This window comes from Frischella japonica (assembly GCF_014489845.1).
In the GTDB taxonomy this organism is placed as follows: Bacteria; Pseudomonadota; Gammaproteobacteria; order Enterobacterales; family Orbaceae; genus Frischella; species Frischella japonica.
Genome location: NZ_JABURY010000016.1, coordinates 115,343 through 230,685, shown reverse-complemented (window position 1 = coordinate 230,685; position 115,343 = coordinate 115,343). Strand labels below are relative to the sequence as shown.

The following is a 115,343-nucleotide window of genomic DNA, read 5'->3' as shown; positions in this document are numbered from 1 at the left end:
CATATTGATATTTATAAAGATATTTTTAAAATAAATTTAATAAGTTATAAAGCTCCAGTTCTCACCACTGGTAGCGCAAAGTCAGAGTCCAAGGGGTTGCGTTTAAAAACTTTTGGGTCGCCTGAGCATCAATAGGTATTTATCATGTTGTGGCTTGAAAGGCGAGACAAATAACTAGACGACTTAAAGAGCAACTTGCATGCAGTCGTTTACAATAATGGTGAATTATGAAAATAAGACACGGTTTTCTTAAACTATGGTGATTGTTTCAAGCATTAATGGCATAAGTGCTATATTCAATATTTTGCTCATGCGCGAATTAAGGGGTTCAAGCAAGTGCCTCAACAAGCCTCGCTGGTGCCAGCGATAAAGTGGTCACTGTGTGATTTTCTTCGTTCAGCAGCCCTTAAGTGCGGGAAGCTAAATAGCATTATGTAAATAATGGAATAATTAAAAATAAGTCATAAAGCTACCCCAATCTCAATCCTGCGCAGAGAAAACCGGAAGCAGAGATGAATAATAAAATAATTTAGAGAGCAATTCAATCAGGCTATTTTACTCGCTACCACAATATAATTTACATCCACATTTTGACTCAGTGTAAACTGATTTTTTAGTAAATGATATTCGATGCCAATAATATCACTTATTTGTAAATTAGCCTGTTCAATTAGTCGCATTAATTCGGAAGGACGGATGAAACGGTTAAAATCATGAGTGTCTTTTGGGAGTATCCGGGTAATATATTCTGCACCATAGATTAGTAGTAATTTTGCTTTCTGATTGCGATTGATAGTCGATAAAAATAACCTTCCATTGGGTTTTAATAGTTTGGCACAAGCGGTAATAATCGATTGTGGATCGGGAACGTGTTCCAATAACTCCATGCAGGTTATTATATCAAACTGCTTATCAGTATTATTCGTATAATCTTCAATAGAACTCTTTATATATTCAATGACTAAGCCATTTTGTTGAGCATGATGCTGTGCTACCTCCAATGAGGCTTGTGCCATATCTAATCCGATGACTTGTGCTCCAAGCTTGGCTAAACTTTCCGACAAAATTCCACCACCACAGCCAACATCTAATACTAATTTATTAGAGATATCGCCACATTGTGTTTGAATATAATTCAAGCGTAATGGATTAATAATATGCAGTGGTTTACATTTTCCATTGGGGTCCCACCATTCTTGTGCCATTTGAGCAAATTTATGAATTTCTTTTAAATCAATATTTTGTGGCATAACTAATCTTACCTATTTTTTGTATTGCTAAAATTATTCGTGATAATAAAGACTTTGTCAGGATTTATTGGCGAACAATATTGATAAATGATTGTACTATTTGTGCGGTTAAACCCCAAATAGTATAGTGTTGATAATGATAAAAATATACCTCATGCTGAGAGTGTTGCTGCCATTTTTTAGAACGATATGGTACTAAATCAAAAGGAAAATCATCAGATGGTTTAAAAGCGATTTTCATATGCGATTTAGTAGGTGGATTGGCAATAAACCAATCGATAGGTACACTAAAAACTTCAGCGACCTCAGCATGATTTAATTTCATATTTAGATTGCTTAAGTAACCGATAATCGGGTAAATTTTTAACCCCATTTTTGATAAAAATGGGGTTAGCTGACCTAAAATTTTAATTGAAGTCGCTTCAATACCCAATTCTTCATGTGTTTCTCGCAATGCAGTTTGTATCGGACTTGAATCAATTTCTTCCATATGACCGCCAGGAAAACAAATATCATTGGGTTGCCATTTTAAGTGAGGTGAACGAACTTGGAATAATAAATGCAATTGATTGGTTTCATCTTGAAAAATAGGAATGAGAACCGCTGCTTTTTCTGCGATATTTCGTTTTTTTAATTGAGATAGTAGTTTATTTTCGATATAATCTATTGATATCATTATTTTTTATCTTGGTTCTTTAAGTGATTTTAGGATATATAATCTGAAATTCACTATTGGTAAATTTCATCTCTTTACGTTGCCAGAATATCATGTTAGATTGCAACGTCATTAAAAAAACGTGATCTATATCAACTTTTGAACTACAACAATAATTATGCAGGAATATGTTGCTCAAGTCAGACACACTCTAGCTGAGCTTGCTCTTGTAAAGCAAAAGCGAGCGCTTGATGCTATGCCTACAGCTTTCCAGCAAGTATTTTTATTGTTACCGACTCTAATCCATTTTCATCACCCGGCATTGCCCGGTTATTTACCCGATAACGTTCCTTGTGGCATCAGTTTTTACCAACCTGATATAGATATTTTATCACAACTCAAAGCACAATTTGTATTTGAATTACCAGAATATCTTGATCATGAAAGTAAAATTTCAGCACTTTACTCGATGGGGAGTACCAGTTCATTAGGGCAATCGGTGGATTCAGATTTAGATATATGGGTTTGCATTGAACAGAATTTATCTTCCAAAGAACGGGAATTATTACAGCAAAAATGTACCTTGATTGAACAGTGGGCGATGTCATTAGGTGTTCAATTAACCTTATTTATTGTTAATGTTGATCGATTTCGTGAAAAACATCATGAATGTTTAATGGGTGAAAACTGTGGTTCGGCTCAGCATATGCTGTTATTAGAGGAATTTTATCGCAGTGCCAATCATTTAGCTGGAAAATTATTGCTATGGTTTGTGATTCCTGATGATCTCATTATTAATGGTCAGCAATATGCCTCTTACGATGATTGTGTTTTGGCTTTAGTTTTAATTGGAGCAATTAAACGTGATGAATGGATCGACTTTGGTTCCTTAATTGACTTATCAGCGGAAGAGTATTTTGGTGCTAGTTTGTGGCAACTTTATAAAAGCGTTGATTCACCATTCAAAGCAGTTTTAAAAACTTTGCTCTTGGAAGCTTATTCATGGAAATACCCTGATAATAAGATGATAGCTTATCAGGTAAAACAGGCAATTCAGCAAAATAAAATTCAACATTATTATCTTGATTCTTATTATATGATGTTAGAGCGGGTGACAGAATATCTCAATGCAATGGGCGATAATCAACGACTTCACTTAGTCAGAAGCTGTTTATATCTGAAAGTAAATGAAAAATTATCTGTTCACTCATCACAAACTTCTTGGCGCAGAATATTACTAAATGAGTTGATTGTTAAATGGGGATGGTCTAAGCAAGAGCTAGAAAATTTAGATAGTTGCGATACATGGGAAATTGAGCAAGCTAGACAAGTTCACGACGTTATCTTACAAACTATGATGACGGGATATCGACATTTACTTAGTTTTGGTCGTCGGAATAATGTTGAATCGTTGATAAGTCCAAAAGATTTGGCAATTTTAACACGTAAACTTTATGCTGCTTATGAAGTATTACCTGGCAAAGTAACCATTATCAATTCTAATATTTCTAGTGATTTGTCTGAACCCTATTTAACGTTTATCCATGTTAAAAATGATCGGGTTAATCGTCCAGGTTGGTACGTCTATAAGCATAAGCCAACGCTAGATTCGATCGTTGGTCATCAGTATTTAGAATATAGTCATTCATTAGTTAAATTAGTCGCATGGTGTTATTTTAATCGCTTAATTTCTGATACTACTCAGTTTTACTATCGTGATGGCGATAATCATGACCCTGAAAAATTAAATCAATTAGTCGCCGATTTACAATCTTATTTTTGTATAGATATTCCAAGTGCTAATGAAGATGATTTATATGGCCCATGTGAAATCAGACATTTAGCGATTATTGTAAATTTAAAAGAAGACCTCAATGGTGATGCGCCTTTGATTAATACCAAAGATGTATTATCCCAAGCTGATATTTTTAATTACGGTGAGGAAGAGTACAGTTTAATCCAATCAATCAATTTACTCTATCGAAATTCATGGAATGAAATTCGTGTACTACATTTTTCAGGGGCATTATGTGTTTTAGATGCGATTAAAACGTTGCTCAACCGTATGCACAAAGATGCCGATTCGCCACATGCCATTAAAATATTCTGTTATAGTCAATATTTACCGAATGAAATTACAACCCAAATGCAACAGCTTATTGATCGTTGTATTGATCTCCGCTTAACCACAACACAAAATAATTTAGAACATTTTATGCCACTACGTATTAATGGTTCATCATGGTATCTATTTTTTGAGCGTTTTGGCGTATCAGTACATCAATTTGATAACTCGATCGATTTTTATGGTGCGGTTTCAAACAGTAAAATACAAGGACGTGCGTTAAATATCCAAGATGAATCAAATGAATTACCAAGTGAGATTGATAGTGTGGCATGTGAAGGGATTATTCAGTTCTTTTTTGAAGATACCGATGCTGGATTTGATCTTTATATATTAAATGAAAACAATCAAATTGAAATTTACCATAACTGTAATAGTAGTAAACAAAATATGGTGAAAGATGTGAATAGTTTTTATGCATTGTCTGATGATCGATTTACATTTGCTGCCAGTTCTTCAGTAAATTTTAATTTGCCACAATTTTATCAAATTCTCCATGAGGATGATGGATCGCGTAAAATTGTTCATTTCGATGAAATCACGTGATTTTATCGCAGCAAAATACTAAATTAACTTGCTTTTCTTTTTATAGTAAAATGTCATTTTATATCTTCTTTTTTGATCAAATTTTTAAAAATAATCTGTTAACTTTTAATGGTAGTATATTAAAGTAAATTTTATTAAAATGTTCGGAACTTTTTTTAACTTTTATAATCTAACTTTTATATGCGCATTTTGGCCATAGAGTAGATTAAGCAACGTAAATGAGGAATGGCCTTAAATGGGAGAGCAAGTAACCGATCAAGTTCTTGTTGAGCGTGTACTTGGAGGTAATAAAAATGCCTTTAATCTTTTGGTATTGCGTTATCAAAGTCGATTAGCTCATTTAGTTTCTCGTTTTGTGTTACCATCTGAGGTGGCCGATGTTGTTCAAGAAACATTTATAAAAGCTTATCGTTCTTTAAGTTCTTTTAAAGGTGAAAGTGTTTTTTATACTTGGCTTTATCGAATAGCGGTAAATACAGCAAAAAATTATCTAGTCGCGCAAGGTAGACGTCCTCCCGCATCGGATATCGATGCGTTAGAGGCTGAAACCTACGATGGTGCTGATTTATTACATAACATTGATAACCCAGAAAGTTTGATGTTATCAAATGAAATAAAGCAAGTGATTTTTCAAACAATTGATGCTTTACCAGAAGATTTAAAAATAGCGATTACTTTACGTGAAATTGACGGTTTGAGCTATGAAGAAATTGCTGACATTATGTCGACTCCGGTTGGAACAGTTCGCTCGCGTATTTTTAGGGCTCGTGAAGTAATAGATGAGAAGTTAAAACCATTATTAGATTAATTTACCGAATATTATAAAGGTATAAATATGTTAAAAGTCCAACAAGAACAACTTTCTTCATTAATGGATGGAGAGCAATATGATCAAGATACTATTGATAGTATCTTAAAGGATGATGAGCTTAAACAATATTGGCGTCGTTATCATGTTGCTCGTGATATTATGCAAGGAAGATTGGATGCAGATTATTTAACATTCGATATTTCTGATAAAGTTGCTCAGCTTATTGAATTAGAAGATCTTCCTGAACAACCAACAGTTGTCGAGCAAACAACTTTGCCAACGTTATCAAAGTTGATTTGGCTTAAGACGAAAGATGTTTTAGCTAAATTGAGCCAAGTTGGTTTAGCTGCCTGTGTGACTTTAGGCGTTATCGGTATTGTACAGTATCAATCAGGTGCTTCTAAGGCGAATGATATACCGGTTCTTAATACAGTGCCAATCGGAGTTAATTTAGCACCAGTTGGTGGTGTAGGTAATGTTAATAACTATGAGCAGCCATTAGATACGATGTCTAACCAACAGTACAATAAAATTCGTATGTTGGTGCAAGATTATGAATTACAAAGACGTTTAAACGTACAGTAGATAACATGTTGGTTATGGTAATAAATGAATGATACAAACTCATTTTTTTAGTGATTTTAATAATACGAGTAGATTATCTTTACGGCAATATTTTAATCGAGTTAAAATTTTGGGTTTTTTCTTTTTTTTGTCATGTTTTATATCATTTCTTTGCTATGCAGATAATTCTAATCTTGCTTTTTCCGAGACCATAAATTCTTCTGTAGAAACATCATCACCTTTGCTAATTGATCGCTCGGCTGTTAAGTTGTTAAATAAAATGAAAGCGTCAGTGTTGGATAATGATTATAAGCTTTATTTTATTGTTCAAGATGAAGATGAATACCCCAATTCATATCAATATACCTATGTTGGATCGAAAATAAATAAAAAAGGTGCTCTATTATCCTTAGAAGGATCTGCCAAAGAAATTATTTTAAATGATAACATTGTCAGCTACTTTCTTATCGATAGCGCCTCATTTTCAATCGCAGCAAATCGCATTATCGAAGTTTTTCCTGATGTGATTTACAGTGATTTCGATTCATTAATTCCCAATTACGATTTTATTAATTTAGGTAAAGGGCGTGTGGCTAATCGTAGTTGCCAACTTATTCGTATTATTTCTAAAGATAAAGATCGTTATAGTTATGTGATTTGGATTGATGATGAAAACTTCTTACCATTACGTATTGATTTATTAGATTTAAATTCCAAAATAATTAATCAAAAAAAGGTTTTGGTGGTTGATTTTGATTTTAATAAACAAAAATTTGAAGATTATATTGCAGATCGTGTTTATCCAATTTTATATCCGATAGACAAGGAAGATAGCGATCGTAAAGATTGGCAAGTGACATGGTTGCCTAAAGGTTTTAAACGAATCGATACTTACAACATTAATTTTCAAGAATCCAACATTGATACACAGCATTTTACGGATGGTATTTTTTCATTTACTATCAATGTTTCGAAACGAACCCAATATGATAAAGTCAATTTATCTATACAGGGCGATCGTTCTATTTATTCATATAATCAAGGTAATCTAAATATTATCATTATTGGCAATTTACCGGCTGAAACAATCAAACAAATTGCTTATCATTTAAAATTTAAATAGCAAAGACCCCTTAATGGCGTTTTACTGAATCTATTTTAGCAAAATAAAGTTTATAAAGCCGATGATATTTTGCTGAAAAAAGATAAAAACCGAGCTTGATACTATGATTTAGCATGATAAATGTGTAGAATGCTGGATTTAATTATCATTACCTAATTGATGATTATCTTATTAGATTAAAAGATTTATGTTAGTAGCATCAAGATTATTTACAATTATATTATTTTGTTTTTATTGATAAATCTAAGTAATAAATGGAATTTGTAATCAAATAAGATAATACAGTCATTAACATTAATTAGTAGATTAACTGAATTATAGATATGAATAAAAATATCCGAAATTTCTCAATTATTGCCCATATTGATCATGGTAAATCCACTTTATCAGATCGAATTATCCAAATATGTGGAGGATTATCTGATCGTGAAATGGCTGCTCAAGTCCTTGATTCAATGGATCTAGAACGAGAGCGTGGTATCACGATTAAAGCGCAAAGCGTAACACTCGATTATCACGCAAAAGATGGTCAAACCTATCAATTAAATTTTATTGATACACCTGGGCATGTTGATTTCTCATATGAAGTATCTCGCTCTTTAGCAGCATGTGAAGGTGCATTATTAGTTGTTGATGCCGGGCAAGGTGTTGAAGCACAAACATTGGCAAATTGTTATACGGCGATTGATATGGATCTACAGGTCGTACCCGTATTAAATAAAATCGATTTACCCGCTGCAGAGCCTGAACGGGTGGCACAAGAAATTGAAGATATAGTAGGTATCGATGCCACGGATGCGGTACGTTGTTCAGCAAAAACAGGTGTTGGTGTAGTTGATGTTTTAGAACGATTGGTTAATGAAATTCCACCTCCAGCTGGTGACAGTCAAGCACCTTTACAAGCACTGATCATTGATTCATGGTTTGATAACTATTTGGGTGTGGTATCACTAATCCGTATCAAAAATGGTGAATTACGCAAGGGCGATAAAATTAAGGTGATGAGTACTGGTATGACATATAATGTTGACCGGTTAGGTATATTCACACCAAAACAAATTGATAAAGACATATTAGCTTGTGGTGAAGTGGGTTGGTTGGTTTGTGCTATTAAAGATATACACGGTGCCCCTGTTGGCGATACTTTAACCTTAGCACGTGATCCCGCTAACAAACCATTGCCGGGTTTCAAAAAAGTTAAGCCACAAGTTTATGCCGGATTATTTACCACAAGTTCTGATGATTATGAAGCATTTCGTGATGCATTAGGTAAATTGAGCCTAAATGATGCGTCTCTTTTTTATGAGCCAGAAACATCTAGTGCATTAGGTTTTGGTTTCCGCTGTGGTTTTCTTGGTTTATTACATATGGAAATCATTCAGGAACGACTCGAACGTGAATATGATATTGATCTTATAACCACGGCACCAACGGTGGTTTATGAAGTTATCACTACAAGTAATGAGACTATCTATGTTGATAGTCCAGCAAAACTACCAGCTGTTAATAATATTCAAGAGCTACGTGAACCTATTGCGGAATGTAATATTCTGGTACCACAATCCTATTTAGGAAATGTGATTACGCTTTGTGTCGAAAAACGCGGTGTCCAAACCAATATGGTTTATCATGGCAATCAAGTATCGTTGACATATGAAATTCCAATGTCAGAAGTCGTATTAGATTTCTTCGATAAATTAAAATCAACATCGCGGGGGTATGCTTCCTTAGATTATAGTTTCAAATGCTTCCGAACCGCCGATATGGTGCGCTTAGATGTGTTGATTAATGGTGAGCGAGTTGATGCATTAGCATTAATTACTCATCGTGACAATGCCCCATATCGTGGCCGGGAATTAGTTGAAAAAATGAAAGACTTGATTCCACGCCAACAATTTGATATTGCTATCCAAGCGGCTATTGGTAATCATGTTATTGCCCGTTCGACAGTTAAACAATTACGTAAAAACGTATTGGCAAAATGTTACGGCGGTGATGTCAGTCGTAAAAAGAAATTGTTACAAAAACAGAAAGAAGGTAAAAAACGCATGAAACAAGTTGGTAACGTTGAGTTACCTCAAGAAGCATTTTTAGCTATCTTACATGTTGGTAAAGAATAAATTATTTAAGTGAGGTTATTTAATGGCTGGTTTGTTTGCAATTATCTTAACAGTAGCAACATTCATTACAGGTATTTTGTGGTGTTTTGAGCGGTATCGTTGGCAACCAGCTAGACAACGAAAAGTTGAAGCTGTGCGCCAACAGACAGAAGGTAACATTGATGGTAAGGTGTTAGCTGAAGTCGGAAAACCGAATGGTTTTGTTGATTTTTTTGCGCCTTTATTTCCTATTTTATTGTTTGTTTTGGTTGTTCGCTCATTTATTATTGAGCCATTTCAAATTCCATCAGGGTCAATGATGCCAACTTTATTAGTTGGTGATTTTATTGCTGTTGAGAAATATGCTTATGGTCTTAAAGATCCTATCACCAATACTACTCTCATACCAACAGGGCATCCACAACGCGGTGATGTGGCAGTATTTAAATATCCCTTAAACCCAGATCTGGATTATATTAAACGGGTTATTGGTGTGCCAGGTGATAAAATAATTTATAATAACAATACAAAAGAGTTATCGATTTATTCCGCTTGCCAAGCGGAAGAAGAGCAATGCAATAGTCAAAATTTTAAGTCGGTAAATATCAATTATACACCGGTTAAGACTAGCGAGTGGCATCTGGTGTTTAATCAAAGCAATGTTAACTTTTATACAGATGAAGAATTTAATCATTTAAAAAATAAAACTGATAATTTCGATTTAAATCAGCGCCAAGAAACATTAGGCGATATCACGCATGATATTTTGATTATGCCAATTAAGTTTAATCAACCACAAAAGTTTTATCGGCAAGTTAATCAAAAAATGGGGGAATGGGTAGTACCAGAAGGTTATTACTTTATGATGGGTGATAACCGTGATAATAGTGATGATAGCCGTTTTTGGGGATTTGTTCCAGAGGCCAATTTTGTTGGACGCGCTAGTGCAATATGGTTGAGTTTAGACAAACAACCTAATGAATTTCCTAGCGGTGTGAGATTTAGTCGGATTGGTGGAATCAAATAATTGTCATCACTCACCATTATAGATGATGAGTGATAATATGTGGTTAATAATGATATAAAGATAGAGGGATTATTATATCGTTTTCCATCAAAATTTGATCACTATTACTGAGGTGAAAATAGGTTAGCAAACTGAAACAAAAAAGTATTGAGTAATATCGTAAATGAAACAAAATAAACATAGTCTAATTGCATTACAAAAACTGATCGGCTATACATTTAATAATATTGATTTATTAAATCACGCTCTGACTCATCGCAGTGCTAATAAAATTCATAATGAACGTTTAGAGTATCTGGGGGATTCGATTTTAAGTTTTGTTATTGCTGAAGCGCTTTTTAATCGTTTTCCTAACGTCGATGAAGGTGATTTAAGCCAAATGCGTTCATCATTAGTATGTGGTGAAATGTTAGCTATTATTGGTCAAAATTTTAGTATCGGTGAGTATATGATTTTAGGTCAGGGAGAATTGAAAAGTGGTGGTCATCGCCGTGAATCGATTATTTCTGATGCGTTAGAAGCAATTATAGGTGCTATTTATTTAGATAGTAATATACAAACCGTGAAGCAACTGATTCTATTATGGTATCAAACCAGATTAAATGAGATTCAACCTGGAATTAAACAAAAAGATCCTAAAACCCGTTTACAAGAATATTTGCAAGGTCTTCGTTTGGCAAGACCAGTTTATCTCATTATTGAAGTTATTGGCGATGATCATGAACAAGAATTTGTTGTGCAATGTAAGTTAGACGGTGACAATAATCGATATTTAGGACGCGGCGTAAGTCGCCGTAAAGCGGAACAAGCCGCTGCACAAATGGCAATAGAAAAATTAGGTATTAAATGACAAATCAACAACATAATCGACAACATTCAGATTCCTTACAGCATTGTGGTTTTATTGCCATTGTTGGGCGCCCTAATGTTGGCAAATCAACATTATTAAATCAAATATTAGGTCAAAAAATCTCAATTACTTCTCGTAAAGCCCAAACTACTCGTCATCGTATTATGGGGATTGACACACAAGGCAATGATCAGGCTATTTATATCGATACGCCGGGTTTACATATTGAAGAAAAACGGGCAATTAATCGGTTGATGAATCGTGCAGCAAGTAGTTCTATAGGGGATGTTGAGTTAATCTTGTTTGTTGTTGAAGGTACCCATTGGAATGAAGATGATGAAATGGTACTCAATAAACTGAAAAGTGTAAAATGTCCGGTATTATTGGTTATTAATAAAATTGATAATGTTACCGATAAGACCAAACTGTTACCTCATATTCATACCATTAGCCAGAAATTCAATTTCATGGATGTTATTCCTATCAGTGCTGAGAAGGGCGAAGGTGTGGATATTATTAAACAGATTGTGAAACAACATTTACCGGTTGGTGAGCACCATTTTCCTGAAGAATATATTACCGATCGTTCACAACGTTTTATGGCCTCAGAAATTATTCGTGAAAAATTAATGCGTTTTTTAGGTGAAGAATTGCCATATTCGGTGACCGTTGAGATCGAACAGTTCAAAGTTGATGAAAAAACCGGTATGTATCGTATTAATGGTTTGATTCTGGTAGAACGTGATGGTCAGAAGAAAATGGTCATCGGTAATAAAGGTGAAAAAATTAAACAAATCGGTATTGAAGCACGAAAAGATATGCAAGATTTTTTCCAGACCAAAGTGCATTTAGAACTCTGGGTTAAAGTAAAAGCCGGTTGGGCGGATGATGAAAGGGCATTAAGAAGTTTAGGATACATTGATGATCTGTAAGTTAAGATAGAGTTAATCGATTAATTACTCAGTCACTAGAGTTTTTTGACCGAAGATGTCTGGGTAATTAATCATTTGATTATTTAATATGTTAAAATTCTTAACCTCATGACTGATAGCATACACTTACCAATTTCTCTCACTTTAGCGGATTAGATTCTATTTTATAACCAATTGATTTTTAGAATAAATCTGTTTTATATTCATTTGATTATCGATGTTAATAACTAAAATGATCGTTATTACTATTTGATATTGAATAGTTAGTTGATATAAGTTTCAAAATAATCGGATATAAAGAGTGTTGTACTTCTTATTGTTGAATAAGCATTTAGGCGACAATTGCGAATATCTTTTACGCTCTTATTGTATATTGCGTGCATTTTAAAATAATTTATGTATATAATACTTTTCATCTATTTGATAAGTGGAGAACCTATTATGATGCCAAGCTGGCCAAATCTACTGATATTAGTAGCAGTGATTGTATTAATTTTTGGAACTAAAAAATTACGCACCTTAGGTTCAGATTTAGGTGCATCAATTAAGGGCTTCAAAAAGGCAATGGATAATGAAGATGATAATCCAACATCTAATAATGATGCCAATTTTAGTGCGCCATCTTCCACACATGTTGAAAAAAACCATGATAAAAAAGAGTAAACTGTGTTTGATGTAAGTTTTGGCGAATTATTACTAGTATTGATCATTGGGCTTATTGTATTGGGTCCAGCACGCTTACCGACAGCGATTAAAACAGTCGTCGGTTGGATCAATACTCTGCGTCGATTATCGGCCAATGTACAATTAGAGTTAAATAAAGAACTTAAATTACAGGAACTTCAAGAAAGCTTAAAACAGGCCGAAGAAAGCGGACTTAACATGCTTACGCCCGAGATTCAAGCTTCAATTGATGAACTTAAGCGTATTACACAATCCTTACAGCAAGAACTTAATCAAACTGCACAACAAGTGAGTAGTGAAGGGAATCAGTTGGTAAAATCTCCGACTAATAATCAACAAAATGATTTACCACAAATTGACGAAACCCCTAATCTAAATAACCAAATAGTCGAAACTCGCAGCGATGCAAGGAAACATCATCATGGCGAATAATTCTGAACAATCTTTAATGAGTCATTTACTCGAATTACGTGCCAGAATTTTACGTTGTATCATCTGCGTAGTGGTTGTTTTTTTAGCGTTACTCTATTTTTCAAATGATATTTATCGCATTGTTGCTAATCCTTTAGTAAGTCAGTTACCGAAAGGTAGTATAATGATCGCAACCGATATTGCAGCACCTTTTTTTACGCCTATAAAATTGACTGCTATTATCGCTTTGTTTGTGTCGATTCCCTATATTTTGTATCAAGTTTGGGCATTTGTTGCTCCAGCGCTTTATCAACAGGAAAAGCGCTTAGTGCTGCCGTTAGTAATTTCAAGTACGACCTTATTTTATCTGGGTATTGCTTTCGCCTACTTTGTGGTGTTTCCTTTAGCTTTTTACTTTTTTATTAATAGTGCACCAGCAGATGTGGCTATCAATACCGATATTACAAAATATTTGGATTTTGTGATGACGTTATTCATGGTCTTTGGTATTTCGTTTGAGGTCCCGGTTGCCATTGTATTATTATGTTGGGCAGGCGTAACATCTCCGCAAAACCTCAAAAAGAAACGACCGTATATCATTGTTGGTGTATTTGCGATTGCTATGTTTTTGACCCCACCTGATGTGTTTTCACAAACATTACTTGCGATTCCTATGTGCTTACTGTTTGAAATCGGTGTTTTTTTTGCACAATTTTACCGTCCAAAACAAACCGATGATGAATCTCAATCAATTGAATAAATAATAGAATCTTATTTGAATTTAAAAAACAACTTTATTTTATGATTAGGATGTTGTAATGAAGAATTATTTACCGGATTTTAACACCGCAAATGTGTTAGTTGTTGGGGATATTATGTTGGATCGTTATTGGTACGGTGCAACATCACGCATTTCGCCAGAGGCACCCGTACCGGTGGTTAAGATAGATTCACTTGAAGAGCGGCCTGGCGGAGCTGCTAATGTAGCAATGAATGTTACCTCATTAGGCGGGCATGCTAAACTGATTGGTTTAACCGGTAAGGATGAACAAGCTAAAATTCTTATTGAGCAACTGCATCATCAGCGGGTAAGCTGTGATTTTGTTTCATTATCCACCCATCCAACTATTACCAAATTAAGGGTTTTGTCACGTAATCAACAACTAATTCGTCTGGATTTTGAAGAGGGGTTTGCTGATGTTAATCCAAGCGAATTATTGCAACGAATCGAATATGCATTACCACAAGCAAAAGTCATGATACTATCTGATTATGCGAAAGGAGTATTATCATCTGTTCAAGCGATGATCAAATTAGCGAATCAAGCACATGTTCCGGTATTAATTGATCCTAAAGGAATTGATTTTGCGCGTTATCGTGGTGCAACATTACTTACACCAAATATGTCCGAATTTGAAGCAGTTGTTGGGACATGTCATAGCGAAGAAGATATCGTGAACAAAGGTCATCAATTGATTCGTGATTATGATATTCGCGCTTTATTGGTAACGCGAAGCGAAAAAGGAATGACGTTACTACAACTCGACCAACCAACTTATCATTTACCAACTCAAGCGAAAGAGGTTTATGATGTTACTGGTGCTGGAGATACAGTAATCGCTTCCATCGCTGCTGCATTAGCCGCAGGATGTTCATTGGAAGAGAGTTGTTTTCTAGCAAATGCGGCAGCCGGTGTCGTGGTGGGGAAATTAGGTACCTCTACGGTATCACAAGTTGAGTTGGAAGATGCCATTCGGGCGCGTAATGACAATGGTTTTGGCGTGATGAGTGAGGATGAACTCCAAATAGCTGTGAGCAAAGCTCGCCAACGGGGTGAAAAAATTGTCATGACTAATGGTTGTTTTGATATCCTGCATGCAGGACATGTATCTTATTTAGCTAATGCGCGAAAATTGGGGGATCGTTTAATTGTTGCCGTCAATAGTGATCAATCAGTAAAACAACTCAAGGGCCAATCACGTCCCATTAATCCATTAATGCAACGAATGATCGTATTAGGCGCACTTGATTCAGTTGATTGGGTAGTATCTTTTGAAGAACAAACACCGCAACGTTTAATTGCTAAAATTTTACCCGATGTGTTAGTTAAAGGTGGTGATTATCAACCAGAACAAATTGCTGGTGGTAAAGAGGTAATCGCAGCTGGTGGTGAAGTTAAAGTTTTGAATTTTGAAGATGGTTGTTCAACCACAAATATTATTAATAGCATCAGAAATCAATCATAATCTTATAATTTGCCATTTCCGAAAATTAATAATTAATTAGCTCAATTTAAAGAGTTTGGTTGAGATTTTCCTTAAATATTTTAACTAAAAATTTTTATTTGACAATAAATATAATAAGTTAGGAGTTGTAATAATGGAGCAGCTCAAAAAAGAGCTTAATTTTGTTCAAGGAGTCGGTTTACTAACGACGTCATTATTAGGGACCGGAATATTTGCTATACCTGCTATTACCGCAGAAATTGCCGGTAACAACGGATTATGGGCATGGCCACTGTTATTAATTATGATTTTCCCGATTGGATTAATATTTGCTGAATTAGGTAAATATTACCCAAGTGCAGGTGGTGTTGCGTATTTTGTTAATAGAGCTTTTAACCCAACGCTTGGTCGTGTTAGTGGTTGGTTTTTTCTTACCGTTATACCTTTTAATTTACCTGCTGCATTATATATAGCTTCCGGATTTTGGGTTTCATTATTTAATATTCCGCCTTTTGTCGAATTGCTTATTCAATTAATGACGTTATTCTTTATTTGGTTGATTGGATTATTTGGCGCTGGGGCCAGTGGCTGGATCCAAACATTGATCGCGATGTTAATTATAGGCTTAGTAATGACGATCGGTTTTTCGAGTTCACCATCGGTTTTAACCATTGAATGGCCGAATTTGTGGCAAATTGATGCAGTATCATTAATGAATGCGTTAGGGGTTATGTTTTGGTGTTTTGTCGGTATAGAAGCATTTGTTCATTTAACCACAGAATTTAAAAGGCCAGAAAAAGATTTTCCACGCGCTTTAATTGTTGGTTTGGTTTTGGCAGGTTTTATCTATTGGGCCTGTACAGCAGCGGTATTAAGTTTATCTACTGGCAGTATTGTGGTTACTACAGCCTTACCAAATATCATTGAACAATTATTTGGTCAGCAAGCTTTATGGATTTTTTGTGCAATTGGTTATGCGGCATGTTTTGCGACAATTAATATTTATTATCAGAGTTATGCCCGATTAATTTGGGATCAAACCAAACAAGATTTCCCAAGTATTTGGCTGGCAAAATTATCAAAACGTTCGACCCCAGTTAATAGTTTATCATTTGTGATTTTACTTAGCGGTATTTTCCTAATCTTGATTCATTTTTTCACAATATCGTTAACCAGTTTATTAATATATGCAAATGGCGTTTTTGTATTTATCTATTTATTAGCGATGTTATCAGCAGTGAGACTGCTAAAAGGAAAATTACGAATTATTGCTGCAATTTGTACTATGATTTGTGTTGGATTATTATGGGTAATAGGTTATAAAAGTTTGTATGCTATTGGAATTTTTATCTTTTTATGGCTAGTTGCTAAATGTCTAACTTTAAAAAAATATCATTAAAATGGCATATCATCTAAGTAGGGAGTTAACCCCACTTAGTTATTTTACTTAACTTCTTTACCTTGGGCTTGGAGATCGGCGTGATAGGAAGAACGCACAAAAGGTCCACACGCTGCATGGGTAAAGCCTAAATCAAATGCAATACGTTTAAGTTCTTCAAACTCTTTGGGTGAGACATAACGTTCAACAGGTAAATGGAATTTACTTGGTTGAAGATATTGACCTAGCGTAAGCATGGTTACACCATGGGCCCGCAAATCTTTAAGTACTTGAATTAATTCTTCATTGGTTTCACCCAGTCCAACCATTAACCCAGATTTGGTTGGTACATTAGGATGCAACTGTTTAAATTTCGCTAAAAGTGCCAATGATCCTTCATAATTCGCACCGGGACGAATTTTTTTATACAATCGTGGAATATTTTCTAAATTATGATTAAAAACATCAGGTGGATTTTTTTTAAGTATTTCGACAGCGTCATCAATACAACCACGAAAATCAGGTGTGAGTGTTTCTATTTTGATGTGCGGACTTAACGCACGGATCTCACGCGTACAGTCAGCAAAATGACTGGCACCACCATCTTTAAGATCATCTCGGTCAACAGAAGTAATAACGACATATCTAAGTTTCATTTCATGAATCGTTTTTGCCAGTTTGACGGGTTCTTGTTCATCAGGTGGCAATGGTCGACCATGTGCCACATCACAAAAGGGGCAACGGCGCGTGCAGATATCACCTAAAATCATAAAAGTTGCGGTTCCATGATTGAAGCATTCAGCAAGATTTGGGCAAGATGCTTCTTCACAGACGGAATGTAAACCATGTTTTCGCATCGTATTTTTAACATGTGCAATATTTTCAGAATGGGCGGGAAGTTTAATCTTCATCCATGCTGGTTTTTTCAATAATTCAGAATCTTCAACCATGATTGACGGAATTAACCGTGTTTTATCGGCATCACGGTATTTCGAACTTTTGACAGTTATGGGGGTTAAATTAGCCATAGTTTATTTAATATCTATTTGGGGTTAAAAGTGCGTAATATCTTTCTAGTTTCAGTTAAACTCATGAATATAATTGCTGAATAAAATAATTTGTTAATTTATGGCGAATCTCATCGCGATCGAGCTCGACTAAATAAGCTTTGACTTGTGTCATTTTTAAACCCGCATAACCACAAGGGTTAATATGATTAAATGGTGTTAAATCCATGTCAACATTCAAAGCTAGACCATGTAATGTGAAACCATGTTGAATATGTAAACCCAAAGAACAAATTTTTTCATTGTTAACATACACACCTGGTGCATCTGATTTAGCATAGGCATCAATGTCGTAATCTTTTAGAGTAAGTATCACGCTATCTTCTAATGCATTTACGGTATCACGAATCCCGACTTTTAATCGTTTGAGATCCAGCAAAATATACATTATTTGTTGACCTGGGGCATGATAAGTAATTTGTCCTCCACGGTCTGTCTGGATAACCGGAATGTCAGTTTGCTGTATAAGATGTTCCGCTTTACCTACTTTGCCTTGAGTAAATACAGCAGGGTGTTCAACTAACCAGATTTCATCTGGTGTATCACTATTACGCTGTTGAGTAAAATGATGCATTTGCTCATACATGGGTAAATAAGGCTGTAAACCAAAATTTTTAACAACGGGATTATCCATTAATTAGATACCTATTTTGCTACCGATATTTAAATATATAGAAAAATCTTATAAATAGGGTAAAACAAAAACATATTGTTTTTTAACAACTTACCAAGTTTTAAACGCTTAATCAAGCGTTCAACGATCTTTCTATTTGATCGATTAGAGTAACTAAGATTCTGTCGAATATAACAAAAATAGATAGAAGTTGACAATATATGCAAAAAAAGGATATAAGATAAATAATGCTGATTTAATATTTAAATTCTTAAAAACTACAATAATATCATAGTAGTAAAAGTTATAAACGGACATACATTGAAATAGTTGATTAATTTGATAGGAATTAACATCCCTTTCGAATACCACCATCCCTTTACCTTTCTTAAGGTAAATGGCAGACTTATATCAAAAGTTATGTTTAAGACTAACGTAATGCGGGTTAAGTTTTTAATCTGCAATTTTTATAACAAAAAAGAGGTTTAAATATGTCAGACATGCAAATGAATGATATCGATCCCCTAGAAACGCAGGATTGGCTGAAAAGTATTGAATCAGTAATTCGCGAAGAAGGAACCGAACGTGCTCAATATATTATTGAACAAATTGTAAATCAAGCACGTGAAGGTGGCGTACCATTACTGTTTGGATCTTCGACTAGTAATTATATCAATACGATTCCTGTTGAAGAACAGCCTGAATATCCAGGTGATTGGGAACTTGAAAGACGTATTCGTTCTATCGTTCGTTGGAATGCGATAATGATGGTTTTACGTGCATCTAAGAAAGATTTAGACTTAGGTGGACATATGGCATCTTTTCAATCTGCTGCAACATTTTATGAAGTTGGTTTTAATCATTTTTTCCGTGCTCGTAATGAAAAAGATGGTGGTGATTTAGTTTATTTCCAAGGCCATATTTCTCCCGGTATCTATTCGCGTGCATTTATTGAAGGTCGTTTGACAGAAGAGCAACTGGATAATTTCCGTCAAGAGGTTCATGGTAAGGGTTTACCATCTTATCCTCATCCAAAATTAATGCCTGATTTTTGGCAATTTCCAACCGTATCAATGGGCTTAGGTCCAATTAGTGCGATTTATCAAGCTCGATTCTTAAAATATCTTAACCATCGTGGTTTGAAAGATACCACTGAGCAAACTGTTTATGCTTTTTTAGGTGATGGTGAAATGGATGAGCCTGAATCAAAAGGCGCAATCACTGTAGCAATGCGTGAAAAACTTGATAATCTTGTTTTTGTGATTAACTGTAATTTACAGCGTTTAGATGGACCAGTCACCGGTAATGGTAAAATTGTTAATGAACTCGAAGGAGTATTTGCTGGCGCGGGTTGGCAAGTCATTAAAGTACTGTGGGGTGATCGTTGGGATAAGTTGTTACAAAAAGATAAGTCAGGTAAATTAATTCGTCTGATGAATGAAACCTTAGATGGTGATTATCAAACATTTAAATCGAAAGATGGAGCCTATGTTCGAGAACATTTCTTTGGCAAATACCCAGAAACGGCAGAATTAGTTAAGGATATGTCTGATACAGAAATCTTCCGGTTAAATCGTGGTGGTCAAGATCCGGCAAAAATGTTTGCTGCATTTAAAAGAGCAAAAGAAACTAAAGGTCGTCCAACGGTTATCCTTGCTCATACAATTAAAGGTTATGGTATGGGAGATGCCGCAGAAGGAAAAAATATTGCCCATCAAGTAAAGAAAATGAATATGGACGGCGTACGTCATGTACGTGATTTCTTCAATATTCCCGTTAGTGATGATGCCATTGAAAAATTACCTTATATCAAATTTGAAGAACATACTCCAGAATACAAATATATTCATGAACGCCGCCAAGCATTGCAAGGTTATGTGCCAACTCGATTGAAAAAGTTTACTGGTCAAGTTTCAATTCCGGCCTTGTCTGAATTTAGTTCATTACTTGAGGCTCAAAGCAAAGAAATTTCAACGACGATAGCGTTTGTGCGAGCCCTTAATATCATGCTAAAAGATAAAGACTTAGCTCCACGCTTAGTGCCAATTTTAGCTGATGAAGCACGTACGTTTGGTATGGAAGGGCTATTCCGGCAAATCGGTATTTATAATCCGCATGGTCAACAATATATCCCACAAGATAGAGAGCAAGTGGCTTACTATCGTGAAGATGAAAAAGGTCAAATTCTGCAAGAGGGGATTAATGAAATGGGCGCGGGTGCTTCTTGGCTTGCCGCAGCGACTTCATACAGTACCAATGATTGCCCAATGATTCCATTTTATATTTACTACTCAATGTTTGGTTTCCAACGTATTGGCGATTTAATGTGGGCAGCCGGTGATCAGCAAGCGCGAGGATTCTTGATTGGCGGTACCTCGGGTCGCACAACTTTAAATGGCGAAGGTTTACAACATGAAGATGGGCATAGCCATATTCAATCTTTAGTGATACCAAATTGTATTTCTTACGATCCATCATATGCTTATGAAGTTGCTGTAATAATGCAAGATGGCTTACGTCGTATGTATGGCGATCAAGAAAATGTTTATTATTACATTACAACATTGAATGAAAACTATGAACAACCTGGGATGCCAGAGGGGGCTGAAGAAGGTATTCGTAAAGGTATCTATAAACTTGATACCATTGCGGCACAAGCGGGTAAACCGAGTGTACAGTTATTAGGTTCCGGTGCGATTTTACGGCATGTTCGTGAAGCCGCAGCAATATTAGCTAATGATTATGGTATTGGTAGCGATGTTTATAGTGTCACTTCCTTTACTGAACTTGCGCGTGAAGGGCAGGATTGTGAACGTTGGAATATGCTACATCCGACACAACCAGCAAAAGTTCCTTATATTACGCAAGTGATGAATGAAAACCCAGCAGTAGTTTCAACCGATTATATGAAACTATTTGCAGAACAAGTACGGGCCTATGTACCAGCTGAAATATATAAAGTTTTAGGTACTGACGGTTTTGGTCGTAGTGATAGTCGCGAAAATTTACGTCATCACTTCGAAATCGACGCTAAATATGTAGTTGTTGCAGCCCTAAGTGAACTGGCAAAACGCGGTGATATCGAAGCTTCTGTGGTTGAGGAAGCCATTAAAAAATTCGATATTGATGCTGAAAAAGCTAATCCACGTATTGCATAAGAGGTCATGATAATGAGTATTGAAATTAAATTACCTGACATTGGTGGCGATGAAGTCGAAGTAACTGAAATTCTGGTAAATGTTGGTGACAAAGTTGACGTTGATCAATCGATTATGACGGTTGAAGGCGATAAGGCGTCTATGGAAATTCCTGCGCCACAAGCTGGGATTGTTAAATCTATCTTGGTAAAAGTCGGCGATAAAGTGAAAACCGGTGTGGACATCATGGTGTTTGATGCGGAGGGCGCAGCTGCTTCGGCACCAACGCAAGATGCACCTAAAGCGCAGATTACACCAGAGCCTGCTACCGTTAGTGAAACTGTTGATGTGAATGTTCCTGATATTGGTGGCGATGAAGTTGAAGTTACCGAAATCTTAGTTAAAGTCGGAGATACCATTGCAGTTGATGATTCTTTAATTACCGTGGAAGGTGATAAAGCGTCAATGGAAGTGCCAGCCTCCATAGCTGGAACAGTAAAAAATATTACAGTTAAAGTTGGCGATAAAGTGAAAACAGGTTCCAAAATTATGGAATTTGTAACTACTACGGCTGCATCTGCATCTGTACCGCCAACACCTTCGCCAAGCGTTGAAAAATCTAAACCATTACCAACATCTACACCAACGCCAGCATCGGTTGCAAAATCAGCACCTGTTGCATCAAGTAATGAGTTTATTGAAAATGAAGCCTATGCTCACGCTACACCATCGGTACGCCGCTTAGCACGTGAATTTGGCGTGAATTTGGCTAAAGTGACAGCAACAGGTCCGAAAAACCGTATTTTACGTGAAGATATTCAAGTTTATGTAAAAAATGCGGTTAAACAAGTTGAAAGTGGTGCAGCCGGTGGTGGAGCTTTACCTGGTTTACTGCCATGGCCGAAAATTGATTTTGCTAAATTTGGTGAAGTAGAAGCATTACCGTTAACGAAGATACAAAAAGTTTCAGGTGCTAATTTACACCGCAATTGGGTAATGATCCCACATGTGACTGAGTTTGATGAAGCGGATATTTCTGATTTAGAGGCTTTCCGTAAACAACAAAATATGGAAGCTGAAAAACGTAAACAAGATCTAAAAATTACGCCATTAGTCTTTATTATGAAAGCAGTTGCTAATGCTTTAGCTGCGTATCCGCGTTTTAATAGTTCATTGTCTGAAGATGCGCAAACATTAATTTTAAAGAAATACATCAATATTGGTGTGGCTGTCGATACACCAAACGGCTTAGTTGTGCCTGTATTTAAAGATATTGACAAAAAAGGTATTATTGAATTATCCCGTGAATTAGCTGAAATCTCGAAAAAAGCGCGCGATGGTAAATTAACGGGTGCTGATATGCAAGGTGGTTGCTTCACGATTTCTAGTTTAGGTGGCATTGGCACTACCTCGTTCACACCGATTGTAAATGCACCTGAAGTGGGTATTTTAGGAGTATCACGTTCCGCAATGAAACCAATTTGGAATGGTAAAGAATTTACTCCACGCTTAATGCTTCCTTTATCATTATCCTTTGATCACCGGGTGATTGATGGTGCTGATGGGGCAAGGTTCTTAAGCCATATCGTTAAAGTATTATCCGATTTACGTCGTTTAGTGATGTAAGAGGGAGATTTCAATGAGCAAAGAAATTAAAACGCAAGTTTTAGTATTAGGTGCAGGGCCTGCCGGTTATTCAGCGGCTTTTAGAGCTGCTGATTTAGGTATGGAAGTGACACTTGTTGAACGTTATTCAACTTTAGGTGGTGTCTGTTTAAACGTGGGTTGTATTCCTTCTAAGGCACTGTTACATGTTGCAAAAGTGATAGACGAAGCAAAATCATTAACCGCTCATGGTATTGTGTTTGATGCACCAAAATTAGATTTAAATAAAGTGCGTAGTTGGAAAGAGAAAGTGATCAGTCAACTCACTGGTGGTTTAGCCGGCATGGCCAAAATGCGTAAAGTGAATGTAATACATGGTGAAGCTAAATTCACAGGTAGTCACACTATGGCGGTACAAACGGCTGAAGGTGAAACCATAATTACATTTGATAATGCGATCATCGCAGCTGGTTCCCGACCAATTCAATTGCCATTTATTCCTCATGAAGATCCTAGAATTTGGGATTCTACAGACGCATTAGCCTTAACGACAATTCCAAAACGTTTATTATTAATGGGTGGAGGGATTATCGGTCTGGAAATGGGTACTGTTTATCATACCTTAGGATCGGAAGTGCATGTGGTGGAAATGCTTGATCAAGTTATCCCGGCAGCTGATAAAGATGTTATTAAGATCTTTACCAAACAGATCGAAAAGAAATTTACATTAATGCTTGAAACCAAAGTTACACAGGTTGAAGCGAAAGATGATGCTATTTACGTCTCAATGGAGAAAAAAGATGGCACAATTGAAACCCATGCTTACGACGCTGTATTAGTAGCAATTGGTCGAACACCAAATGGTAAGCTAATCGATGCTGAAAAAGCGGGTGTCAATATTACGGATCGTGGATTTATTGAAGTTGATAAACAAATGCGTACCAATGTTCCACATATTTATGCCATTGGTGATATTGTTGGTCAACCTATGCTTGCGCATAAAGGTGTCCATGAAGGGCATGTAGCAGCTGAAGTAATAGCCGGCAAAAAACATTATTTTGATCCCAAAACGATCCCATCTATTGCTTATACTGAACCAGAAGTTGCTTGGGTTGGCTTAACTGAAAAAGAGGCTCAAGCAAAAGGTATTGATTATGAAGTGGCAATTTTTCCATGGGCGGCGTCAGGTAGGGCAATCGCTTCTGATTGCTCAGAGGGAATGACTAAACTGATTTTTGACAAAGCATCCAATCGTTTATTAGGTGGTGCTGTTGTTGGGGCAAATGGTGGCGAATTGCTAGGCGAAATTGGTTTAGCGGTTGAAATGGGTTGTGATGCGGAAGATATGGCTTTAACGATTCATGCTCATCCAACGTTATATGAATCGATTGGTTTAGCAGCAGAAGTTTTCGAAGGTTCCATTACAGATCTGCCTAATTTGAAAGCAAAAAAGAACTAGTCGCTCACAATCAACTTAATATATTTAAAAACCGACTTTCACGTCGGTTTTTTTAATAGTATGATATAGCGTTTTTAATATATTGGAGAATTAGGATGTTTGGTTTATTTAAAAAGAAGAAAAAGCAAGTTGAGCTATTTTCTGTGTGTGAAGGAACATTTAAAACAATCGATCAAGTTAATGATCCCGTTTTTGCAGATAAAATTATGGGTGATGGTTATGCGATAACCCCTGTAGATGGTAAAGTTCAAGTTAATTCGCCAATTAAAGGTAAAGTAATGAGTATTTTTCCTACTAAACATGCAATTACATTTGTCACTGATGAAGGAATTGAAGGTTTAATCCATATGGGAATTGATACTGTCGCTTTAAAGGGTGAAGGTTTTAACGTTTATATTGAAGAAGGTCAATCTGTCGATCAAAATACTTTGTTGGCAGATATGGATATTGATTTTGTTACTGCACAAGGTAAAGATCGTGACATTATTATTGTGTTTACCAATTTGGAAGAAGGTCAAAAAATAGCTATTAACCAATCTGGAGCAGTAACAAAAGGGCAATCTGTTGGTAATATAGAAATATAATTTGAAAATTTATATATTAGTAATAAAAGGCTATTATTAGCCTTTTTTATTGCCTGAAAGTTATTGATGCTTATTTAATATTAAAATTATCCATTATTTTGTATATATAGAATGCTAGCAATTAATTATTAAATTCTTAAAACTAAATAATACTAATATGTGGATGATGATTTTTTGATAGTATTAGATGTATCTTTAATATCGATAAATGACTAGGTTTAAAATGACAATTTTTGTTCATCTTTACAATTTTTTTGTTATTTTTTTAACAAAAAATTACAAAAATTGACATCAATTATTATGGAAAATATTCAAATAGATTATCTACTTAGATAATTTAAATAGAATAAAACGATCGATCTCATCTTTATCGATCGTAAATATCTATTGGATATGTCATAGAGGATCAAATATAGTGAGATCATCATGAAGTTACCAGTCTTATGCGTATATTATGAATTGTTGTAAAATATTAATTCCTTACTGAAACTCATGATAATCGACCCGGCTTAGCTGGGTCTTTATAAAGGATAAAAATAGAAGAAAATAATTCTTTCGGATCTTTATCGTTCAATGATTTGTATTATTTCACTAATATTAAGAGTGATGTTTAAACTCGCTAATTTATTGTTCTAAAACCTCTTCCGTAATATAAACCCATGATAATTGACCCAGTAACTGGGTCCTTTTTAACTTAACAACAATTTAAAGACCAAAAAAATCATTGTCAGTATCTATTTATCAAAAATATCATCGTTATTATCAGTAACTATACACAGGATTTGATCATATTAAAAGGATCTTCTTTATTTACTAGTTAAGTTTCTGTGGAATATGTTATCAATAAAGTAAACGAAACTGATTTAATTTAGTAAAGATAGCAATATTTATGAAATTAGCATTTGTCATTTATAAATCAGATTGATGACCAAAAAAATTTGTTAAAAGTAATAACAGGATAGCTAGTCATTAGATGATTGGCTTACTTGAATTAGGTATCTTACTATTAATCAATTTCCCATTTTTGCAGATGGTTATTTTACTTTATTAGTGCGATCTGGATCTAAGATTTTACTGATCGAACTGGGTGCAGATGAGATCGCTAAGAATAGCAATATGATATTCATTTATATAGTTATAATAAGATCTATTTTATCTAAGAATAATTAAAAATAAATGACCCAGCTTGGCTGGGTCTGGTTTTGTTTTGAGAAAGTAATCAGAGGATAAATTTACTCAGATCTTCATCAGCGACCAATTTATCAAGATGTTCACTAACATAATTAGCATCAATCGTGATTGTTTTACCTTCTAATTCACTGGCATCAAAGGAAACTTCCTCCATTAGCCGTTCTAAAACCGTATGTAGACGACGTGCGCCAATATTTTCATTTTGTTCATTTACCTGCCAAGCTGATTCGGCGATCTTGCGAATGCCATCTTGAGTAAATTCAATATTCACGCCTTCTGTTGCCATTAAAGCTTTATATTGTACCGTCAATGACGCATTAGGTTCGGTTAAAATACGTTCAAAATCTTCACTGGTTAATGCTTGCAATTCTACCCGAATTGGTAATCGACCTTGTAATTCCGGAATTAAATCAGAAGGATTTGCGGTTTGGAATGCGCCAGAAGCAATAAATAAAATATGGTCAGTTTTGACTGAACCATGTTTAGTTGAAACGGTACATCCTTCAACTAATGGTAATAAATCACGTTGCACTCCTTCACGAGAGACATCTGGACCTGATGAATTACCACGTTTACATACTTTATCAATTTCATCAATAAATACGATTCCATTTTGTTCAACTGCTTCAATTGCTTCGTGTTTAAGATCTTCAAGATTTACTAATTTAGCCGCTTCATCTTCAATTAATTGCTTGAAAGCGTCTTTAATTTTCATTTTACGAGGTTTGGATTTTTGTCCACCTAAATTTTGAAACATAGACTGAAGTTGATTGGTCATCTCTTCCATACCTGGAGGTGCCATAATTTCAACACCAATATTCATACCCGAAACTTCAATTTCAATTTCTTTATCGTCTAAAGTCCCCTCACGCAATTTTTTGCGGAATGCTTGTCTTGCGGTAGATTCGGTGGAGCTACTATCTGTTTGGCCCCAGCCATCTTTAGCCGGTGGTACTAATACATCGAGAATACGTTCTTCTGCTAGTTCTTCAGCGCGATTACGATTTTTTTCCATGGCTTGACTACGGATCATTTTTACTGCTGAATCGGTTAGATCACGGATGATAGAATCAACTTCTTTACCTACGTAACCAACTTCAGTAAATTTGGTTGCTTCAACTTTAATAAATGGCGCATTCGCCAATTTGGCTAAGCGACGTGCAATCTCGGTTTTACCTACACCAGTAGGACCAATCATTAAAATATTTTTGGGTGTTACTTCGTGACGTAATGCTTCATCAAGTTGCATGCGTCGCCATCGGTTACGTAGTGCGATAGCAACCGCACGTTTAGCTTTATCCTGACCAATAATATGTTGATTTAATTCGCTAACTATTTCACGTGGAGTCATTTCAGACATAATATATTCTCTTTAAATCGGTTAATTAATAATTCAATTCTTCAATTGTTTGGAAGCTATTGGTATAAACACAAATGTCACCAGCGATAGATAACGATTTTTGTACGATATCTTTTGCTGAAAGATCTGAGCAGTCCAATAAGGCTCTAGCGGCAGCTTGTGCATATGGGCCACCAGAACCAATCGCAATTAAATCATCTTCTGGCTGGATTACATCACCTGTTCCGGTAATAATTAATGATGCAGTTTCGTCTGCAACCGCAAGTAGCGCTTCTAATTTGCGTAACATGCGATCTGTGCGCCAATCTTTAGCTAGTTCAACCGCAGCTTTGGTTAAATGACCTTGATGCATTTCAAGTTTTCGTTCAAATAATTCAAATAAAGTAAAGGCATCGGCTGTTCCTCCAGCAAAACCAGCAATAACTTTATTATTATAAAGGCGACGTACTTTTTTAGCATTGCCTTTCATGATAATTCGTTCACCTAAAGTGACTTGCCCATCACCACCAATGACAACTTGTCCGTTACGACGAACACTAACGATTGTAGTCATATATTACTCCTTTAAATTTTGGTCCTAACCCTAGGATCAACTTAGTATAGATTTAGCTTATATTGGGTTAAAGAATTTATTTTCAACCACTAGAATGTATAGAAAACGTAAAAACAAATAACTTAACCTTTTCACTTCGATATAATAGGTATTTATTCGTTAGCGATCTAATAGCGCATTTATTGTAAAATAGATAATAGATTATAATCGTTATTATAGATTGTTAATCGAGTCGTGATTAGCAGTAACGAGAGACGAATGATTTTATTTCTATATTGATATAAATATTTATTTAGGGTAATTCAATCATGAATAATCTTTTTTTATTAAGAGTAATTAACAATGTGTAATAATGAATCAAAAAGATTGAGTCAAAAAAAGGGGCTAGTACTCTGTTATTTTTGCTGCAAACAATCCATTGTTTTTGCAATGTTGTGGCTGAGTATGGTGTTATTGTACGGGGTAATCTGTGCCCATACTAATCAATTAGGTCAAGATGAATTTTATCGGTTTATCTTTTTTATGCGCCATCCTGTGGTAATGGGATTAAATTGTCTTGCATTACTCATTGCCCTTGTCTTCTCGATAACTTGGTGCTCTTCAATAAGTCAACGATTTTTTTGTCAACGTTCTCTATCTAAATCAATAAATATCATATTATTAGCATTAATATCGGTTATTTCGGTACTTTTGTATTTGGTCATCGTGGGACATTTTAGATAAGGTTAGAAAAACTAATGAATATAAATAAATCAAATACTTTTACGGAAAATTCTTCGATTTATCTTGGATTATCAAAGTTGGCAGGCTTATGGTTTGCTTTGTTTGCTCCAGTTGTTTTTGTTATTATTGGCTATCTTATTCCTTTTGGCGATGTACAAACATTAAGCAATATTTTAAAGCTGACCGACACCTACATTGGGAAAGGTTTTTTATTTTTAACCATTACTTTACCAAGTGGCTATGCTTTTGATCGGATTTTAAAAATTTTAAATTATTTTAATATTTACCCTAAAAGATCTAAATTATCCATTTACGGATTGGCGATAATTTGGGCAATGCATGCTTTTTATGTGATATTTCTACGTTAACAAGAAAGATCAAATCTGGATGTTAGATTTAATGATTAAAGGCGCGTGCAAAAACACCACTTCCTTGATAAGTAAACCTTTTGGCACAACAAGCAATAAATACAGATTCACCGACCTTCAATTTACATCTATCGGACTCAGTATTAATTTCTATTTCACCTTCAACACATAAGATAATTTGTGCACTGCTAATGGATTGCACTAATCGTTGTTGTTGGCTATGGATGATTTCAAAGGCAAAGTCATCAATGGATACTGGAAATAGCGTCTTATTCTCTTGCTGACGCGGTTGTGTCAATAACTGTGTACTTGGAATACTCGTGAAAGAAGTGTTATTAAATAGCTCCTCAATATCGATATGTTTATTAGTTAACCCCGCACGTAATACATTGTCAGAATTGGCCATGATCTCTAATCCAGTACCACGTAAATAAGCATGTGGTGTTTGAGCATTAAGAAACATAGCTTGTCCTGGTAATAATTCAATGATATTTAATATTAATGGCGCAAATACACCACAATCTGAAGGATATTTTTGGGAAATCGGTGGAATATAATTAAATGGTGGTTCCGGTAACGATTTAATACTGGTTAATAACGCTGAAATAGCTTGTTGTTTTATTGCGCCTTCTAAAGTTAACAAACTGTGAAAAAATCGTTTTAATCCGAGTTCGCTAGGATTAGCAGCCAAAGTTAAAATATGTTGTTCAATGATAGGAATGGATAATTGATTAAATAATGCCAAAATTTCTGCAATAGGGCGAAAACCATTCATGGCTAAAAAAGGGGTAATTGCATAGATTAATTCTGGTTTATGATTCGGATCTTTGTAATTACGATTGGGTGAATTCATTGGAATGCCTAATTGATTTTCTTTGGCAAATCCTGCTTTAGCTTTATAAAGTTCAGGATGAACTTGAATAGATAATGGTTCTTTGGCAGACAGGATTTTGAATAGAAAAGGCAGCGATTTAAATTGTTGATAAGTCTTTGCTCCAAGTATTTTATTTGGATAGCGATTAATGAGCTGATCAAGTGGTTCTTCAACCCCTTGTGCATTTATTGCTGTTGATACTCCACCAGGATGAATCCCCATCCACATTTCAGCCATCGGTTTATGCTCGGGATTATCAATATGAAAATACTTTGGAATACCATCTAAACTGCCCCAGTCAAAATTTTTAAAAGTATTTTTTAATTTCCAAAGCGTTGTTTTCATAAAAAAACTCCAGCTAAATAGTCAATAATGTTATGGATAACCCCTATTTGCCTTAATTGGATTGATATAATCAATAAAAAAATGCTCGCAAATATAAAGGTTATTCTTAGTGATGTACCGTGCTATTTAATCTGATAATGCTTATTATTTAATTATTGTTATTTGATAAATAGCCTATAATTTAATCGTAAAGTGCCATCTTCGAGAATGATTTTTCACATGCTCTCTTATTTTAAAAAATTTGATATATTTATTGCTTAGCAGTTTCTTTTATGGTTATCTTACAATTACTTAAAGTATAGTTAGTAGTCAATAGCAATTGTTTAATAAAACAGATAAATTAAACTTTCATTTTCATGATTTTTATGGCATTACATGTCATTATTTCTCGTTAACAGAAATATAGACCGTTTTATTTTATCGTTCTTATTTAAATAAAAAAACGATTATCTTTAATAATCAGCTTAATTAGCGATTATTTTTGTTTAAATAAGGCTCTCTTCAAAATGGTAAAAAAACTTAATGATCTGACCATGCGTTGGCTATCAATGTAATTACGAATTGCCCTTAAGACTTTTTTGGGTTCTTTTGAAGCAAAGATGAAATTGCCATTCTTTTTAGTTTGGATCGCATAACGTGGGATCCATTTCCCTTTGAATAAAACAATTGCTGTGACATAGTCGACTTCCTCCCATGGAATTTGTATATATTTACGGTTATCTCGTCGATGATAAAATTCAAAGGCTTTATCGCCAATCATAATATCGCCATATTCAGTTAAACCTAAAAATGAAGTGCCAGGCATAACAAGATCAACTTTACTATTTAATGACTGAACCATGCTTATAATTTCCAAGCGAACATATCAATGTTACAAATGTTAATATTTGACTCTTACTTATTTGAGAACATTACTTACCAAGTTGAATGCGGAGGGTTTCGCTCCGCATTTTGGATTATAATAGTCCAATAACGTGACCAAGAATACCAATAATAAATAGCCCTAAGATGATAATGATTGGTGAGACTTTCTTACGCAGCAACCACATACATAAGAAGGTCAAAAGTAAAGGCATTAAACCTGGAATCAATTGATCTAAATTATTTTGTAGCGTAGTTACCTTTTCCTGTGTAAGTGCTAAACCACTTTGCGCTTGGATTAATGCCTGTTTTATCCCTTCTGTTCCTGAAGGAATATGGGCCCAATCGACAACGGCTTTCTCATCTAAATCAATTTTAGAAACTATCGATTTGAAATTAATCGATACCCATCGTTCTACTAAAGCGGCGAGGACAAACATCCCTAAAATTGAAGCACCTTTAGTTATTTTTTGTAACAACCCACCTGATAAATTATCAGTAATTTTTGCACCTGTGCGATAGCCAAATTCTTGGGTATACCACATAAAACCCATACGAATCAGATTCCATAAAATAAAGAATAAAATTGGTCCAATAATTTTACCATCCATTGCTAATGCAGCACCAAGTGCGCCAAGCATAGGACGAACTGTAAACCAAAATACCGGATCACCGACACCGGCTAATGGTCCCATCATACCGACTTTAACCCCTTGAATTGTCACGTCATCAACAGTTGCACCATTTGCACGTTCTTCTTCTAATGCTAATGTCACGCCTAATATAGGAGAGGCGAGATAAGGGTGAGTATTGAAAAACTCCAAGTGGCGTTTTAATGCGGCTGCACGATCTTCTGTGGTGGTATATAGTCTTTTTATCGCAGGTATCATTGAAAAAACCCAGCCACCATTTTGCATACGTTCATAATTCCAAGAACCTTGTAAAAATGTAGAACGCCATGCGACAGCTAAACGATCTTTTTTTGTCAACTGAATTTTATGTTCCATCTTAATTTCCTCGGCACTTAGTAATCATTTAAAATATCATCGAGCGGATCGCCAGTATTATTACTACCATTTGCGAAACCGCTACGCTCAGACAGATTTAGATAGAGTAATGCTAATGCAATACCTAAAGCACCAAGCGCAATTAAAGTCAGTTGTGAAATTGCTGCGACGACAAAACCAATGACAAAAAATGGCCATACTTCTTTATTTGCCATCATATTTATTACCATTGCATAGCCAACAGCAACAACCATTCCACCACCAATAGCCATACCCTCTGTTAACCATTTAGGCATCCAATTTAAAATCGTTTGTACTGTACTGGCTGGAATGAAAAGCAATGCTGCAGCTGGAATAGCGATGCGTAAACCTTGCATAAAAATCGCTACAATTTGTAGAAATTCGATTCTGCGAATATCGCCTTTTCGCGCCGCATTATCCATCATATGTACAATCGGGACGGCTAAGGTACGTACAACCATTGTTAAGAATAAACCAGCAACAGCCAATGGAATTGCTACCGCAATTGCGGTAGAAACACCATATCGTCCTTGACCACCTAGCACTAATATAATAGCAGAGGCGACCGATGCTAAGGCTGCATCTGGTGCAACAGCAGCACCAATATTCGCCCAACCAAGCGCAATCATCTGTAAATGACCCCCAAGTAGTACTCCCGCTTCAATATTACCAGTCACTAGACCAATTAGTGAGCAAGCAACTAATGGTTGATGAAATTGAAATTGATCTAATATACCTTCCATACCAGCAAGAAATGCTATGATTATTACTAATACAATAGCAAAAATAGATAATGTCATAATAAAACCTCTTAAGCTTAGTATTACTTATTTTGTTCGGATAATTCTTCTTTCGCTTTTTTCAATAACTCATCCAAATTACTGGTTGAATCATTGGGGACTTTGCGAACATCAAATTTAATATTCAATTGTTTGAGTTTATCAAATGTAGCTACATCCTCAGTACTCATTGAAAGCACTTTATTAACCATTACCTTTCCAACCGAGTGTGCCATTGAGCCAACATTGATGGTATGAATATCAACACCACCTTCTATAGTACGCAATACATCTTGTGGGTTTTCAAATAGTAGTAATGCTTTTGTATTACCAAAACGAGGATCTTTTGATATTTCAATCATTTTTTTGATTGGAATAACGTTCGCTTTTACACCTGGAGGTGCCGCTTCTTCAATCAGTTTTTTGCGTAAATTATCTTTTGCAACGGAATCTGAAACGATAATAATTCGATTTGGGTTAGTTGATTGTGTCCATGATGTTGCTACTTGACCGTGTAATAACCGAGAGTCAATTCTGGCAAGGACAATTTTGATTCTACCATCACCAATAACGGTTCCTTCAGGCAATGAGTTTGCATATTGTTTAACAGATTGAACGGTATCACTCTTAGCAATTTTTGAAGTTGTTTTTATGCCTTCTTTGCCAGGCGTAACAATTGCAGCGGCTATTTCTTGAGCACTTACCATTGAAAATCGTGAAGAATATGCTTCGATTAACATTGGCAAATTCAGCCCAGAAACAATAATCCAGTTATCTTGATGGGATGCACATAAGCTATTAGCTTGATTAAACGGCGTACCACCCCACAAATCAACAAGAAATAAAATCTGATCTTTATTGTCAAATGTTGCTATCGCTTCTTCCATTTTTTGTTTTAAATTTTCTGGACTATCGCTAGGATGTAGTGCAACAGCTTTAACGTTCTCTTGCTCTCCAAAGATCATCGTACCTGATTGTAGAATACCTAGGGCAAAATCACCATGACTTGCCAGGATAATACCTACCATTTTTATCTCCTTTTCGATAAAACGTTAACCATAAATAGAATTTATTAATCAATAAATTTGGTTTCGATATATTACATGGTATCGATATGATACTCGGTTTCGATATGTTTTTATGTGGTGTTGATCAGATTTTGATAAAAAAACTGATCATGAAATAAAAAAAATAACTGTGAAAAGTGTTAAACTGTGTTGGTAAAATTTATTCCAGTTAGTTAAATTTTTTATTAAGTAAAAAAGTCTAACAAATGTTAAAGCAAAAAATATTCAATCATAATAAGGAAGCTCTGCCATGAAATATAAATTAATTGCTTGTGATATGGACGAAACATTATTAAACGATGATAAAGAAGTTTCGCAACAAAATTATGATGCCATCACTCAAGCGCGGGAATTAGGTATAAAATTTGTATTAGCGAGTGGTAGAGGTTTTATGAATATTCAAGAAACCGCTAAGAGGCTTAATATTCATAATCAATCTAATGAATATATTATTTCTTTCAATGGTGGTGTTATTACCGAAAACAAAGATAATAAAATTTTATTGCAACAAGGAATTACATTTGAACAGGTTAACGAACTGTTTAAAATCGGTTTAGGTTACGATGTTGGTTTTCACATTTATACCTTAGATACCGTTTATATCTATCGGATTAGTGATGAAGAACGTGATTACATGACCGGACGACTTGATAATTGCATAAACTTGACTGAACCCAATCTCGACTTTTTAGCTAACCAAGTTATTATGAAAATTCTTTTCCAAAATGATGACCGTCATTATTTGGAAAAGATTGCACAAGCTATACCAAAAGATGTTTTATCAACTTTTACAATTAGTTATTCTGGTAATCGCTATATTGAATTTAATCAACAAGGAGTAAGTAAAGGTGATGCGCTGATTAAATTGGCAGAACAATTAAATATTAAACGAGAAGAGATAATTGCCATTGGTGATAATAATAATGATATTTCCATGTTAAAAGCAGCCGGATTAAGTATTGCTGTTGCTAATGCAACCAATGATGCCAAAATCGCCGCTAAGGTTGTTAGCCATTACAATAATAATCAATCAGCTGTCGCACAAATTATCGATCAATATGTGTTAGCGAAGTAGGTTAAATCATTTAGCCAATATTAAACAGCCATTTCTTAACATCCGGTAGTGACTAATATTGATAGCCTGATTTTTGAAGCTATGATTAATTTGGCGTTAATGGGCTAATCAAATTAACTTTTTCCATTGCATTGATTCTACCGGTAAAACAGAAGTCATCCAAAAGATGACTCACTTGCTGGTATCTATAATTAAATCCTTAACATTCCATTAAGGATTTTTCTCTAATTTCATTTTTAATAGGTTTTTTGACTTCTATACCCATTTCACGAAATTGCTCAATTTGTCCAATAATATTGCCACGACCGCTAGTTAATTTATTCATTGAATTGATATAAGTTTGTTGTGCTTTAGTCAAGCTATTGCCAAGAATTTCCATATCTTCGACGAAACCCCGTACTTTATCATACAATTTGCTAGCTTTATCGGCGATGAGTTCGGCATGACGATTTTGATATTCATATCGCCACAAATTATTAATAGTGCGTAAAGCAACCAGCAAAGTGGTTGGACTGACAATCATAATATTGTGTTTTAATGCATCATTAATTAAATTAGGATCACAATCAATGGCGCTTAAAAAAGCCGGTTCAATAGGAATAAACATTAAAATATAATCCAGTGAGTTTACGCCACATAATTTATGATAATCTTTCTGGCTCAATTGTTTAATATGATTGCGAATTGCAATTAAGTGTTCAGCCATTGCCTGGCTTTTTTCTTGATCATCATCACTATTAAAATAACGTTCGTAAGCAACTAATGCGACTTTTGCATCGATAATAACATCATTTCCTTGAGGTAGATGTACTACTACATCTGGTTGTAAGCGTTGTTTGTCTTCATTATTTAAACTGACTTGTAGCTCGAATTCATAATTTTCTCGTAATCCTGAATTTTCTAAAATACGATTCAATACTACTTCCCCCCAGTTGCCTTGCGTTTTGTTATTACCTTTCAATGCATTGGTTAAATTGATCGCTTCTTTAGACATTTGTTCATTAAGTTTTTGTAAATTACGAATTTCAAACGCAAGGGTATGACGCTCTTTTGCCTCAACGTTGAAGCTATCTTGCACTTGTTTTTTAAAACCTTCTAATTGTTCCTTAAGTGGTGTTAATAGATAGTCTAAAGTCTGACGGTTTTGTTGTTCAAGTTTTTTGCCACTACTATCAAAAATGCGATTAGCGAGATTTTCAAACTGTTCATTTAAACGCTGTTCGCTTTCAATTAAGATTTTTTGCTTTTCATAGGCTAAAATGTTGGTCTGTTCAAGTCGAATTCGTAACTCAGTATTCTCATTACTTTGTTGAAGATATTGATGTCTTATTTGATTTAATTCTTCTTGTAAAACAGACACTTCCTTAAGAAGAGTCTGATTTTCATCGCGTTTTTGGCAAAATTGGAATTCAAAAATTTGTTGTAGATTACGATTAGCCAAACGTAACTTAATGTTCCAAATTATTGATGCTAGTAGTGTAATAATCAATAACGTAGCTAGAACGATTTCGGTCATCGTGAGGGAGGTTAACATTTCAAGCATTCTCCAGATTGAAACTCATAACTTGACTAATTGTTGATTGCTCTAATGCCAACATAATTAGACGATCTAATCCTATTGCAACGCCTGAGCATTCAGGTAAACTTGCTTCCATCGCAGCTAATAAATATTCGTCAATAGGCTGTGCGGGTAAACCTTTAGCTAATCTTTCTTGATTATCATGTTCGAAGCGTGCTTTTTGTTCTTTAGCATTGGTTAATTCTTTAAAACCATTCGCTAATTCAACACCTTTATAGTAGAATTCAAAACGTCTTGCGGTTCGTTGATCTTCACTATTGAGTTCTGCCAATGCAGCTTGCGAAGCAGGGAAATGATAAACCACAGTTGGTTTTTCTTGTCCAATTCGAGGTTCGATACCGAAAGTAAATAAAAATTGTAATAACGTATCACGATCGGTATTATCAGTGTTAAAACCAAGTGCTAGTTTTTCAACCGCAGTAATTAATGTTTCTTTATTCGCCTCAAGCGGATCAACTCCCAAGTATTTTATAAACGCATTTTGATAACTAATATATTCAGCAGGTGCTGTATCTAAGACTAGTTGTAAAAGATCATCAACTTCATTAATCATTTGCATCATATCGAATTGAATACGATACCACTCTAGCATAGTAAATTCGGGATTATGATAACGACTAATTTCCTCATTATTTCGAAAACATTTACAAATTTGGTAAATAGGACCACTACCCGCAGCTATCAAGCGTTTCATATGATATTCGGGGCTGGTAATTAAAAATAGCTTTTCCCCTTGCGCTAAATCAATAATACCGGGTTTAGTAAATATGGTTTGAAAAGAGCTGAGTTGTACATCAGTAACCGCAGCTTGACTTAAAATAGGGGTTTCCACTTCAAGAATACAGCGATCAGCAAAAAAAGTACGAATTTGCCGGACAACTTTAGCGCGCTTTAACAATAAATCAATGGATGCTGTTGGTTGCCAACTCTCGGGGTTTATCATAAATAAATCAACTCTTCTTATAAATAAGGTTATTGTAATGCATTATAGGTTAAAGGGAATAACGAATGCATTTAATCATAAACTTAAATTATAAACTTAACAAACATCAATATGTTAGTTTTTTATGCTTGAGGATGACGAGCTTTATTTAGTTTTATCATTTTAATAGAACAATTTTAACGAATTGGCACAATGACAGCCGGATATATTCATGGAGTTAATGACCTAAAGGTAAAATCTTACAACTATTTATATGCCTAATAATTTAACACTTGATAGTCATTAGTTATAAAAACATAAACAGAGTCACAAAATTTGCGATAGATCTCTCTAAAACGCCGTTACTAACTGTATTTACGATAGTGTTTGATTTATTGTCATGTAAAATTTCTAAACTGGCTTAATTATGTATCACAATGGTTATTCACTTTTGGAGCTTTTGATCGTGATTGCAATAAGTTCAATAATGGTGATGATGACTATCACAAATTGGCGGGATATGCGATTACAAAATGAATTAGCAAATGGTACATTAGAATTAGTTGCTTTTTTCAACCAAGTTAAAAGTGATGCTAATATATTTAATCGTAATAATGCTATTTATATCGCATATAAAAATCATCAGGAATGGCAGCTAATAGTAGTTGATAATGAACAAGCGGATTATACTCATCCTTATTTTAAATTTATTGGGAAAACCCAACAAGTTGATATTGTTGAGGTTAATGTCGAGCCTATTTTAATATTCCATGGACGTAGAAGTATGGCGCAGCCAGCGACCATTAAACTTAAAAATGCTCTGGGAGAAAGCAGGATTATCGTTTCAACCAGAGGGCGTATTCGTTTTTGTTCGGCAAATGTTTATTTGGCTGGATTTCCAAAATGTTAAAAACTGGTTTTACCTTATTGGAAATGTTGTTATGTTTAATTTTAACTTCTTTATTAATGATGATAATAATGGCTTTTTACCCAAAATTGCAAACTGATACGATACAATTTTATCAACAGTATCGGTTACAAGAAACCATTAACCAAACTTTATCAGGGTTAATTAAAGATATTAAACGTGCAGGTTTTTTAGCTAATCATTTAGATAATTTAAAAAAAACAGCAATCCTTATCGAGGATAATAATCAATGTATTATAATTCGCTATGATCTGCATCGTTCTGGAGAATGGCGTGAAGATAAACACAACTTGAATAGTTCAGATATTTTTGTTTATCGCTACGCTAATAATAATGTTGTGTATCGATTAGGAATTCCACATTGTTATGGACAAGGTTGGGAAAAACTTTTTGACAATAATGAAGTCGATGTGACTTTGTTTGAAATTTATCAACGTGCACATTTCATAGAAATTAGATTAACAGCACAAATAAAGGGAAATCATTCGATAACGCATTCGAGAATTCATTATGTTAAGACTGAAAATCTTTAGCATGATCGCAATGAGACAAGCTTTTAAGCTATTACAATTACCATCTAAAGGATTTAGTTCGTTACAAATGATTTTGATTATAATGTCATTAGGTATCATCATGATGAAAACTTTTAGTCATATTTCGACGTTATGGCAAAAAGATTATATTCAATATAAACGTTATTACCAGCAATTTAATCAAGCACAATCATCAATTGAATGGGCCATAACTCAGCAATGGACTATACCAACTGAACATTGGCAATGTCAGGAACTGTTAACTTATCAACTTTCCGCTTGCATAAAAGTCGCAGGATTGTTAAACGGTGAGTATGTGATTGTTAAAGGCGAATTCCAACGATTCAAACTTTTTCATTTGGCAACATTGTATAATGGTAAATTAACATTACAGCAAGGACATTGGTTAGATTATTGTCCAAATAACAAAAGTCAATATTGTGAGTGATTATGACGGATAATCATTTTACAGGATTTAGTTTGATAGAATTATTGGTTTCAATATTACTATTTTCAATTGTAATGTTAGGGTTAGTTGAATTTCAGACGGTTTTAACATCGACAATATGGCAAGCGAAAAAGAGACATACTGCACAAACTATGGCATTTGAAATTCTCGATCGTTATCCAGATACTCAAGTCATAAATTTACCAGCACAGTGGAACTTTAAAATCATGACAACCAGATATCACCAATGCCAAATTGTTAAGGTAATAATTTGGATACCATCGGCTGAGGAAATAAGTCAACAACGCTGGTTTTGCCGATTATAATTTATACTTATTGGTTATTGTTTTCGGTTGTGTGGTCCATTATTTCCTAACGTGAAAGGTTATTTTAATTACATATGCTAATTTACCAAAATTAATTGATAGCGATGAAAAGATGGTGTTTTTATTAGTTAATTGAAAAGATGGTGATGTTAAAAAAGAGCCATTTAGACTCTTTTTAAAAATAGAGATTTTAAAATCATTATGATGATTTATGTTGAGGTCGTTTATTGCGCCGATTATTATATGGTTTTGATGCTTTAGGTTTTGGTAAATCGGTTAATAACGCATTTGCATCATAGTGACTAACTGGGATAATATGTCCGATTGCAGATTCAATGGCTGGTAGGTTAGGCGCATAACGCTCACAGGCAAATGAAATTGAGCAACCTTCTGCACCAGCTCGTCCTGTTCTGCCGATACGATGCCGATAATCATCGCAGTCATCAGGCAGATCATAGTTGAAAACATGCGTTACATGTGGAATATGTAAACCACGTGCTGCCACATCCGTAGCAACTAAAATATCTAACTCACCTTGAGTGAATTTATCTAAAACAGCCAAGCGTTTTTTCTGAGCAATATCCCCATTGAGTAAACCAACACGATGTCCGTCAGCCATCAGGTGGCGCCAAATTTTATCACAAGTCACTTTAGTATTAGCAAAAACAATACAACGTTCAGGCCATTCTTCTTCAATTAAGGTTTGCAATAAAGCTAATTTATCTTCATCGGAAGGAAAAAATAACTCTTCTTTTATACGATGACCTATTTTCTGTTCAGGTTCAACTTCAATATATTGTGGATCATTCATATGTTCAAATGCCAATTCTCGCACATTGTGTGATAATGTTGCGGAAAATAACATTGTTAACCGTTGCTTAGGTGGGGCCATATGCCGGAATAACCAACGAATATCACGAATAAAACCTAAATCGAACATACGATCTGCTTCATCAAGTACGACGACTTGAATCGCGGCTAAATTGACATAATTTTGTTTAGCATAGTCAATTAATCTCCCTGTCGTAGCAATTAAAATATCCACACCGTCAGATAAAGTTTTCAATTGCTTATCGTAACCATCACCACCAAACGCCAATCCGAGTTTTAAACCTGTCGTTGCTGAAAGCATTTGTGCGTCATGGTGAATTTGCACAACTAATTCACGAGTCGGCGCTATAATGACTGCACGGGGTTGATTATTTTGATGTTTTTCCAAAGGTGGATGATTCAGTAAATAATTATACGTAGCAGTGAGAAATGCGATAGTTTTACCTGTTCCTGTCTGTCCTTGTCCAGCAATATCCATTCCTTTAGCTGTAAAAGGTAAAGATTTTTCTTGAATCGGTGTACAAAATTTGAAACCATTTTTCTGCAATGCAGAAAGTACTAATGGGTGAAGTGGCAACTGGTTAAACTCTGTTTTCGTGAGGTAAGATTGGGTCATAAATAAAATTTAAATTAGTCATTTCAAACAATTGCAGTATTATACCACAGTCGTGTCTAAACTCGCACCAATTATTAGTTCCTATTATATTAATTGATAGTGAATGGTTGTAAAGTAACATACTATAATTAAGTAATATATAATTATTCGCATGCAAAATACGGAGAATAACATGAGTAATGCAATTATTTCCTTAACTGAAGCAAATTTTGAAAAAACTTTAGCTGAAGCAAGTCAACCCGTTTTAGTCGATTTTTGGGCCGATTGGTGTGGTCCTTGCAAAATGGTTGCACCAATATTAGAAGACATAGCCCAAGAATTTGCAGATAAATTAGTTGTTGCAAAGCTTAATGTCGATCAAAATCCATCTATTTCGCCAAAATTTGGTATTCGTGGTATACCGACCTTATTATTATTTAAGAATGGTAAAGTCGTGGCCACACAAGTAGGTGCGTTATCTAAAATACAATTAAAAACGTTTTTAGATAATCATCTTTAATTCTAAACAGTACATTTATTTAACCACGCAGTAAATGACTGCGTGGTTTGTTTTTATAGTTCTTCAATCTACTAATTTTTTTGTAATCTCGTCTAATTATTCGACAAACTTAGCAAAAATAAATTGCTCATATAATAGCTATTGATGGATCAAATTCAATATTCAATGAGATTCATCAGCCAAATTTAAATATTAAATCAAATTTCATTCATTTACGATGATTAGTATCAAAATCGCCATAGCGAAAAGCTGAATATATGCTAAAATTAGCTCAGGTTAAAGGCTAGTAAAAGCTAGTCATTTGGGATTCGCTAAATATTCGAGGAATAATCATGCAAGTTATTGAGGGGCAAGTAGCTGCACCCCATGCAAAAGTCGCTATTATTGTCGCACGTTTCAATCATTTTATAAATGATAGCCTTGTTGAAGGTGCCATCGATGCGCTAAAACGAATTGGGCAAGTCGAAGATAAAAATATTACTGTTATTAAAGTTCCGGGAGCTTTTGAGATTCCTTTAACGGTTAAGGCTGTTGCTGAAAGTAAAAAATATGACGCTGTGGTCGCATTAGGTACGGTAATTCGTGGTAGCACTGCTCATTTTGATTATGTCGCTGGTGAATCAAGTTCTGGTATATTATCTACCAGTTTAGCTCATTCCCTACCTGTTGGCTTTGGTATTTTAACAACAGAAAATATCGAGCAGGCGATTGAACGAGCAGGCACCAAAGCTGGAAATAAAGGGGCAGAAGCAGCTTTAACCGCACTAGAAATGTATAACACTTTAAACAGTATCAAGAAGGGGTAAATAGTGACGACTAACGCTAATCCTCGTCGTCGTGCACGTGAGTGTGCAGTTCAGGCAATCTATTCATGGCAAGTTTCTAAAAATGACTTATCAGAAGTTGAAGTCAATTTTATGGCTGAACAAGATATGAAAGGAGTCGATAAAAAGTATTTTCGAGAATTATTACATGGGGTAGCTTCGCATACGACTGAACTTGATGAAAAAATGGAGCCATTTCTGAATGAACGAAGTCTAAATGAATTAGGTTTTGTAGAACATGCTATTTTAAGAATTGCGGTTTATGAACTTCTCAAACGTGAAGATGTTCCTTATAAAGTTGTCATTAATGAAGCAATTGATTTAACTAAAACTTTTGGTGCTGAAGATAGCCATAAGTTTATAAATGGTGTACTGGATAAAGTTGCGCCAACAATACGAACCCGGTAAATAGTGAGCATATTATGAATGACAATCAATCAGCCGATAAACAAGGAAAGCCTACGGTTTTTTATGCTAAAAAATCTGCTGAAAGTAAATCATCTCAACGTTCTTATCAAGGCAATGATAGTCGTCATCAAAGAGGCTCGGCTCCACGACACGATCAAGATAAATCATCCCATGATAAACGTCGTACCGAACGTTCGAAGATGAATCGTGAAACTATCAAAGATAATCGTATCGAAATGTTTAGGCCACGTTCTCGAAATAACAGCGTGACATCTCATGAATCGCCTTGGAAAAGTCGGGTACAGAAATCTGAGCAACTAGCTACATTTGAAAATGATACGACGATACTTTCAAATCAACAATTGAAACGTCAGCGTAAAGAAGAAACATTAGTTTATAGCGAAAATAGTTGTAAAGCTATTTTTGCTAAACGGCCTGAATCGATTATTAAAGCTTTTTTCTTACAAGAAAAAACCCATGAATTTAAACCGTTGATAGCTTGGTTAGTTGAACGTCGGCTTGGTTACGATATCGTAGATGATGCGCATATGAGTAAAATTGCTCAGACACAACATCATGGTGGAGTGTGTTTGATTGTGAAAAAACGCTCTTCTTTGACTACGGCAACATATCTGGCTCAAAATAATGATGCTAAATATGATTATGTAATGGCAATTGATGATATCAATAACCCACATAATTTAGGTGCAATCGCTCGGACAGCCGCTTTTTTTAAAGTAAATGGCGTAATGCTACGACAACCCGATATTCTAGATAATGGTGCCTCTTTACGTGTTTCTGAAGGTGGAGCAGAATATCTTACGCCAATTAAAGCTGATGATTTTATTGTTTCACTTGATCAGTTTAAACAATATGGATATCAAATTGTTGCTCTTTTACCTTGTAAAGTGAATACAATAAAAGCGGAAAATTTAACTAAATTATCGGTGCGTGCCAAAACCGTCTTTGTCATTTTCCAACAAATCAATCTTAAATTAGTCGAATTTGCTGATAAAGTTGTTTATTTATCGGGTAGTGAGGCGATGCCAGCTTTAAATATTTCTGTTTTAAGTGGCATTTTACTAGCTAAAATTGACCGAACTCATACTAAGTAAAAATTTACATTAGGAAGCTAATAAAGATTTTTTTAGAGTGCTAATTTAGCACTCTATTTAAAATTAAGAAAAATACAATAATACAGAGTATATATATTAATTTAGTATAATTTTCATTTTATAAACGTGTTTTCCTATATTTTTTACTTGAAATAAAATATATTTTGGATACATTGTATCGGTTAAGAAAATATATCTCTCTATCATTACAATATTTGTAGCACTATTATGAAAACTAAGCGTAAAATCGGAATTATTTTTGGTAAATTTTATCCGTTACATTGTGGTCATATTTATCTTATTGAAAAAGCCATAATGCAAGTTGATGAACTACATGTTTTCCTAGGTTGTGAGCCAGCCAGAGACTTAAAACTATTTGAAGCAAGTGGCATGTTACGCCAGCCACAAGTTAGAGACCGATTTTACTGGTTAAAAAAAAACTTCCAACATCATCGTAATATTCATATTCATGTTTTAGACGAAAGCGGAATCGCTTATTATCCTAACGGTTGGCAAGATTGGAGTGATCGGGTTAAGGCGATTTTAGCTAAACATCAAGTTAAACCAATGGTTATCTTTACCAGCGAACAACAAGATGTTGCCAATCATGAACGCTATTTTAATTGTAGCGTAAAGCTCATTGATGTTAATCGTGATTTTATTAATATTAGTGCGACAAAAATTCGTCAAAATCCCTTTCAACATTGGCAATATATTTCCCAAGTTGCTCGACCATTCTTCGTCATGAAAATAGCTTTAGTTGGTAAACTAAATCAATTTGATCAACTGGCCATGCAATTAGCCAATATTTTTAATACGCGTTATGTAACGAATGGTTATATTAACTATTTTCAAAACGATCATCATCACAAAGTTTCTTCAACACTAAATGAGGCTGATTATATCCGCATTGCCATGTTACAAGCACAACGTATTGATGATGCTGCTACTTGTGCTAACAAATTATTATTTACCGCATTTGATTTTGAAACTTTATATCATCATTATCAACGATCTTTTCGTAAAGATAATCAGATTTTAAAAGAATTAATTAATAATTATCCCTTTGATTTAGTTATTCATTCTCATGATTTTAATCCACATGAAAGTCAGCTGGCTATTTTTGAATCTGTTATTGAGCGAATTAAGATTAAGCTAGAATAGACATTATTAGCACATTAAATCAATTAAGCATATCTTCACCCGATTATAGGTAAAAGTACCAATCAATTCTTAGTGAATCAAAGATTTTACTTTTCTAATAGTTGAAATCTAAATGGCTATCATCGCCTTAATTGTATAGTGTAGCATTAGGCGATATGTTAAAATAACGCAAATTTTTATTAAATGGTTTTCATTATGTCAAAAATCCATGATCAACCACGACACGATCAACACCAGCAAGAAACAATTGATTTTGGTTTCACACAGATTCCTAAACAAGAAAAAGAAAAACGAGTTGCCGATGTATTTCATTCTGTTGCTGATAAATATGATGTTATGAATGACTTAATGTCATTTGGTATTCATCGGCTTTGGAAGAAAATCACTATTGAGTATAGTGGTATAAGGCAAGGGCAAAAAGTACTTGATCTAGCTGGCGGAACCGGTGATCTAACTGCTAAATTTTCGCAATTAGTAGGCGATGATGGATTAGTAATATTAGCTGATATCAATGATTCCATGCTTGAAGTTGGTCGTGAAAAGTTGCGTGATAAAGGTTTATTTAAAAATATTGAATATGTACAAGCAAATGCCGAAGCGTTACCTTTTGCTGACAATAGTTTTGATTGTATTACGATTTCATTTGGTTTACGTAATGTAACGAATAAAGATCAAGCACTCAAATCAATGTGGCGAGTACTAAAGCCAGGTGGACGTTTATTAATTTTAGAATTTTCCAAACCAGAATATAAATTATTGAATAAAGCATATGATCTTTATTCATTTACAATGTTACCGTTAATGGGAAAAATTGTTGCTAATGATGCCGATAGTTATCGTTATTTAGCTGAATCAATTCGCATGCATCCTGACCAACTTAAATTGAAAAATATGATGGAGCTGGCCGGTTTTAAAGATGTGCAATATCATAATATGACAGGTGGTATTGTAGCATTGCATCTTGGTTTTAAATTTTAATTGAGGATGCTAATGAAGTATTGGCGACTTTATCAAATCATGGCGGCATTTCGCGCTTTTCAATTAGCTGAACTATTTCCTAAATCGATCTTACCAAACCGATTTAAATTTGTCCTTTTTATGATGTTTTGGGTATCGAAAAAAGCTAAACATTGTAATAGAGGAGAACGTTTAAAATTGGCTTTACAAGAACTTGGGCCAATTTGGGTTAAATTAGGGCAAATGTTGTCTACCAGACAAGATCTCTTACCCGATGATTTGTTAATTTCTTTATCGCAATTACAAGACCAAGTTAAACCATTTGATGGTGAACAAGCAAAACATATCATTGAACAAGCTTTATCAACGTCAATCGAAACGCTTTTTGATGATTTTCAGTTTACGCCTCTTGCTTCAGCTTCGATTGCTCAAGTGCATTCAGCCAAATTGAAAAGTAGTGGGGCAGCGGTAATTATTAAAGTATTACGGCCGAATATTCAACCACTCATTAAAGCCGATATTGCAGTAATGTATTGGTGTGCGGAGCGGTTGGTAAAAATGAATTATGATGCTAGGCGCTTACGTTTGACTGAAGTAGTGAGTGATTATGAAAAAACGATTTTCAAAGAGTTAAATTTGCTGCAAGAAGCAGAAAATACCAAACGTTTACGGAATAACTTTATTAAAAGTGATATGCTCTATATTCCTTATGTTTATCGTGAGCTATGTCGAGCTAATGTTTTAGTGGAAGAGCGTATCTCTGGTATATCGATTAACAACATAGCAGAATTAAAAGAGCGAGGTGTTAATTTAAAATTATTGGCGGAGAGAGGCGTTGATATATTTTTTACGCAAATTTTTCGGGATAATTTTTTTCATGCGGATATGCATCCTGGAAATGTATTTATTAATGCTAGTGATCCGATCAATCCAACCTATATCGGCATTGATTGTGCCATTATGGGAGAACTGAGTAAAGAAGATCAATATTTTCTGGCACAAAATTTTATTGCTTTTTTTAATCGTGATTATCAGAAAATTGCTGAATTATATATTGAATCAGGGTGGGTTCCTGAAGATACAAATGTTTTTGCTTTAGAAACAGCAATGCGAGAAGTGTGTGACCCAATTTTTGCCAAATCATTAGGAGAAATATCTTTTGCACAAATATTGTATAATTTATTTAATGTTGCTCGACAATTTAACATGGTGATTCAACCGCAATTAGTGCTGCTGGAAAAAACGCTTTTTTATATCGAAGGATTAGGGCGTCGACTTTATCCTCAGTTGGATTTATGGTCTACGGCTAAACCATTTTTAGAAGCATGGTATCAAGAACAAATGAGTCCATTGCATATTGCTAAAAATATGATGCATGCTTTACCACAATGGCAAGATTTATTACCTGATTTACCAAAAAAATTAAAACAATTTGAAAAATCTAACCGGCAACTTATCCTACAGTTGAACGAACTTAATCTACAACTTTCACGAACAAAAAAATGGCTAATTAAACTATGGAGTGTGGTACTTTGTATTGTTGTTTTAAGTACTTTAATAAATTTATTTTAATCAGGAATCGATAGGGTAAGCATTTACCAATTATTCATTAAGTTGATTTTTTATGATTAACTACATTAGCAACGTTAATTCTGCTTTTTAGCAGGATAGTGTTTAATGAGTAATAGGTTAGCATTTGCAATGTGCCTTATCACTAAAAAATTAATAAGAGTGAATGATTTTTATAAGTTTATTTAGTGTAGATTATTATTCAACTATTTATATCTAATATTTTTAGTTGTAAGCTTATTTCAAGTAAAATGAAAACTAAAAAGGAAACCAAAGGATTCCTTTTTAGTCTCTTTAGTCAGAGGTGAATCTGACTTAAAAAGGGATCTCGTCATCAAAATCCATTGGTGGTTCATTGGACGGTATTGGTTGTTGTGGTGCAGCAGCGGGTTGGCGAGCGGCAGGAGCAGACGATTGGTTATTTGCACTTTGCCCCCAATTTTGGGTTGCTGCATCATCAAAGTTAGTATTACGGCTACCCAAAATTTGTAATGTTCCACCAATATTAACCACGATTTCAGTAGTGTAACGTTCCTGACCGGATTGATCTTGCCATTTACGGGTTTGTAATTGACCTTCAATATAAACTTGCGAACCTTTTCTTAAATATTCACCAGCGATTTCGGCTAATTTGCCAAAAATGACAACTCGATGCCATTCTGTACGATCTTTCTGCTCACCAGTTTGCTTATCTTTCCACGTTTCGGACGTCGCGACACTTATATTAGTTACTGCGCCACCATTAGGTAAATAACGAACTTCGGGATCTTGCCCTAAATTACCTACTAAAATGACTTTATTAATACCTCGACTTGCCATTGATAAACTCCTAAACGTTTTAATATAATCTATTATTCATTGTTTGATATTGTAACATGTGCACATGTGATTGCTAATAGTATTTGTATTTACAAAATATATTTTGCGATGTTTATTTTACTTTAAACTATATTTTATCTGAATTTTACAAATGTTTAACATTTATAATTGATGAAATCTTTGATAGCCAAGTAAAAATAAGGGCAAGAATTTATTGTAGAATTTAAAACCTAGGTGAATGCTGAACATTTTATCAATATGTCTTGTGGTAAATAAGGTACTAACTAAAAAGAAAAATTAAATGAATAAACGCTATACGGATAAACTTATTTCTTTATAATACTAAAACTTTAGAATGAGGGAATTAATGTTTATGTCTAAAATACCATTAACCAATTCTTCAGATTTATCAAAAAAAGCGAAAATTGCAATTGTTATGGGTTCAAAAAGTGATTGGGACACTATGCAACACAGTGCTGATCTTTTAACACAACTCCAACTTGCTTTTCATGTTGAAATTGTATCTGCACATCGAACGCCAGATAAATTATTCCTGTTTGCCGAGCAAGCCAAAGATAATGGATTTGAGGTAATTATTGCTGGTGCCGGAGGAGCTGCTCACTTGCCTGGTATGCTAGCGGCTAAAACGTTAGTCCCAGTGTTAGGGGTACCCGTACAAAGTGCTGCATTAAGTGGTATTGATAGTTTATATTCAATAGTGCAAATGCCAAAAGGAATTCCAGTTGGTACGTTAGCTATAGGTAAAGCAGGAGCAGCAAATGCCGCATTATTCGCTGCACAGATTCTAGCAATTAATGATAGGGTACTGTTTGCTAAACTGGAAAAATTCAGACAAGCGCAGACTAATGATGTACTAACAAATCCAGACCCAAGAAAATAAATAATAAACTAACATTAGGATTTAATCATGAAAAAAGTTTGTGTTCTCGGTGACGGTCAATTAGGTCGTATGCTAAGACAAGCTGGCGAACCATTAGGTATTCAAGTTTATCCTGTTGGTTTAGATGCCGATCCAACGATGGTTCCTTATCAAAATGCTGTCATCACTGCAGAAATTGAACGTTGGCCAGAAACACCATTTACTCGTATTTTGGCCAGTCATCATGCTTTCATTAATCGAGATGTTTTTCCACTTATTGCCGACCGTTTAAGGCAGAAGCAATTACTTGATGAACTTAATCTGCCAACTGCCAATTGGCAGCCATTAGACTCTTTCGCAGATTGGCCTAAATTATTAGCAAAATTGGGTCATACATTGATCGTTAAACGCCGGACTGGTGGTTATGATGGTAGAGGACAATGGCGTATCACTTCTGAGTTAACCGATCTGATCCCCGATGATGCTTATCAAGCGGCAATCGTTGAACAAGCAATAAACTTTAATGGTGAATTATCATTAATTGGTGCACGTAATCGACTAGGTAAAATGGTATTTTATCCAGTTACTTATAATCTTCACCAAAATAGTATATTAAAGATGAGTGTGGCTTTTGCCAATCCACATGAAATTTTACAAGCTAATGCTGAATCGATGCTAGCAACGATTATGGCTAAGCTAAATTACATTGGTGTTATGGCAATGGAATGTTTTGTTGTCGGTGATAAGTTATTAATTAATGAGTTAGCGCCACGCGTTCACAATAGCGGGCATTGGACGCAAAATGGTGCGTCAATCAGTCAGTTTGAGTTGCATTTACGCGCTATTATGGATTTACCAATGCCGTCACCAGCTGTATTTGCAAATTCTGTAATGGTTAATCTGATTGGTATGTCTTACAATTGTGATTGGTTAACCGAATCGTTAGTTCACCTTCATTGGTATGAAAAGGCGGTAAGAGCTGGGCGTAAATTGGGGCATTTAAATTTGACTCATCAGAATTCACTGGAGTTATGTTTTTGCTTAGAACGTTTAACAACGACATTATCGGTAGATTATGCTTCAGCTATTGAGTGGGCAAAAGCTGTTTTATTAAGCGAAGGTATCAATTAATAGCAATGCTATTAGGAGAATATGTGAAGATCAATTTTCATAAAAAAATAAGTTATCAACGTTACACGAAACAGACTAAATATAACGTTGGCGATGAATATTCCTTCATCCAATATTTTGAAAGTGATCGTGATCGCATTCTCAATTCCGCTGCCATTCGTCGCTTACAACAAAAAACACAAGTTTTTCCCTTAGAGCGTAATGCAGTTGTTAGGTCACGTTTAACCCATTCTTTAGAAGTTCAGCAAGTTGGTCGTTATATTGTGAAAGAAATCATGAATAATTTAACGAAAACAAATCAACTTAACCAATACGGATTGGATAATTTAGGCGTTGTTATTGAAAGTTTAGTGGAAATGGCGTGCCTAATGCATGATATTGGTAATCCACCCTTTGGTCATTTTGGTGAAGCTGCTATTAATAATTGGTTTAGTCAGCAATTAGCCGTTGAGCGTTCATCAAGTTATACTCCATTGAATTACCAACGAACACAACCAGAACTTGATGAATTACGCCGTAAAATTCGTCAGGATTTATGTCATTTTGATGGTAACGCGCAAGCCATTAGATTAGTTCACACAATCTTAAAATTGAATTTAACCTATTCACAAATCGCCTGCATTTTAAAATATACTAAACCCGCATACTGGCTTGCGCCAGTAAAAGATGAATTTCATTATCTTATGAAAAAATCAGGCTATTATTTATCGGAAGAATCTTTTGTTAACTCACTAATGGTAGAGCTTGATCAAGAACCGTTTCATCGTTATCCCTTAACTTACATTATGGAAGCAGCGGATGATATATCATACTGTATCGCAGATTTGGAAGATGCGGTTGAAAAAAGGATTTTGACGATTGAACGATTATATTTCTATTTACAGCAGGAATGGGGGCCTACTAAAAAAGGCGACCTTTTCGAGAGGGTGGTTGCGGGCGCCTATACCAGTGCATTGAGTGAAAAAAATGATTCCATGAGTGTAGATCAATTTTTTACATCCTTAAGAGTCAATACGACGGGTATTTTAGTTCCCCATGCTGCAGAACGTTTTATTGAAAATATTGAAGCAATTTATTCTGGTTCATTTAATCATGCTTTATTAGAAGATCATGATGCTGAATTTAAATTATTGGAAGTTTTTAAGAAGGTTGCATTTAAATATATTTTTAATCACGATAGTATCGAAACCATAGAATTGCAAGGCTATCGAATTATTACCGGTTTACTCGATATATACAATCCATTACTCAATATGCCAACAGACGATTTTTTGCAATTAACAACCAAAAATGGTCATCCACAATATATGATTGAAACGCGATTATTTCATAAACTTCCAGAAAAACATCGTCAAGCCTATCTGGAAGCGGTTTTACAAATTGAAAAAGCGGATGCCGCTTTTAACATTTGGGAGTTCTATTATCGAGCAAGATTATTACAGGATTATATTAGTGGTATGACCGATCATTTTGCTTATGATGAATATCGTAAATTAATGGTGAGTGATTAGCACTATATTAGTGCGATAGTGCATCGAGATTTCAATTTTCCATAAAATCATTCGATTGATTTAAATAAGCATGTAAAAGCAATACATTTCATTTTATTAAATTGACCAATTTATTGTTACATTGGCTGACCAGCAAAGAATAATTCGCTTTTATTTATCCAATGGATAATAACTTCTTTTATTTAGACATTTCATTCATGCTCATTATATAACAATGGTTTGGCATAACATTTGCATTAGATTATTTATTATTAGCAATGATGAGGATGATTTAATGAAATTAGTGACAGTAATTATTAAACCTTTCAAATTAGAAGAAGTTCGCGAAGCCTTGTCCAATATTAATATTACAGGATTGACGGTAACTGAAGTAAAGGGCTTTGGTCGACAAAAAGGTCATGCTGAACTCTATCGCGGTGCTGAGTACACAATTAACTTTTTACCCAAAGTCAAAATTGAAATTGGCATTTTAGATGAACAATTGGATGAAGTGATTTCAGCCATAACTAAAGCCGCTCACACCGGCAAAATCGGTGATGGCAAAATTTTTGTAACAGCTTTAGAAAGTGCTATTCGTATTCGTACAGGTGAGACGGATGAAGATGCACTTTAGTAAATTGTGCCAACGAATACTAATTTATTCAGTGATATTCATTCACATCAAAAAAATTTTGATAAGGAATATGTAAAATGATAAAAAAAATATTATTTATTCTGGGACTATTTACCTCAGGTCATGTATTAGCTGAAGAAATATTAATACAAGAAGTTGTTACAAATTCTTTAGCTGATAAAGCGGATAATGGTTTTATGATGATTTGTACGGCATTAGTGTTATTTATGTCTGTACCAGGTATTGCTTTATTTTATGGCGGTTTATTACGTTCGAAAAACATTTTATCGATGTTAACCCAAGTATTAGTAAGTTTTTCACTCATTGCTGTTTTATGGGTCGTTTATGGATATTCGTTAGCTTTTGGTGAAGGGAATTGGTTTTTTGGTAGTTTTGATTGGTTTTTATTAAAAGGTATTAAGATAACGGATATTGAAGGAAGCATTTATCAATTTATCTGGATTGCTTTTCAAGGATCGTTTGCTTGTATCACTTGCTGTTTAATTTTAGGAGCCTTTGCTGAACGAGTTAAATTTTCTGCTGTATTAATTTTCATGGTGATTTGGTTTACTTTTTCTTATATACCTATGGCGCATATGGTTTGGGGGGGCGGAATTCTGGGCGATGAAGGTGCACTTGATTTTGCTGGTGGTACAGTCGTGCATATTAATGCTGCAGTAGCAGGCTTAATCGGTGCATATATGAGCGGTCATCGGGTAGGGTTTAATAAAGAACCACTCAAACCATTTAATTTAGGCTATGTCTATCTTGGTGCAGCTATTTTATACATCGGATGGTTTGGCTTTAATGCCGGTTCATCAACGCATGCTGATGAAATCGCAGGCTTAGCATTTATTAATACAGTGGTTGCCACAGCCAGTGGTGTATTAGCATGGTCAGCCGTAGAATGGATTCATCGTGGTAAACCATCTTGTTTAGGCGCTTGTTCGGGAGTGATAGCTGGTTTAGTCGGTATTACACCAGCTGCTGGATTTGTAGGAGTCGGTGGGGCCTTGATTATTGGTTTAATTTGTGGCGCTGCAGGGGTATGGGGGGTATCGAGTTTAAAACGCTTATTAAAGGTTGATGATACTTGTGATGTATTTGGTGTACATGGTATATGTGGTATTGTCGGTTGTCTCTTAACGGCAATTTTCACAGCTGAATCATTAGGCGGTATCGGTTTTACTGACGATGTAACGATGATAAAACAGTTGGGTATCCAAACAATGAGTATAATTACTTGTATGGTATGGACGGCGGTCGTCGCGGTTATTGCTTTTAAAATAGCTGATCTCTTGGTCGGGTTACGTGTAAGCACCGATGATGAACGTGAAGGGTTGGATATTAATAGTCATGGTGAAAGTGCATTTAATGATTAATTGAATAATATTTTAATGTATTGAGGAGTTGAAATTGAAGGGCGGAGATATCGCCCTTATTTTAGACAGCGTAAAGTTTTTATTTTGTGTTGCGCAAATTGTTAAAATGATAAATTGTTCTTTGTATTTTTTACTTGCTGTTGCAATAAAGAGAGATCAATCTCATTGTTAAAAGTATAAGGGAAGAGCTGTTTAAAAGCAGCTTCAATCGAGAGGTGAGCTTCTTTTGACATAGTAAAATGATATATCTGTTTTTCACTATCACAGCTTAACAATTTTATTTTCCATAACTGTTTTTATCCTTATTGATAAGCTACTAAGAACGATTTTGGATAAATCGACGACATAAAATCGTTTATTATCGAATTGATAAGTTCAGCTTTGGTTTTGAAAGTACTTTCTTTGTCTTCAATAGCATAGAGCCAATTATATAAGAAAAAGCCTCTAATAGCATAGAATATCCGCCACAAATAACTGCGCCTCATCTGCGAATGAAAGGATATTTAAGTTTAGGGTAGTTGGATTTAAATTCAGATGTTGGAATATTATCGGTATGATCGCCTTATTCACAAGCTACAAATGTAATATTTAATTTATCTAACAAAGCTAAATACATACCAAAAATGGAATTAATGATATTCATCATATACACTAAATTCAGCGAGTTTTTTGCAATGTTTACATTGGTGGAAGCACATTTTTTGCTTTTGTCCGATTACCGCCAGTACCCCAAATCAATAACATCATTTTCATCCATAGTCGTTATTATGATAAGTTATTATGCTAAAAAGCACAGCGATTATAAAATAACGTAATCATAAATGCGATATGAGATAAACAACCCAAGCATATTTTTAGTTGATTCGACTAAAAATGTTTATAATAGAAGTTTTTCACTTATTTATCCGTTATAATTTTCAATACTAATTAGCTTGTTAGGATTTTTGTATTGTTAACTTATTTAGACGAAAATTTAGCATTTCCTGACCCAAATATGGCTCTAATCAGACCAAACGGATTACTCGCTATAGGGGGAGATCTGTCACCAGAGCGTTTATCGGTTGCTTATCGACAAGGCATTTTTCCTTGGTATAACGATGATGAACCTATTTTATGGTGGTCTCCCGAGCCCCGTGCAGTATTCGATCCGTTACAATTTCATATTAATCGAACATTTAATAAATTTTTGAAAAAGTGTGATTATAAAATCAGTATAAATCATGATTTTACAGCGGTTATAAAAGGGTGTGCGAAAAATCATGGTGAGACGTGGATTACGGATGAGATAATTGCTGCTTATATCCAATTCCATCAATTAGGTTTTGCTCATTCAGTTGAAGTTTGGCAGAATGATCAGTTAGTTGGTGGGTTATATGGTGTAGCACAAGGTGCTGTATTTTGTGGAGAATCCATGTTTAGCCTAAAAAGCAATGCTTCTAAAGTTGCATTATATGCTTTTAGCCGCCATTTTAGTCGATGTGGTGGTTTATTAATTGATTGTCAGGTAATCAATAACCATACCGCGTCATTAGGGGCGTTTGAGATACCACGCCAAAAATATTTACACTATTTAAAGCAATTACAAGTTATAAAATTGAAGTCATTTTGTTATGATAAGCAATATTTATGTTATCATTCATAGAGTTAAATAAAGATAATTTAATTTAATCGTCGCCTTGAAAAAATATCGAGAATAAAATGCACAAAAATAATATTAACAAAACATTTAATTCGGGAATCTTGTCAAAATTATTAGTAGTGTTATGTTCATTTGGTTGTTTTTTAACGCAGACGAACGCAGAGGAACTGGTTGGACCGTTACAGCTTGTAGAGCTTAGTGAGCAAGATGCAACAAGTTCTGAAAAAATATATACGACCACACATTTTGCTTTATTTGGTCAACCTAAGTATGCCGAAAATTTCACCCATTTTGATTATGTTAATCCCAATGCACCAAAAGGGGGGATCATTCGTCAGGCTGAAATCGGCAGCTTCGATAATTTTAATCGCTTGGCTAGCCGTGGAGTGGCTGAAAGGCATTCGCATAGTCTATATGAAACGTTATTTACCACATCGGGCGATGAACTTGATAGCTATTATCCGTTATTAGCGAGCGAGATTACCTACTCTGATCAATATAAATGGGCTGAAGTCGTGCTTAATCCTAATGCCTGTTTTAGTGATGGTGTAGCTGTAACCGCGTACGACGTCGAATTTAGTTTCAATAAAATGATGGCAGAAGGTGTATCACAATATCGTATGTATTATCAAGGATATTCAGTGAAAGCACTTGATAAATATCGGGTTAGATTTGAATTACCGACACCAAATCGAGAGGATTTATTGAGTTTCGTCGGTGATTTTAGTGTGTTACCACAACATTTTTGGCAAGATAAAAATTTAGCCGAGCCATTGGCTACACCACCAATTGGTAGCGCACCTTATGTCATCAGTGATTTTAAATTAGGACAATATGCCATTTATCAATTAAATCCAAATTATTGGGGGAATAATCTGTCCGTAAATCAGGGGCTGAATAATTTTGAAATTAAACGGATCGATTATTATTCTGATGATGATGTTGCTTTAGAGGCTTTTAAAGCTGGAGAATATGATTTTCGTAGTGAATCACAACCTAAAAAATGGTTTACCCAATATCAAGGGAAATATTTTGATCAAGAGTATATCCTTAAACAACAGGATGATGTCACTAAGGCCATTAATTCAAGATGGCTTGCTTTTAATCTAGAAAGACCTCTGTTTCAAGATATTAAAGTTAGACAAGCCTTAACATTAGCATATGATTTTAAATGGTTAAATCACGTCTTTTATTACGACAGTTTTATTCAACCAATGAGTTTTTTCTCATACACACCTTATGCTGCACTTGGTAAACCCAGTGAACGGGAACGACAATTATTGATGCCTTATGCGGCTATTTTACCAGACACTGTATTTGGTGAAGCTTATAACATACCATCGAGCAATGGTGATGGATTTAATCGTGCTAATTTATTAAAGGCGAAACAGTTATTGCAACAAGCTGGATGGGTGATAAAAGATCATCGACTGGTGAATATACAAACAGGTGAACCATTTGAGTTTGAATTACTTACTTATATGGGAGCAGATAACAAATATGTAATACCATTTCAGCAAAATTTAGCCAAATTAGGTATTAAAATGAATGTCAGCTCGGTTGATTATGCCCAAATTACTCGCCGTTTACGTAAACGGGATTTTGATATGATTCCTACAAATTACAGTAAGATAGACTATCCTACTTCAGGATTAATGATACTATGGGGTAGTGAATATCTCAACTCAAGTTGGAACACTTCCGGGCTACATAATGCGGCAATTGATAGTTTAATTGCACTGATTCCAAATTATATTGATGATGAAGAAGAATTGCTTTATATCGGCCGAGCGTTGGATCGCGTATTAACCCATGCGTATCCAATGATCCCGATGTGGATGCCGCGTCAAATTCATTATGCATATTGGAATAAATTTGATAAACCAAAGATTAAGCCCGTTTACAGTATTGGTGTGAATACTTGGTGGTATGATGCCGATAAGGCAAATAAGTTACCTAAAAATAATGAGTAAAAGGAACAAATAACATGCTAAGTTATCTCATTCGGCGATTATTACTTATTATTCCCACTTTATTGGTTATCTTAACGATTAACTTTTTTGTTATACAAATTGCACCTGGAGGTCCGGTTGATCAGGCGATAGCGATGATTGAAATGGGAGCTGAAAGTGGACAAGTTTTGTTACCTAATAGTGAAAGGATGGTCATAAATCAAGAAAATCAATTTTATCGTGGAGCACGTGGATTAGATCCACAAATTATTTCTGCTATTGAAAAACAATATGGTTTTGATAAACCAATTTGGGAACGATATATTGATACAATAAAAAATTTTATTTGTTTTGATTTTGGCAATAGTTTTTTCAAAAGTGATTCTGTTATAAATTTAATTATAAATAGTCTTCCGGTTTCGATATCATTAGGTGTATGGACGACATTATTGATTTATTTAATCTCAATTCCATTAGGGATACATAAAGCAGTACAAGATGGCAGCCGATTTGATTTTTGGTCAAGTGTCGTGATTATTGTTGGTTACGCAATTCCAGCTTTTTTATTGGCAATTTTACTAATTATCCTATTTTCTGGTGGTGATTATTGGGATATTTTTCCTTTAAGAGGTTTAATATCAGCCAATTTCGATCAACTTGAAACTTGGGATAAAATCAAAGATTATCTATGGCATATTTGTTTACCCATTACTGCTATGGTGATGGGTGGCTTTGCTACTTTAACAATGCTCACCAAAAACTCATTTTTAGATGAAATTCGTAAACAATATGTTGTTACTGCCCGAGCAAAAGGACTAAGTGAACGACAGATTCTTTATCGTCATGTTTTTCGTAATGCAACATTATTGATTGTTTCTGGCTTTCCTGCTGCCTTTATTGGTATGATTTTTACCGAATCATTGTTAATTGAAGTAATTTTTTCTCTGCATGGATTAGGGTTACTGGGTTATGAAGCGATCATACAACGTGACTATCCAGTAATTTTTGGTACTTTATATATTTTTACATTAATTGGTTTAGTAACCAAATTGATTACAGATTTGACCTATATGTTAATTGATCCACGTATTGATTTTGAGGCACGATAATAAATGACGAATAAAACTAATCAATCATCGGCACCGTTAACAATCAATCAACGACGCTGGCAACGATTTAAAAATAATCGACGTGGTTATCTTTCATTATGGTTATTTGCGATTTTTTTCTTATTGAGTTTACTGTCAAATGTTCTAATGAATGATAAGCCAATATTGATAAAGTATCAGGATCATTTCTATTTTCCGATTATCGAAACCTATTCGGAATCGTCTTTTGGCGGTGATTTCGCGACACCAGCAAATTATCTTGAACCAATAATTATTGAAAATATAGAACAAAGTGGCGGATATATCATTTGGCCACCTTTCCGTTATAGTTATAAAACCTTAGTTTATAACACTGAAACTACTTTCCCAACACCACCATCGGCTGAGCATTGGTTGGGTACTACTGATGCAGGTTTTGATGTGATGGCTAATCTTTTATATGGCTTCCGTGTCTCGATGCTTTTTGCATTGCTGTTATGTTTTGTGACTTCATTAATTGGCATATTTTTTGGTGCCTTACAAGGTTATTATGGTGGTTGGGTCGATCTATTTGGTCAGCGTATTATTGAAATATGGAATGGTTTACCTGTCTTGTTTATGATTATTTTGTTGTCGAGCATAATGACACTTAATTTTTGGTGGCTATTAGCTATAACAATTTTATTTGGGTGGACAGCATTAGTTGGTGTTGTGCGTGCGGAGTTTTTGCGCACACGCAACTTTGAGTATATTTTAGCGGCTAAAGCATTAGGCTTGAGTCATCATAAAATTATGTTTAGGCATATTTTACCCAATGCGATGGTAGCTATTTTAACATTTTTACCTTTTATCTTATGCGGTTCTATCACTACTTTAACTTCACTGGATTTTCTTGGTTTTGGATTGCCTATTGATTCACCTTCTTTAGGACGATTATTACTACAAGGTAAAAATAATTTACAGGCCCCTTGGTTAGGTATAAGTTCATTTTTAATTATTGCAGTTTTATTATCTTTACTCATTTTTATCGGAGAAGCGGTGCGTGATGCCTTCGATCCTAACAAAGGAGTGAATTGATGAATCAACCTCTTTTGCATATTAATAATCTATCCATTGCATTTAAACAATCACACGGATTATTGCCAGTAGTAAAAAACATCAGTTTCTCTATTCAGGAACAGGAAACCGTGGCGCTTGTCGGTGAATCAGGCAGCGGTAAATCGATCACAGCATTATCTATTCTACAGTTAATACCCCCTGAAAAAGTTATTTATAACAGTGGTGAGATATGGTTTGCTAACCAGAACTTGTTATCTGTTAGTAATAAGGTAATGCGGAAAATCCGTGGGAATCATATTAGTATGATTTTTCAAGATCCAATGGTATCACTCAATCCACTTCATACCATTGAAAAGCAACTTTTCGAAGTATTATCCATACACATGGGCATACACAGCCATAACTTAGCTCGTAGTGAAATGATAAGTTATTTAGAACGTGTGGGTATTAAAAACGCCAAGAGCCGATTAAACCATTATCCTCATCAGCTTTCAGGCGGTGAAAGACAGCGGGTAATGATCGCTATGGCGATATTAACTAAGCCGCAATTATTAATTGCTGATGAGCCAACAACATCATTAGATATTTCGGTACAAGCACAAATTATTCAATTATTAAAAGAGTTAAAAAGTGAGCTAAATATGAGTATGCTGTTTATCTCACATAATTTAAGTGTGGTTAGAAAAATTGCTGATAATATTGCCGTGATGAAATATGGTGAAATCGTCGAATTTAATAATCGCCATCGCATTTTTTTACGACCTGAACATCAATATACCAAGCTATTAATTAATTCTGAACCAGAAGGAAACCCAATACCATTACCGAAAATGCCAGGAATTTTACTTAACGTTAATTATTTAAATGTTGAAGTAAAAACAAAGTTAGGTTGGTTTAAAAGGCAAAAACGCAAAATTGTTGATGATGTTGCTTTAGTCGTTCATGAAGGCGAAACGATAGGATTAGTTGGCGAGTCTGGTTCCGGTAAAACCACTACAGCATTGGCTATTTTGCGGTTAATTAAATCACAAGGTGATATTTGGTTCGATAGCCACTATTTATCCAAATTAAGTCAAAAAAAATTATTACCGTTTCGCAGTCGTATACAGGCAGTCTTTCAAGATCCCTTTTCATCGCTTGATCCCCGCCTTAATGTTGAGCAGATTATCAATGAGGGATTACGAGCACATAAAAAACTGAGTCATTCAGAATGTGAACAAAAAGTTATCCATATTATGCAAGAAGTTGGGTTGGATCCAAATTGGCGTTATCGTTATCCATCAGAATTTTCTGGTGGTCAGCGTCAACGTATTGCCTTAGCTCGAGCTCTTATATTGCAACCACAATTATTAGTTTTAGATGAGCCGACTTCATCATTGGATAGAACGGTTCAATTGCAAATTATTAATTTATTAAAGCTGTTACAACAAAGATATCAACTTAGTTATCTGTTTATCAGTCATGATCTTTCCTTGGTTTATTCTTTCTGTCATCAAATTATCGTTATGAAAAATGGACATATCGTCGAACAAGGTAAACGTGATCACATTTTTAGTGATCCCCAACATGACTATACCAAATTGTTATTATCGTGTTTAGATAAACCGTTTAAACAAAAAATACAAAACATGTCTGGCGGTGGCAATAAAAAAGATCCAAGCCAAATAAACTGGAGCGAGGCGTTATTATTCCGTAGTAGTGATCATTAATTGTGACACAAATATAAATAATATTGGTTTGATCGTGTATGCAACTAAAACTAACCGTGGGTCGATGCGACCCACTTAACGAATATAATTATAAAAAAGTGAAAATTTGTTCTTTTGGTAAGCGTGATTTTGGGCGTTCAGCATTGCCATCGTTTTCAGCCCGATATCCTAATGCAGCGATCACGACACTTGTTAAGCCTTTCTCTTTTAAGCCTAATATTTCATCCATTTTAGTCGCATTAAAACCTTCGATTGGAGTAGAATCGATACCAATAGCGGTAGCTGCAAATAATAATTGGCCTAAAGCAATATAGAGTTGTTTGCTTTCCCAGGCAAGTTGTGACTCAATAGTTTTACTGTTCAGCTCAACAAAATTGTGGCGACCTTGATCTTGCGCTTGTTTTAATCCGACGACGGGAAAACGACCATCTTGTTCTTCTTGGTTAAGTAAATTAGTGAGATGTGCTTCTGTTAATGGTGATCTAGCACAAAAAATAATGGTATGAGAAGATTCGGTAATACGTGGTTGATTAAATTCGGCAACTGCCGGTAAAATTTTATTTTTAGCAATATCATTATCAATCACAAAGAAATGCCATGGCTGGGAATTAACCGAAGAAGGACTATTTCTTAATACCGTCAACAGCTGTTCAAGTTTATCTTGAGGAATTTTTTTTGTTTTATCATAATGTTTAGTCGTATAACGTGTTTGCGAAATTTCAACGATATTCATATGAAGACTCCTATTTAATATCTGGATTATCATTATAAGTTATTAATAAAATTAATAAAATTGATAAAATGATAATCTCACATTTTTTGATGATCCTATTAACTGCGCTTAGCATTAAAAAGATGTTCAACTTATTGTATTTTTTTAAGCCGAATAACACTATTTAAATTATTTGGATTCTTAATGATACGATATTTTGTTTATCATTAAGTTTATTTCAATGTTTAACTACTTTATAAATACTTCTTATTAACCCATCTATTTTGTGTATGCTATATTGATTATTGATTTCATTTCGTTTGATACCTTTTAATAAAAAAGTATTCGCCTGATGAGTCAAACCTTAATAATAATGACATAGGAGGTTCAGATGTCTTATCGCAAGCAAACAATTTTTGACTATTGCAATCTTATCCTATTTTTATTTCTTAGCCAGCAGGTTATCGCTGCGGATAAAATCAACCAACCATTTGAAGTGGGAGCTGTTGCAGCACCAGATTATTATGGCGCACTTGCCGCACAAGAAATATTAAAAAAAGGCGGTAATGCCGCGGATAGTGCCGTTGCGACTGCTTTTGCATTGGCAGTCACTTATCCTGAAGCGGGCAACATTGGAGGTGGCGGATTTATGACGTTATGGATGGAAGGTAAACCTTACTTTATTGATTATCGGGAAACTGCACCCGCTGCAGCCACTAAGGATATGTACTTAGATGAAAATCAAGATGTGATTGAAAATTTAAGTTTATATTCACATAAAGCATCAGGTGTGCCCGGTACAGTAGCCGGCATGTGGGCGATTCATCAGCGTTTTGGTCAGTTACCTTGGTCAGCTGTGCTAGCTCCAGCTATTCGTTTCGCTAATGAAGGTTTTTATGTTGAACAACAACTGGAATTACGTTATCAAGAAGTTTTAAAAGATGCGCCAATTAATGGTAATTTTAAACAATATTTTTCAGGTTTACAGACAGGAAATTTATTTAAACAACCGGAATTAGGTCAGGTATTGATTCGTATTGCTGAACAAGGGCCAAATGGTTTTTATAAAGGAGAAACCGCGAAACTGATTGCTTCACAAATGGCTGAAAATGATGGATTAATCACAGAATCCGATTTAGCCAATTATCAAAGTAATTGGCGTGAACCTTTAATTGCTAATTGGAAAGGGATGCAAATCGTTACAGCGCCGCCACCAAGTTCGGGTGGTATTGGTTTAATCCAATTATTATTAATGAAACAAAATCTCGAGAATGAGTTTAAGGGTGTAGTAGTAAATTCACCCAAATATGTTCATTTATTAGCAGAAATTGAAAAGCGTGTATTTGCTGATCGTTCCGAATATATGGGGGATCCTGATTTTGTAGCGGTGCCAGTATCGCAACTAATCGATCCTACTTATTTATTAAACCGAGCCAAACAAGTTGATCCACAAACAATATCCGTAACAGAAAACGTTCAACCAGGTTTATCTAATAGCCGTGAAAAATTACAGACTACCCATTTTTCAATCGTAGATAAATGGGGTAATGCGGCATCGAATACATATACTTTAAATGGTTGGTTTGGTTCAGCTGTGGTCGTAAAAGGTACTGGTATTATTCTTAATAATGAAATGGACGATTTTAGTAGTAAGCCAGGTATTGCCAATCAATTTGGTGTAGTCGGTAAAGATGCTAATGCAATTGCTCCGAATAAACGACCATTATCGTCTATGACGCCAACGATATTTACCAAAGATAATCAAGTTGTTATGGTGATTGGTACACCGGGTGGCTCACGGATCTTTACTTCTATCTTTCAGGTAGTGGCTAATGTTTACGATAATGGTATGTCATTAAAAGACGCAGTTTATGCACCTCGCTATCATCATCAATTATTACCAAAGAATCTGATTTTTATAGAACGTTTTCAAAATAAATTATCAGAACAATTTAAATCTCAGCTTGAAAAAATGGGTTATGACTTTTATCAACAAGATTTTAGTGGTGATATACAAGCTATTCAAGTCATTGATAATGTACCTCAAGCCGTATCTGATATTCGTGGTCGCGGTAAGTCCATGGTTATCCAATAGAATATTTAGTAAAATGATTGTTGGTTTTATTATATTGGCTAATATAAATTATTCTGTATTTATCTAATTCGCTATTACGATATTTGCAAAATACAATAGTTTTTTTATTTTATTCGTTTATAAACTATGTTCTTATTAATAAATTAAAATAATATTAAAACACATGATAAATATTCGTTGACACAATCAGCATGATTTGATAAAAATATCAGCAATCAAATCTTGTACTATTACTGGAATGAAAGTTGTTATGTTGACTAACTTTTTATCACTCGCTCTCAACCTCCTCCTCGCATTGATTTGCGCGGATCGTTTGTTTGTGGAGTAAAGTGATAGTTCAATAGATAACTCGACAAATTAACAATAACCCGCGCTGAAGTGCGGGTTTTTTGTTTTGTTAACTTGAAATACCGTAATAGCGCTACAATATAAAAAAGGAAAAAAACAATGAGCGATCAAGTCATTATTTTTGACACGACATTACGTGATGGTGAACAAGCACTACAAGCGAGTTTAAGTGTTAAAGAAAAATTACAGATAGCATTAGCATTGGAAAGAATGCGTGTGGATGTAATGGAAGTAGGGTTTCCTATTTCTTCTCCTGGTGATTTTGAATCGGTACAAACTATAGCGAAAACGATTAAAGATAGTCGAGTTTGTGCGCTATCTCGTTGTATTGAAAAAGATATTGATGTTGCCGCAGAAGCATTAAAGGTTGCGGATCAGTTTCGCATTCATACGTTTATGGCAACATCGACCTTACATGTAAAAGATAAATTAAAAATGACATTTGAAGATGTCGTTGAACGGGCTGTGCACTGTATTAAGCGTGCACGTAATTATACTAATGATGTGGAGTTTTCTTGTGAAGATGCAGGCCGTACCCCAATTGATAACTTATGTCGGATTGTTGAAGCAGCAATTCAAGCAGGGGCAACCACGATCAATATTCCAGATACTGTCGGTTATACTATCCCTTATCAATTTGGTGGCATTATTCGTACCTTATTTGAACGTGTCCCGAACATTGATAAAGCGATTATCTCTGTTCATTGTCATGATGACTTGGGCATGTCGGTGGCTAACTCGATTAGCGCGATTCAGGAAGGTGCTCGGCAGATTGAAGGCGCGATGAATGGTTTAGGTGAACGAGCCGGTAATACCGCTTTAGAAGAAGTGATTATGGCAATTAAAGTTCGCCAAAATATTTTAAATGTACATACCAATATTAATCATCAAGAAATTTATCGGACCAGTCAGATCGTAAGCCAAATTGCAAATATGCCAATCCCTGCTAATAAAGCAGTGATTGGCAGCAATGCCTTTTCTCATTCATCAGGTATCCATCAGGATGGGGTGTTAAAAAATCGTGAAACATACGAAATAATGACTCCAGAATCAATTGGTTTAAATCAAGTTCAACTCAATTTAACTTCTCGTTCCGGACGAGCAGCGGTAAAACACCGTTTGCAAGATTTAGGTTATCGGGATGAAGATTATGATCTTGATCAAATCTATACTGCATTTTTAGCTTTAGCCGATAAAAAAGGGCAAGTGTTTGATTATGATCTTGAAGCATTAATCTTTATGAATAAGATAAAAGATGATCAGGAGCATTTTTCGCTAGATTATTTTAACGTACAATCAGGGAGTACAGTGGTGTCAACAGCGTCTGTCAGTCTTACTGTTGGTGACAAAAAATGTTCCGATGCAGCTACTGGGAATGGTCCTGTTGATGCCGTATATCAAGCTATTAATCGCATTACAAATATTCCGGTATCGATTGTTAAATATCAATTAGCTTCAAAAGGTCAAGGAGAAAATGCCTTAGGGCAAGTCGATATCGTGGTAGAGCATAATGATCGTCGTTATCATGGTATAGGATTAGCAACGGATATTGTTGAATCATCAGCAAAAGCGTTAATTAATGCATTGAATAACATTTATCGTGCAGCGATTATTGCCGAAGAAAAACAGCGTTTACATGGTTAATTAATCACGTTATCAATGAAGTTAAATTATAACATATTATAAAAATCGAGGATTATTATGTCACAGTCTTACCATATTGCAGTCCTACCTGGCGATGGAATAGGTCCAGAAGTTATGAAGCAAGCTTATAAAGTGCTTGATGTTATTCGTAACAAATATCAGTTAACAATCACAACCAGTGAATATGATGTAGGTGGTGCAGCCATTGATATTCACGGTTGTCCGTTACCTAAAGCTACGTTAGAAGGTTGCGAGAAAGCTGATGCTATTTTATTTGGTTCGGTAGGGGGGCCAAAATGGACACATTTACCACCTGATCAACAACCTGAACGTGGCGCATTACTGCCATTGCGTAAACATTTTAAATTATTTGCTAATATGCGTCCGGCGAGTCTCTATCAAGGCTTGGAAGAATTGTGCCCACTACGCGAAGATATTGCGAAACGAGGTTTTGACATTTTATGCATGCGTGAATTAACCGGCGGTATCTATTTTGGTTTGCCTAAAGGTCGCGAAGGCAGTGGCGCTCAAGAAAAAGCCTTTGATACTGAAGTATATCATCGCTTTGAAATTGAACGCATTGCCAGAATGGGCTTTGCAGCAGCACAAATCCGACGTAAAAAAGTCACATCAGTTGATAAAGCAAACGTATTACAAACCTCGATTTTATGGCGTGAAGTGGTTACTGAAATTGCAAAAGAATATCCGGATGTTGCATTAGAGCATATGTATATTGACAATGCGACTATGCAATTGGTTAAAGATCCAGCGCAATTTGATGTATTGTTATGCTCTAACTTGTTTGGTGATATTTTATCCGATGAATGTGCCATGATTACCGGCTCTATGGGAATGTTACCGTCTGCGAGTTTGAATGAAGAAGGTTTTGGTTTATATGAGCCGGCCGGTGGCAGTGCGCCTGATATTGCTGGCAAAAACATCGCTAATCCAGCAGCACAAATTTTATCATTAGCTTTATTAGTTCGTTACAGTTTAAAACGCGATGATATTGCTAAAGCCATTGAGCAAGCTGTCAATAATGCTTTAGAACAGGGTATACGTACGATTGATTTAGCTCGTGGTGGTGATTTTGTTTCTACTGATGAAATGGGTGATGCAATCTGTCGTTTAATTTAATATCAAATAAAATTTAAAAAACAGAGGATTGACGTTTACGTTAATCCTAATTAGTGGCAAAAAGGAATGTAAGCAATGTCAACAAATCCTAAAACCTTGTATCAAAAATTATATGATGCACATGTCGTTTATGAAGCAGCAAATGAGACACCTATTTTATATATTGATCGTCATTTAGTGCATGAAGTTACTTCTCCTCAAGCTTTTGATGGTTTACGGGCGATGAATCGCAGAGTTCGTCAACCCCATAAAACATTTGCTACAATGGATCATAATACCTCAACTAAAAGCAATGATTTAAGCGCATGTAGTGAAATGGCACGCATTCAATTAACTGAGTTAGATAAAAATGCCAAAGAATTTGGAATTTCGTTATATGGCTTACAAAGCCCATTACGTGGGATTGTCCATGTTGTAGGCCCAGAGCAAGGAATGACATTACCAGGTATGACTATTGTTTGTGGCGATTCACACACCGCAACACATGGTGCTTTTGGTGCCTTGGCGTTTGGTATAGGGACTTCGGAAGTGGAGCATGTGTTAGCTACCCAAACCTTAAAACAGGGTCGTGCGAAAACCATGAAAATCGAAGTTAAAGGTCAAGTAGCTGAAGGGATTACTGCAAAAGATATCATTTTAGCTATCATTGGCAAAACCACTAGCGCCGGCGGTACTGGTCATGTGGTTGAGTTTTGTGGTGAAGCGATTAAGGCATTATCAATGGAAGGTCGAATGACGCTATGTAATATGGCAATTGAAATGGGTGCTAAAGCAGGTATTGTGGCTCCTGATGACGTTACTTTTGAATATTTGAAAGGTCGGCAATTTTCACCGAAAGGCGAAGATTTTGAGAAAGCTGTCGCTTATTGGAAGACCCTGACAACGGATGAAGGTGCACATTTTGATTCCGTTGTGACATTAGATGGTAAAGACATCGCGCCACAGGTAACCTGGGGGACAAATCCAGGTCAAGTAACGTCGATTGATGCTCAGGTACCGAATCCAAATGATTTTACTGATCCGATCGAAAAAAATTCAGCAGAAAGGGCTTTAGCTTACATGGGGTTAACTGCAGGCACTAAAATCGCTGATATTAAAATTAATAAAGTTTTTATCGGTTCATGCACTAATTCACGCATCGAAGACTTACGTGTGGCCGCTCAAATTGCTAAAGGTCGTAAAGTAGCTGATGGTGTGCAAGCATTAGTTGTTCCTGGTTCTGGCCCGGTTCGAGAACAAGCCGAAGCGGAGGGATTAGATAAGATTTTTATTGAAGCTGGTTTTGAATGGCGTTTGCCTGGTTGTTCGATGTGTTTAGCAATGAATGATGATAAGCTGGCTCCGGGCGATCGTTGCGCATCAACCAGTAACCGTAATTTTGAAGGTCGTCAAGGTCGTGATGCCAGAACCCATTTGGTGAGTCCAGCTATGGCAGCCGCAGCAGCTATTACTGGTCATTTTACTGATATTCGTGAATCATTTTAAGGAGGCTTGTCATGGCTAAATTTACGAAACATACCGGACTGGTCGTTCCTTTAGATGCGGCTAACGTTGATACAGATGCAATTATTCCTAAACAGTTTCTCCAAAAAGTAACGAGAACCGGTTTTGGTAAGCATGCATTTCATGAATGGCGCTTTTTAGATGATGCCGGTCAGCAGCCTAATCCTGAATTTGTACTTAATAAACCACGCTATAAAGGTGCCAGTATTTTATTAGCACGCGAAAATTTTGGCTGTGGTTCATCACGAGAACATGCACCTTGGGCGCTGGCTGATTATGGTTTTAAAACTATTATTGGCTCAAGTTTTGCCGATATTTTTTATAATAATTCATTTAATAACCAGTTACTTTTGGTTAATTTATCAGAAGAAGAGGTTGATGAATTATTCAAAATTGTTGAAGCCAATGATGGTATTGAGTTTACTATTGATTTAGTTAATGAAGTGGTGATTGCTGGCGATAAGCAATATTCTTTTAAAATCGATGCCTTTAAACGTCATTGCTTATTGAATGGCTTAGATAATATCGGGTTGACCTTGCAACATGAAGATGCAATTAGTGCTTTCGAAAATAAAATTCCGACCTTTTTAACATAGCTAAACCAAGGGCGCTTATCGGCGCCCAACGAAAAGAAATGACCATGACAACACATCCCGATAATGTCAAACAATAATTTGGCGAACAGGCTAACGGCTATTTAACCAATAACATCCATGCTCAAGGATATGATGCTGCCTATTTAGCGGATTTTTTTATAGATTATCCTGATGCTGAGTTGCTCAATATAGGGGAAAGGGATCTAAGCATATCAGTTTTATTGCTCGCAGCATGTTAAAATTGTCACGGCTTATGATCATTGCTGATGAAATGTAATCTGTTCCCTCACAAACAGCCAAAGAACGTGGTTTTAACAATATTACTTTTGTATAAGGTTGTGCTAACTGCAACCGTTCGCCAATAAGCGATTTGATCAGGTTGTTAGTCGTTATTCGGCACTCCATTGGGATGATGTAGATAAAAGTTTGCGAAAATTGCATCGAATTATTCAACCAAATAGCAGATTAATTATTAAGGTTCTGGTTTCTCCAGACGATCTAGTTGGTTACAAACAAGGTGCCTTGCGTGATACTTTTCATGTTCGTGACTACACGCCGGATGATTAATTAACTATGTTGACCGAAGCTGGTTTTACGGTTGATAATAATCAACGGTATCACTTGTTTTTAAATTTTTGATAGCTGGGTGAGGCGTACGCGAACACGCGCTTTACAAGTGGATGCCATTCCGAGCGACCAGCAAAGTGCAGCAGTATTTTGATTTACAATCCGATGGCTTTTTTATCTCGGATATGATGATTGTTAAAACACAAAAGATAGTTTAATTTGCGCGCTATAAAATTTTTATGATTTGCGAGTGAACATGATGGTTACGCTAAAGTTAATGGTTATCGTTGGTATTCAGTAATAGATTTATTTTTGCTAGTGCGATTAATTTATCATTTTAAGTAATTGTTCATAGCTATTGTAATTTATTCCACTTTAATCACTAACTAGTATATACTGATCACAATATTTATTTTTTATAATTTTTTGATATTAAGGGGTTAGCTAATGGAAAAAGATAATGCAAAAAAACCTTCATTTCAGGATGTTCTAGAATATGTGCGTTTATCTCGTCAATTAAATAAGCTAAAACGTGAAATAACTGATAACGAAAAAAAAATTCGTGATAATCAAAAACGCGTTTTATTACTTGAAAATTTGAGTGAATATATCAAACCAGAAATGAGTTATGATGAAATTCAAGCGATTATCGCCAATATGAAATTAGATTATGAAGATCGTGTGGATGATTTCATTATTAAAAATGCAGAAATTTCCAAAGAGCGTCGAGAAATTTCAGCAAAAATGCGTGCTAAAGGCAGCCATTAATCAATTGCAAAAACCAAAACTACTGTTTTGGTTTTTGCATTCGGTTTATAAGACAAATATTATTAACCACCGGCTAATTTAACCTTAAAGCCTTTCTGTTCTAATAGCTGTTTTAAAAGATCACGTTTGTCACCTTGTATTTCAATCGCGCCATCTTTTACACTACCCCCACAACCACACTTCTTTTTTAATTCAGCGGCGAGTTTAGCGATATCCTGATCATTAAGATCAAACCCAGTGATAACACAAACCCCTTTACCTTTACGACCGGCAGTTTGTTTTTGAATACGTATAAAACCATCACCTTTTGGGCGAGCAGCGGTTGTCGATTGTTGCTTAACGCGTCCGATTTCCGTTGAATATACCAGTGGATTTTCTACCATACTAATGCCTTATTTTAAATCCAATGTTGCCATTATATCTTTAAGTGTTTTTTGTGGATCGGGTGATTGAGTAATTGGCCGACCAATAACTAAATAATCAGAACCTGCGGCAATGGCGCGTTGCGGTGTCATAATGCGACGCTGATCATCGGCTGATGAACCTGCCGGACGAATACCCGGTGTTACCAATTTGAATTGGCTACCTAAACGAATTTTAAAACTTTGTACCTCTTTAGCTGAGCAGACGACGCCGTCAAGTCCGCAATTTTTAGCCAATACCGCTAAACGAGTTGCTTGCTCTAATGGTGATGCATTAATACCAATTTCGCGCAAATCAGCTAATTCCATACTGGTTAAAACGGTTACAGCAATTAATAAAGGAGCATCTTTTCCATAATGATAAAGCGCATCTTTAGCAGCCTGTAACATTCGTGCTCCACCGCTGGCATGAACATTTGTCATCCATACGCCTAAATCTGCTGCGGCGGCCACGGCTTTGGCTACGGTATTAGGGATATCATGAAATTTTAGATCAAGAAAAACATCAAATCCTTTATTTTGAATTAATTTAACAAAATCAGGGCCAGCTAGGGTAAATAGCTCTTTACCTATTTTTAGTCGACAATCTTGGGGATCAACGCGATCGATAAAATTCCAGGCTGACTTTGTATCAGGAAAATCAACGGCAACGATGATTGGGGATGGCATATACAAATTTCCTTATTCTAAAAAAATTATTGTTAGAATTATAGCAAAAATCTTATAAAATTGCAGACAAATCCCTTATGCATTAAGAAGTATTTCTGATTCTGCTAATAGATTGCTTATGATTAAATCTTGATTAAGTCCTGTCATGGTCATCAATTGATGACGGGCATTATTCCATATGCTATAAAGTTGAATAATAGTTTCATTACCAAAGCTGGCGATAAGTCTCACTAATGGCACATGGTCACGATTTATGATAAAACGTCCCGATTTATGCCGCGCTTTTAAAGCATCGACGAGCAAAGTATTAACCCAATGTAAACGGATCAAAACATCTTCTTGATTAATGAAATCATGACGTAATTCCCATAAATCTTTTTCAGTAAGATTACGATAAAGATGGTTATAAAATTGTTGTCGGTTTTGCCAATGTTCAGAATCTAGTAAAGACAATGCCGCTAAAGGAGCATTCTCATTCAGTAAGAGTGCGGTTGCTAATTCATTGTCATTGAATTGGTTAGTTAAAACATGTTGTTTAAGCCAGATACTGGCATTTTCCAAATCTGGCATACTTACAAAATAACTTAGACAACGACTGCGAATAGTAGAAAGTAACTGTCCATCATGTCGATCAGAAAGAATAAAATAACTATTTTCAGGTGGTTCTTCAAGGGTTTTAAGTAAAGCATTAGCGGCTGCTTCGGTCATTAATGATGCAATTCTAATCCAAATAACTTTATTGCCACCTTGTTGTGCTCGTTCATAAATTTTAGTAATAGTTTGCCGAATTTGATTGATTCCGATTGAAGATTTGCCTTTTTCTAACTCAACACGGTAAAAATCAGGATGATTGTGTGCTAAGAATAATTGACAACTATGACAATGATAACACGGTTGATTTTGCTGTGGTTCAAGACATAACAACCGCATCACCAACTTGTTAATCAGATCATCTTCTCCTGAACCGCTGATATACTTTATCAATAATGCATGATGAGCACGATGTTGTATTAAAGGTAAAGTTAAATCCTGATAAGCATTAACTAACCATGGTTGCAAATCTATCTGAACTTTACTGATTACCATGCTTAATTAACCATGTCTTAAGGGTTTGTCTAATCATTTGTGTTACTTGTTCTAATGGTTGAGATGCATCAATAGTTATAATCGAGCTATCATGTTGTGCTAATTCCTGATAACGATTACGCACACGATCAAAAAAGATTAGTGACTCTTGTTCTATACGATCCAACTCACCACGTGCCAAAGCTCGTTTTAGGCCTAATCCTGGCGGAATATCCATGTATAAAGTCAAATCAGGTTTAAAACCATCTAAGACATTTTCGCGAAGTATTGTCATAAATTGGTTATCGAGTTGACGACCACCACCTTGGTAAGCTTGTGTTGATAGATCATGCCGGTCACCAATTACCCATTGATTTTTTGATAATGCCGGCTTAATTACATTATCAATCAATTGAATCCGCGCAGCATAAAACATAAGTAATTCAGCTTTTGCTGTGAGTGGTTCATTATCAAGACCATTTTTAATCAGGTTACGTAGTGCTTCAGCAATCGGAGTACCACCGGGTTCACGGGTATAAACAAGATCGAAAATACGGTTTTGCTTCAATACATCTGCAACGGTTTTTATAGCAGTGGTTTTACCAGCGCCTTCAAGTCCTTCAATGACAATAAACTTTCCTGACATAATTTGCTCTCATTTTACCAATCAGTCTGATTATACAATAAATCTACTTTTAAATGTTTATTTTTGTTTAAGTGTTGTGAATAACTTGTGAAGTTTAAACATAAAAATAGTCAGCTTTGTATCTTTGGTTGATGGATTGATCGTAAATTTAGTCTATTGAATACAATTAGAAAAATGCAGTAAGCGATGATCAAGCTTACCGCATTGCTTAAAATCAAATGGTCAGACTAAATATTAATAGTCAAATTGACGATAATAACGTCGGATATCTAAACTATGTCCTGTATAGCTTTCAAAGTGTGCTGCTAATCGATCAACCAATAAGGTTGAAGAGATGGTAGGAGCCAGAATCCATCGGAATTTGTCATCAATTTGATGCAATGGGAAATCTTTGGTATCAATTACGACTAAATTATCTGTTACTTTTTGGGCGAATCGCTCGACACGATCATCCAGTACTCGTGCTTTTCCTTCCCCTTTAACTAAAAATAATGGTTGTTCTTTATCGACCAATTCAAGCGTACCATGGAAGAATTCTGAAGCGCTAACAGCTTTGGTTTTTAACCATTGCATTTCTTCTAAAATACACATTGAGAATAGATAAACTTCACCCCACATCTCGGCACCACCAACCCAAATCATATAATTACTTTGGTAATATTTTTTAGCGATTTCATCGGCTTTTGGATCAAATTGTTTTTTAGCTGCAAGTAAGTTTTGTGGTAAATACTCTAACTGTTGCCCAAATTGCTCGTAATCTGCAAAATCACCACGCAGATGGAGTAATTTAAAGAATAACCAGAATAATAGCATGTATTCAAATTCTACCCCATTTTCATGGCGCATTGGAATGTGCCAGTTGGCTGCCTGAGCAAGATTTGAATCTGATTTTTTAGTGATCGCAACGACTCGAATGCCTTGTTCTCTGCACCATTTAGCAATCGCAACGGATTCTTTGGTATCACCTGATTTGGATAAAGTGATAACAATAGAGTCTTTATTGAGTCTTTTATTACCTTTAATTAATAATTCAGCAGCTTGTTCGATATAAATAGGTGCGTCGGTGACTTCTTTGGCTATTTCACCGATGACCATCATAGGAGCCAAACTTCCACCAACGGAAGCGAAAAAGATATTACTATAGCCTTGTTGGTTAATTTCATTGGCAACTTGTTCTGCAATCGGACGAGCTTCAATAATTAATTTTTCACTTGTTCTATATTCATCTTCTTTAAAACTTAACATAATTCTCTCCTTAAATTTTTTTTATTCAGATTTTACTTTTAAGCACTTTGTCAAAATCGTCAAAAATACGAATCCTTAAATCGATATTTTTGGCTTCAGCCACATGGTAGGCGAGTATTTGTAAGGGAATAACGGTTAACAACGGTGTAAAATGATGATCAACTTTAATATTGATATTGAGATTTTTATTTAGCGACAAACTATTACCTATCGCGATGGTAAAAGTTTCTCCTACATAACTTGAAATGTAATTTTTTAAGCTTAGTGAACGATCGTATTGTCCGTTATCATGATAACTATCTTCGATAAAGAATAAACAATGTTGTTTGTTGGCTTCCAAATAAGGGCCATGCATATAGGCCTCAAGTTCATATCCTGTTGATGGTAGTCTTACTGTTTCGGTAAATTTTGTTTCAAACTCTTTAGTAACGCCAAATAAAGCACCATAACCAATTGCTATAAAACGATTATAGTTGACCAAAGCAGCTCGATGTTGATTAAAAAAGGCTAAACTTTGTTCAATAATTCGCGGAATCATTTGACCAATTTGTAATAATTGTTGAATACATTTATCGTACTGCTCATGGGTTAAAACATTATTTTGTTTTCCCATAATTAATGCCATTAAATAGAGATTTAATACGGTCATTAAAAAACCTTTGGTCACAAAACCCACTGTTTCTATACCACAGTTAATATCTAATAGATAATCAGTTTTGTCACAAATAGGGCTTTGTGTATTCGCGGTCAAGACAAAGATTGGAATATTGACAGCTTTGATTTTATCTAACGCATCAATCGTTGATGCACTTTTACCACTTTGTGAAATAGCTATTACTAAATCTATTTGTGTATCAAGATTTTCATAGTAATTGAAATTGAACGGTTCTTTGATTTCAACTAAAATATTAGCTTTATTTTCTAAACAGTATTTTGCGCACAATGCGGCATTATATGAGGAACCGGTTGCTAAGATTAGACAGCGTTTAATCTTATGGTTCTGACTAAATTCAATAAAGGATTTAAGTTTAGTTTGATATTGACTTAAAACGGTATTGAATACTAATGGTTCTTCATTAATGTAAGTCATCATGGTATGGACATAGTTTGTCATGATTTACCTCTTACAAGATGCCAAAATAGGAACAAAGAATGCCAAAAATAGCCATACCGGCGATAATCGTTAATGGTTTAGCTTGTTTCTTTAATAACCAAAATACAATACCAAAGGTCGTTAATGGTAATAAACATGGCATGATGTCATTAATAATATTTTGGACACTAGTTTGTGAATCACCGGTAGTAATTAAAATTGGTATTTCAATTTCAATCATAGAAGCAGTCATGGCACCGACCACCATTAACCCAATAATAGATGCGCCATAGGTGAGGGTTTGCATCATACCACTTTGCTGAATTTTGTCTAAAAATCCAGTACCCAATTTATATCCTATTCCTGTTAAAATATAACGGAATAAGATGTGGGGAATATTAAATATTAAAATAAATAAAATTGGTCCAAGTGCGTTACCATTAATTGCCAAACTGGTTCCGATGCCGGTCGCAATTAAACGCAATGTTCCCCAAAAGAATGAATCACCAATACCGGCAATGGGCCCCATTAACGAAGTTTTAATGGTATCAATTGAAGTATCATCAAAATCTTTTTCAGTAGCATTTTTTTCTTCCATCGCGGTAGTGATGCCTAACAACAGTGTGACGATGTGTGGCGTAGTATTAAAAAATACTAAATGACGTTTTAAGGCTTTTGCTAAATCTTCTTTTTTAGTATAGAGTTTTTTAAGTACCGGTATCATAGCATACACATATGCCAAATTCATTTGTCGCTCATAATTCCAGGAGAATTCCATTTGAAATGAACGCCAAAATACTCTTCTTAAATCTTGTTTAGTAATTAATTGATTTTTATTCTTAGAAGTCATCATCTTGTTCATTTAATTCTCCTTGTGATTGAACAACAGGTTGAGGTTTTGTTAAACTCACCATGATTACCGCAATAATTGCACCAAAAATTGCAACACCTGTAACTGGAATTTTTAAGTAAGCCATAATGACAAAACCTAAGAAGAAATAAGGGGCTACTTTATTGTTAATGATTAATTTAGCTAACATTGCAAAACCGAGTGCTGGGATTATACCCGTTGCAACAGTTAATCCATGTTTAATGAATTCAGGGATCTGCTCAAGCAATGCTTTAACTGTATTACTTCCAACTGAGAATGAGAAAGTAACAATTAACGCAAGCATAAGCGATAAACCAAAACCAGATATCAAATGCATTCTCGCCACACCATTTGCATTGCCCTGTTCAGCATATTGATCTGCTTTATGACTAAGTAAAGGAATGAAAATTCCCAAATAAATATTTTTTAGGATTAATGTCAAAGTAGCAATTGGTAATCCGAGGAGTAATGCTGTTTCTTCTCCGGCGCCTGCTGTAATAGCAAATGCGGTACCTAATACTCCGCCAGTAACGACATCCGGTGGGATTGACGCACCAACTGAGAATGAACCAATAAAGGCCAATTCAAGATAAGCTCCCATTGTTACCCCTGATTGTACATCACCCAAAACCAAACCAGTAAGAAAACCAGTAACAATGGGGCGGGAAAGAAGTGAAGTACCTAATGCATATTCTGATTGTGCAATAAATGCGACAACACCTAAGAGAATAGCTTCTAACATTGGGATCTCCTTATTGTATATTGATACAATCGCTAATGAGTTGTTTTCTATCATTAGGAACGATGCGAATTTCTATCTCTTTACCCATTTGATGAAGTTCTTTTAAATATTGCACTTCTTCATCAGTGATATTGATTGTCTTTGAGATATTTTGGGTGTTGTCTTTGGGTTTGGTTCCTCCCAAGTTGATGTGATTTATATCAGGAATATCTTTACTTAATCGATAAGCATCCGTCACCGATTCAACCACAATAAAAAGTTTATATTTATCGGTCACGCCACTTTTAAGAGCCTCGACGGAATCGGTGATATTTTTGATCACTAATTTGATTTCTGGTGGTCTAGCTAATTTAATGGTTGTTTTGCGTAATTCGTCATTAACGACACTATCATTAGCGATCAGAATACAATCAGCGCCCAAATATTGGGTCCAGGAAAATGCCACTTGACCGTGTAGTAATCGATGGTCAACGCGTAATAGTTTAATCATGAATTTACCCCCTTTCTAAAAATCGTTATCAGCAATTGCACAGTGCTTTAGTGTTTGATTACAATATTGAATAGATTGTGTTGATGATTTAATTGCTTCTTCAATTAAAATGGCAACTGGTTCGTTATTTGTTAATAGTTGGATCATTAATGATAAGTTTAGTCCAGCTATCAGATGGATATTCGTGTTAATTAGATATTTCATAATTTCGTTATTAACGCTGCCACCAAAAATGTCTGTAACGATTATGATTTCGTCATCGGTCGCGAATTGACGCATAAATTGGTTTATTGATTGAGTAATGTCTTCATTACCTTTTACATAAGCGCAGAAACTGAACAGATTAGGTTGTGAGCCAAGAATAATTTCTATGGCATTTTTCATACCTTGAGCTAAGGTTCCATGACTGGCCATAATAAAATGTCTACCCATTCGTTATCCTCTTTATCCCTATTTGGCGAATTATTTACAGCGATTTATTGGTTAGCCACGAAATCGCCATGCTTAATCCATAATTTATTCAATAATTGAAAACATGAGTTTGTGTTATTGTTTTGGTATATTAATAAACGCAAAAAGCGTGCCAGAAATTCTGGCAATTTTGCTGGAAAAGGGAAATGAGGTCGGCAAGTCTTATGGTAGCTTTGAAAACTCAGTTTTATGTTTAATAATGTCTTGAATATACAATAATTCAACTTCAGGTATTTTGACACTATATACTGTTTCAATGACACTACATGCTTCTTTTATCTGTTCTAACGAAATTTTTTGACACTGAGAATGATTTTGATAAAGATGATTTTCAAGTGGAACATTACGAACTAAGCGTTCAATTAAACAACTTAAATGAATATAAAGGGCAATTTTTTTATCGTTGGATAACGATTGATGAGTAATGATTTCATAATGATGAATACATTGTTCAATATAATTAATAACTTTGCTGCTATCTAAAATTGTAACTGATTCAATTACCCGTTCTAAAGAAAAGTTTTTAATCATGCGATTATTGATTTCTTGAATCGTTTTGCGGTCGATTGGTTTAAATAGCGATAGTAATGTTGTATTACTATTACCAGAAACGAGTTCTTCTAATGAAATAAATGGTATATCGCTAATACTTGGATCTAATGTGCCGACTATAGCAATCACATTATATAATAAAAAAATTGTGTCAGTACCTTTGTCACGATCTAATGCTTCAAAGTCATAGGCAATAATTTCAATATCCAGTATGCTGGATATACTGTCAGTAAGTAATGATTTAATTTTATTAGCCGTGCCTATCCCCGTCGCACAGGTGGTAATAATGGCTTTTGGTTTGTTATGATTCGGATAAATAATATTATGTTCGGGAATATTTTGTGGAATAACTTCTTCAATGATTTTTTCTAGATAAGCATGTTGCAGAATTAAGCTGCCAATATTTAAAGCAATCTGAGTTGAAACATTATTAATGATGGCAATCGGGCTAGTGATTGTATGGGGTAAAAATTGATAAATGTCTTTTAATGATCCCATATCGACTAATATCAATAATCCATGTGATATATCATGCCGTTCAATATAATCAATGACTTTATTAGCAATTTCTTGTGGTTTTATATCAATAGGCATGTCAAAAGCTTCAAAAATATTTTTTTCGAGTAATCGATTTGCAACGTTAGCAATACTACTTGCAGTAGCATAACCATGAGCTAGAATTATAGCTTTAGTAAAACCGTTATTGTCAAAAGCGCCCATTTTATTTAAATATAGTGTTAGTATGATGTGATCAATGGGTTGAGCTTGAATATCAATTTTACTTTCAATCGCTTGAAATAACTGCTTTACTAATCGATGAATTTGTGGGGTTTTCTTTTTTAGTGTTTGCTGCAGTGAGTTGATAGTGTCATGAGTAATTTGATTAAATTGAAAATTAAAATTTGCCCGATAATAAAGGTAATAACTTATTGCACAAATATAATTACCATTAAATTGAATATTAAATGTTTGCTCTAAATATTGTAATTCATTAGTAATATGATTAATGATATAACTTATAATCTGTTGATAATGTAGATTTTGGGTTTCAAAAATAAGTTTATCAAAAAGATGATCAATCTCCTCAAGCATTTTGCTTTCATTTTGATGGTTTAATTCGTGGGATGAAGGTGTATTTGTAAACAGTGTAAATAATCGAATATAAGTATCATAGATCATCTCATATATTGGATTATGGTAATGTTCTAAATAACTTAAATCAGTGTTTTGATCTAATTCAATATTCGTTGTATTAATTGGGGTTGTTTGAATGAATTGTTGATTGATAAATTGTTGTGGAATATCATAAATTGTAATTTTAATCACATCTTGACAAGTTTGTTTTGCAAATGCACTGGCAACGGTGTTTTTTATAACATTTTCTAATGAACCTATGTTACCTATGAATTGTTGATTTTTTAGATTAGCTAGCGTTTGCGGAGATATAGATAATTTACGTTGTATAAGCTTGGCTTCATTTTGGAACATAAAATAAATCAATTGTTCTTTTTCTTGTTTAGTGCGATTTTCAAGATCAGGAAGTACGACTTGAACTGGAATACGTCTTAAAAAGGTACGAATAAAATGTTTATTGAGATTTTCAGTTGTGGCAAATATTAATCTTACTTGTAATTGAATATTATTTTTAGTATCGCCCATGCGATTGATAATACCGTTATCTAAGAAAGTAAATAATTTTTCCTGATTTTCACCATTTAAGCGATGTACTTCGTCAAGGAATAAAATTCCACCATTAGCATGTTCAAATGCCCCTTCCTTTGCATTATCGGCACCAGTAAAAGCACCTTTGACATAACCGAAAAGATTGCTAGTTAACAATTCTGGATTATTAGCATATTGCGCACAATTGAAGACAATAAACGGCGCATCCGTATCAATCAGTCGATTAATCGTACAATACAGGTGAAGTAATTTAGCCAAATAACTTTTACCAGTACCACTTGAGCCCGATATTAATAATGGTAATCCACCATTTGGGTATATCATCGCCATTTTTAATTGCTCAATTGGTTTTTTTAGTGATTGATTATGACCAATTATCAATGAAAATAAATCGTTTTCATTCTCATTTAATGGTTTATTGGCAAATAGGTCAGATACATTTTGAAATTGATAATCGGTAATATGAAAAAATTGTTTTTCAAAAGCAGATTTATGTAAAAAATAAACCGGTCTTGATATGATTTTGATAACTTTATGTTGGGTCACTAATTCATTAAGATATAAACTGGCTGTATTACGTTTGATCTTAAATTGAACGGCAATATGACTAGCTGTAAAAACGTTACTGATATTTTCAGGATCAAAAAAAGGGGTAAGGTTGGCTAAGTAATTAAGAATTTTTTGTTTTATCATTACTGTATTCCATGAATATATTCTTTTACGAAAGGCAGTCTTATTCGCCAGATATGCATGACGATAACAATTATTGACAAATTAATAATATAATTGTTTAGTGATAAATCTAATCTTTTTTTATATCATTTTCTAAGCTTTATTCTTTATTTTTGCTAAATTGATCACTTTTTAGTATTACGCTAGTCTATTTTCTAGGCAAATAGAAATTGTAAGTTGTGTTTTTCGCTATTTTAAAGGATAATAAGCTCACTATCTATGGAGTTTCTATGGGTTCTCTTGCAACATTTTCTTGCTCATCTGGTCAGGTCCGGAAGGAAGCAGCCAAAGTAAGTTTTATGTGTGTGGGAAGTGGCTGATAGGGACTCCACCAAATTTTATCCCTCTCATCTAAGTTTTACTATTTTTCACAAACCATCAATTTTGAATTAATGTTCTATGATTTATACAATGTGACATTATGTAAAAAACATTTTTTAAGGAATTACCATTTATGATGCGTATTGGGCTTTTTTTATTAACCAACTTGGCGGTAATGTTCGTTTTTGGGATTGTTTTAAGTTTATTTGGTGTTGATGCTCACAGTTTATCCGGTTTATTGATTTTTGCAGCCATTTTTGGTTTTTCAGGCTCGGTAATATCATTATTTATGTCTAAGACAATGGCGTTAAAAGCCGTTGGCGGGAAAATTATTACTCAGCCAATAACTGTAGATGAACAATGGTTAATTAATATTGTCCGTCGCCAATCACAACATTTAAATATCAATATGCCAGATGTCGCTATTTATCAAGCTACCGATATGAATGCATTTGCGACCGGTGCTCGTCGCGATAGTTCATTAGTTGCGGTTAGTAGTGCTTTGCTCAACACCATGACTCGCGATGAAGCGGAGGCTGTTATTGCTCATGAAATGAGTCACGTCGCCAATGGCGATATGGTTACCATGACGTTATTGCAAGGAGTGCTAAATACTTTTGTTATTTTTATATCGAGAATATTAGCATCTGTGACTGCTGAGATGTTGAATGAACGAGGCCGGGGCATGTCACAAATAGTCTATTATTTAATTGTAATGGTTTTTGAATCGATATTTGGTATCTTGGCTAGTATAATTGCTATGTGGTTTTCGCGTTATCGGGAATTTCATGCAGATGCAGGAGCGGCTGAGTTAGTTGGAAAAGACAAAATGATAGCCGCTTTACAACGTTTAAAAATGAGTCATGAACCTAGTGAAGATAGTTCAATTATGGCATTTTGCATAAATGGTGCAAAAAAAGCTAAAATTTCAGAATTATTTATGTCTCATCCTAGTTTAGATAAACGTATTGAAGCACTACGTTATGAGACATATAAAAAATAAATTGGAAATTAATGCAATTGAAAGCGTCATATTTGACGCTTTAATTATCATCCTGTTCTTCTATCCATGCTTGGATAAAGTTATATGTTAGCGCAAGTATTACCGGACCAATAAATAGTCCCATTGCGCCGAAGGCTAATAAGCCACCGATGACACCAAATAAGATGACTAAGAAAGGCAAATCAACCCCTCTTTTAATTAAAAATGTTCTCATTAAACTGTCTAAGGTAGTTAAAACTAAAGTAACAATGACTAGAACGATTCCTGCTACAATATTATCATTCCAAAATTGCCATATAGAACAGCTAGCCATGATGACAACTGGTCCAATTTGCGCCACACAACATACGAAAAGGGCAAGGGTTATAAGTCCGACAAATGGCATATTAGTTAATACTAAACTTAAACCACCAATTAGTGTTAATGTCACAGCTGTAACAACGACACCTAAGGCTACAGCTCGAATAGATTGTCCGGCTAATGTTACTGTATCTTCACCATGTTGTTTAGATAAACGATGCGCAAAATGATAAACATGTTTCTTGACTTCTTCACCTTTTAAAAAGAGTAATCCACTAAAGATGATCATAATTGCGCAGTGGAAAAGAAAGACGCCAATATTTGTTACTTGGCTGATGGTCCATGTTACCATGGTGCCGAAATAAGGTTGAAATTGTTTAATCAGGTCACTACCGTCATGATTAATTAAATCATTCCATTTTAAATACAATTCATTACCAACTAACGGGATATTATTTAACCAATCCATAGTTGGTAATTGATGATGTGAAAGATTTTTAGCAAAATCAATCAAATACCCCCCATTTTTAGCAATACTCATCACAATAAGTATAAAAGGGATAATAAAAAATAGAGATAATATTAACATCATAACTAGAACAGCAAGAATTCGTTTATTAAATAATCTTTCTTGGCAAATGATCATAAAAGGCCAAGTGGTAATAACCACCATTAGGGCCCAAAAAAAACCAAATAAAAATGGTTCAACAACTTGAAAAGTTATGATGATAAATAATCCAATAATAATTAAATTGAGTATTAATTTTAATAGATCGTTGTTTTTATTGGTAGGCATATACATTATCTTAATAAGTATTTCATTATTTATATGATAGCTAATTATATCTATTACGGCTATGGTTTTAAATATAATATTTATCTTGAAAAACTAAATATTAGTTTATATATTTATAATAAAATGTTTAAAGATTGTAGTTATAACAAAATGGTATTTCTTAGGAGTAGAAAATGAAAAAATTAGCCACCATAGCATTTAGTTCAGTAGCGCTTTTACTAACTGCATGTAATGGTACAACTGGACAAAACAATATGGTAAAGAATGTGAATGAAATTGCTCCATATCCGGCAGCAGAAGCAGGTTATGTTCGTTCGGTGATTTATCTTCCTGAATTGAAAAATGAGCGTGATGCCAAAGTAGAATTGCTTATTGGCAAACAAATGCAAGTTGATTGCAATAGTCGTGGTTTAGCCGGCACCGTTAAACAAGAAGAGTTGCAGGGATGGGGATATCAATATTATACCGTATCCAAAGTGTCTAATGGTATTTCTACATTAATGGCATGCCCTCCAGATTTTGTTAGTAAATCGGAATTCGTAACGATCAGACATAATTTAGGTTTAATGGATTATAATAGCCGTTTACCTATCGTGGTCTATACGCCAGAAGATGTTCAAGTTAAATACCGAGTTTGGTCTAATGATGGCAAACTTGAAGCGGCTACCACTGAGTAGTTGTTGTGTTTCAAAGAGAAAAAAACCTGCTTTAAGCAGGTTTTTTTATCAATCAATACTTATCATTTTAATAAATATTAATTAATACTTAATAAAGTAGTAGTTTCTTTTCCTAACATATTATTAAGTTGAACTAAATCATTCGCGGTTAATGTTCCAATGGATGATTTTAATTGTAATAGACTGATCAAATAGTCATATTTAGAATTAGATAATCTTTTTTTAGAATCATAAAGTTGGGTGGTTGCGGTTAATACGTCAACAATAGTACGAGTTCCAACTTCATATCCCGATTGAGTTGCATCTAAAGAACTTTGTGCAGAAACAACACTTTGTTCATAAGCTTTAATTGAGCTTATAGCAGCTGAGATATTGTTGTAGGATGAACGAACTCTATTAATCACAGCCCGATTAGTACTTTCTAATTTTTCACTAAAGCTAACATAGTTATATTGCGCTTGTGATACCTGTGACATTGTTGCTCCACCAGTAAAAATAGGCATATCAAATGTGATACCAATAGTATTCGCGCCAGTTATTTGGTTTCTATCAGCATAAGCCGGTGTAACATGATCGCTTTTTAATCCGACTTTATCACCATAATTTTCATTTTTATTTAAGCCAGTAGATGCATTAAGACTGATTGTCGGTAGGTGTCCAGATTGAGCTAATCTGATTTGTTCTTTTGCAATGTCTCGACTTAAGCGGGCCGTTAATAAATCTAAATTCGCATTTTCAGAACGTTGTAATAATTGACTAATATGTGAAGGTTTTTCAGTTTTGAATGCTTTAATATCTATTGTAGCTAGATTAGCATAAAATCGACCACTAACTTGACGTAAATCTTCTAGTGCGTTGTTAAGATCATTTAATGAGCTGACTTGTTCAGCAATAGTTAAATCATAATTTGCTTGCGCATTTTGTACATCGGTAATGGCAACTAAGCCCACTTTGTGTTTTTGTCTTGTTTGTTCGAGTTGTCGATAAATAGCCTTTTTTTGTGCATCAACATAACTCAATGTATCGATCGCCCGCAACACTTTGAAATAATTAGTTGCAGTGTCTAAAATGAGCGCTTGTTCTCTTGCTTGATATGCGATATCGGCAACACTTGCTTGTTGCTGGGCAATATCTAATTTTTTCCAATTAGCATAATTAAAAATACTTTGATTTAGTGACAAGCCAAGTCTACCTGTTTTGCTATTCATATCTTTAGCTTCACGGAAGCCGTGACTAAGTCCGTAAGATGCGTTTAAACCAAGTTGCGGCAGTAAGCTGGCACGTTGTTCAGAAATTCCTGAATAGGCTTTTTCTTTATCTGCAACGGAACTTTTTAGGTCAGGATTAGTTAATCTTGCTTGTTCATAAACTTGGATTAAATTTTCTGCAAAAGCGGATGGCGCTAGAACTAGACCGATTAGAAAGGGTAATACTTTTTTCATGAATTTTCCCAAAGTTAAACTGAGTTATTTAAAAAAATATATTGCTTAATTCTAACAGATAATTAGTATATGCATAAGCATTGTTTATTATTATCCGCATTTTTTATTAAAAAAATTGAGTGTTAATTATGCAACGTAAATCAAATAATCCGATAACTTTTGGTAAAAAAGATGTTATTAATTTAACTAAGCGTATTTTATATAAAGGCTTTTTTTCGTTATTGGAATATCGTTTCCAGTATCATAAATTTGACGGTACTCTTAGTGGTGTCGTAACACGTGAAATCTTAGAAAGAGGTCATGCAGTCGTTTTATTGGCTTACGATGCTCAGTTGGATAAGGTGGTATTAATTGAACAAATTCGTATAGCGGCAATTGAAACCCAAGATTCGCCTTGGATTTTAGAATTGATTGCAGGAATGGTTGATCATGAAGGTGAATCTTTAGAAGAAGTTGCTCGAAGAGAGGCAAAAGAAGAAGCTGGTATTGAAATATATCGTTGCAAGCCCATTATGAATTATTTAGCTAGTCCAGGAGGATTAACTGAGCAATTGCATATTTTTGTTGGTGAAACCAATGCGAATAAAGCGAAGGGAATTCACGGGTTAGCCGAGGAAAATGAAGATATTAAAGTGCATGTTGTTACACGTGAGCAAGCTTATCAGTGGGTTGAAAGTGGCTTAATTAATAATGCTGCATCAATTATTGCTTTACAGTGGCTACAATTAAATTATCAAAAATTACAAGCAGAATGGCTAAAGCATTAAAAATAAAGTTTAAAGGCTATTAACCATTGTTTGGGGTTTCAATAAAGATGTTTTTTGTGATTTTGAATTTTATCTATATAAAGTGTGCGCTATGCAACAGAAATAACAGGATAGTTAATATATACTAATAGGAATAAGTGATTCTTGAGATTGAAATTGAAAAAACATTTAATTGTCCCCATTAAATATCCAACTGCAAAAATATTACACATTACCGATACTCATCTTTTTGCCGATGAGGATGGTCTATTGCTAGGCATTAATACGAATGCAAGTTTTGATGCTGTGATTAATGAAATTAAACAGCATGGAGAACATTTTGATTTAATTGTGGCGACAGGTGATTTTGTTCAAGATAGCAGTCAGTTAGCTTATTTGCGATTTGCAAAATCAATAAAACAATTTTCAGCTCCTTGCGTTTGGTTAGCAGGAAATCATGATAATTGTGACAATATGCGCTTCATTTTTAAGCAGCAAAATTTACCCGACAATAAAGTTGTTTTATTAGGTGAAAAGTGGTTAGTAATTATGCTTAATAGTCAAGTTGAAGGGAAAACATATGGGCAATTATCTTCACAAGAATTAGCTCTGCTTACAAATACACTGGCAATGTATCCTGATCGTTTTGCAATGGTTTTTTTACATCATCACCCAATTATGTCTCAATGTCATTGGCTGGATAATCATTGCTTAATTAATCATACTGAATTTATCAATTTAATTAACCAATATCCAAATATAAAAGGTATTGGGTGGGGGCATATTCATCAAAAATCACATCATCGATTATCACATTGCCAAGCATTTTCAACACCCTCAACATGTGTTCAATTTAAACCATTAAACCATGATTTTCAGGTAGCAAATGATTTGCCGGGATGGCGCATCATTGATTTGCAAAGGGCAGGGGAGATTGAAACTAAAGTACAACATCTTGAAAATATAATATTTCATCCCGATATGTCACAAAGTGGTTATTGAGTATGCTATTTGTAATAGTTAATATTATCAACAATCATATCGATGATTTTGATGAAATTGCTTTATGATTTATAACAATGGTGCAAAAAAGTAAAATAATCTTTCAATTATATGGTTCCAAAATGATCGTTTATTCCACTTTGTTAGTGTTAATTCATCAGATTGAGATAAATAATGTTTGAGTAAGCAGTTTAATTGTTCGGCAAAATCGCTATCGTCTATTACTGTTGTAACTTCAAAATTCAACCATAAACTACGCATATCAAGATTAACTGTACCAACTAAACTTAATTGTTGATCGATTAAAACACTTTTAGTATGTAATAAATTATTTTTAAATTGATAAAGCTTGACGCCACTTGCCAATAAATCGCTATAAAATGCGCGACTTGCCCAATCAACCATCAACGAATCATTTTTCTGCGGTATAATAATATTAACATTTACACCACGTTGCGCTGCAGTACAAATAGCGTGTAACAGCGCATCACTCGGCACTAAATAAGGGGTAGTGAATATGATTTCTTTTTGAGCGGAATATATAGCGGTAAGTAAGGCTTGCTGAATCATGTATTCAGTATAACCGGGACCAGACGGTATGATTTGCATAATATGGCGTTTTAGCTCGGGTTGTTCTGCAAATTGAGCAACTTGAGGTAATCGTAATTTATTGCCCGTTTCTAATTCCCAATCACTTGCATAAATAGCCCCCATTAACGTGGTTATTGGACCATTCATTCTAATCATAATATCGACCCATTCACCAACATTTTTATTTTGTTTGAAATAACGTGGATCAACAATATTCATACTACCGGTGTAAGCAATATGATTATCAATTATTACCATTTTGCGATGTTGACGCAAATCTAACCGGCGAAAGATAAAACGAAAAAGATTGACTTTTAAACATTCGACAATTTCAATACCTGCATCACGCATTAATTTAGATTGCTGACTTTTAAAAAAATGCCGGCTACCAGCCGAATCTAACATAATTTGACATTTTACCCCACGATTAACTGCACTAATTAATGCATGTTGAACTTCATCAGCTCGTCCACCAATGTTCCAAATATAAAATACCATTTCAATTTTTGATTTAGCTTGATTTATATCATTTATCAAATAATCGAATATTGCATCAGGGGTATTTATTAATTCAATGTGATTACCGTTTATACCATTTAATCCTGTTTGATGTTTACATAACTGGAATAATGGTTTTGCGACATCACTTACCTGATCGGTAAAAATAAATGGAAAATCAATGAGTTTATGGATAAATTGATTTATGATTGGTCGCATTTTTTGTGCACGTTTGGCTCGTTGCTGACCAATATGTGCTTCGCCTAATAAAAAGTATAAAACTATTCCTACAAATGGAATGATGTAAATGATTAACAACCACGCTACAACAAAGGTAGTGGGGCGACGTTTCACTAATATTCTGAGTGTAACACCAACAATAAGCAGCCAATAGCTGATTAATACGAAAGTATTACCCCAAGCATAAAATGAATCCAAAGACATTTTGATATTAGTCTTCACTTAAACCAAGTTTAGAAACATCATCTGTTTGTTCATTATACTGTTGAAATTGTTCAGGTAATGGCCGTGATTTATTATGCTTGTCAACTAAAACATAGGTATAAATGGCTTCAGTTATACACTCACGTTGACCAAAATTATTATGATTATCGGAAATTCTTTTTACCCAAACTTCAATGGCAATAGTAATAGAAGATGTACCAGTTTTTAAACATCGGGCATAACAGCATACTACGTCACCAACCATCGCCGGACGGTGGAAGGTTACACTACTGACATTAACTGTTACCACTCGGCCTCTTGCTATTTCTTTAGCCAATATTCCGCCACCAAGATCCATTTGTGACAATATCCAACCACCAAAGATATGTCCATGTGGATTAGTATCACTTGGCATAGCTAAAGTGCGTAAAACCAATTGTCCTTTAGGATTTTTCGTATTTTGATTCATATTGTTAATCCTCCCTTTGAATTATTTTTTATCATTCGGCTCAAGATATTTGTAAATATAGATCCCCGATATCAGTGTAATAACTAACGATGCGCCAGGTAAAATAAAAGCTTTAAAAACACCAAAGAAATCATCTGACATATAGTAAGTTACATAAAGATTAGCTATTCCACATACTATGAAAAAAAATGACCAAATGATATTTAATTTGTTCCAAATTAATGTATCTAGTTTAATATCTTTGCCAATTAATTTTTGGATAAGATTTTTTTTGAAAAAAAACTGACTGGTTAAGAGCGTGAAAGCAAATCCCAAATTGATGAGAGTAACTTTCCATTTGATAAAATCTTTATTATCAAGATAGATAGTTAATCCACCAAAAATGATGATCATCAAATAAGAAAATAATTCCATTTTTTCTAATTTTTTATAAATAATTAAAGTAATGATTAAAGTAATGGTGGACGATATCATTAAAGCTTTTACGCCAGCAAAAATATCGTAAAATACTAGAAAAACAAAAAAGAATACTAAAGGAATAAAATTAAGAAATTGTCGCATTTTGAGTATAAACCTACACAGATGAATGGTCGATAATGACTATTTAAATTACTAGATCTTAACTAAACGATCTAGTAATTTGTAAAAAATTTATTTAGATTATTTTGGATTATGAAGAGATGGCTCTTTTTTACAATTACCACCAGAACAGTGCCCATAAAGATATAAACTATGGTAGGTCAAATCGATGCCATAACGACTAGCGATCTCTTTTTGTCGTTTATTAATGGTTTCGTCGCTAAATTCAAATACTTCGCCGCAATCTAAACAAATAAGATGATCGTGATGTGTTTGTGTAGATAACTCAAAAATAGCTTTCCCACCTTCGAAATTATGTCTAGTCACAATTCCTGCATCGTCAAATTGGTTTAACACCCGATAAACTGTCGCTAAACCAATTTCCTCACCAGAATCTAATAATCTTTTATATAGATCTTCTGCAGTAACATGTTGATGTTGAGGATCACGCAGTAATTCTAAAATCTTTAATCTTGGTAAAGTTATTTTGAGTCCTGCATTTTTTAGTGCGGCATTATTTTCTTGTGCGGTCATAAAAATTTGAATCCTTTGTCACATAATTGGTGTTCATTATAAAAAATATTTAGAAAAAATAAAGCAATCATTTTAGATGGCTTATCCTATTAAATTAATTATCTTACTTAATAATTTTGAGTTATCTAATTTATATCAATTCTTCAAAGATTGTTAATTTAATTACTAAATATTGTTATGGTATTTTAACAAATAAAAAGTCATGAGATATTACAATCAAAATGCATTGAATTATATGCACTAAAAAAGATTCTTATTATTAGAATGTGAGTTGGGTTAAAAAATAATATATATTTTAGCCCTATAGGAATAAAGAGGCCTTAACGACCTCGCTTATAGTTATTAGTAATTTAATGTTCTTTGTCATCTTGAGTGAAATTATATAATGAAAATTTTAAATACCCATTTCACTTTTAACTTGTTCGACCCATTGAGTAATACGTTGTTCAGTTAAATCAGCTTGTCTGTCTTCATCAATTGCTAGTCCGACAAAGTGGTTATCATCGACTAAACTTTTAGATGATTCAAAATGATATCCTTCGGTTGGCCAATTACCAACAATTTTTACACCTTTAGGTTCAATAATATCTCGTAATGTTCCCATCGCATCACAGAAATATTCAGCATAATCCTCTTGATCACCACAACCAAAAATAGCGACCATTTTACCTGTAAAATTTACTTGTTCAAGATTAGGGAAAAAATCATCCCAATCGCATTGTGACTCGCCATAATACCAAGTTGGAATACCAAAAAATAAGAATTCATATTTTTGTATTTCTTCCTTGGTAGTTTTAGCAATATCAAATAAATCTGCGGTATCTTCACCTAACAATGCTTGTATTTGTTGTGCGACTTTTTCTGTGTTTCCGGTATCGCTACCAAAAAAAATTCCAACTTTGGCCATAATTTTACCCTATAGTCTTTGCATTTTTATCATTAAACAAAAATTATAACATTACAGAATAAAAAACAACAATAAGACTATGCGTTTGCATAGATTTTTTTTATTAAATGATGACAAAACTACACAATTTTTACTTATTAGATTAAACTTTGTGATCATTAATTATTTATCCATTTTATATACATTTTTTTAATTTGTATTATTAATTACTTGGAATACGCATCTATGAATTTGCATGAATATCAATCAAAATTACTTTTCAAAAATTACGGTTTACCCATTCCGACAAATTATGTTTGCCAGTCGGTTGATGAAATTAAGGAAATATTAGCCGAGATTTCAACGCAAAGTTTAATTAATAAAAAATGGGTAGCTAAGTGCCAAGTTCATGCTGGGGGAAGAGGGAAAGCAGGGGGCGTTATTTGTACCGATAATCTCAATCAAATTCAGCAATTTGCTGAACATTGGTTAGGGCAACGCTTAATTACATATCAAACTGACAATAAAGGTCAACCGGTTAATAAGATTTTAATAGAGCAAGCTTCGCAAATTTTAAACGAGTTTTATTTGGGTGCGGTTATTGATAGAGCTCTTCAACGTGTGGTGATTATAGCTTCGACTGAAGGTGGGATGGATATAGAGTCCGTAGCGGAAAATACACCAGAATTAATTCATACAATGCCCATAGATCCCCTAACCGGACCATGTGCCTATCAGGGACGTGAATTAGCATTTAAACTGGGGTTGCAAGGTAAGCTTATAAATCAATTCACGAAAATCTTTATGGGTTTGGCTAAATTGTTTATTGAAAACGATGTTTCTTTAGCAGAGATAAATCCTTTAGTTTTGACAGAAAATGAAGAACTTGTTTGTGTAGATGCCAAAATTGTTTTAGATGATAACGCATTATATCGCCATGCTGAACTAAGTCAGTTAAGAGATATCACTCAAGAAGATGAAAGAGAATCTATCGCCACGAAGCAAGGTATTAGTTATGTTTCACTTAACGGTAACATCGGTTGTATGGTAAATGGAGCAGGACTTGCCATGGCGACAATGGATATTATTAAATTATATGGAGGTGAACCCGCTAATTTCCTTGATGTCGGGGGGGGGACAACTAAAGAGCGTGTTTGTGAAGCATTTAAATTGATACTTTCCGATAATCATGTTAAAGCAATTTTGGTTAACATTTTTGGTGGTATTGTGCGTTGTGATTTAATTGCTGATGGTATTATTGCTGCCATACAAGAGATTGATCTTAATGTTCCAGTTGTCGTTAGACTAGAAGGTAATAATGCCGAAATTGCAAGAGAAATTTTAGCAAATAGTCAACTAAATATTATAAGTGCTGAAAGTTTAGCTGATGCGGCGCAAAAAATTTCGGCCGTTGCTGTGTAATTGAATGGAGTTCAGTAAATATGTCAATTTTAATTAATCAAGATACTAAAGTAATTTGTCAAGGTTTTACAGGCAGTCAGGGGACTTTCCATTCGCAACAAGCGCTAGATTATGGCACTAAAATTGTTGGCGGTGTTACACCAGGTAAAGGTGGTACTACTCATCTTGGATTACCTGTATTTAATACAGTTAAAGAAGCTGTACAAGCAACAGGAGCAACGGCCTCAGTTATCTATGTTCCGGCAGCGTTTGGTCGGGATTCAATTTTAGAAGCACTTGATGCTGGTATTAAATTGATTGTATGTATTACTGAAGGTATTCCCACTTTGGATATGTTATTTGTTAAAGAAAAATTAAAACAAACCGATAGTATTTTAATTGGTCCGAATTGTCCAGGCATCATAGTCCCAAATCAATGTAAAATTGGTATCATGCCGGGACATATTCATTTACCAGGAAAAGTTGGCATTATTTCACGTTCTGGTACGTTAACTTACGAAGCGGTTAAACAAACAACTGATATTGGTGTGGGGCAATCAGTTTGTGTTGGAATTGGTGGTGATCCCATTCCAGGTAGTGATTTTATTACAATTCTTTCGTTATTAGAAAACGATCCAGAAACGGAACTTATTGTCATGATTGGTGAAATCGGTGGCATGGCTGAAGAAGCCGCGGCTGAATATATTCGTCAATATGTTTCTAAACCTGTAGTAAGTTATATAGCCGGTGTGACCGCTCCGAGTGGTAAGCGTATGGGGCATGCAGGGGCAATTATTTCTGGTGGTAAAGGAACTGCGGCGGCAAAAACTAAAGCATTACAAGAAGCAGGGGTAATCGTTGTTCCAAGTTTAATTGAAATCGGTAATGCAATAAAAAAAATAATAAATTAACTTTTTTTTGATATTTGTTAATTTTGTTAGTGATTTTTAGTGTACAATAGCGCAGATTTTCAATATTAATAATTAAATTGGGCTTTGTTGTAGTCTTAGGGAGTAGAAATGTTAGATATCGTTGAACTATCAAGACTTCAATTTGCTTTAACTGCAATGTACCATTTCATATTTGTTCCCCTAACATTAGGGTTAGCCTTTTTATTGGCCATAATGGAAACGGTGTATGTTGCTAGTGGAAAGCAAATTTGGAAGGATATGACAAGATTCTGGGGAAAATTGTTTGCTATTAATTTTGCTTTAGGTGTCGCTACCGGTTTAACCATGGAATTCCAGTTTGGAACGAATTGGTCTCAATATTCTCATTATGTTGGTGATATATTTGGGGCACCATTAGCAATCGAAGGATTGATGGCCTTTTTCTTAGAATCAACAATGGTCGGTCTGTTCTTTTTTGGTTGGGATCGAATGAGTCGTGTGAAACATTTACTTACGACATGGTGTGTGGCTTTTGGTTCTAATTTGTCTGCATTATGGATATTAGTGGCTAATGGTTGGATGCAATTCCCAACTGGTTCACAATTTAATGCCTTTAATTCTCGAATGGAAATGGTCGATTTTTTTCAATTAATCACCAGTCCGGTAGCACAATTCAAATTTTTTCATACGGTATCTGCTGGTTATGTTACAGGTGCTGTATTTGTATTAGGTATTAGTTCTTATTATTTATTAAAAAACAGAGATACTGCATTCGCAAAACGTTCATTTGCCGTTGCAGCAATGTTTGGTTTCATCATGTCTATAGCACTGATTATGATGGGTGATGAAGCCGGTCATGAGATGACGACTGTACAACCAACAAAACTTGCCGCTATCGAAGGTGAATGGGAAACACAACCTGCTCCGGCAGCGTTTAATGTTATAGCTTTTCCTTCACAAGCAGAAAAGAAAAATCTATTCGAAATTCAAATACCTTATGTTATGGGGCTAATTACCACGCGATCTCTGGATAAAGAAGTAAAAGGTTTAAAAGAGATTATGCAAGACAATGAAGTCAGAATCCGTAATGGTATCGTCGCCTATGAAAATTTAGAAAAGATAAAAAAAGGCAGTACAGATCCGAATGTGCAAAGACTTTTTGAAAAGCATCGTGATGATCTGGGCTATGGCTATTTAGTTAAACGTTTCACTGATCGGGATAATATTACTATACCAGAGGCAAAAGAGGTGCATATTAAAGCAGCGGTTGAGGATTCTATTCCGGCTGTGGCACCATTATTTTGGTCTTTCAGAATCATGGTCGGTCTAGGTTTCTTAATGCTTCTGGGGATTGCTTTTGCTGTTTTAATAACATTTAAACATAAAATTGGTCATTATAATTGGTTCCATCGTTTTATGCTCTTTTCCATTCCGTTCCCGTGGCTTGCATGTGAATGTGGTTGGTTTGTGGCGGAATATGGGCGTCAGCCTTGGGCAATTGATGGTATTTTACCTACTGGTGTGGCAAACTCTTCCTTAACAGCGGGTGAAATATTATTCACTATGTTGTTAATTTGTGGTCTATATACGTTATTCTTGATTGCTGAAATGTTCTTAATGTTTAAATATGCTCGTTTAGGACCTAGCTCTTTAGCTACTGGCAACTATCATTACGAAACAACGGCACAACCACAAACGGTAACGCATTAAGGAAAGGGAGTAAAATCATGTTAGATTATGAAGTTTTACGAGTTATTTGGTGGGTAATCATTAGCGCCGTTTTAATTGGATTTACGGTTACCGATGGTTTTGACATGGGGGTTGGTATATTGTTGCCGATTATTGGTAAGACCAATAATGAACGACGCATAATGATAAATGCCATTGCGCCACATTGGGATGGTAATCAGGTTTGGTTAATTACCGCGGGCGCTGGGATTTTTGCAGCATGGCCAGATGTTTATGCTGCTTCATTCTCCGGATTTTATATTGCAATGATTTTAGTGCTTTGTGCACTATTTTTTAGACCATTAGGCTTTGATTATCGAAGTAAACTAGAAAGTTCAAAATGGCGTAATTTATGGGATACCGCGATATTTATTGGCAGCTTTGTGCCAGCACTTGTATTTGGCGTTGCTTTTGGTAATTTACTTCAAGGAGTGCCATTCAAATACGATGAATTTATGCGCGTCTCATATGAAGGTAATTTTTTTGGCTTACTTAATCCTTTTGCCTTATTAGCAGGTATTATCAGTTTGATGCTAATTGTCACTCAAGGTGGCGCGTGGTTGCAACTTAAAACAACCGGCGAGCTCTACCTAAAAGCGCGCAAAGCAACCCAAATTTCGGCATTAATTTTGATAATAACATTTATTTTAGCCGGAATATGGCTAATCTTTGGATTACATGGTTATGAAATAACCAGTGTCATGGATCATTATGCTGATTCTAATCCACTATTTAAAAGTGTAACGACCGATACTTCCTGGTTAAATAATTTCAAAGTGCTACCAATACTTTGGGCAATTCCATTATTGGCTATTGTCATGCCAATGTTGACAATTATTTTGTCAGGTAAAGATAAAAATGGTTGGGTATTTTTAACGTCTTCATTAACAATAGCTTGTGTTTTGATGACGTTTGCGATAACCACTTTCCCATTTATTATGCCTTCAAGCATAATGCCTGATGCTAGTCTGACTATTTGGGATGCGACTTCAAGCCATTTAACACTAAACATTATGTTTTGGGTTGTTATGATATTTTTACCAATTATACTACTTTACACAACTTGGGCTTATATTAAAATGTTTGGTCGAATTAATAAAAGTTACATTGAAAAACATGATCATATACTTTATTAATTTTTGGATTTAATTTAGGGGATACGTACGTATGTATTATTTTGTCTGGTTTATAGTAACTGTAGCCGCAGCAATGATTGCCGTAGCTACAGGTTTATGGGTTGATAAGAAGAACGATTAACAAATCCATAATTCATTCTAAAAAGGCGAATATTATTTAATATTCGCCTTTTTTATTACTAATGATAATTGTTTTCATTTAAAACTCATTATATGATAATGGTACAGTAAATATCATTTTCCCCATGAATGGCTAACATGATAGCGCATAAAGTGGATTATTTTAGTTCACTTAGAGGGGGAATTTTTATTTGAATAATGATACAAAATTAATTCATCATGTAATCAGATATATATTTAATTTTAAAGTTTTCTAAAAAACCTATATTTAATTTATTTGATGAATAATTAATATTATTAATGATAATAATCATTTAATTTCATCATAATCGATATATAATGCTTATAATCAAGTTTTAAGGATTTTTTAGCATGAAGCATTTTGATTGGCCAGTAAGAATTTATTATGAAGATACCGACGCCGGTGGTGTTGTTTATCATGCCCGTTATCTTGCATTCTATGAACGGGCAAGAACTGAAATGTTACGACACTATAATATTAATCAACGATTTTTAATCGAAAACCAGCATATAGCCTTTGTGGTAAAAAAAATGAGTATCGATTATATCTTACCAGCTCGGTTAGATGATCAATTAATGATTAAAAGTCAGCTAGAAAATATACGTAAAGCATCATTAATTTTTAAACAAAAAATTTTTAATGGCAATAATCAATTGATAAATGAAGCAGAAGTATTGATTGCTTGTGTTGATCTCAATAAGAATAAACCTTGTGTATTACCAAAATTAATTATTTCGGAGTTTCTATAAGTGGAAAATATGAATATTGTTGACTTGTTCTATAGTGCAAGTTTTTTAGTTCAACTAATTATGTTGTTATTACTTCTTTGTTCAGTTGTCTCATGGGCTATTATTATTCAGCGGGGTTTAACACTACGTAAAGCGAAACAGCAAGTTGATTCATTTGACAATACATTTTGGTCTGCTGATGATCTCAACACCCTTTATAATGAACTGAATAAAAAGAAAGCTAGAATACACGGTACCGAACTTATTTTTTATACTGGTTTCAAAGAATTTTCTCGTTTATATCAAATTAATCCGAATATGCCTAATGCAGCATTGGAAGGTGCTACTCGTGCGATGCGTTTATCAATGAATCGGGAATTAGATAACTTAGATCGTTATATTTCGCTTCTTGGTACAATTGGTTCTATCAGTCCTTATGTAGGTTTATTTGGTACCGTATGGGGAATAATGAATTCCTTTATTGCTCTGGGTGCTGTGAAGCAAGCTACTTTGCAAATGGTTGCACCCGGAATAGCTGAAGCATTGATCGCTACGGCAATCGGTTTATTTACAGCAATTCCTGCAGTTATAGCCTATAGTCGCTTAAGTTTACGGGTTGGTGGAATTGAGCAAAACTATTCAAATTTTACCGATGAACTGTTGGCAATATTGCAACGTCAAGCTGTTGCGATTAGGAAGTAATTGTTATGAGACGTAGATCACGTTATTCATCGAAAGCTGAAATAAATATTGTACCATTATTAGATGTTTTATTGGTATTAGTGTTAATTTTTATGGCAACCGCCCCGATTATTAGTCAGAGCGTTGAGGTTGATTTACCAGAAGCTTCAGAATCAAAAACGGTTGTTACCGCAGAAAATAAACCCATTATTATCGAAGTTTCTGGGGTTGGAGTATATTCATTAATCATTAATCAAGAACGGGAAAATAATTTAAGCAAAGAACAAATCATTGCTGAAGTTAAACAACAATTGATTAATAATGAGAAATCAATATTCTTAGTTGGTGGTGCCAAAAATGTGCCATATGAAGAGATCATAAAGGCGTTAAATATCTTACAAGCCGCTGGCGTCAAATCTGTCGGTCTTATGACTCAACCGGTTTAACTTTTAAATTTATATTATGTTTATAAATTGAAATTGATATTTTCAGTTTATAAACATAATAATTTCACTATGTTAATTCCCTTAATTATTTGTTATTTTATTCAAAACTTATTTTTTAGATTAAAGTTTAATATCGCGTCATCATTAATCTGCAATGTTATTTACTCAATACATTAGAAAAAGCTAAATAGTTTTTAAACTAATGGAAATTTGTGATGATTTTTGAAATTATTAATGAGACAATAATTTAATTAGTTCAAGTTTAACTATTTTTATAATTTTTTATGGTGAACAATATCAAATCTAATTTTAGTTTAGCATTAGTTATATCTATCATTTTTCACTTAGGGCTAATTTTTATGTTAGCTTATAGTGCATGGCATTATTCATCTTCATATACTGATAGTGGACAACAAATTGATGCAATTATGGTTGACAATAGTATTATTGCAAAACAAAAACAACGTCAAATCGAACATGATTTGACGAGTCAACAAATTAAACAACAGCAACAACAACTTATCGAACAGCAGGCACAAGAATTGCAGCAAAAACAATTAGCTGAACAACAACGTTTAAAACAGCTTGCTAAAGAAAGTTTAATGGCTATTGAGAAACAGAAACAAGAACAAGAAGCAATAGCGAAGGCATTGGCGGAAAAACAAAAATTAGAAAATGAGGCATTAAAAGCTAAAGCTCAATTGGAAGAACAACAAAAACAGGCTCTTTTAGCCAAACAAAAAGCAGACGAGGAAGCCAAATTATTAGCACAAAGAGCAATAGAAGAAAAACAAAAAATAGAGGCTGAGAAAAAACAGGCTGAATTAGCTAAACAAGCTGCGTTATTAGAAGCAGAAAAAGTTAAAAAGGAAGTTGAAAATCAAAAACAATTGCTTGAGCAGGAGCGCCTAAAAGCTGAAAAAGCGCAACAAGAAAAGATTAAGGCTGAAGAATTAGCTAAGCAAAAGGCGGCTGATGAAAAGCGCAAGCAACAAGAACTCAATGATATATTAGGGAGTTTAACCTCTAAAGCACCTAAAGCAGAAACAAGTGTATCATCTGCTGAATTAAATCAATTTAAACAAATGGTTATGAGTGCTATTAGTAACAAATTTATCAATCCAAGCTTGTATCAGGGAAAAAATTGTATTTTAAAAATACAATTAGCGCCTGATGGTCTTTTATTGAATGTAAGCTCTATCGATGGGGATCCAACGCTGTGTCGCGAAGCCATATCAGCAACAAAATTGGCGGTATTTCCTAAACCTAAAAATAATTTGTTATATAAAGAGGTTAAAAATTTACAAATTAATTTTATACCTAAATAACCTTATATTTCAAAAATATAAAGGTTAAGTTTGAATATGTTATTTATGAAAATAGATTATATTATATAATAATGAATTCAAAAAAGTTTTAATGATTGGTTTCAAAAATTATGCAAGGAATTTTGTGATGTTAAAATTTTCATATCGCTTTCTAATAAGTTGTTTTATATTACTTTATGCTACTTTCTCGATAGCTGATATTAAAATTATAATAACAGATGGTATAAATACTGCTAAACCTATTGCTGTGGTTCCTTTTAAATGGGTTGGTAATGGTGCTCCGCCACAAGAAATCGATAATATCATTGCTTCTGATTTACGCAATAGTGGTAAATTTAATCCTATTGATTCACGTAAAATGCCGCAATTACCCGATACATCTTCTGCTGTTACTCCAAAAGCATGGAGTGCTTTAGGAATTGGGGCGGTTATTGTCGGTAATGTTCAACAAAATGCATCTGGCAAGTATTTAATAAGTTATCAACTTGTTGATACGGTTAATAATCCTGGAGAAGTATTAGCGCAAAATCAATATGAAATTGAGAAACGTTGGATACGTTATGCTGCGCATACCGCAAGCGATGAAATTTTCGAAACATTAACGGGGATTAAAGGTGCCTTTAGAACTCGTATCGCTTATGTTGTGAAAATGAATCGTGGTAGTTACAACTATGAATTAAGAGTCTCTGATTATGATGGCTACAATCAGATAACGATTCACAAATCGAAAGAGCCACTTATGTCACCGGCATGGTCACCTGATGGTAAAAAGTTAGCTTATGTTACGTTTGACAGCGGAAAATCAGCATTAGTATTTAAAACATTAGAAACGGGTGAAATTGAGAAAATCGCCGATTTTCCACAGCATAATGGTGCGCCAGCTTTTTCTCCAGATGGAAAGAAATTAGCTTTTGTTTTATCCAAAGACGGTAATTTAAATCTTTATGTAATGACTTTATCTGATAAGACAATTAAACGTATCACTTTTGGTCGCAGTAATAGTACTGAACCCTCATGGATGCCTGATAATAAAACAATTGTGTATACATCCGATCAAACAGGAAGACCACAATTATATAGTATTACCATTGATAATGGTGTCCCACAACGTATAACATGGGATGGTGTTCAGAATCAAAATGCTCAAGTAGCCAGTGATGGTAGCTTTATTGTCATGATAGCAAGCAATAAAGGAGAGCAACATGTTACTAAAATGGATCTCGCAACTAATGGGTATCAGAAATTGACCGATACTTTTTTGGATGAAACGCCAAGTATTTCACCAAATGGTACGATGATTATTTATAGTTCATCACAAGGGCTGGGTACGATATTAAATATTGTATCAAGTGATGGCAATTTTAAAGCAAAGCTACCGGCGACTGATGGTCAAGTAAGGTTTCCGGCTTGGTCACCTTATTTGTAATGATTATATTAACTAATAAGTTTGTATTTTAAAAAATAAAAATATTAAAGCTTTTTTAGTTGATTATGTTAACTTATATCAATGGTAAATTAAATAGATTTACTAATCGATATTTGAGTACAAATAGTAAAATATAGGCTTTACCACTGGATTTGTTATAATACAATTATATTAATTAAACATTTTATTAGAATTAATGAGGAGTAATTAAGTGAAACTGTCAAATATTTTTAAAACTACAGCATTTATTTTGCCTTTTGTAATGCTTACTGCATGTAATGTAAGAACGGCAGAAAAACCACACAAAAATGTTATGCACTCTAATGAGGCAACCATTTCAGAATCTGAAAAACTTGAGCAAATGCAGGAAATTAATACTGTTTATTTCGATTTTGATAAATACAATATTAAATCTGAATTTGCTAAAGCATTAGATAGTCATGCTGAATTCTTAATTAGCCACCCATCATTTAACATTGTTATTGAAGGTCATGCCGATGAACGTGGTACACCAGAATATAATATTGCGTTGGGTGAACGTCGTGCCTTAGCAGTGAAATCTTATTTACAAGGTCGTGGTGTTTCGGCTATCCAAATTTCTATCAAATCATTTGGAAAAGAAAAACCGGCAGTACTTGGACATGATGAAACTTCGTATGCTAAAAATCGTCGAGCAGTGCTTGTCTATTAATCTATTTAATACCTATAATAAACGGCTGCATAGGCAGCCATTATTTTTGAAATATGAGTTAGCTTTTTTGTGATAAGCTACTGCAGTGTAGTATACTATTTAGCGTCCCCATCTTAAGATCTTTTAATGTTGATTATCGAGGTAATTAAAATTAATGTTTAAGAAAATTCTCAGTTTAATCATTCTAGTTTTTTCATTTTATACTTATGCTGAAACAAAGATAGAAAGAGTTGTTGAAGCTCATGGTCAATTATTAACAGAATATCAAAAACAAATTACTGATTTGCAAGTTGAAGTTGATCAATTGCGCGGGCAATTGCAACAAACAACATATTTATTAAATCAAACTATTGAGCGGCAAAAAATGATTTTGCAGCAATCGGCTGATAATCCATCCCAAACTGAGAATGCTCAAGTTAACACAGCAACGAATAATTCATCGCCAACAACTTTAGCTAATTGGTCAACTTCAGGTAATGATAAAACAGATTATAACTTCATTATTAAATTTGTCGTAGACGGGAAAGAAACTAAGAATGCCATTTCGGCACTTCAACAATTCTTGAAAGCTTATCCAAAATCAACTTATCGTGCTAATGTGAACTACTGGTTAGGGCAACTTTGTTATAAACAGGGTAGAAAAGACGATGCATCATTTTATTTTGCTGTGGTTGTAAAAGAATTTCCTAAATCACCGAAAGCTGCGGATAGCTTATATAAGATTGGTAGCATATTTTTAGATAAAGGTGAAAAAACCAAAGCTAAGGCAGTATTCCAGCAAGTTATTGAACAGTTTCCCAGTAACAAAACAGTTGTTTCTGCAGCAAAGTCTAAGTTAGCAAACCTATCATAAATGGATAAATAATAAGCTGTCGATAATGATTTGAAAAAAAAGAGTTGCACTGAATAAAAATCCCGATTAATATAGCAACCCGATACTTCCTATGGGTCGTTAGCTCAGTCGGTAGAGCAGCGGACTTTTAATCCGTTGGTCGAAGGTTCGAATCCTTCACGACCCACCACTATTTAGAATTAATCCTTCCTTCCACTTTTTCGATTTAAAAAATACTAATAGGCATTTTTTATGTGTTTAGGCTTCTTGCATTATATTGCTTTATAGATTGTTATAACTGATATTTATCTTTGATGATTCCAGTTAACTCTTTCAAATACTTTTTGTTTGAATAATTTTTGATTCTATTAGTATTAATTTAATCATTACCAATTTATCTAATATAAGCTTATTGTTAATAAATATTAATTATTAGCTGAATCGTTTTAATTAATAATGTAAGTTATTTAAGTAACAGTTATTCCACGAATATTCCAAAAAATTAATGTTTTTTAAATTCAATCGATTAATACAGTATTGGTTTTAACACTTTCTATTAACATAAATTTTATGGTAAATTCTCCTAATTAAATTTAATTACTCTACGAGATAATAACAATGAAACTAGAGGAAATTGCCCGTTTAGCTGGTGTATCGAGAACTACTGCTAGTTATGTTATAAATGGTAAAGCAAAGCAATATCGGGTTAGTGATCAAACAATTGCAAAAGTAATGGCAATCGTAAACAAGTATAATTTTCAACCAAATGCGGTTGCTGCCGGATTAAGAGTTGGCAAAACTAATACCATCGGTATCATCATTCCTGATTTAGAAAATAATAGTTATACTAAAATCGCCAATCATCTGGAACAAAAAGTAAGGGAATCGGGATATCAATTATTAATATCTTGCTCAGAAGATAATCCTGAAATTGAAAAACATTGCGTACTACACCTTAAGCAAAGACATGTTGACGCCATAATAGTTTCTTCCTCTTTTATCTCTGATTATTCTTTTTATGATCATTGGGATAATGATCATATCCCAATTTTAGCTTTAGATAGACCTCTCAATCCTGCTAAATTTAGGAGTATATTAGGAGCGGATTTACGAGATGCGCAATTATTAACAACCGAATTTATAAATTATATTGGTAATAGTGATATTGTGTATGTCGGTGCATCGCCTAATTTATTCATCAGCCAGTTACGCAAATGTGGGTTTAGATCCTGCATTAAGTTTGTTCAAAACCAAATCACCTATCTCTATGCTGAAGATTATAGCCGCGAAGCAGCGCATAATTTATTTAATGCATGGTTACAAAAAAATACGATACCTAAGGCATTATTTGTCACCTCTTTTTCATTATTGCAAGGTGTGATTGATGCTATTTTAACTAAAAATCACGAATTACCTTCTTGTATGGTAATCGCAACCTTTGGTGATAATGAATTATTAGATTTTTTACCTTGCAATATTATTAGCCTGGTACAAGATCATAAAATCATTGCCGAAGTGACGGTGAATATGCTATTAAACAACTTATCCAATCAAGGCAGTTATGAACCAGGCTATACTGAAATCAAGCGAAAATTAAATTATCGCGGACGTTTGAATCGCGATAATAATAAAGTATTTCCATCAGCAAAAATGTGATACTAATCTCATTCTTCATATTTATGATAAAAATAATTTGCCAAATTATAGCTTTCTTAGCATTATAGCTGAAACGATTCAATTGTTTTAGACAAGAGTATTTCCTGTGATTTACGTATAAGGAGTTTTTATGTTACAGCTAATGCAAGATGATATTTATCTCAATCAGCAGGCTGACAATAAGCAAGATGCGATTAAGCAAATAGCACATGCTTTAACCGAAAAGAAATATGTCGAGCAAGGTTATGTAGATGGTATGTTGGAACGTGAATCGCAAGCTGCCACTTTTTTGGGAAGCGGAATTGCAATTCCACATGGTACAACAACTACTAGGCATTTAGTCAAAAAAACAGGTGTACAAGTTTTTTGTTTTCCGCAAGGCGTAGTTTGGGGAGATGACGGTGAAAAAGCTTATATCGCTATTGGCATTGCCGCAAGTTCTGATGAACATCTCACTTTATTGCGTCACCTAACACATGTGTTAGGTGATGAAGATGTTGAGGAGCGCATTAAACAAATAAAAACTAAAGATGATGCTATCGCTTTGCTCACAGGGCAGAAAGATAAAGTTGATTTAGAAACGATTATTTTTGATGATTCATTATTAATGCTTGATATTCCTGCCGATAATATGGCAACGTTACAAGCATTAAATGCTTCTAGGTTGAAACATATTAATGCTGTTAATACTGATTTTGTTATTAACGTGATCGATAAACAACCTAATTATTTGGGGCAAGGAATTTGGTTGAATGATAGTGTGAATGGCAATCTTAAAAATGCTATAGCGATTAGTCGACCTAATACGGAATTTTCTGAATCGGGACAACCCGTCAAATTATTATTATCCATTGCTTCAAAAAATGATGCTATCAATTCAGTAATGAATAACTTAGCTGCTTTAGTATTTAATAAACAATTAACAATACTTCATACTGCCGATAAATCACAACTAATTTCAATATTATTGAATGAGTCAATGATAAATTCAGGAACAACGTCCAATATCACCCCTTCAGTGGGTGAGGCATCTATGAATAATAATTCCGTTACGCAGGATTTTGTAGTCTTAAATTCAAATGGGTTGCATACACGACCATCTTCTGTGCTGGTTAAAATAGTGAAAGAATTTAATAGTAAAGTTACTGTAGCTAATTTGGATGGCTCTGGAATACCGGTCAGTGCGACTAGTTTAATGAAAATTGTAGCTCTCGGCGCAAAAAAAGGTAGTCGGTTACAATTTACAGCAACCGGTGATGATGCTCAAGAAGCGATAAATGCGATAGGAAAAGGCATTGCCGAAGGTTTAGGGGAGGGAGCCGAATAATGAGCCATCGTATTGTAACATTTACCTTAAATCCAGCATATGATCTCATTGGTTATTGTCAGAATATTGAATTAGGCGACGTTAATTTAGTTAGCACAAATGATTTTTTACCAGCAGGTAAAGGGATTAATGTAGCTAAAGTATTATGCGATCTGGAGCATAAAGTCACAGCAAGTGGTTTTTTAGGTGATTTGAACCGCGAAGCGTTTAGCCATCTCTTTAGTCAATTAGGTATCGAAGATAAATTTTCTGCTATAGCTGGTCGTACAAGGATTAATGTCAAATTGACTGAAGAAAGTGGTTCTGTCACAGATCTTAATTTTTCGGGATTTACCGTTGATAATAATCAATGGCAAAGTTTTGCGGAACAGTCATTAAGCTTCCTCAGTGATGCTGAGATTGTTGTCATTAGTGGTAGTCTTCCAAAAGGTATAGATTTAACAGCGTTTTCAAATTGGATTGCAAAAATTAAGACTATCTGCCCTAAAGTTATTTTCGATAGTAGTCGAGATGCTTTAGCCGCTGGACTAAAAGCCAAACCTTGGTTAATCAAACCCAATGATAAAGAATTAGAAATGTTAGTTGGTTATTCTTTATCATCAATCGATGAAATTAAAAAAGCAGCGTTTGATTTAGTTAGTCGAGGAATAGAGAATGTAATTGTTTCTTTAGGCAGTAAAGGCGCTTTATGGGTATCGAAACAAGAAGCATGGATAGCTAAACCTCCTAAATGTAAAGTAACGAGTACTGTTGGTGCTGGTGATACCATGGTTGCTGGAATTGTACACGGGTTATTATCCAATTATTCAATTAAACAGACACTAATTTTTGCTTGTGCAGTTTCTGCCTTATCAGTGAGCCAAGCTGGAGTAGGTATTTCTGATAAGACAAAGCTTAATGAGATGATTGAGCAAATAGAAATTATTGCTGGATAGGAGAAAATATGAATATTTATATAGCTATAACAAATCAAATTGGACCCGCAATAGCACGTTTAGCTAAGGCAGAATTAACGTTAGCAGCTAAAGAGTTAAATCATACAATTGTTAATGTTGTTACCGATGCAGCTGTTGTGGTCTTGATTGGACAAGGAACAATATCTGATACCACTTTAAATGGTAAAAAAGTTTACACTGTTATGGATATTGATCAACTTTTTGCTAATCCAAAACAGATTTTAATTGATACTGAAAATAAAGCTGAAATTTACACCGTTAATACCGATGTCTCTTCATCTGATACCATAATAAATAAAGATACAAAAAGAATTGTTGCGGTAACAGCTTGCCCAACCGGAGTTGCACATACTTTTATGGCTGCCGAAGCGATTGAAGAAGAGGCGAAAAAACGCGGTTGGTGGTGTAAGGTTGAAACCCGTGGTTCGGTTGGGGTTGGTAATGAATTAACAGCCGAAGAAATTGCCGCCGCTGATATAGTAATTGTTGCCTGTGATATTGAAGTAGACCTTAGTAAATTTGCTGGTAAATTAATGTATCGCACCAAAACAGGACCAGCATTAAAGAAAACGGCTCAAGAATTTGATCGTGCATTTGCTGAAGCGAAAATTTATCAACCAGAATCGACTGTTAAAACAACACAGACTAGCAAAGAGAAAAAAGGCATTTATCAACACCTATTAACCGGTATTTCATATATGTTACCCATGGTTGTCGCGGGCGGTTTAATTAAAGCTCTGTCGTTTGCTTTAGGCCATTTTGAAAATTTACCACAAATGGTTAAAGTAACGGTTGATAATATTGAAGTGACGAAAGAAGTCATGGTCAATACCTTAGTCGGAGAAGCACATCTGGCGCAAATTGGTTCAATAGCATTTATATTAATGGTACCATTATTAGCTGGTTATATAGCATACTCAATTGCGGATAGACCTGGTCTGGTTCCTGGATTGGTTGGTGGATTTTTAGCGGCTGAAATTGGTGCTGGATTTTTAGGCGGAATCATTGCCGGTTATTTTGCTGGTTATGTTGCATTATTACTGACACGCTATATAAAATTGCCACAGAGTATGAGTTCTCTAAAACCGATTCTGATCGTACCATTAATGGCCACCTTAATAGTTGGATTAGGTATGCAACTGGTTTTTGGTGAACCGATAGCTTTTCTTATGAAGGCATTGAATGAATGGTTAAAAGTAATGCAGCATTCTACTTCGGTTGTGATTTTAGGCGCAATTTTAGGTGCGATGATGTGTACTGACATGGGAGGTCCACTTAATAAAGCAGCTTATGCAACAGGTGTTGGCTTAATTGCAGAACAGCAATACGCACCAATGGCAGCCATTATGGCGGCGGGAATGGTACCGCCACTGGCTATGACAATTGCCACAATCATTGCGAGTAAGAAATTCAATAAAACAGAGCAGCAAAGTGGTAGAGCTGCATTTGTTTTAGGACTTTGCTTTATTTCAGAAGGTGCGATCCCATTTGCTGCCCGAGATCCTTTGCGTGTTATCCCGAGTTGTATTATTGGTGGAGCTATAACCGGTGGGTTAGCTTTATTATGGGAAACAACTTTAAGAACACCACACGGTGGAATATTTGCTTTACTTATTCCTGGTGTTGTTGATCATCCGGTTAAATATTTATTAGCCATAGCTATAGGTTCGCTTATTGGTGGTATTATTTATGCTATGATCAAAAAACCAGAATCCCAACAAGAAATCGCTTTAGCGGAAAAAATGGCTAGTTAATCAGTGTTGTTTTAAAAAGCAAGGTTAAATACCTTGCTTTTTTTTAATTAGAAATGTTGCTGTGTTATGTTATCGATATACGTTAAAACAAGAGTAGTTAGTTAAATTTAGTAATTAAGCAAATAATAAAGCAAGAAAATTCTAGGTTAAAAACAATCTATACTGGTTTTTGTATCCGAAATTTGGTTCTTCGCAACAGGTATGGTATTTTTCATATAATAAATTAATATTTAATAACATTATAAGGATATTTTTAATGGAATGTATTGAAAGTCTATCGATTTAAACCTATCGAGATTTTTTAACTACCTATATTTATATTGGTAAGTATCTATTTATCGAATTGACTATTTTTCAAAGTTTAATACCCACTAAGATTTTTGGCTAAATTAACTCATGGGATAATAATGGTATTACGAGTTATAAAGGACGTGTTTAATTATGCGAATGTAAAGCTACTATATAGTCTGCTATAAGCTATCTATCCATTTGTATAAGATAACGTCAATAGGTTAGATAGAAATTTCAAGCATTTTTAGTATTTTGTATTACTCTTTTAGACTAAACTTGTGGATGGATTATGATTTACCATTTTTAATATTTATTTACAAACGAGTATCTTTAAGCCGACGAAGAATATTATGAAATTGCTTAAAACCATTATTTTCGCAAAAACACCTTGTAAAAGTAAAAATATCATAAAAATTGAGGATTATCATTTCATCATAACGAAATTCGTTAGTTATATAAATAAAATTCAGTGATCTAAATATATCAAAATTATCGAGCATAAAAATTGATTTTTTTGATAGGGAAATTATCAGATATTCCATAGAAACTGTATCATTAACTTATGAAGGGTAACTTTCAACCTGTAATATCGTAGACTATATTGCAAATAAACTTTTTTGTTATAACTGGCATTGAGATTTAATCCGCCAAGAAATTTAATAAAAAATCATGAAAAAATCATCTATATTAAAATCACATTCAGCATATATGTAAAAACTAATGGTTTTAATAAACAAAGAAAGAAGAGTACACTGTTATTAAGGAAGGAAACCTCAGAAATTGATAAAAAATATTATGTATATGATTAGTCGTAAGATAATTATATTACTGCTTGCAAGTTTTCTTTCATTAGTATGTGCAAAAAGTAATCATAAAATAAATGAAATTAACATGAAACTTACTCAAAATCCAACGATAAATAAGTTCAGTAATAGACCTTATTATCAAATAAATTTGAAGAGCTCTGCTGTTAATTTTGATATACGAATAAATGATTTGCCTTTATTAAAATTTTTTGAAAAGTCTGGCGGATTGAATATGGAGTTTCCAATAAATACAGGGATATTAGAATCAGGTGAACAAATTTTAACAATAAAGGTATACCCTCTCAAAGGTAATAACATGATATTACCAAATAGTTATTTTTCATTAGAATTAAATAAAAAGATAGATGCGTGGACATTTGATAACAAAAGAGAAATTATTCTAAAAATACCTGATATGATAGTTCCTAAAGAAGGATTGCCTTATTGGGAGTTTCAAACCAAATTTACCGCAAATGTACCTTATCAATTAACAGGATGGAAAAATTCAGAATCTATTAATAATATTAAAAATGAATTAAATATAGCATATGAAAAAATAAAAAATGCTATTGAAAAAAAAGATATTTCCGCTTTTAGATTATTAGTTAAAAATAAAATTTTCGAAGAATCAGTATCATTATATGAAAAAAATGATGACAAAATAACGCCTTTTTCAGAAGAAAAAGAAAAAATATTGCCCTTTATCAATTGTGAAATAAGGTTTTATGGTAATGGTAAATTGGTTAGATTAGAAGATAATAATGGTGAATCATGTTTAAAAAGTGAAATAATTGAAAATGGGAAATCTGTTATTTATACCTATCCATTATTTTATCATAAGCCAAAAAACTCTGGTGAATTAGAAGTAATAAGATAAATAAAATAGGCGGATAACTCCGCCATTTCTTATATGGCCTTAACAATGGTGGAGACACGCCAATACAGTATCCCATTAAAGACTAATGTATATCCTCGATATTGTATCGACATTTAATATTAATTATAAAGTGAAAAATCAAATTAATAAATTATCGCAATGCACATGGTTTTGTGGCAAAAGCTACAGGGGAACTACAGCAAATTAAGGAAAAATAATTTTTGTATTGCCTTACCTAAGGATAAAGATGACTTTAAAAATTGGATCTAAATAAATGAATTTGAAATTTATAATTTACTTTATAATATAACGGGTTGGAATAAATAAAAAGATCTGACAAAAATTGTTGATATTGATATAAAAATAGGAGAGAAATTTACTTCAATAAGAAATAGTTTAAATAATGAAAATACTAATTTATTTATTGCTTTGTTAAAAGAGTTCAGGAAAGAAACAAAAAAATTATTATTTAACAGATGAGCAGGAAAAAATGATATAAAAGAAATCAAAGAAGTTTTATTTCGACCAAATGTACATTTTACCGAATATAGTTAATTGAAATTTTATGCAAAGAGGTATCTAGTAACTTTAAAGACATTGGAAGGAAAACCGGTTATTAATGTGGTAGAAAATGAAACTTATTCATATCCAGAGGTACGTTTTCCATAATGCTCTATATACCCGAAGGCTCAGACGAATTAGAAGTAATAAGATAGGTAATCATGAAAAAATTAATCAGTTTGTTTTTACTTAGTTGTTTTTTGTTTTCTTGCGGACAAGAAAACCAAGAAAAACAAATGGAAGAAATCATACAACAAGAATTAGCCTTAACGCAAAATTACACACATCGCCCGGCATTCGGCGCACAAGTTACCAAAAACGGATGCAAACTCATTATTGAAGTCGAGGGAGCACAAGATTATCGATTTACTGATAATACTGGACAATCAACCATGTTGCCTTTAAATCTTTTATTATTCAATGCCGGTAAAAAAAATGTCATCATCAAAGTTTACTCAAGAGATGGAGAAGACTATATAACTAAATACGCTAATGCATCTGTTACCATATACCGAGCAGCCGACAAAGATACTTCTTTAAAAGATTATCAACAAATTGCCGAATTTAACTTGCCACAAGGGTTGGAAGAGCAAAAGTTACCTTATTATGAAGCTAAATTGATGATTGATGTTGATGTACCCTTTACTTACGATCAGGAGCTTGCAGCATCAGTTAATTTAAAAAATGTCCCAAATATCGAACAAAAAATTGTCGAAAAATATAATCAAATAAGAACAATATGCATTAACAGAGATGAAATTGCATATCATAGGGAATTTCTTCATTCTTCAGGTATTGTATCAAACACAACCTACGAAAATAATTATGATGAAATAAAAAATTCATATAAAAGAAAACCTATGCTAACCGATTCGGATTCTAGAATAACGAATCGTGAATTTTTACCGATCAAAAATTACCAAATTCAATACTATGCGAATGGTAAAATTGTGGCACTTTGGCAAAAAAATCTACGGCCAATGCTTTATATGAAAGCTCGTGTAAAAAATGATGAAGGAGAAGAAAGAAATATAGAAGGAGGTGATCCTATTTTCTTATATATGCCCCAAGGTAGCAATGAGTTGAAGGTATGGTAATAGTAGGATTGTAGCATGAGAAATGGAAGATAATGACATAGATTTTTGGAGTTATCTCTTTTAAAGGTAAATATAAAAACAATATAATTTCTATGTGTATCTAAAGCCATTTTATAATCAGTCAAATATTATATTTAAATATTTTTATCATCTTCGCACGAAATAACGGTCGCTTTGAGTCGATGCTCATTTATTTTTGTTAATGGAAAGCTAGCATTTCCAAATCACCTTCTTCCCGCAATGTTTACAGGCTAATTCATTAATTCTACGTTTTAACGATTTATTTTTCGATAATGAAAAATGGGACATTTAAAAAACAATGTCATTTTTTAATTTTAAACTTTTTCTTAAACACTTTTATCCTTCTGAATTTTTATTAATAAATTTTTTAATTACTAATTAAGTTACCTAATTTAGCTAGGCAAAAGAAGCGAAAGCCAATATAAAATTATTAGATAATTTTTCGATGAAGTTCGAGTAAAAATATTGGTCAAATACAACCAATGCACAAAATTGCAATTTTGTCAATAAATTTTAAAAAATATAGATATTTCATTTCACTAATAAAAAATAATGCTCTATATTTCCTCAATAGTTTGATCTTAACGATAAATAAATTAGTTGAAATTTCTTAATTAAAAAGACAAGGTGTGATTAGATGAAAAGTATAAAAATAACAGGAGCTCGGATTCACAATCTTAAAGATGTTGATATTACTATTCCCAAAAACAAATTAACCGTTGCCACCGGTATAAGTGGATCAGGAAAGTCTAGTCTGATGTTTGATATTGTGTTTGAAGAAGGACGTAAAGGGTATCTTCAATCATTAGGAATCTTTCCGGGACTTGAAAATGAGAGAAAATTCGCAAGCATAGAGGGTATCGGCCCGACAATCGCAGTTAAGCAAAGTGTTGTACGTCAGAATAACCCAAGATCAACAGTCGGTTCAAAAACAAATATATTCAACCTTCTTGCCCTACTGTATTCAAGTGAAGGGCAGGTTAAATGTTCAGAGTGCAACGAAACTATTGGACAAGATAAGGTCTGCGCTAAGTGTGGACATGAGGAAGAGCGCCTTGAATTAGGCTATTTTTCCTATAATAACCCTAACGGAATGTGTATGAAATGCGCTGGCAGAGGCGCATATTATCACGTTAATATGGAAAAGCTTATTGCAAATAAAAATCCCACCGTTCGAGAGTTATTCAATTTTATCGGGGTAACCCCCGGTATACTTCGCGTCTTGGAAAGGAATTTCAAAGGCTATATGGATCAGCCTTATTTAGAAATACCGGATGAAATAAAAGAAGAAGTGGTAAACGGCCATTATGTCAGCAATAACAGTGCAAATCAAAGCTTCTGCTTATCAAGAATTTTGCAAGCTAAACACAAAAGAGGCGAATATTTAAATGGTCTGTACGAAATAACCCTCTGCTCAGAATGCCACGGATATCGCATAGGTGAAGAAGCTCGCAACATATTAATTAATGATAAACATATTGGTCAAGTCGGCAAAATGACTTTAGACGAGGCTAAAACGTTTTTTGAATCGGCATTAGAACTAAACGAAATAACGCAATTTGGGAAAAATCTTCTTAAAGATATTTTGGGTAAAACAAACTCATTAATTGCTTCTCGTTTAGGGCATTTATCACTTTATAGAGAAATGTCCTCACTAAGTGGCGGAGAAATACAACGACTCTTCCTTAATTCGCATTTGGAATCGAAACTGGAGTCACTTATCTATATTCTTGATGAACCCACAGTGGGTCTACATGAATCAGAAAAAATTGAACTTTTACAATCCATAAAAGCGCTTAAAGATTTGGGCAACACGGTTATTGTCGTGGAACATGACAGAAGTACGATAGAAATAGCTGAACATATCATTGATATTGGCCCAAAAGCGGGGATTGAAGGCGGAGAAGTAATTTATGAAGGTGATTATGCTGGTCTGTTAAAATGCGATAAATCATTGACAGGACAATATCTTTCCGGTAAAGCAAAAATGCCGGTAAGGATGTTAAAACAAAATATCGATGATTCTGCTATTCCCCGTTTAGTCATTCGACACGCCAAAACCAACAATTTAAAAGATATTTCAGTCGCATTTCCATTAGGCATTCTTATTGGGGTTTCGGGCGTTTCCGGAAGTGGTAAAAGCTCCTTGATATCGAGCACGCTAACGCCCCTGTTAAAAAGTTATTTTCGCTTAGACGCCAATAAGAACAATACCAATGGAGAAGAAGTAGATTTTGAAGATGAATCACTATTAATCGAAACAATAGCCGAAAGGCTTGATGGCGCAGAAAATATTTCTGGCTTTGCTGAAGTATCGCAGGCACCAATAGGAAGAAATATAAATTCGAATCCTGTTAC

At 34.4% G+C, this 115,343-nt stretch carries 104 protein-coding genes, 1 tRNA gene and 1 other RNA gene (1 of these 106 cut by a window edge); 72 read left to right on the top strand and 34 right to left on the bottom strand.

The features are described 5' to 3' along the window. Positions 1 to 545: 545 nt before the first annotated feature. Together ubiG and FcAc13_RS08050 are read right to left on the bottom strand one after the other, a co-directional pair. Positions 546 to 1,250: a bifunctional 2-polyprenyl-6-hydroxyphenol methylase/3-demethylubiquinol 3-O-methyltransferase UbiG gene (gene ubiG, locus FcAc13_RS08055; RefSeq protein ID WP_187755693.1), complete on the bottom strand. Its 705-nt coding sequence runs from the start codon at positions 1,248 to 1,250 to the stop codon at positions 546 to 548. A gap of 64 nt (positions 1,251 to 1,314) precedes the next feature. Continuing rightward, positions 1,315 to 1,926 carry an NUDIX hydrolase gene (locus FcAc13_RS08050; protein WP_187755692.1) on the bottom strand — a complete coding sequence of 204 codons (612 nt, stop codon included), beginning with the start codon at positions 1,924 to 1,926 and terminating at the stop codon, positions 1,315 to 1,317. A 157-nt stretch (positions 1,927 to 2,083) separates the two neighbouring features. Between FcAc13_RS08050 and FcAc13_RS08045 the strand changes: the two genes are divergently transcribed. From FcAc13_RS08045 to yjeH, 13 genes are all read left to right on the top strand, one after another. Beyond that, complete coding sequence (locus FcAc13_RS08045; protein ID WP_187755691.1) at positions 2,084 to 4,576, top strand: class I adenylate cyclase; 2,493 nt, start codon at positions 2,084 to 2,086, stop codon at positions 4,574 to 4,576. A gap of 235 nt (positions 4,577 to 4,811) precedes the next feature. Then, the gene (gene rpoE / locus FcAc13_RS08040; protein WP_187755690.1) at positions 4,812 to 5,384 is read left to right on the top strand and encodes an RNA polymerase sigma factor RpoE; all 573 of its coding nucleotides are present in this window, start codon (positions 4,812 to 4,814) and stop codon (positions 5,382 to 5,384) included. 27 nt (positions 5,385 to 5,411) lie between these two features. After that, positions 5,412 to 5,972 (top strand): RseA family anti-sigma factor, encoded by a 561-nt coding sequence (locus FcAc13_RS08035; protein WP_187755689.1) that lies wholly within the window; start codon positions 5,412 to 5,414, stop codon positions 5,970 to 5,972. Between the two features lie 28 nt (positions 5,973 to 6,000). Beyond that, positions 6,001 to 7,074 (top strand): MucB/RseB C-terminal domain-containing protein, encoded by a 1,074-nt coding sequence (locus FcAc13_RS08030; protein WP_281382618.1) that lies wholly within the window; start codon positions 6,001 to 6,003, stop codon positions 7,072 to 7,074. Between the two features lie 323 nt (positions 7,075 to 7,397). Next, the gene (lepA, locus tag FcAc13_RS08025) at positions 7,398 to 9,194 is read left to right on the top strand and encodes a translation elongation factor 4 (protein ID WP_187755687.1); all 1,797 of its coding nucleotides are present in this window, start codon (positions 7,398 to 7,400) and stop codon (positions 9,192 to 9,194) included. A 22-nt stretch (positions 9,195 to 9,216) separates the two neighbouring features. Continuing rightward, positions 9,217 to 10,200: a signal peptidase I gene (gene lepB / locus FcAc13_RS08020; protein WP_187755686.1), complete on the top strand. Its 984-nt coding sequence runs from the start codon at positions 9,217 to 9,219 to the stop codon at positions 10,198 to 10,200. A 163-nt stretch (positions 10,201 to 10,363) separates the two neighbouring features. Beyond that, complete coding sequence (rnc, locus tag FcAc13_RS08015; protein ID WP_187755685.1) at positions 10,364 to 11,050, top strand: ribonuclease III; 687 nt, start codon at positions 10,364 to 10,366, stop codon at positions 11,048 to 11,050. Continuing rightward, positions 11,047 to 11,982, top strand: a complete 936-nt coding sequence (gene era / locus FcAc13_RS08010; RefSeq protein ID WP_187755684.1) for a GTPase Era — start codon at positions 11,047 to 11,049, stop codon at positions 11,980 to 11,982. The genes rnc and era overlap by 4 nt, the downstream gene beginning before the upstream one ends. 441 nt (positions 11,983 to 12,423) lie before the next feature. Beyond that, positions 12,424 to 12,645 carry a twin-arginine translocase TatA/TatE family subunit gene (tatA, locus tag FcAc13_RS12415; protein WP_223064561.1) on the top strand — a complete coding sequence of 74 codons (222 nt, stop codon included), beginning with the start codon at positions 12,424 to 12,426 and terminating at the stop codon, positions 12,643 to 12,645. Positions 12,646 to 12,648: 3 nt separating this feature from the next. Next, positions 12,649 to 13,098, top strand: coding sequence for a Sec-independent protein translocase protein TatB (tatB, locus tag FcAc13_RS08000; RefSeq protein ID WP_187755683.1), 450 nt, complete (start codon positions 12,649 to 12,651; stop codon positions 13,096 to 13,098). Further along, positions 13,088 to 13,837, top strand: coding sequence for a twin-arginine translocase subunit TatC (gene tatC, locus FcAc13_RS07995; RefSeq protein ID WP_187755682.1), 750 nt, complete (start codon positions 13,088 to 13,090; stop codon positions 13,835 to 13,837). Before tatB ends, tatC begins: the two co-directional genes overlap by 11 nt. Positions 13,838 to 13,895: 58 nt before the next feature. Continuing rightward, on the top strand, positions 13,896 to 15,323 hold the full coding sequence (gene hldE / locus FcAc13_RS07990; protein ID WP_187755681.1) for a bifunctional D-glycero-beta-D-manno-heptose-7-phosphate kinase/D-glycero-beta-D-manno-heptose 1-phosphate adenylyltransferase HldE: 1,428 nt from the start codon (positions 13,896 to 13,898) through the stop codon (positions 15,321 to 15,323). 133 nt (positions 15,324 to 15,456) lie between these two features. Then, positions 15,457 to 16,701 (top strand): L-methionine/branched-chain amino acid transporter, encoded by a 1,245-nt coding sequence (yjeH, locus tag FcAc13_RS07985; RefSeq protein WP_187755680.1) that lies wholly within the window; start codon positions 15,457 to 15,459, stop codon positions 16,699 to 16,701. 44 nt (positions 16,702 to 16,745) lie between these two features. Here yjeH and lipA read toward each other — a convergent pair whose 3' ends face one another. Together lipA and lipB are read right to left on the bottom strand one after the other, a co-directional pair. Then, entirely contained in the window at positions 16,746 to 17,708 is a 963-nt protein-coding gene (gene lipA, locus FcAc13_RS07980; protein WP_187755679.1) for a lipoyl synthase, read from the bottom strand. A 61-nt stretch (positions 17,709 to 17,769) separates the two neighbouring features. Continuing rightward, the gene (gene lipB / locus FcAc13_RS07975; RefSeq protein ID WP_187755678.1) at positions 17,770 to 18,381 is read right to left on the bottom strand and encodes a lipoyl(octanoyl) transferase LipB; all 612 of its coding nucleotides are present in this window, start codon (positions 18,379 to 18,381) and stop codon (positions 17,770 to 17,772) included. Positions 18,382 to 18,851: 470 nt separating this feature from the next. Between lipB and aceE the strand changes: the two genes are divergently transcribed. The 4 genes from aceE to FcAc13_RS07955 all read left to right on the top strand — a co-directional run bounded on the left by aceE (position 18,852) and on the right by FcAc13_RS07955 (position 25,145). Then, on the top strand, positions 18,852 to 21,518 hold the full coding sequence (aceE, locus tag FcAc13_RS07970) for a pyruvate dehydrogenase (acetyl-transferring), homodimeric type (RefSeq protein WP_187755677.1): 2,667 nt from the start codon (positions 18,852 to 18,854) through the stop codon (positions 21,516 to 21,518). Positions 21,519 to 21,530: 12 nt separating this feature from the next. Next, complete coding sequence (gene aceF, locus FcAc13_RS07965; protein ID WP_187755676.1) at positions 21,531 to 23,123, top strand: pyruvate dehydrogenase complex dihydrolipoyllysine-residue acetyltransferase; 1,593 nt, start codon at positions 21,531 to 21,533, stop codon at positions 23,121 to 23,123. Between the two features lie 13 nt (positions 23,124 to 23,136). Beyond that, positions 23,137 to 24,561, top strand: a complete 1,425-nt coding sequence (lpdA, locus tag FcAc13_RS07960) for a dihydrolipoyl dehydrogenase (protein WP_187755675.1) — start codon at positions 23,137 to 23,139, stop codon at positions 24,559 to 24,561. A 95-nt stretch (positions 24,562 to 24,656) separates the two neighbouring features. Continuing rightward, entirely contained in the window at positions 24,657 to 25,145 is a 489-nt protein-coding gene (locus FcAc13_RS07955) for a PTS sugar transporter subunit IIA (protein WP_187755674.1), read from the top strand. Between the two features lie 1,219 nt (positions 25,146 to 26,364). Here the strand turns inward: FcAc13_RS07955 and hslU are convergent. Together hslU and hslV are read right to left on the bottom strand one after the other, a co-directional pair. Further along, positions 26,365 to 27,696 (bottom strand): ATP-dependent protease ATPase subunit HslU, encoded by a 1,332-nt coding sequence (gene hslU / locus FcAc13_RS07950; RefSeq protein ID WP_187755673.1) that lies wholly within the window; start codon positions 27,694 to 27,696, stop codon positions 26,365 to 26,367. 25 nt (positions 27,697 to 27,721) lie between these two features. Then, positions 27,722 to 28,249 carry an ATP-dependent protease subunit HslV gene (gene hslV, locus FcAc13_RS07945; RefSeq protein WP_187755672.1) on the bottom strand — a complete coding sequence of 176 codons (528 nt, stop codon included), beginning with the start codon at positions 28,247 to 28,249 and terminating at the stop codon, positions 27,722 to 27,724. A 342-nt stretch (positions 28,250 to 28,591) separates the two neighbouring features. On the opposite strand from hslV, the gene FcAc13_RS07940 reads away from it, so the two are divergent. Both FcAc13_RS07940 and FcAc13_RS07935 read left to right on the top strand, forming a co-directional pair. Beyond that, positions 28,592 to 28,972 carry a succinate dehydrogenase/fumarate reductase transmembrane subunit gene (locus tag FcAc13_RS07940; RefSeq protein ID WP_187755671.1) on the top strand — a complete coding sequence of 127 codons (381 nt, stop codon included), beginning with the start codon at positions 28,592 to 28,594 and terminating at the stop codon, positions 28,970 to 28,972. A 14-nt stretch (positions 28,973 to 28,986) separates the two neighbouring features. Next, on the top strand, positions 28,987 to 29,340 hold the full coding sequence (locus tag FcAc13_RS07935) for a succinate dehydrogenase/fumarate reductase transmembrane subunit (protein ID WP_187755670.1): 354 nt from the start codon (positions 28,987 to 28,989) through the stop codon (positions 29,338 to 29,340). Between the two features lie 28 nt (positions 29,341 to 29,368). Here the strand turns inward: FcAc13_RS07935 and manA are convergent, their stop codons facing one another. The 5 genes from manA to FcAc13_RS07910 form a co-directional block, all read right to left on the bottom strand. After that, complete coding sequence (gene manA, locus FcAc13_RS07930) at positions 29,369 to 30,559, bottom strand: mannose-6-phosphate isomerase, class I (RefSeq protein WP_187755669.1); 1,191 nt, start codon at positions 30,557 to 30,559, stop codon at positions 29,369 to 29,371. 475 nt (positions 30,560 to 31,034) lie between these two features. Further along, positions 31,035 to 31,400: a DUF956 family protein gene (locus tag FcAc13_RS07925; RefSeq protein ID WP_187755668.1), complete on the bottom strand. Its 366-nt coding sequence runs from the start codon at positions 31,398 to 31,400 to the stop codon at positions 31,035 to 31,037. 115 nt (positions 31,401 to 31,515) lie between these two features. Then, positions 31,516 to 32,427: a PTS system mannose/fructose/sorbose family transporter subunit IID gene (locus FcAc13_RS07920; protein WP_187755667.1), complete on the bottom strand. Its 912-nt coding sequence runs from the start codon at positions 32,425 to 32,427 to the stop codon at positions 31,516 to 31,518. Positions 32,428 to 32,444: 17 nt separating this feature from the next. Continuing rightward, entirely contained in the window at positions 32,445 to 33,248 is an 804-nt protein-coding gene (locus tag FcAc13_RS07915; RefSeq protein ID WP_187755666.1) for a PTS mannose/fructose/sorbose transporter subunit IIC, read from the bottom strand. A 23-nt stretch (positions 33,249 to 33,271) separates the two neighbouring features. Further along, entirely contained in the window at positions 33,272 to 34,255 is a 984-nt protein-coding gene (locus tag FcAc13_RS07910; protein ID WP_187755665.1) for a mannose/fructose/sorbose PTS transporter subunit IIA, read from the bottom strand. 289 nt (positions 34,256 to 34,544) lie between these two features. Between FcAc13_RS07910 and FcAc13_RS07905 the strand changes: the two genes are divergently transcribed. Continuing rightward, the gene (locus FcAc13_RS07905) at positions 34,545 to 35,369 is read left to right on the top strand and encodes a Cof-type HAD-IIB family hydrolase (RefSeq protein ID WP_187755664.1); all 825 of its coding nucleotides are present in this window, start codon (positions 34,545 to 34,547) and stop codon (positions 35,367 to 35,369) included. A 199-nt stretch (positions 35,370 to 35,568) separates the two neighbouring features. Here the strand turns inward: FcAc13_RS07905 and rmuC are convergent, their stop codons facing one another. Then, positions 35,569 to 36,903, bottom strand: a complete 1,335-nt coding sequence (gene rmuC / locus FcAc13_RS07900; RefSeq protein WP_220679093.1) for a DNA recombination protein RmuC — start codon at positions 36,901 to 36,903, stop codon at positions 35,569 to 35,571. Between the two features lies 1 nt (position 36,904). Beyond that, complete coding sequence (epmA, locus tag FcAc13_RS07895) at positions 36,905 to 37,891, bottom strand: elongation factor P--(R)-beta-lysine ligase (protein WP_187755662.1); 987 nt, start codon at positions 37,889 to 37,891, stop codon at positions 36,905 to 36,907. A 406-nt stretch (positions 37,892 to 38,297) separates the two neighbouring features. On the opposite strand from epmA, the gene FcAc13_RS07890 reads away from it, so the two are divergent. From FcAc13_RS07890 to FcAc13_RS07875, 4 genes are read left to right on the top strand one after another with little or no spacing between them, the layout of a single operon-like run. After that, positions 38,298 to 38,780, top strand: a complete 483-nt coding sequence (locus FcAc13_RS07890; RefSeq protein ID WP_246415108.1) for a prepilin-type N-terminal cleavage/methylation domain-containing protein — start codon at positions 38,298 to 38,300, stop codon at positions 38,778 to 38,780. Further along, entirely contained in the window at positions 38,774 to 39,331 is a 558-nt protein-coding gene (locus tag FcAc13_RS07885) for a prepilin peptidase-dependent protein (RefSeq protein WP_187755660.1), read from the top strand. The genes FcAc13_RS07890 and FcAc13_RS07885 overlap by 7 nt, the downstream gene beginning before the upstream one ends. Then, on the top strand, positions 39,309 to 39,779 hold the full coding sequence (locus tag FcAc13_RS07880; protein WP_187755659.1) for a DUF2509 family protein: 471 nt from the start codon (positions 39,309 to 39,311) through the stop codon (positions 39,777 to 39,779). The genes FcAc13_RS07885 and FcAc13_RS07880 overlap by 23 nt, the downstream gene beginning before the upstream one ends. 2 nt (positions 39,780 to 39,781) lie before the next feature. After that, positions 39,782 to 40,105, top strand: a complete 324-nt coding sequence (locus FcAc13_RS07875; protein WP_187755764.1) for a type IV pilus modification PilV family protein — start codon at positions 39,782 to 39,784, stop codon at positions 40,103 to 40,105. Between the two features lie 199 nt (positions 40,106 to 40,304). Here FcAc13_RS07875 and rhlB read toward each other — a convergent pair whose 3' ends face one another. After that, on the bottom strand, positions 40,305 to 41,552 hold the full coding sequence (gene rhlB / locus FcAc13_RS07870) for an ATP-dependent RNA helicase RhlB (protein WP_187755658.1): 1,248 nt from the start codon (positions 41,550 to 41,552) through the stop codon (positions 40,305 to 40,307). A 172-nt stretch (positions 41,553 to 41,724) separates the two neighbouring features. On the opposite strand from rhlB, the gene trxA reads away from it, so the two are divergent. The 7 genes from trxA to ubiB all read left to right on the top strand — a co-directional run bounded on the left by trxA (position 41,725) and on the right by ubiB (position 48,091). Continuing rightward, complete coding sequence (gene trxA / locus FcAc13_RS07865) at positions 41,725 to 42,051, top strand: thioredoxin TrxA (RefSeq protein WP_187755657.1); 327 nt, start codon at positions 41,725 to 41,727, stop codon at positions 42,049 to 42,051. A 332-nt stretch (positions 42,052 to 42,383) separates the two neighbouring features. Next, a complete protein-coding gene (gene ribH, locus FcAc13_RS07860; protein WP_187755656.1) occupies positions 42,384 to 42,857 on the top strand; it encodes a 6,7-dimethyl-8-ribityllumazine synthase in 474 nt (157 codons plus the stop codon). 3 nt (positions 42,858 to 42,860) lie between these two features. Then, entirely contained in the window at positions 42,861 to 43,283 is a 423-nt protein-coding gene (nusB, locus tag FcAc13_RS07855; RefSeq protein ID WP_187755655.1) for a transcription antitermination factor NusB, read from the top strand. Positions 43,284 to 43,297: 14 nt separating this feature from the next. Continuing rightward, positions 43,298 to 44,398: a tRNA/rRNA methyltransferase gene (locus tag FcAc13_RS07850; RefSeq protein ID WP_187755654.1), complete on the top strand. Its 1,101-nt coding sequence runs from the start codon at positions 43,298 to 43,300 to the stop codon at positions 44,396 to 44,398. Positions 44,399 to 44,626: 228 nt separating this feature from the next. After that, positions 44,627 to 45,562, top strand: coding sequence for a multifunctional transcriptional regulator/nicotinamide-nucleotide adenylyltransferase/ribosylnicotinamide kinase NadR (gene nadR / locus FcAc13_RS07845; protein WP_187755653.1), 936 nt, complete (start codon positions 44,627 to 44,629; stop codon positions 45,560 to 45,562). A 195-nt stretch (positions 45,563 to 45,757) separates the two neighbouring features. After that, positions 45,758 to 46,540, top strand: coding sequence for a bifunctional demethylmenaquinone methyltransferase/2-methoxy-6-polyprenyl-1,4-benzoquinol methylase UbiE (gene ubiE / locus FcAc13_RS07840; RefSeq protein ID WP_187755652.1), 783 nt, complete (start codon positions 45,758 to 45,760; stop codon positions 46,538 to 46,540). Between the two features lie 12 nt (positions 46,541 to 46,552). Then, positions 46,553 to 48,091 (top strand): ubiquinone biosynthesis regulatory protein kinase UbiB, encoded by a 1,539-nt coding sequence (gene ubiB, locus FcAc13_RS07835; protein WP_220679089.1) that lies wholly within the window; start codon positions 46,553 to 46,555, stop codon positions 48,089 to 48,091. 312 nt (positions 48,092 to 48,403) lie between these two features. Here the strand turns inward: ubiB and FcAc13_RS07830 are convergent, their stop codons facing one another. Further along, on the bottom strand, positions 48,404 to 48,907 hold the full coding sequence (locus tag FcAc13_RS07830; protein ID WP_187755650.1) for a single-stranded DNA-binding protein: 504 nt from the start codon (positions 48,905 to 48,907) through the stop codon (positions 48,404 to 48,406). Positions 48,908 to 49,280: 373 nt separating this feature from the next. Between FcAc13_RS07830 and purE the strand changes: the two genes are divergently transcribed. From purE to FcAc13_RS07780, 10 genes are all read left to right on the top strand, one after another. Next, entirely contained in the window at positions 49,281 to 49,808 is a 528-nt protein-coding gene (purE, locus tag FcAc13_RS07825; RefSeq protein WP_187755649.1) for a 5-(carboxyamino)imidazole ribonucleotide mutase, read from the top strand. Positions 49,809 to 49,835: 27 nt separating this feature from the next. Beyond that, entirely contained in the window at positions 49,836 to 50,918 is a 1,083-nt protein-coding gene (gene purK / locus FcAc13_RS07820) for a 5-(carboxyamino)imidazole ribonucleotide synthase (protein WP_187755648.1), read from the top strand. A gap of 5 nt (positions 50,919 to 50,923) precedes the next feature. Beyond that, positions 50,924 to 52,429, top strand: a complete 1,506-nt coding sequence (gene dgt, locus FcAc13_RS07815) for a dGTPase (RefSeq protein WP_187755647.1) — start codon at positions 50,924 to 50,926, stop codon at positions 52,427 to 52,429. Positions 52,430 to 52,703: 274 nt separating this feature from the next. Then, complete coding sequence (gene glnK / locus FcAc13_RS07810; RefSeq protein WP_187755646.1) at positions 52,704 to 53,042, top strand: P-II family nitrogen regulator; 339 nt, start codon at positions 52,704 to 52,706, stop codon at positions 53,040 to 53,042. A 77-nt stretch (positions 53,043 to 53,119) separates the two neighbouring features. Beyond that, positions 53,120 to 54,424, top strand: a complete 1,305-nt coding sequence (amtB, locus tag FcAc13_RS07805) for an ammonium transporter AmtB (protein ID WP_187755645.1) — start codon at positions 53,120 to 53,122, stop codon at positions 54,422 to 54,424. A gap of 949 nt (positions 54,425 to 55,373) precedes the next feature. Then, the gene (gene aat, locus FcAc13_RS07800; RefSeq protein WP_223064559.1) at positions 55,374 to 56,066 is read left to right on the top strand and encodes a leucyl/phenylalanyl-tRNA--protein transferase; all 693 of its coding nucleotides are present in this window, start codon (positions 55,374 to 55,376) and stop codon (positions 56,064 to 56,066) included. Between the two features lie 56 nt (positions 56,067 to 56,122). Next, on the top strand, positions 56,123 to 58,036 hold the full coding sequence (locus FcAc13_RS07795) for an extracellular solute-binding protein (protein ID WP_187755644.1): 1,914 nt from the start codon (positions 56,123 to 56,125) through the stop codon (positions 58,034 to 58,036). 14 nt (positions 58,037 to 58,050) lie between these two features. After that, complete coding sequence (locus tag FcAc13_RS07790) at positions 58,051 to 59,124, top strand: microcin C ABC transporter permease YejB (RefSeq protein ID WP_187755643.1); 1,074 nt, start codon at positions 58,051 to 58,053, stop codon at positions 59,122 to 59,124. 3 nt (positions 59,125 to 59,127) lie between these two features. After that, complete coding sequence (locus FcAc13_RS07785) at positions 59,128 to 60,180, top strand: ABC transporter permease (RefSeq protein WP_187755642.1); 1,053 nt, start codon at positions 59,128 to 59,130, stop codon at positions 60,178 to 60,180. Further along, entirely contained in the window at positions 60,177 to 61,871 is a 1,695-nt protein-coding gene (locus FcAc13_RS07780) for a dipeptide ABC transporter ATP-binding protein (protein WP_187755641.1), read from the top strand. The genes FcAc13_RS07785 and FcAc13_RS07780 overlap by 4 nt, the downstream gene beginning before the upstream one ends. An 88-nt stretch (positions 61,872 to 61,959) precedes the next feature. Here the strand turns inward: FcAc13_RS07780 and nfsB are convergent, their stop codons facing one another. Then, positions 61,960 to 62,604, bottom strand: coding sequence for an oxygen-insensitive NAD(P)H nitroreductase (gene nfsB, locus FcAc13_RS07775; protein WP_187755640.1), 645 nt, complete (start codon positions 62,602 to 62,604; stop codon positions 61,960 to 61,962). 370 nt (positions 62,605 to 62,974) lie between these two features. Here nfsB and ggt point away from each other — a divergent pair, with 370 nt between their 5' ends. From ggt to tmaR, 7 genes are all read left to right on the top strand, one after another. Next, positions 62,975 to 64,678, top strand: a complete 1,704-nt coding sequence (gene ggt, locus FcAc13_RS07770; RefSeq protein WP_187755639.1) for a gamma-glutamyltransferase — start codon at positions 62,975 to 62,977, stop codon at positions 64,676 to 64,678. 447 nt (positions 64,679 to 65,125) lie between these two features. After that, positions 65,126 to 66,670, top strand: a complete 1,545-nt coding sequence (gene leuA, locus FcAc13_RS07765; RefSeq protein ID WP_187755638.1) for a 2-isopropylmalate synthase — start codon at positions 65,126 to 65,128, stop codon at positions 66,668 to 66,670. Positions 66,671 to 66,727: 57 nt separating this feature from the next. Beyond that, the gene (gene leuB, locus FcAc13_RS07760; protein WP_187755637.1) at positions 66,728 to 67,807 is read left to right on the top strand and encodes a 3-isopropylmalate dehydrogenase; all 1,080 of its coding nucleotides are present in this window, start codon (positions 66,728 to 66,730) and stop codon (positions 67,805 to 67,807) included. A 75-nt stretch (positions 67,808 to 67,882) separates the two neighbouring features. Further along, a complete protein-coding gene (gene leuC / locus FcAc13_RS07755; RefSeq protein WP_187755636.1) occupies positions 67,883 to 69,292 on the top strand; it encodes a 3-isopropylmalate dehydratase large subunit in 1,410 nt (469 codons plus the stop codon). Positions 69,293 to 69,303: 11 nt separating this feature from the next. Then, positions 69,304 to 69,906, top strand: a complete 603-nt coding sequence (leuD, locus tag FcAc13_RS07750; RefSeq protein ID WP_187755635.1) for a 3-isopropylmalate dehydratase small subunit — start codon at positions 69,304 to 69,306, stop codon at positions 69,904 to 69,906. 345 nt (positions 69,907 to 70,251) lie between these two features. Beyond that, positions 70,252 to 70,473 (top strand): methyltransferase domain-containing protein, encoded by a 222-nt coding sequence (locus FcAc13_RS12320; protein ID WP_187755762.1) that lies wholly within the window; start codon positions 70,252 to 70,254, stop codon positions 70,471 to 70,473. 447 nt (positions 70,474 to 70,920) lie between these two features. Further along, positions 70,921 to 71,241, top strand: coding sequence for a PTS system regulator TmaR (tmaR, locus tag FcAc13_RS07740; protein ID WP_187755634.1), 321 nt, complete (start codon positions 70,921 to 70,923; stop codon positions 71,239 to 71,241). A 62-nt stretch (positions 71,242 to 71,303) separates the two neighbouring features. On the opposite strand, the gene yciH is transcribed toward tmaR, so the two are convergent. From yciH to FcAc13_RS07685, 11 genes are all read right to left on the bottom strand, one after another. Further along, entirely contained in the window at positions 71,304 to 71,624 is a 321-nt protein-coding gene (gene yciH / locus FcAc13_RS07735) for a stress response translation initiation inhibitor YciH (RefSeq protein WP_187755633.1), read from the bottom strand. A gap of 9 nt (positions 71,625 to 71,633) precedes the next feature. Further along, on the bottom strand, positions 71,634 to 72,332 hold the full coding sequence (gene pyrF, locus FcAc13_RS07730; protein WP_187755632.1) for an orotidine-5'-phosphate decarboxylase: 699 nt from the start codon (positions 72,330 to 72,332) through the stop codon (positions 71,634 to 71,636). 75 nt (positions 72,333 to 72,407) lie between these two features. After that, on the bottom strand, positions 72,408 to 73,418 hold the full coding sequence (locus FcAc13_RS07725) for a DNA polymerase III subunit delta' C-terminal domain-containing protein (protein ID WP_187755631.1): 1,011 nt from the start codon (positions 73,416 to 73,418) through the stop codon (positions 72,408 to 72,410). Beyond that, entirely contained in the window at positions 73,405 to 74,043 is a 639-nt protein-coding gene (gene tmk / locus FcAc13_RS07720) for a dTMP kinase (RefSeq protein WP_187755630.1), read from the bottom strand. Before tmk ends, FcAc13_RS07725 begins: the two co-directional genes overlap by 14 nt. A 234-nt stretch (positions 74,044 to 74,277) precedes the next feature. Further along, positions 74,278 to 75,288, bottom strand: a complete 1,011-nt coding sequence (locus tag FcAc13_RS07715) for an SIS domain-containing protein (RefSeq protein ID WP_187755629.1) — start codon at positions 75,286 to 75,288, stop codon at positions 74,278 to 74,280. A 25-nt stretch (positions 75,289 to 75,313) separates the two neighbouring features. After that, the gene (locus FcAc13_RS07710; RefSeq protein ID WP_223064557.1) at positions 75,314 to 76,402 is read right to left on the bottom strand and encodes an SIS domain-containing protein; all 1,089 of its coding nucleotides are present in this window, start codon (positions 76,400 to 76,402) and stop codon (positions 75,314 to 75,316) included. A gap of 10 nt (positions 76,403 to 76,412) precedes the next feature. After that, positions 76,413 to 77,231, bottom strand: a complete 819-nt coding sequence (locus FcAc13_RS07705) for a PTS system mannose/fructose/sorbose family transporter subunit IID (RefSeq protein WP_370633694.1) — start codon at positions 77,229 to 77,231, stop codon at positions 76,413 to 76,415. Then, positions 77,221 to 77,994 (bottom strand): PTS mannose/fructose/sorbose/N-acetylgalactosamine transporter subunit IIC, encoded by a 774-nt coding sequence (locus FcAc13_RS07700; RefSeq protein ID WP_187755628.1) that lies wholly within the window; start codon positions 77,992 to 77,994, stop codon positions 77,221 to 77,223. Before FcAc13_RS07700 ends, FcAc13_RS07705 begins: the two co-directional genes overlap by 11 nt. A 10-nt stretch (positions 77,995 to 78,004) precedes the next feature. Next, entirely contained in the window at positions 78,005 to 78,484 is a 480-nt protein-coding gene (locus FcAc13_RS07695; RefSeq protein WP_187755627.1) for a PTS sugar transporter subunit IIB, read from the bottom strand. Positions 78,485 to 78,499: 15 nt separating this feature from the next. Continuing rightward, complete coding sequence (locus FcAc13_RS07690) at positions 78,500 to 78,916, bottom strand: PTS sugar transporter subunit IIA (protein ID WP_187755626.1); 417 nt, start codon at positions 78,914 to 78,916, stop codon at positions 78,500 to 78,502. Positions 78,917 to 79,117: 201 nt separating this feature from the next. After that, positions 79,118 to 81,883, bottom strand: coding sequence for a sigma-54-dependent transcriptional regulator (locus tag FcAc13_RS07685; protein ID WP_187755625.1), 2,766 nt, complete (start codon positions 81,881 to 81,883; stop codon positions 79,118 to 79,120). Positions 81,884 to 82,151: 268 nt separating this feature from the next. On the opposite strand from FcAc13_RS07685, the gene ffs reads away from it, so the two are divergent. Continuing rightward, positions 82,152 to 82,247, top strand: an RNA gene (gene ffs / locus FcAc13_RS07680) — signal recognition particle sRNA small type. A 129-nt stretch (positions 82,248 to 82,376) separates the two neighbouring features. Further along, the gene (gene htpX / locus FcAc13_RS07675; RefSeq protein WP_187755624.1) at positions 82,377 to 83,246 is read left to right on the top strand and encodes a protease HtpX; all 870 of its coding nucleotides are present in this window, start codon (positions 82,377 to 82,379) and stop codon (positions 83,244 to 83,246) included. 40 nt (positions 83,247 to 83,286) lie between these two features. On the opposite strand, the gene ydiK is transcribed toward htpX, so the two are convergent. Next, complete coding sequence (ydiK, locus tag FcAc13_RS07670; RefSeq protein ID WP_187755623.1) at positions 83,287 to 84,342, bottom strand: AI-2E family transporter YdiK; 1,056 nt, start codon at positions 84,340 to 84,342, stop codon at positions 83,287 to 83,289. A gap of 173 nt (positions 84,343 to 84,515) precedes the next feature. Here ydiK and eco point away from each other — a divergent pair, with 173 nt between their 5' ends. Further along, positions 84,516 to 85,019, top strand: a complete 504-nt coding sequence (gene eco / locus FcAc13_RS07665) for a serine protease inhibitor ecotin (protein WP_187755622.1) — start codon at positions 84,516 to 84,518, stop codon at positions 85,017 to 85,019. A gap of 77 nt (positions 85,020 to 85,096) precedes the next feature. Here eco and tolC read toward each other — a convergent pair whose 3' ends face one another. Next, positions 85,097 to 86,461: an outer membrane channel protein TolC gene (gene tolC / locus FcAc13_RS07660; RefSeq protein WP_187755621.1), complete on the bottom strand. Its 1,365-nt coding sequence runs from the start codon at positions 86,459 to 86,461 to the stop codon at positions 85,097 to 85,099. 128 nt (positions 86,462 to 86,589) lie between these two features. On the opposite strand from tolC, the gene nudF reads away from it, so the two are divergent. Together nudF and cpdA are read left to right on the top strand one after the other, a co-directional pair. Then, positions 86,590 to 87,228 carry an ADP-ribose diphosphatase gene (gene nudF / locus FcAc13_RS07655; protein WP_187755620.1) on the top strand — a complete coding sequence of 213 codons (639 nt, stop codon included), beginning with the start codon at positions 86,590 to 86,592 and terminating at the stop codon, positions 87,226 to 87,228. Positions 87,229 to 87,372: 144 nt separating this feature from the next. Then, complete coding sequence (gene cpdA, locus FcAc13_RS07650) at positions 87,373 to 88,209, top strand: 3',5'-cyclic-AMP phosphodiesterase (RefSeq protein WP_187755619.1); 837 nt, start codon at positions 87,373 to 87,375, stop codon at positions 88,207 to 88,209. 69 nt (positions 88,210 to 88,278) lie between these two features. Here the strand turns inward: cpdA and cls are convergent, their stop codons facing one another. From cls to fldA, 5 genes are all read right to left on the bottom strand, one after another. After that, entirely contained in the window at positions 88,279 to 89,736 is a 1,458-nt protein-coding gene (cls, locus tag FcAc13_RS07645) for a cardiolipin synthase (RefSeq protein WP_370633693.1), read from the bottom strand. Between the two features lie 13 nt (positions 89,737 to 89,749). Next, positions 89,750 to 90,211, bottom strand: a complete 462-nt coding sequence (gene yciA, locus FcAc13_RS07640) for an acyl-CoA thioester hydrolase YciA (protein WP_187755617.1) — start codon at positions 90,209 to 90,211, stop codon at positions 89,750 to 89,752. A gap of 21 nt (positions 90,212 to 90,232) precedes the next feature. Continuing rightward, positions 90,233 to 90,772, bottom strand: a complete 540-nt coding sequence (locus FcAc13_RS07635) for a septation protein A (RefSeq protein ID WP_187755616.1) — start codon at positions 90,770 to 90,772, stop codon at positions 90,233 to 90,235. Positions 90,773 to 90,871: 99 nt separating this feature from the next. Beyond that, positions 90,872 to 91,324, bottom strand: coding sequence for a ferric iron uptake transcriptional regulator (fur, locus tag FcAc13_RS07630; RefSeq protein ID WP_187755615.1), 453 nt, complete (start codon positions 91,322 to 91,324; stop codon positions 90,872 to 90,874). Between the two features lie 394 nt (positions 91,325 to 91,718). After that, complete coding sequence (gene fldA, locus FcAc13_RS07625) at positions 91,719 to 92,231, bottom strand: flavodoxin FldA (protein WP_187755614.1); 513 nt, start codon at positions 92,229 to 92,231, stop codon at positions 91,719 to 91,721. A gap of 225 nt (positions 92,232 to 92,456) precedes the next feature. Here fldA and sucC point away from each other — a divergent pair, with 225 nt between their 5' ends. The 19 genes from sucC to FcAc13_RS07530 all read left to right on the top strand — a co-directional run. Beyond that, positions 92,457 to 93,632: an ADP-forming succinate--CoA ligase subunit beta gene (sucC, locus tag FcAc13_RS07620; protein WP_187755613.1), complete on the top strand. Its 1,176-nt coding sequence runs from the start codon at positions 92,457 to 92,459 to the stop codon at positions 93,630 to 93,632. A 20-nt stretch (positions 93,633 to 93,652) separates the two neighbouring features. Further along, entirely contained in the window at positions 93,653 to 94,522 is an 870-nt protein-coding gene (sucD, locus tag FcAc13_RS07615; protein WP_187755612.1) for a succinate--CoA ligase subunit alpha, read from the top strand. A 108-nt stretch (positions 94,523 to 94,630) separates the two neighbouring features. Then, entirely contained in the window at positions 94,631 to 96,211 is a 1,581-nt protein-coding gene (locus FcAc13_RS07610; protein WP_187755611.1) for a cytochrome ubiquinol oxidase subunit I, read from the top strand. A 17-nt stretch (positions 96,212 to 96,228) separates the two neighbouring features. Continuing rightward, on the top strand, positions 96,229 to 97,365 hold the full coding sequence (cydB, locus tag FcAc13_RS07605) for a cytochrome d ubiquinol oxidase subunit II (protein ID WP_187755610.1): 1,137 nt from the start codon (positions 96,229 to 96,231) through the stop codon (positions 97,363 to 97,365). 492 nt (positions 97,366 to 97,857) lie between these two features. Then, positions 97,858 to 98,256, top strand: a complete 399-nt coding sequence (gene ybgC, locus FcAc13_RS07600; protein ID WP_187755609.1) for a tol-pal system-associated acyl-CoA thioesterase — start codon at positions 97,858 to 97,860, stop codon at positions 98,254 to 98,256. Between the two features lie 9 nt (positions 98,257 to 98,265). Beyond that, complete coding sequence (gene tolQ, locus FcAc13_RS07595) at positions 98,266 to 98,937, top strand: protein TolQ (RefSeq protein ID WP_187755608.1); 672 nt, start codon at positions 98,266 to 98,268, stop codon at positions 98,935 to 98,937. A gap of 5 nt (positions 98,938 to 98,942) precedes the next feature. Then, positions 98,943 to 99,362: a colicin uptake protein TolR gene (tolR, locus tag FcAc13_RS07590; protein WP_187755607.1), complete on the top strand. Its 420-nt coding sequence runs from the start codon at positions 98,943 to 98,945 to the stop codon at positions 99,360 to 99,362. Between the two features lie 284 nt (positions 99,363 to 99,646). Further along, positions 99,647 to 100,690 carry a cell envelope integrity protein TolA gene (gene tolA / locus FcAc13_RS07585; protein ID WP_187755606.1) on the top strand — a complete coding sequence of 348 codons (1,044 nt, stop codon included), beginning with the start codon at positions 99,647 to 99,649 and terminating at the stop codon, positions 100,688 to 100,690. A 127-nt stretch (positions 100,691 to 100,817) separates the two neighbouring features. Further along, positions 100,818 to 102,116 carry a Tol-Pal system beta propeller repeat protein TolB gene (tolB, locus tag FcAc13_RS07580; protein ID WP_187755605.1) on the top strand — a complete coding sequence of 433 codons (1,299 nt, stop codon included), beginning with the start codon at positions 100,818 to 100,820 and terminating at the stop codon, positions 102,114 to 102,116. Between the two features lie 211 nt (positions 102,117 to 102,327). Then, entirely contained in the window at positions 102,328 to 102,807 is a 480-nt protein-coding gene (gene pal / locus FcAc13_RS07575; RefSeq protein WP_343066779.1) for a peptidoglycan-associated lipoprotein Pal, read from the top strand. Positions 102,808 to 102,961: 154 nt separating this feature from the next. Next, a complete protein-coding gene (gene ybgF, locus FcAc13_RS07570; RefSeq protein WP_187755604.1) occupies positions 102,962 to 103,660 on the top strand; it encodes a tol-pal system protein YbgF in 699 nt (232 codons plus the stop codon). Positions 103,661 to 103,753: 93 nt separating this feature from the next. Then, positions 103,754 to 103,829: transfer RNA gene (locus FcAc13_RS07565), tRNA-Lys, on the top strand. A 428-nt stretch (positions 103,830 to 104,257) separates the two neighbouring features. Further along, positions 104,258 to 105,295 (top strand): catabolite repressor/activator, encoded by a 1,038-nt coding sequence (gene cra, locus FcAc13_RS07560; RefSeq protein WP_187755603.1) that lies wholly within the window; start codon positions 104,258 to 104,260, stop codon positions 105,293 to 105,295. 130 nt (positions 105,296 to 105,425) lie between these two features. After that, positions 105,426 to 106,622 carry a fused PTS fructose transporter subunit IIA/HPr protein gene (gene fruB, locus FcAc13_RS07555; RefSeq protein WP_187755602.1) on the top strand — a complete coding sequence of 399 codons (1,197 nt, stop codon included), beginning with the start codon at positions 105,426 to 105,428 and terminating at the stop codon, positions 106,620 to 106,622. After that, positions 106,622 to 107,557: a 1-phosphofructokinase gene (fruK, locus tag FcAc13_RS07550; protein WP_187755601.1), complete on the top strand. Its 936-nt coding sequence runs from the start codon at positions 106,622 to 106,624 to the stop codon at positions 107,555 to 107,557. Before fruB ends, fruK begins: the two co-directional genes overlap by 1 nt. 8 nt (positions 107,558 to 107,565) lie before the next feature. Next, complete coding sequence (locus FcAc13_RS07545; protein ID WP_187755600.1) at positions 107,566 to 109,332, top strand: fructose-specific PTS transporter subunit EIIC; 1,767 nt, start codon at positions 107,566 to 107,568, stop codon at positions 109,330 to 109,332. Positions 109,333 to 110,514: 1,182 nt separating this feature from the next. Next, positions 110,515 to 111,306 carry a hypothetical protein gene (locus FcAc13_RS07540; RefSeq protein ID WP_187755599.1) on the top strand — a complete coding sequence of 264 codons (792 nt, stop codon included), beginning with the start codon at positions 110,515 to 110,517 and terminating at the stop codon, positions 111,304 to 111,306. 722 nt (positions 111,307 to 112,028) lie between these two features. Further along, on the top strand, positions 112,029 to 112,964 hold the full coding sequence (locus tag FcAc13_RS07535; protein WP_187755598.1) for a hypothetical protein: 936 nt from the start codon (positions 112,029 to 112,031) through the stop codon (positions 112,962 to 112,964). A 658-nt stretch (positions 112,965 to 113,622) separates the two neighbouring features. Further along, a protein-coding gene (locus tag FcAc13_RS07530) for an excinuclease ABC subunit UvrA (RefSeq protein WP_187755597.1) crosses the window boundary here: on the top strand, positions 113,623 to 115,343 show its 5' portion. Its footprint extends 706 nt past the window's final position; the window shows 1,721 of its 2,427 coding nt (coding positions 1-1,721); its start codon is at positions 113,623 to 113,625; the stop codon falls past the right edge of the window.

Bases quoted from the DNA above. Each gene is read 5' to 3' on its own strand.
- cydB (WP_187755610.1), top strand. From the start codon at position 96,229: ATGTTAGATTATGAAGTTTTACGAGTTATTTGGTGGGTAATCATTAGC.
- htpX (WP_187755624.1), top strand. From the start codon at position 82,377: ATGATGCGTATTGGGCTTTTTTTATTAACCAACTTGGCGGTAATGTTC.
- FcAc13_RS07610 (WP_187755611.1), top strand. From the start codon at position 94,631: ATGTTAGATATCGTTGAACTATCAAGACTTCAATTTGCTTTAACTGCA.
- FcAc13_RS07540 (WP_187755599.1), top strand. From the start codon at position 110,515: ATGAAACTTACTCAAAATCCAACGATAAATAAGTTCAGTAATAGACCT.
- tatA (WP_223064561.1), top strand. From the start codon at position 12,424: ATGATGCCAAGCTGGCCAAATCTACTGATATTAGTAGCAGTGATTGTA.
- pyrF (WP_187755632.1), bottom strand. From the start codon at position 72,332: ATGCCATCCCCAATCATCGTTGCCGTTGATTTTCCTGATACAAAGTCA.
- rhlB (WP_187755658.1), bottom strand. From the start codon at position 41,552: ATGACCCAATCTTACCTCACGAAAACAGAGTTTAACCAGTTGCCACTT.
- era (WP_187755684.1), top strand. From the start codon at position 11,047: ATGACAAATCAACAACATAATCGACAACATTCAGATTCCTTACAGCAT.
- FcAc13_RS07785 (WP_187755642.1), top strand. From the start codon at position 59,128: ATGACGAATAAAACTAATCAATCATCGGCACCGTTAACAATCAATCAA.
- tolC (WP_187755621.1), bottom strand. From the start codon at position 86,461: ATGAAAAAAGTATTACCCTTTCTAATCGGTCTAGTTCTAGCGCCATCC.
- aceE (WP_187755677.1), top strand. From the start codon at position 18,852: ATGTCAGACATGCAAATGAATGATATCGATCCCCTAGAAACGCAGGAT.
- tolA (WP_187755606.1), top strand. From the start codon at position 99,647: ATGGTGAACAATATCAAATCTAATTTTAGTTTAGCATTAGTTATATCT.
- trxA (WP_187755657.1), top strand. From the start codon at position 41,725: ATGAGTAATGCAATTATTTCCTTAACTGAAGCAAATTTTGAAAAAACT.
- ybgC (WP_187755609.1), top strand. From the start codon at position 97,858: ATGAAGCATTTTGATTGGCCAGTAAGAATTTATTATGAAGATACCGAC.
- FcAc13_RS07705 (WP_370633694.1), bottom strand. From the start codon at position 77,231: ATGACTTCTAAGAATAAAAATCAATTAATTACTAAACAAGATTTAAGA.
- FcAc13_RS07700 (WP_187755628.1), bottom strand. From the start codon at position 77,994: ATGTTAGAAGCTATTCTCTTAGGTGTTGTCGCATTTATTGCACAATCA.
- ubiG (WP_187755693.1), bottom strand. From the start codon at position 1,250: ATGCCACAAAATATTGATTTAAAAGAAATTCATAAATTTGCTCAAATG.
- ydiK (WP_187755623.1), bottom strand. From the start codon at position 84,342: ATGCCTACCAATAAAAACAACGATCTATTAAAATTAATACTCAATTTA.
- fldA (WP_187755614.1), bottom strand. From the start codon at position 92,231: ATGGCCAAAGTTGGAATTTTTTTTGGTAGCGATACCGGAAACACAGAA.
- dgt (WP_187755647.1), top strand. From the start codon at position 50,924: ATGCTATTAGGAGAATATGTGAAGATCAATTTTCATAAAAAAATAAGT.
- FcAc13_RS07940 (WP_187755671.1), top strand. From the start codon at position 28,592: ATGTGTAATAATGAATCAAAAAGATTGAGTCAAAAAAAGGGGCTAGTA.
- FcAc13_RS07795 (WP_187755644.1), top strand. From the start codon at position 56,123: ATGCACAAAAATAATATTAACAAAACATTTAATTCGGGAATCTTGTCA.
- tolQ (WP_187755608.1), top strand. From the start codon at position 98,266: ATGAATATTGTTGACTTGTTCTATAGTGCAAGTTTTTTAGTTCAACTA.
- yciH (WP_187755633.1), bottom strand. From the start codon at position 71,624: ATGGTAGAAAATCCACTGGTATATTCAACGGAAATCGGACGCGTTAAG.
- purE (WP_187755649.1), top strand. From the start codon at position 49,281: ATGTCTAAAATACCATTAACCAATTCTTCAGATTTATCAAAAAAAGCG.
- FcAc13_RS07905 (WP_187755664.1), top strand. From the start codon at position 34,545: ATGAAATATAAATTAATTGCTTGTGATATGGACGAAACATTATTAAAC.
- FcAc13_RS07875 (WP_187755764.1), top strand. From the start codon at position 39,782: ATGACGGATAATCATTTTACAGGATTTAGTTTGATAGAATTATTGGTT.
- FcAc13_RS07710 (WP_223064557.1), bottom strand. From the start codon at position 76,402: ATGACAAACTATGTCCATACCATGATGACTTACATTAATGAAGAACCA.
- leuB (WP_187755637.1), top strand. From the start codon at position 66,728: ATGTCACAGTCTTACCATATTGCAGTCCTACCTGGCGATGGAATAGGT.
- fruK (WP_187755601.1), top strand. From the start codon at position 106,622: ATGAGCCATCGTATTGTAACATTTACCTTAAATCCAGCATATGATCTC.
- hslU (WP_187755673.1), bottom strand. From the start codon at position 27,696: ATGTCTGAAATGACTCCACGTGAAATAGTTAGCGAATTAAATCAACAT.
- amtB (WP_187755645.1), top strand. From the start codon at position 53,120: ATGATAAAAAAAATATTATTTATTCTGGGACTATTTACCTCAGGTCAT.
- FcAc13_RS07920 (WP_187755667.1), bottom strand. From the start codon at position 32,427: ATGGAACATAAAATTCAGTTGACAAAAAAAGATCGTTTAGCTGTCGCA.
- lipB (WP_187755678.1), bottom strand. From the start codon at position 18,381: ATGGATAATCCCGTTGTTAAAAATTTTGGTTTACAGCCTTATTTACCC.
- hslV (WP_187755672.1), bottom strand. From the start codon at position 28,249: ATGACTACAATCGTTAGTGTTCGTCGTAACGGACAAGTTGTCATTGGT.
- sucD (WP_187755612.1), top strand. From the start codon at position 93,653: ATGTCAATTTTAATTAATCAAGATACTAAAGTAATTTGTCAAGGTTTT.
- FcAc13_RS07910 (WP_187755665.1), bottom strand. From the start codon at position 34,255: ATGGTAGGTATTATCCTGGCAAGTCATGGTGATTTTGCCCTAGGTATT.
- FcAc13_RS07635 (WP_187755616.1), bottom strand. From the start codon at position 90,772: ATGCGACAATTTCTTAATTTTATTCCTTTAGTATTCTTTTTTGTTTTT.
- FcAc13_RS07790 (WP_187755643.1), top strand. From the start codon at position 58,051: ATGCTAAGTTATCTCATTCGGCGATTATTACTTATTATTCCCACTTTA.
- aceF (WP_187755676.1), top strand. From the start codon at position 21,531: ATGAGTATTGAAATTAAATTACCTGACATTGGTGGCGATGAAGTCGAA.
- fruB (WP_187755602.1), top strand. From the start codon at position 105,426: ATGTTACAGCTAATGCAAGATGATATTTATCTCAATCAGCAGGCTGAC.
- FcAc13_RS07715 (WP_187755629.1), bottom strand. From the start codon at position 75,288: ATGTTAAGTTTTAAAGAAGATGAATATAGAACAAGTGAAAAATTAATT.
- FcAc13_RS07955 (WP_187755674.1), top strand. From the start codon at position 24,657: ATGTTTGGTTTATTTAAAAAGAAGAAAAAGCAAGTTGAGCTATTTTCT.
- ribH (WP_187755656.1), top strand. From the start codon at position 42,384: ATGCAAGTTATTGAGGGGCAAGTAGCTGCACCCCATGCAAAAGTCGCT.
- FcAc13_RS07890 (WP_246415108.1), top strand. From the start codon at position 38,298: ATGTATCACAATGGTTATTCACTTTTGGAGCTTTTGATCGTGATTGCA.
- fur (WP_187755615.1), bottom strand. From the start codon at position 91,324: ATGACCGCACAAGAAAATAATGCCGCACTAAAAAATGCAGGACTCAAA.
- yjeH (WP_187755680.1), top strand. From the start codon at position 15,457: ATGGAGCAGCTCAAAAAAGAGCTTAATTTTGTTCAAGGAGTCGGTTTA.
- leuA (WP_187755638.1), top strand. From the start codon at position 65,126: ATGAGCGATCAAGTCATTATTTTTGACACGACATTACGTGATGGTGAA.
- nadR (WP_187755653.1), top strand. From the start codon at position 44,627: ATGAAAACTAAGCGTAAAATCGGAATTATTTTTGGTAAATTTTATCCG.
- manA (WP_187755669.1), bottom strand. From the start codon at position 30,559: ATGAAAACAACGCTTTGGAAATTAAAAAATACTTTTAAAAATTTTGAC.
- FcAc13_RS07830 (WP_187755650.1), bottom strand. From the start codon at position 48,907: ATGGCAAGTCGAGGTATTAATAAAGTCATTTTAGTAGGTAATTTAGGG.
- FcAc13_RS08030 (WP_281382618.1), top strand. From the start codon at position 6,001: ATGATACAAACTCATTTTTTTAGTGATTTTAATAATACGAGTAGATTA.
- lpdA (WP_187755675.1), top strand. From the start codon at position 23,137: ATGAGCAAAGAAATTAAAACGCAAGTTTTAGTATTAGGTGCAGGGCCT.
- FcAc13_RS07925 (WP_187755668.1), bottom strand. From the start codon at position 31,400: ATGGTTCAGTCATTAAATAGTAAAGTTGATCTTGTTATGCCTGGCACT.
- rnc (WP_187755685.1), top strand. From the start codon at position 10,364: ATGAAACAAAATAAACATAGTCTAATTGCATTACAAAAACTGATCGGC.
- FcAc13_RS07885 (WP_187755660.1), top strand. From the start codon at position 38,774: ATGTTAAAAACTGGTTTTACCTTATTGGAAATGTTGTTATGTTTAATT.
- FcAc13_RS07935 (WP_187755670.1), top strand. From the start codon at position 28,987: ATGAATATAAATAAATCAAATACTTTTACGGAAAATTCTTCGATTTAT.
- FcAc13_RS08050 (WP_187755692.1), bottom strand. From the start codon at position 1,926: ATGATATCAATAGATTATATCGAAAATAAACTACTATCTCAATTAAAA.
- FcAc13_RS07880 (WP_187755659.1), top strand. From the start codon at position 39,309: ATGTTAAGACTGAAAATCTTTAGCATGATCGCAATGAGACAAGCTTTT.
- eco (WP_187755622.1), top strand. From the start codon at position 84,516: ATGAAAAAATTAGCCACCATAGCATTTAGTTCAGTAGCGCTTTTACTA.
- nudF (WP_187755620.1), top strand. From the start codon at position 86,590: ATGCAACGTAAATCAAATAATCCGATAACTTTTGGTAAAAAAGATGTT.
- nfsB (WP_187755640.1), bottom strand. From the start codon at position 62,604: ATGAATATCGTTGAAATTTCGCAAACACGTTATACGACTAAACATTAT.
- ggt (WP_187755639.1), top strand. From the start codon at position 62,975: ATGTCTTATCGCAAGCAAACAATTTTTGACTATTGCAATCTTATCCTA.
- FcAc13_RS07690 (WP_187755626.1), bottom strand. From the start codon at position 78,916: ATGGGTAGACATTTTATTATGGCCAGTCATGGAACCTTAGCTCAAGGT.
- tatC (WP_187755682.1), top strand. From the start codon at position 13,088: ATGGCGAATAATTCTGAACAATCTTTAATGAGTCATTTACTCGAATTA.
- FcAc13_RS07685 (WP_187755625.1), bottom strand. From the start codon at position 81,883: ATGATAAAACAAAAAATTCTTAATTACTTAGCCAACCTTACCCCTTTT.
- FcAc13_RS08045 (WP_187755691.1), top strand. From the start codon at position 2,084: ATGCAGGAATATGTTGCTCAAGTCAGACACACTCTAGCTGAGCTTGCT.
- ubiE (WP_187755652.1), top strand. From the start codon at position 45,758: ATGTCAAAAATCCATGATCAACCACGACACGATCAACACCAGCAAGAA.
- ybgF (WP_187755604.1), top strand. From the start codon at position 102,962: ATGTTTAAGAAAATTCTCAGTTTAATCATTCTAGTTTTTTCATTTTAT.
- FcAc13_RS08035 (WP_187755689.1), top strand. From the start codon at position 5,412: ATGTTAAAAGTCCAACAAGAACAACTTTCTTCATTAATGGATGGAGAG.
- tolR (WP_187755607.1), top strand. From the start codon at position 98,943: ATGAGACGTAGATCACGTTATTCATCGAAAGCTGAAATAAATATTGTA.
- FcAc13_RS07725 (WP_187755631.1), bottom strand. From the start codon at position 73,418: ATGGTAATCAGTAAAGTTCAGATAGATTTGCAACCATGGTTAGTTAAT.
- glnK (WP_187755646.1), top strand. From the start codon at position 52,704: ATGAAATTAGTGACAGTAATTATTAAACCTTTCAAATTAGAAGAAGTT.
- tmaR (WP_187755634.1), top strand. From the start codon at position 70,921: ATGGAAAAAGATAATGCAAAAAAACCTTCATTTCAGGATGTTCTAGAA.
- ubiB (WP_220679089.1), top strand. From the start codon at position 46,553: ATGAAGTATTGGCGACTTTATCAAATCATGGCGGCATTTCGCGCTTTT.
- FcAc13_RS07695 (WP_187755627.1), bottom strand. From the start codon at position 78,484: ATGATTAAACTATTACGCGTTGACCATCGATTACTACACGGTCAAGTG.
- lepA (WP_187755687.1), top strand. From the start codon at position 7,398: ATGAATAAAAATATCCGAAATTTCTCAATTATTGCCCATATTGATCAT.
- hldE (WP_187755681.1), top strand. From the start codon at position 13,896: ATGAAGAATTATTTACCGGATTTTAACACCGCAAATGTGTTAGTTGTT.
- epmA (WP_187755662.1), bottom strand. From the start codon at position 37,891: ATGATAAACCCCGAGAGTTGGCAACCAACAGCATCCATTGATTTATTG.
- rpoE (WP_187755690.1), top strand. From the start codon at position 4,812: ATGGGAGAGCAAGTAACCGATCAAGTTCTTGTTGAGCGTGTACTTGGA.
- lipA (WP_187755679.1), bottom strand. From the start codon at position 17,708: ATGGCTAATTTAACCCCCATAACTGTCAAAAGTTCGAAATACCGTGAT.
- leuC (WP_187755636.1), top strand. From the start codon at position 67,883: ATGTCAACAAATCCTAAAACCTTGTATCAAAAATTATATGATGCACAT.
- FcAc13_RS07850 (WP_187755654.1), top strand. From the start codon at position 43,298: ATGAATGACAATCAATCAGCCGATAAACAAGGAAAGCCTACGGTTTTT.
- FcAc13_RS07545 (WP_187755600.1), top strand. From the start codon at position 107,566: ATGAATATTTATATAGCTATAACAAATCAAATTGGACCCGCAATAGCA.
- tmk (WP_187755630.1), bottom strand. From the start codon at position 74,043: ATGTCAGGAAAGTTTATTGTCATTGAAGGACTTGAAGGCGCTGGTAAA.
- lepB (WP_187755686.1), top strand. From the start codon at position 9,217: ATGGCTGGTTTGTTTGCAATTATCTTAACAGTAGCAACATTCATTACA.
- yciA (WP_187755617.1), bottom strand. From the start codon at position 90,211: ATGAATCAAAATACGAAAAATCCTAAAGGACAATTGGTTTTACGCACT.
- FcAc13_RS07915 (WP_187755666.1), bottom strand. From the start codon at position 33,248: ATGACATTATCTATTTTTGCTATTGTATTAGTAATAATCATAGCATTT.
- leuD (WP_187755635.1), top strand. From the start codon at position 69,304: ATGGCTAAATTTACGAAACATACCGGACTGGTCGTTCCTTTAGATGCG.
- rmuC (WP_220679093.1), bottom strand. From the start codon at position 36,903: ATGTTAACCTCCCTCACGATGACCGAAATCGTTCTAGCTACGTTATTG.
- purK (WP_187755648.1), top strand. From the start codon at position 49,836: ATGAAAAAAGTTTGTGTTCTCGGTGACGGTCAATTAGGTCGTATGCTA.
- cra (WP_187755603.1), top strand. From the start codon at position 104,258: ATGAAACTAGAGGAAATTGCCCGTTTAGCTGGTGTATCGAGAACTACT.
- FcAc13_RS07535 (WP_187755598.1), top strand. From the start codon at position 112,029: ATGAAAAAATTAATCAGTTTGTTTTTACTTAGTTGTTTTTTGTTTTCT.
- tolB (WP_187755605.1), top strand. From the start codon at position 100,818: ATGTTAAAATTTTCATATCGCTTTCTAATAAGTTGTTTTATATTACTT.
- sucC (WP_187755613.1), top strand. From the start codon at position 92,457: ATGAATTTGCATGAATATCAATCAAAATTACTTTTCAAAAATTACGGT.